103 protein-coding genes (1 of these 103 running past the window's edge) are annotated in these 115,343 nt (G+C 36.2%); 65 read left to right on the top strand and 38 right to left on the bottom strand.

Going from position 1 to position 115,343, the window contains the following annotated elements; all coding sequences use genetic code 11:
- Nucleotides 1–212 carry the beginning of a TatD family hydrolase gene (locus OMO38_RS12635; protein WP_264750538.1) on the bottom strand. It extends 418 nt beyond the left edge of the window, so 212 of the gene's 630 nt are visible here — the first part of the coding sequence; its start codon is at nucleotides 210–212; its stop codon lies off the left edge, out of view.
- Between the two features lie 95 nt (nucleotides 213–307).
- Here OMO38_RS12635 and OMO38_RS12630 point away from each other — a divergent pair, with 95 nt between their 5' ends.
- The 8 genes from OMO38_RS12630 to OMO38_RS12595 all read left to right on the top strand — a co-directional run bounded on the left by OMO38_RS12630 (nucleotide 308) and on the right by OMO38_RS12595 (nucleotide 9,013).
- A complete protein-coding gene (locus tag OMO38_RS12630; protein ID WP_264750537.1) occupies nucleotides 308–937 on the top strand; it encodes a TetR/AcrR family transcriptional regulator in 630 nt (209 codons plus the stop codon).
- A gap of 97 nt (nucleotides 938–1,034) precedes the next feature.
- Nucleotides 1,035–2,030 carry an outer membrane protein assembly factor BamD gene (locus OMO38_RS12625; protein ID WP_264750536.1) on the top strand — a complete coding sequence of 332 codons (996 nt, stop codon included), beginning with the start codon at nucleotides 1,035–1,037 and terminating at the stop codon, nucleotides 2,028–2,030.
- A gap of 41 nt (nucleotides 2,031–2,071) precedes the next feature.
- The gene (locus OMO38_RS12620; protein WP_129535667.1) at nucleotides 2,072–2,395 is read left to right on the top strand and encodes a DNA-directed RNA polymerase subunit omega; all 324 of its coding nucleotides are present in this window, start codon (nucleotides 2,072–2,074) and stop codon (nucleotides 2,393–2,395) included.
- Between the two features lie 124 nt (nucleotides 2,396–2,519).
- Nucleotides 2,520–3,722 carry a bifunctional phosphopantothenoylcysteine decarboxylase/phosphopantothenate--cysteine ligase CoaBC gene (gene coaBC, locus OMO38_RS12615; protein WP_264750535.1) on the top strand — a complete coding sequence of 401 codons (1,203 nt, stop codon included), beginning with the start codon at nucleotides 2,520–2,522 and terminating at the stop codon, nucleotides 3,720–3,722.
- Between the two features lie 36 nt (nucleotides 3,723–3,758).
- The gene (gene porD / locus OMO38_RS12610) at nucleotides 3,759–4,661 is read left to right on the top strand and encodes a type IX secretion system protein PorD (RefSeq protein WP_264750534.1); all 903 of its coding nucleotides are present in this window, start codon (nucleotides 3,759–3,761) and stop codon (nucleotides 4,659–4,661) included.
- 69 nt (nucleotides 4,662–4,730) lie between these two features.
- Entirely contained in the window at nucleotides 4,731–6,380 is a 1,650-nt protein-coding gene (locus OMO38_RS12605) for a DNA repair protein RecN (RefSeq protein ID WP_264750533.1), read from the top strand.
- 192 nt (nucleotides 6,381–6,572) lie between these two features.
- Nucleotides 6,573–8,036, top strand: coding sequence for a DUF5687 family protein (locus tag OMO38_RS12600; RefSeq protein ID WP_264750532.1), 1,464 nt, complete (start codon nucleotides 6,573–6,575; stop codon nucleotides 8,034–8,036).
- A 197-nt stretch (nucleotides 8,037–8,233) separates the two neighbouring features.
- Nucleotides 8,234–9,013, top strand: a complete 780-nt coding sequence (locus OMO38_RS12595) for an ABC transporter ATP-binding protein (protein ID WP_264750531.1) — start codon at nucleotides 8,234–8,236, stop codon at nucleotides 9,011–9,013.
- A gap of 28 nt (nucleotides 9,014–9,041) precedes the next feature.
- Here the strand turns inward: OMO38_RS12595 and OMO38_RS12590 are convergent, their stop codons facing one another.
- Entirely contained in the window at nucleotides 9,042–9,200 is a 159-nt protein-coding gene (locus OMO38_RS12590; RefSeq protein WP_264750530.1) for a hypothetical protein, read from the bottom strand.
- 119 nt (nucleotides 9,201–9,319) lie between these two features.
- Between OMO38_RS12590 and OMO38_RS12585 the strand changes: the two genes are divergently transcribed.
- From OMO38_RS12585 to OMO38_RS12575, 3 genes are read left to right on the top strand one after another with little or no spacing between them, the layout of a single operon-like run.
- A complete protein-coding gene (locus OMO38_RS12585; RefSeq protein ID WP_264750529.1) occupies nucleotides 9,320–9,880 on the top strand; it encodes an RNA polymerase sigma factor in 561 nt (186 codons plus the stop codon).
- On the top strand, nucleotides 9,867–10,475 hold the full coding sequence (locus OMO38_RS12580; RefSeq protein WP_264750528.1) for a hypothetical protein: 609 nt from the start codon (nucleotides 9,867–9,869) through the stop codon (nucleotides 10,473–10,475). The genes OMO38_RS12585 and OMO38_RS12580 overlap by 14 nt, the downstream gene beginning before the upstream one ends.
- A 30-nt stretch (nucleotides 10,476–10,505) precedes the next feature.
- The gene (locus tag OMO38_RS12575) at nucleotides 10,506–11,543 is read left to right on the top strand and encodes an outer membrane beta-barrel protein (protein ID WP_264750527.1); all 1,038 of its coding nucleotides are present in this window, start codon (nucleotides 10,506–10,508) and stop codon (nucleotides 11,541–11,543) included.
- 217 nt (nucleotides 11,544–11,760) lie between these two features.
- Here the strand turns inward: OMO38_RS12575 and fumC are convergent, their stop codons facing one another.
- Nucleotides 11,761–13,155 carry a class II fumarate hydratase gene (gene fumC, locus OMO38_RS12570; protein ID WP_264750526.1) on the bottom strand — a complete coding sequence of 465 codons (1,395 nt, stop codon included), beginning with the start codon at nucleotides 13,153–13,155 and terminating at the stop codon, nucleotides 11,761–11,763.
- A gap of 319 nt (nucleotides 13,156–13,474) precedes the next feature.
- Here fumC and OMO38_RS12565 point away from each other — a divergent pair, with 319 nt between their 5' ends.
- Nucleotides 13,475–15,082 (top strand): fumarate hydratase, encoded by a 1,608-nt coding sequence (locus OMO38_RS12565; protein ID WP_264750525.1) that lies wholly within the window; start codon nucleotides 13,475–13,477, stop codon nucleotides 15,080–15,082.
- A gap of 181 nt (nucleotides 15,083–15,263) precedes the next feature.
- A complete protein-coding gene (locus OMO38_RS12560) occupies nucleotides 15,264–15,554 on the top strand; it encodes a hypothetical protein (protein ID WP_264750524.1) in 291 nt (96 codons plus the stop codon).
- Nucleotides 15,555–15,651: 97 nt separating this feature from the next.
- Here the strand turns inward: OMO38_RS12560 and OMO38_RS12555 are convergent, their stop codons facing one another.
- Complete coding sequence (locus OMO38_RS12555) at nucleotides 15,652–16,524, bottom strand: helix-turn-helix domain-containing protein (RefSeq protein WP_264750523.1); 873 nt, start codon at nucleotides 16,522–16,524, stop codon at nucleotides 15,652–15,654.
- A 336-nt stretch (nucleotides 16,525–16,860) separates the two neighbouring features.
- Here OMO38_RS12555 and OMO38_RS12550 point away from each other — a divergent pair, with 336 nt between their 5' ends.
- From OMO38_RS12550 to OMO38_RS12485, 14 genes are all read left to right on the top strand, one after another.
- On the top strand, nucleotides 16,861–18,927 hold the full coding sequence (locus OMO38_RS12550; protein WP_264750522.1) for a T9SS type A sorting domain-containing protein: 2,067 nt from the start codon (nucleotides 16,861–16,863) through the stop codon (nucleotides 18,925–18,927).
- Nucleotides 18,928–19,095: 168 nt separating this feature from the next.
- A complete protein-coding gene (locus tag OMO38_RS12545; RefSeq protein WP_264750521.1) occupies nucleotides 19,096–21,933 on the top strand; it encodes an alpha-amylase family glycosyl hydrolase in 2,838 nt (945 codons plus the stop codon).
- Between the two features lie 81 nt (nucleotides 21,934–22,014).
- On the top strand, nucleotides 22,015–23,100 hold the full coding sequence (gene prfA / locus OMO38_RS12540) for a peptide chain release factor 1 (protein ID WP_264750520.1): 1,086 nt from the start codon (nucleotides 22,015–22,017) through the stop codon (nucleotides 23,098–23,100).
- Between the two features lie 109 nt (nucleotides 23,101–23,209).
- Nucleotides 23,210–23,791, top strand: coding sequence for a hypothetical protein (locus OMO38_RS12535; RefSeq protein ID WP_264750519.1), 582 nt, complete (start codon nucleotides 23,210–23,212; stop codon nucleotides 23,789–23,791).
- A 178-nt stretch (nucleotides 23,792–23,969) separates the two neighbouring features.
- Nucleotides 23,970–26,015: a prolyl oligopeptidase family serine peptidase gene (locus tag OMO38_RS12530; protein ID WP_264750673.1), complete on the top strand. Its 2,046-nt coding sequence runs from the start codon at nucleotides 23,970–23,972 to the stop codon at nucleotides 26,013–26,015.
- Between the two features lie 520 nt (nucleotides 26,016–26,535).
- Nucleotides 26,536–28,653: a methylmalonyl-CoA mutase gene (gene scpA / locus OMO38_RS12525; protein WP_264750518.1), complete on the top strand. Its 2,118-nt coding sequence runs from the start codon at nucleotides 26,536–26,538 to the stop codon at nucleotides 28,651–28,653.
- 11 nt (nucleotides 28,654–28,664) lie between these two features.
- On the top strand, nucleotides 28,665–29,198 hold the full coding sequence (locus OMO38_RS12520) for a hypothetical protein (protein WP_264750517.1): 534 nt from the start codon (nucleotides 28,665–28,667) through the stop codon (nucleotides 29,196–29,198).
- Nucleotides 29,199–29,279: 81 nt separating this feature from the next.
- Nucleotides 29,280–29,780 (top strand): hypothetical protein, encoded by a 501-nt coding sequence (locus tag OMO38_RS12515; protein ID WP_264750516.1) that lies wholly within the window; start codon nucleotides 29,280–29,282, stop codon nucleotides 29,778–29,780.
- Nucleotides 29,781–30,409: 629 nt separating this feature from the next.
- Nucleotides 30,410–31,771, top strand: coding sequence for an RtcB family protein (locus tag OMO38_RS12510; protein ID WP_264750672.1), 1,362 nt, complete (start codon nucleotides 30,410–30,412; stop codon nucleotides 31,769–31,771).
- Nucleotides 31,772–32,250: 479 nt separating this feature from the next.
- Nucleotides 32,251–32,949: a peptide chain release factor H gene (gene prfH / locus OMO38_RS12505; protein WP_264750515.1), complete on the top strand. Its 699-nt coding sequence runs from the start codon at nucleotides 32,251–32,253 to the stop codon at nucleotides 32,947–32,949.
- Nucleotides 32,936–33,445, top strand: a complete 510-nt coding sequence (locus tag OMO38_RS12500) for a tetratricopeptide repeat protein (RefSeq protein WP_264750514.1) — start codon at nucleotides 32,936–32,938, stop codon at nucleotides 33,443–33,445. Before prfH ends, OMO38_RS12500 begins: the two co-directional genes overlap by 14 nt.
- Before the next feature lie 26 nt (nucleotides 33,446–33,471).
- Nucleotides 33,472–34,074: a hypothetical protein gene (locus OMO38_RS12495; protein WP_264750513.1), complete on the top strand. Its 603-nt coding sequence runs from the start codon at nucleotides 33,472–33,474 to the stop codon at nucleotides 34,072–34,074.
- A gap of 3 nt (nucleotides 34,075–34,077) precedes the next feature.
- A complete protein-coding gene (locus OMO38_RS12490; protein ID WP_264750512.1) occupies nucleotides 34,078–34,812 on the top strand; it encodes an enolase-like domain-containing protein in 735 nt (244 codons plus the stop codon).
- Nucleotides 34,799–35,071, top strand: a complete 273-nt coding sequence (locus OMO38_RS12485; protein ID WP_264750511.1) for an enolase C-terminal domain-like protein — start codon at nucleotides 34,799–34,801, stop codon at nucleotides 35,069–35,071. Before OMO38_RS12490 ends, OMO38_RS12485 begins: the two co-directional genes overlap by 14 nt.
- A 21-nt stretch (nucleotides 35,072–35,092) precedes the next feature.
- Here the strand turns inward: OMO38_RS12485 and OMO38_RS12480 are convergent, their stop codons facing one another.
- Both OMO38_RS12480 and OMO38_RS12475 read right to left on the bottom strand, forming a co-directional pair.
- Nucleotides 35,093–35,380, bottom strand: coding sequence for a cytochrome C (locus OMO38_RS12480; RefSeq protein WP_264750510.1), 288 nt, complete (start codon nucleotides 35,378–35,380; stop codon nucleotides 35,093–35,095).
- Nucleotides 35,381–35,404: 24 nt separating this feature from the next.
- Nucleotides 35,405–35,698, bottom strand: a complete 294-nt coding sequence (locus OMO38_RS12475) for a c-type cytochrome (RefSeq protein ID WP_264750509.1) — start codon at nucleotides 35,696–35,698, stop codon at nucleotides 35,405–35,407.
- A 183-nt stretch (nucleotides 35,699–35,881) separates the two neighbouring features.
- Between OMO38_RS12475 and meaB the strand changes: the two genes are divergently transcribed.
- A complete protein-coding gene (meaB, locus tag OMO38_RS12470) occupies nucleotides 35,882–36,865 on the top strand; it encodes a methylmalonyl Co-A mutase-associated GTPase MeaB (RefSeq protein ID WP_264750508.1) in 984 nt (327 codons plus the stop codon).
- Nucleotides 36,866–36,867: 2 nt separating this feature from the next.
- On the opposite strand, the gene OMO38_RS12465 is transcribed toward meaB, so the two are convergent.
- Nucleotides 36,868–37,416, bottom strand: a complete 549-nt coding sequence (locus OMO38_RS12465) for a DUF4251 domain-containing protein (protein WP_264750507.1) — start codon at nucleotides 37,414–37,416, stop codon at nucleotides 36,868–36,870.
- 106 nt (nucleotides 37,417–37,522) lie between these two features.
- Here OMO38_RS12465 and OMO38_RS12460 point away from each other — a divergent pair, with 106 nt between their 5' ends.
- Together OMO38_RS12460 and OMO38_RS12455 are read left to right on the top strand one after the other, a co-directional pair.
- A complete protein-coding gene (locus OMO38_RS12460) occupies nucleotides 37,523–38,326 on the top strand; it encodes a M48 family metallopeptidase (protein ID WP_264750506.1) in 804 nt (267 codons plus the stop codon).
- 40 nt (nucleotides 38,327–38,366) lie between these two features.
- Nucleotides 38,367–38,678 carry a hypothetical protein gene (locus OMO38_RS12455; RefSeq protein ID WP_264750505.1) on the top strand — a complete coding sequence of 104 codons (312 nt, stop codon included), beginning with the start codon at nucleotides 38,367–38,369 and terminating at the stop codon, nucleotides 38,676–38,678.
- A gap of 35 nt (nucleotides 38,679–38,713) precedes the next feature.
- Here OMO38_RS12455 and OMO38_RS12450 read toward each other — a convergent pair whose 3' ends face one another.
- The 8 genes from OMO38_RS12450 to OMO38_RS12415 all read right to left on the bottom strand — a co-directional run bounded on the left by OMO38_RS12450 (nucleotide 38,714) and on the right by OMO38_RS12415 (nucleotide 46,690).
- Nucleotides 38,714–39,352 carry a PorT family protein gene (locus tag OMO38_RS12450; RefSeq protein ID WP_264750504.1) on the bottom strand — a complete coding sequence of 213 codons (639 nt, stop codon included), beginning with the start codon at nucleotides 39,350–39,352 and terminating at the stop codon, nucleotides 38,714–38,716.
- Complete coding sequence (locus tag OMO38_RS12445) at nucleotides 39,336–40,151, bottom strand: ABC transporter ATP-binding protein (RefSeq protein ID WP_264750503.1); 816 nt, start codon at nucleotides 40,149–40,151, stop codon at nucleotides 39,336–39,338. The genes OMO38_RS12450 and OMO38_RS12445 overlap by 17 nt, the downstream gene beginning before the upstream one ends.
- Nucleotides 40,151–40,903, bottom strand: coding sequence for an MlaE family ABC transporter permease (locus tag OMO38_RS12440; protein WP_264750502.1), 753 nt, complete (start codon nucleotides 40,901–40,903; stop codon nucleotides 40,151–40,153). Before OMO38_RS12440 ends, OMO38_RS12445 begins: the two co-directional genes overlap by 1 nt.
- Nucleotides 40,904–40,930: 27 nt before the next feature.
- A complete protein-coding gene (locus OMO38_RS12435; RefSeq protein ID WP_264750501.1) occupies nucleotides 40,931–42,301 on the bottom strand; it encodes an exopolysaccharide biosynthesis polyprenyl glycosylphosphotransferase in 1,371 nt (456 codons plus the stop codon).
- Nucleotides 42,302–42,338: 37 nt separating this feature from the next.
- Nucleotides 42,339–42,968 (bottom strand): 7-carboxy-7-deazaguanine synthase QueE, encoded by a 630-nt coding sequence (locus tag OMO38_RS12430; RefSeq protein ID WP_264750500.1) that lies wholly within the window; start codon nucleotides 42,966–42,968, stop codon nucleotides 42,339–42,341.
- 6 nt (nucleotides 42,969–42,974) lie between these two features.
- Nucleotides 42,975–43,859 carry a bifunctional 5,10-methylenetetrahydrofolate dehydrogenase/5,10-methenyltetrahydrofolate cyclohydrolase gene (locus OMO38_RS12425; protein WP_264750499.1) on the bottom strand — a complete coding sequence of 295 codons (885 nt, stop codon included), beginning with the start codon at nucleotides 43,857–43,859 and terminating at the stop codon, nucleotides 42,975–42,977.
- Nucleotides 43,860–43,972: 113 nt separating this feature from the next.
- Complete coding sequence (gene pgi, locus OMO38_RS12420; protein ID WP_264750498.1) at nucleotides 43,973–45,613, bottom strand: glucose-6-phosphate isomerase; 1,641 nt, start codon at nucleotides 45,611–45,613, stop codon at nucleotides 43,973–43,975.
- A gap of 123 nt (nucleotides 45,614–45,736) precedes the next feature.
- Nucleotides 45,737–46,690, bottom strand: coding sequence for a hypothetical protein (locus OMO38_RS12415; RefSeq protein ID WP_264750497.1), 954 nt, complete (start codon nucleotides 46,688–46,690; stop codon nucleotides 45,737–45,739).
- Here OMO38_RS12415 and OMO38_RS12410 point away from each other — a divergent pair.
- Nucleotides 46,689–48,119 (top strand): glycoside hydrolase family 125 protein, encoded by a 1,431-nt coding sequence (locus OMO38_RS12410; protein WP_264750496.1) that lies wholly within the window; start codon nucleotides 46,689–46,691, stop codon nucleotides 48,117–48,119. The two genes, OMO38_RS12415 and OMO38_RS12410, sit on opposite strands and share 2 nt — an antisense overlap.
- Nucleotides 48,120–48,178: 59 nt before the next feature.
- Here the strand turns inward: OMO38_RS12410 and OMO38_RS12405 are convergent, their stop codons facing one another.
- Entirely contained in the window at nucleotides 48,179–49,096 is a 918-nt protein-coding gene (locus OMO38_RS12405; RefSeq protein ID WP_264750495.1) for a DUF4349 domain-containing protein, read from the bottom strand.
- A 280-nt stretch (nucleotides 49,097–49,376) separates the two neighbouring features.
- On the opposite strand from OMO38_RS12405, the gene OMO38_RS12400 reads away from it, so the two are divergent.
- A complete protein-coding gene (locus OMO38_RS12400) occupies nucleotides 49,377–50,735 on the top strand; it encodes an acyl-CoA dehydrogenase family protein (protein WP_264750494.1) in 1,359 nt (452 codons plus the stop codon).
- 88 nt (nucleotides 50,736–50,823) lie between these two features.
- Here OMO38_RS12400 and OMO38_RS12395 read toward each other — a convergent pair whose 3' ends face one another.
- The 3 genes from OMO38_RS12395 to lon form a co-directional block, all read right to left on the bottom strand.
- The gene (locus OMO38_RS12395) at nucleotides 50,824–51,201 is read right to left on the bottom strand and encodes a DoxX family protein (protein ID WP_264750493.1); all 378 of its coding nucleotides are present in this window, start codon (nucleotides 51,199–51,201) and stop codon (nucleotides 50,824–50,826) included.
- 101 nt (nucleotides 51,202–51,302) lie between these two features.
- A complete protein-coding gene (locus OMO38_RS12390; protein WP_264750492.1) occupies nucleotides 51,303–52,415 on the bottom strand; it encodes an AI-2E family transporter in 1,113 nt (370 codons plus the stop codon).
- Nucleotides 52,416–52,486: 71 nt separating this feature from the next.
- A complete protein-coding gene (lon, locus tag OMO38_RS12385; RefSeq protein ID WP_264750491.1) occupies nucleotides 52,487–54,892 on the bottom strand; it encodes an endopeptidase La in 2,406 nt (801 codons plus the stop codon).
- A gap of 256 nt (nucleotides 54,893–55,148) precedes the next feature.
- On the opposite strand from lon, the gene OMO38_RS12380 reads away from it, so the two are divergent.
- The 5 genes from OMO38_RS12380 to OMO38_RS12360 all read left to right on the top strand — a co-directional run bounded on the left by OMO38_RS12380 (nucleotide 55,149) and on the right by OMO38_RS12360 (nucleotide 61,246).
- Nucleotides 55,149–57,290 carry a SurA N-terminal domain-containing protein gene (locus OMO38_RS12380; protein WP_264750490.1) on the top strand — a complete coding sequence of 714 codons (2,142 nt, stop codon included), beginning with the start codon at nucleotides 55,149–55,151 and terminating at the stop codon, nucleotides 57,288–57,290.
- 127 nt (nucleotides 57,291–57,417) lie between these two features.
- Nucleotides 57,418–58,368, top strand: coding sequence for an MlaD family protein (locus tag OMO38_RS12375; RefSeq protein ID WP_264750489.1), 951 nt, complete (start codon nucleotides 57,418–57,420; stop codon nucleotides 58,366–58,368).
- 8 nt (nucleotides 58,369–58,376) lie between these two features.
- Nucleotides 58,377–59,711 (top strand): 4Fe-4S dicluster domain-containing protein, encoded by a 1,335-nt coding sequence (locus OMO38_RS12370; RefSeq protein ID WP_264750488.1) that lies wholly within the window; start codon nucleotides 58,377–58,379, stop codon nucleotides 59,709–59,711.
- A 68-nt stretch (nucleotides 59,712–59,779) separates the two neighbouring features.
- Nucleotides 59,780–60,565, top strand: coding sequence for a (Fe-S)-binding protein (locus tag OMO38_RS12365; RefSeq protein WP_264750487.1), 786 nt, complete (start codon nucleotides 59,780–59,782; stop codon nucleotides 60,563–60,565).
- A gap of 192 nt (nucleotides 60,566–60,757) precedes the next feature.
- A complete protein-coding gene (locus tag OMO38_RS12360; RefSeq protein WP_264750486.1) occupies nucleotides 60,758–61,246 on the top strand; it encodes a hypothetical protein in 489 nt (162 codons plus the stop codon).
- A gap of 3 nt (nucleotides 61,247–61,249) precedes the next feature.
- Here OMO38_RS12360 and OMO38_RS12355 read toward each other — a convergent pair whose 3' ends face one another.
- Nucleotides 61,250–62,077 carry a class I SAM-dependent methyltransferase gene (locus OMO38_RS12355; protein ID WP_264750485.1) on the bottom strand — a complete coding sequence of 276 codons (828 nt, stop codon included), beginning with the start codon at nucleotides 62,075–62,077 and terminating at the stop codon, nucleotides 61,250–61,252.
- Between the two features lie 54 nt (nucleotides 62,078–62,131).
- Here OMO38_RS12355 and OMO38_RS12350 point away from each other — a divergent pair, with 54 nt between their 5' ends.
- The 6 genes from OMO38_RS12350 to OMO38_RS12325 all read left to right on the top strand — a co-directional run bounded on the left by OMO38_RS12350 (nucleotide 62,132) and on the right by OMO38_RS12325 (nucleotide 69,289).
- Complete coding sequence (locus OMO38_RS12350; RefSeq protein ID WP_264750484.1) at nucleotides 62,132–63,262, top strand: glycosyltransferase; 1,131 nt, start codon at nucleotides 62,132–62,134, stop codon at nucleotides 63,260–63,262.
- Entirely contained in the window at nucleotides 63,262–64,494 is a 1,233-nt protein-coding gene (locus OMO38_RS12345) for an oligosaccharide flippase family protein (protein ID WP_264750483.1), read from the top strand. The genes OMO38_RS12350 and OMO38_RS12345 overlap by 1 nt, the downstream gene beginning before the upstream one ends.
- A 2-nt stretch (nucleotides 64,495–64,496) precedes the next feature.
- A complete protein-coding gene (asnB, locus tag OMO38_RS12340; RefSeq protein ID WP_264750482.1) occupies nucleotides 64,497–66,395 on the top strand; it encodes an asparagine synthase (glutamine-hydrolyzing) in 1,899 nt (632 codons plus the stop codon).
- Nucleotides 66,396–66,427: 32 nt separating this feature from the next.
- Nucleotides 66,428–66,937 (top strand): hypothetical protein, encoded by a 510-nt coding sequence (locus OMO38_RS12335; protein ID WP_264750481.1) that lies wholly within the window; start codon nucleotides 66,428–66,430, stop codon nucleotides 66,935–66,937.
- A gap of 96 nt (nucleotides 66,938–67,033) precedes the next feature.
- On the top strand, nucleotides 67,034–68,302 hold the full coding sequence (serS, locus tag OMO38_RS12330) for a serine--tRNA ligase (protein ID WP_264750480.1): 1,269 nt from the start codon (nucleotides 67,034–67,036) through the stop codon (nucleotides 68,300–68,302).
- 276 nt (nucleotides 68,303–68,578) lie between these two features.
- Nucleotides 68,579–69,289, top strand: coding sequence for a hypothetical protein (locus tag OMO38_RS12325; RefSeq protein WP_264750479.1), 711 nt, complete (start codon nucleotides 68,579–68,581; stop codon nucleotides 69,287–69,289).
- A gap of 14 nt (nucleotides 69,290–69,303) precedes the next feature.
- Here OMO38_RS12325 and OMO38_RS12320 read toward each other — a convergent pair whose 3' ends face one another.
- The 9 genes from OMO38_RS12320 to OMO38_RS12280 form a co-directional block, all read right to left on the bottom strand.
- The gene (locus OMO38_RS12320) at nucleotides 69,304–70,320 is read right to left on the bottom strand and encodes a hypothetical protein (RefSeq protein ID WP_264750478.1); all 1,017 of its coding nucleotides are present in this window, start codon (nucleotides 70,318–70,320) and stop codon (nucleotides 69,304–69,306) included.
- A 177-nt stretch (nucleotides 70,321–70,497) separates the two neighbouring features.
- Entirely contained in the window at nucleotides 70,498–71,262 is a 765-nt protein-coding gene (locus OMO38_RS12315; RefSeq protein ID WP_264750477.1) for a sulfite exporter TauE/SafE family protein, read from the bottom strand.
- Nucleotides 71,253–71,705, bottom strand: coding sequence for a FixH family protein (locus OMO38_RS12310; RefSeq protein WP_264750476.1), 453 nt, complete (start codon nucleotides 71,703–71,705; stop codon nucleotides 71,253–71,255). The genes OMO38_RS12315 and OMO38_RS12310 overlap by 10 nt, the downstream gene beginning before the upstream one ends.
- Nucleotides 71,706–71,717: 12 nt before the next feature.
- A complete protein-coding gene (ccoG, locus tag OMO38_RS12305; RefSeq protein WP_264750475.1) occupies nucleotides 71,718–73,172 on the bottom strand; it encodes a cytochrome c oxidase accessory protein CcoG in 1,455 nt (484 codons plus the stop codon).
- A gap of 99 nt (nucleotides 73,173–73,271) precedes the next feature.
- Nucleotides 73,272–74,150 (bottom strand): c-type cytochrome, encoded by an 879-nt coding sequence (locus tag OMO38_RS12300; protein ID WP_264750474.1) that lies wholly within the window; start codon nucleotides 74,148–74,150, stop codon nucleotides 73,272–73,274.
- 10 nt (nucleotides 74,151–74,160) lie between these two features.
- On the bottom strand, nucleotides 74,161–74,358 hold the full coding sequence (locus tag OMO38_RS12295) for a cbb3-type cytochrome oxidase subunit 3 (RefSeq protein ID WP_264750473.1): 198 nt from the start codon (nucleotides 74,356–74,358) through the stop codon (nucleotides 74,161–74,163).
- A gap of 13 nt (nucleotides 74,359–74,371) precedes the next feature.
- A complete protein-coding gene (ccoN, locus tag OMO38_RS12290) occupies nucleotides 74,372–76,633 on the bottom strand; it encodes a cytochrome-c oxidase, cbb3-type subunit I (protein ID WP_264750472.1) in 2,262 nt (753 codons plus the stop codon).
- Between the two features lie 5 nt (nucleotides 76,634–76,638).
- Nucleotides 76,639–76,866, bottom strand: coding sequence for a cbb3-type cytochrome oxidase assembly protein CcoS (gene ccoS / locus OMO38_RS12285; RefSeq protein ID WP_264750471.1), 228 nt, complete (start codon nucleotides 76,864–76,866; stop codon nucleotides 76,639–76,641).
- Between the two features lie 109 nt (nucleotides 76,867–76,975).
- Complete coding sequence (locus OMO38_RS12280; protein WP_264750470.1) at nucleotides 76,976–79,354, bottom strand: heavy metal translocating P-type ATPase; 2,379 nt, start codon at nucleotides 79,352–79,354, stop codon at nucleotides 76,976–76,978.
- A gap of 90 nt (nucleotides 79,355–79,444) precedes the next feature.
- Between OMO38_RS12280 and OMO38_RS12275 the strand changes: the two genes are divergently transcribed.
- From OMO38_RS12275 to OMO38_RS12260, 4 genes are read left to right on the top strand one after another with little or no spacing between them, the layout of a single operon-like run.
- Entirely contained in the window at nucleotides 79,445–80,158 is a 714-nt protein-coding gene (locus OMO38_RS12275) for a Crp/Fnr family transcriptional regulator (RefSeq protein ID WP_264750469.1), read from the top strand.
- Between the two features lie 60 nt (nucleotides 80,159–80,218).
- Nucleotides 80,219–81,034, top strand: coding sequence for a 3-methyl-2-oxobutanoate hydroxymethyltransferase (panB, locus tag OMO38_RS12270; protein WP_264750468.1), 816 nt, complete (start codon nucleotides 80,219–80,221; stop codon nucleotides 81,032–81,034).
- The gene (locus tag OMO38_RS12265) at nucleotides 81,034–81,360 is read left to right on the top strand and encodes a hypothetical protein (RefSeq protein ID WP_264750467.1); all 327 of its coding nucleotides are present in this window, start codon (nucleotides 81,034–81,036) and stop codon (nucleotides 81,358–81,360) included. The genes panB and OMO38_RS12265 overlap by 1 nt, the downstream gene beginning before the upstream one ends.
- A complete protein-coding gene (locus OMO38_RS12260) occupies nucleotides 81,360–82,043 on the top strand; it encodes an RluA family pseudouridine synthase (protein WP_264750671.1) in 684 nt (227 codons plus the stop codon). Before OMO38_RS12265 ends, OMO38_RS12260 begins: the two co-directional genes overlap by 1 nt.
- Before the next feature lie 98 nt (nucleotides 82,044–82,141).
- Here OMO38_RS12260 and OMO38_RS12255 read toward each other — a convergent pair whose 3' ends face one another.
- Nucleotides 82,142–84,364: an outer membrane beta-barrel protein gene (locus OMO38_RS12255; RefSeq protein WP_264750466.1), complete on the bottom strand. Its 2,223-nt coding sequence runs from the start codon at nucleotides 84,362–84,364 to the stop codon at nucleotides 82,142–82,144.
- Nucleotides 84,365–84,650: 286 nt separating this feature from the next.
- Here OMO38_RS12255 and OMO38_RS12250 point away from each other — a divergent pair, with 286 nt between their 5' ends.
- Nucleotides 84,651–86,036, top strand: a complete 1,386-nt coding sequence (locus OMO38_RS12250; protein ID WP_264750465.1) for a mercuric reductase — start codon at nucleotides 84,651–84,653, stop codon at nucleotides 86,034–86,036.
- 5 nt (nucleotides 86,037–86,041) lie between these two features.
- On the opposite strand, the gene OMO38_RS12245 is transcribed toward OMO38_RS12250, so the two are convergent.
- Nucleotides 86,042–86,878, bottom strand: a complete 837-nt coding sequence (locus tag OMO38_RS12245) for a DUF5694 domain-containing protein (protein WP_264750464.1) — start codon at nucleotides 86,876–86,878, stop codon at nucleotides 86,042–86,044.
- Nucleotides 86,879–87,043: 165 nt separating this feature from the next.
- On the opposite strand from OMO38_RS12245, the gene OMO38_RS12240 reads away from it, so the two are divergent.
- Nucleotides 87,044–88,057, top strand: coding sequence for a sensor histidine kinase (locus OMO38_RS12240; RefSeq protein WP_264750463.1), 1,014 nt, complete (start codon nucleotides 87,044–87,046; stop codon nucleotides 88,055–88,057).
- Complete coding sequence (locus OMO38_RS12235; RefSeq protein ID WP_264750462.1) at nucleotides 88,044–88,727, top strand: LytR/AlgR family response regulator transcription factor; 684 nt, start codon at nucleotides 88,044–88,046, stop codon at nucleotides 88,725–88,727. Before OMO38_RS12240 ends, OMO38_RS12235 begins: the two co-directional genes overlap by 14 nt.
- Nucleotides 88,728–88,775: 48 nt before the next feature.
- Here OMO38_RS12235 and OMO38_RS12230 read toward each other — a convergent pair whose 3' ends face one another.
- Both OMO38_RS12230 and OMO38_RS12225 read right to left on the bottom strand, forming a co-directional pair.
- Nucleotides 88,776–91,043, bottom strand: a complete 2,268-nt coding sequence (locus OMO38_RS12230; protein ID WP_264750461.1) for an aconitate hydratase — start codon at nucleotides 91,041–91,043, stop codon at nucleotides 88,776–88,778.
- A gap of 433 nt (nucleotides 91,044–91,476) precedes the next feature.
- Nucleotides 91,477–94,257 carry a bifunctional aconitate hydratase 2/2-methylisocitrate dehydratase gene (locus tag OMO38_RS12225; protein WP_264750460.1) on the bottom strand — a complete coding sequence of 927 codons (2,781 nt, stop codon included), beginning with the start codon at nucleotides 94,255–94,257 and terminating at the stop codon, nucleotides 91,477–91,479.
- 396 nt (nucleotides 94,258–94,653) lie between these two features.
- Between OMO38_RS12225 and OMO38_RS12220 the strand changes: the two genes are divergently transcribed.
- From OMO38_RS12220 to OMO38_RS12175, 10 genes are all read left to right on the top strand, one after another.
- Entirely contained in the window at nucleotides 94,654–95,415 is a 762-nt protein-coding gene (locus OMO38_RS12220) for a WG repeat-containing protein (protein WP_264750459.1), read from the top strand.
- A gap of 229 nt (nucleotides 95,416–95,644) precedes the next feature.
- Nucleotides 95,645–97,747 carry a TonB-dependent receptor gene (locus tag OMO38_RS12215; protein ID WP_264750458.1) on the top strand — a complete coding sequence of 701 codons (2,103 nt, stop codon included), beginning with the start codon at nucleotides 95,645–95,647 and terminating at the stop codon, nucleotides 97,745–97,747.
- 281 nt (nucleotides 97,748–98,028) lie between these two features.
- A complete protein-coding gene (locus tag OMO38_RS12210) occupies nucleotides 98,029–98,790 on the top strand; it encodes an HU domain-containing protein (protein ID WP_264750457.1) in 762 nt (253 codons plus the stop codon).
- The gene (locus OMO38_RS12205; RefSeq protein ID WP_264750456.1) at nucleotides 98,778–99,299 is read left to right on the top strand and encodes an acyl-CoA thioesterase; all 522 of its coding nucleotides are present in this window, start codon (nucleotides 98,778–98,780) and stop codon (nucleotides 99,297–99,299) included. The genes OMO38_RS12210 and OMO38_RS12205 overlap by 13 nt, the downstream gene beginning before the upstream one ends.
- A gap of 93 nt (nucleotides 99,300–99,392) precedes the next feature.
- Nucleotides 99,393–99,785 carry a GxxExxY protein gene (locus OMO38_RS12200; RefSeq protein ID WP_264750455.1) on the top strand — a complete coding sequence of 131 codons (393 nt, stop codon included), beginning with the start codon at nucleotides 99,393–99,395 and terminating at the stop codon, nucleotides 99,783–99,785.
- 128 nt (nucleotides 99,786–99,913) lie between these two features.
- Nucleotides 99,914–100,846 (top strand): 2-hydroxyacid dehydrogenase, encoded by a 933-nt coding sequence (locus OMO38_RS12195; protein ID WP_264750454.1) that lies wholly within the window; start codon nucleotides 99,914–99,916, stop codon nucleotides 100,844–100,846.
- A gap of 110 nt (nucleotides 100,847–100,956) precedes the next feature.
- Nucleotides 100,957–101,748: a GLPGLI family protein gene (locus tag OMO38_RS12190; protein WP_264750453.1), complete on the top strand. Its 792-nt coding sequence runs from the start codon at nucleotides 100,957–100,959 to the stop codon at nucleotides 101,746–101,748.
- Nucleotides 101,749–102,659: 911 nt separating this feature from the next.
- Nucleotides 102,660–103,922, top strand: a complete 1,263-nt coding sequence (locus OMO38_RS12185; RefSeq protein ID WP_264750452.1) for a serine hydrolase domain-containing protein — start codon at nucleotides 102,660–102,662, stop codon at nucleotides 103,920–103,922.
- A gap of 25 nt (nucleotides 103,923–103,947) precedes the next feature.
- Nucleotides 103,948–105,708, top strand: coding sequence for an Ig-like domain-containing domain (locus OMO38_RS12180; RefSeq protein WP_264750451.1), 1,761 nt, complete (start codon nucleotides 103,948–103,950; stop codon nucleotides 105,706–105,708).
- Complete coding sequence (locus tag OMO38_RS12175) at nucleotides 105,708–106,166, top strand: heme-binding domain-containing protein (protein ID WP_264750450.1); 459 nt, start codon at nucleotides 105,708–105,710, stop codon at nucleotides 106,164–106,166. The genes OMO38_RS12180 and OMO38_RS12175 overlap by 1 nt, the downstream gene beginning before the upstream one ends.
- A 46-nt stretch (nucleotides 106,167–106,212) precedes the next feature.
- Here the strand turns inward: OMO38_RS12175 and OMO38_RS12170 are convergent, their stop codons facing one another.
- The 5 genes from OMO38_RS12170 to OMO38_RS12150 all read right to left on the bottom strand — a co-directional run bounded on the left by OMO38_RS12170 (nucleotide 106,213) and on the right by OMO38_RS12150 (nucleotide 110,483).
- Entirely contained in the window at nucleotides 106,213–106,731 is a 519-nt protein-coding gene (locus OMO38_RS12170) for an NUDIX hydrolase (RefSeq protein ID WP_264750449.1), read from the bottom strand.
- Entirely contained in the window at nucleotides 106,731–107,645 is a 915-nt protein-coding gene (gene xerD, locus OMO38_RS12165; RefSeq protein ID WP_264750448.1) for a site-specific tyrosine recombinase XerD, read from the bottom strand. The genes OMO38_RS12170 and xerD overlap by 1 nt, the downstream gene beginning before the upstream one ends.
- Nucleotides 107,646–107,664: 19 nt before the next feature.
- Nucleotides 107,665–108,090, bottom strand: coding sequence for a deoxycytidylate deaminase (locus OMO38_RS12160; RefSeq protein ID WP_264750447.1), 426 nt, complete (start codon nucleotides 108,088–108,090; stop codon nucleotides 107,665–107,667).
- A 38-nt stretch (nucleotides 108,091–108,128) separates the two neighbouring features.
- Entirely contained in the window at nucleotides 108,129–108,896 is a 768-nt protein-coding gene (locus tag OMO38_RS12155; protein WP_264750446.1) for an enoyl-CoA hydratase/isomerase family protein, read from the bottom strand.
- A gap of 99 nt (nucleotides 108,897–108,995) precedes the next feature.
- The gene (locus OMO38_RS12150; protein ID WP_264750445.1) at nucleotides 108,996–110,483 is read right to left on the bottom strand and encodes a catalase; all 1,488 of its coding nucleotides are present in this window, start codon (nucleotides 110,481–110,483) and stop codon (nucleotides 108,996–108,998) included.
- A gap of 130 nt (nucleotides 110,484–110,613) precedes the next feature.
- On the opposite strand from OMO38_RS12150, the gene OMO38_RS12145 reads away from it, so the two are divergent.
- The 5 genes from OMO38_RS12145 (at nucleotide 110,614) to OMO38_RS12125 (ending at nucleotide 115,310) form a co-directional block, all read left to right on the top strand.
- Nucleotides 110,614–111,564 (top strand): hydrogen peroxide-inducible genes activator, encoded by a 951-nt coding sequence (locus OMO38_RS12145; protein ID WP_264750444.1) that lies wholly within the window; start codon nucleotides 110,614–110,616, stop codon nucleotides 111,562–111,564.
- A gap of 221 nt (nucleotides 111,565–111,785) precedes the next feature.
- Entirely contained in the window at nucleotides 111,786–113,066 is a 1,281-nt protein-coding gene (gene metK, locus OMO38_RS12140) for a methionine adenosyltransferase (RefSeq protein WP_264750443.1), read from the top strand.
- Between the two features lie 82 nt (nucleotides 113,067–113,148).
- A complete protein-coding gene (locus OMO38_RS12135; protein ID WP_264750442.1) occupies nucleotides 113,149–113,640 on the top strand; it encodes a hypothetical protein in 492 nt (163 codons plus the stop codon).
- 188 nt (nucleotides 113,641–113,828) lie between these two features.
- A complete protein-coding gene (locus OMO38_RS12130) occupies nucleotides 113,829–114,416 on the top strand; it encodes an RNA polymerase sigma factor (RefSeq protein ID WP_264750441.1) in 588 nt (195 codons plus the stop codon).
- A gap of 198 nt (nucleotides 114,417–114,614) precedes the next feature.
- Complete coding sequence (locus OMO38_RS12125; protein ID WP_264750440.1) at nucleotides 114,615–115,310, top strand: YjjG family noncanonical pyrimidine nucleotidase; 696 nt, start codon at nucleotides 114,615–114,617, stop codon at nucleotides 115,308–115,310.
- Nucleotides 115,311–115,343 lie beyond the last annotated feature (33 nt).

Below are 115,343 nucleotides of genomic sequence, written 5' to 3'. Positions count from 1 at the left end.
CCGTCTAAACCGCATTCGCCAATGGCAAAACAATTTTCAGTAATGACAGATTGTAACCATTCAAATTGATGGTCAGGATTTTCCGGCTGAATATCCTGAGGATGAATTCCTGCGGAAAAAAGTGTGTCGGGAAGTCGTTGGCTTCCGGTTTGCAGATTATAGATTCCTGAAGCAATATTTGTCTTATGATGATGAAAATCAAAAAAATCCATACTCAAAAGTACGATAAATAAAAGTTCACCAAAAATTATTAAACGTTCGTTTATGAATATGTTAAAAATTTCTTAACTTTACTAAAAGAGCACACATGGGGAAAAAATTCACAGATAAGCAGATTCACATCCTAGATATTGCCGAAGAGTTGATCGCAAGAAAAGGCTACGAAGGAACTTCGGTTCGCGATATCTGTTCAAAAGCCAATATCAATATTTCGATGATCTCTTATTATTTCGGTTCAAAAGAAAAGATGATGTCTTATCTTTATCAGTACCGCGTCTTGAAAACCAGAGAAAATTTTTCTGAATTTGCTGATACCATCAAAGACGGTAAACCTGAAATGCAGCTGAAAGAAATGATCAAATATATCGTTGCCCAGCTTTTTAAATATAATTATTTCCATGGTTTTGTGACTCAGGAGTTACGTCACACCGAAAATCTTAAGGATGAGCTACTCGATTTTTACCAGCTGTTTGTTAAAAAATTAGATGATGTCATCAAGAAAGGCGTAACCTCAGGTGTATTCACGTTCACTCCGAAGCCTGAAGATATTCTTACCACCATTATTGGGTCAACACTTTTCGTGATTCGCAATAAGAACTTCTATGAACTCTATGTTCCCCATAAAGATGATGACTCCTATGCTAAAGAAGCTGAAAAAAAGGTGAGAATGAATCTTTTAATGAATGTTTTTGCTGTTTTGGGATACGCAGCCGACTAATTTTGCGTTAAATAATCATAAAAAAAAATCTTTTAGCAAAAAAGTTATATTTTTGCAAATTAATAGGTCGGTAAAACCGAAAACTGTTGAATTTTATATGAAGAAATATATTTTAGGTATTTTTGCCATAGCTGTCATTTCGGCTTGCACAAGTCAGCAAGATAAAGCGATGAAAAGCGCGGATAAAACTTTTATTCTGAAAGCCGCCAATGAAAATTTCGCTAAAAAGAAATGGAAAAATGCTTTGGCCCTTTACGACAGACTTCCGAATCTTGTGGCTGGAACAGACGATGCTCCGAATGTGGTTTTCAATTCTGCCTACGCGAATTATTACGATAAAAATTATAGATTAGCAGGAAGCCAGTTTAAAAGTTTTTCGGTAAGTTTTCCTCAGGATAACAGAAAAGAAGAAGCAGCTTATATGTCAGCGTTATGTTACTATAACGGGTCTATGGATTATAACTTGGACCAGACAAGTACAGAATTGGCAATCAATGAGCTTCAGGATTTTTTAACCAATTATCCTAACTCTGAAAGATCAAAAAACATCAATACGCTGATTGATGAGCTGTCGTACAAATTAGAATTTAAAGCCTACGAAAATGCGAAACAGTATTTCAAAATGGCCGACTATAAATCTACAAGTGCTGCTTTTGAAAATGTTTTAGAGGATTTCCCAAGTACAAAACTTCGTCCGAAAATCTATGATTATATGATGAAGTCGCGTTATTTGCTGGCACAGAATTCTGTGTATGATCTTAAAGACGAGCGTATTGAAAGCGCACTGTCTTTCACAAAACAGGTTGAAAAAGAACTTCCGAACACGGAATATTCTAAAACAGCTTTAGATCTGAGAGAAAAACTTGAGAAAGAGAAAAAGGATTTTGTCATCGTAAAAAAACAGACTGAAGAAAGAATCGCAGTTCTTACGGCAAGACAGAAAAAAGCGGCTGATAAGATTGCAGCAGAATCTAAAACAGAGCAGCAAATCAAGGATCAGGTGTCTAATGAAAAGCAGGCAATGCAGATTCAGAGAGACAGCGCAGCGTTGCAGACACCTCCGCCGGCAGCTACTTTCAGAATCCAAAGATAATTCGTAAATTTGCCATCTTATAAATAAATAATTTTCTGAAAATGAGTGTAAAAGATACCAAAGCAGAAGTAAATACTATTACTTACGATAAAGACAAGATTGAAGAGAAAGTAGGTTCAATCTATGAAGCTATTGTTATCATGGGGAAGAGAGCTGAGCAGATCAATGCAGAAATTCGTACTGAATTACACAATAAATTAGACGAATTTGCGGTTCACAATTCTACATTGGAAGAAGTTTTTGAAAACAGAGAACAGATTGAAATCTCTAAACATTACGAAAAACTTCCAAAACCAACTTCCATCGCTATCCAGGAATGGCTAGACGGTGAAGTGTACTTTAGAAAGACTGAAGAGAGAAACTAATCACCGAGGTGATTTTTTATAAATGAAGGTCATAAAGAAATTATTTTCTTTATGACCTTTGCTGTTGCTGGAGGTTTCCGTTCTTAGAAAAAAGAAGTATTTTAGTGCTTTAAAAATAATCTACATGAATATTTCCGGGAAAAAGATTCTCATAGCCGTTTCTGGCGGAATTGCTGCTTACAAAATTCATTTTCTCATTAGAGATTTTGTGAAGAAAGGGGCAGAAGTTCAGGTGATCATGTCTCCTGATGCTGAAAATTTTGTAACGAAGCTGAGTCTTGCCACTTTATCTAAAAATCCGGTGTATACCGATTTTTATGGCGACAACGGAACCTGGAACAGTCATGTGGAATTAGCACTCTGGGCAGATGTGATGATCATGGCACCGTGTACAGCAAACACTTTAGCCAAAATGGTCCACGGGATGTGTGATAATTTGATGATTGCCACTTATATGTCGGCCAAATGTCCTGTGTTTATCGCTCCGGCAATGGACTTGGATATGTATCAGCATCCTTCAACAAAACAGAATTTAGAATTGGCAGAAGATTACGGCCATATTGTAATTCCAGCAGAAAGTGGAGAATTGGCAAGTGGATTAATCGGGCAGGGGAGAATGGCTGAACCGGAAACCATTTCAAAAGCTGTAGAAGATTTTTTCAGCTTAAATGAAAAAAAGTCACTTCAAAATAAAACAGTTTTAATAACTGCGGGACCAACCTATGAAGCAATTGACCCTGTAAGATTTATAGGGAATCATTCTTCAGGGAAAATGGGATTTTCTTTAGCTGAAGAAGCTGCAAAGCGTGGTGCGAAAGTGATATTGATTTCAGGCCCGAGTTCTCTGAATCCAAAACATGAAAATATTCAGCTTCAGAGAGTGACTTCCGCAAAACAAATGCTTGATAAAGTATTCGAATTTTATGATGGAATAGATATTGGAATTGCCAGTGCAGCCGTTGCCGATTACGCACCGAAAGTTGTAGCCTCAGAAAAAATTAAAAAGAATGAAGATTCTTTTACGATTGAATTGATTAAAAATCCTGATATTCTGAAAACGATGGGAGAAAAGAAAGTAAATCAGTTCTTAGTGGGATTTGCGCTCGAAACTCAAAATGAAGAAGAAAATGCAAAAGGTAAACTGGAAAAGAAAAATCTTGACATGATCGTTCTCAACTCCCTTCGAGACGAAGGTGCAGGATTTAAGCAGGACACCAATAAAATTAAAATATTTACTAAAACAGAGAAAATAGAATTTGCCCTGAAATCGAAAGAAAATGTAGCAAAAGATATTCTCGATACCATTGAAGCTCAGATTCTAAAATAATTTTTATAAATTTCCGTTCTCAACATTTACAGATCAATGAAAAAATATATATCACTTCTATTTTTACTTTTATTTTTCAATTTTAGTTTCTCTCAGGAACTTTTGGCGACGGTTCAGGTAAATGCTCAGCAGTTGGGAGGAAGTAATCAGCAGGCATTTAAAGCTTTGGAGAAAAGTCTTAGAGATTTTGTAAACAATACAAGCTGGACTGGTAAAAAACTTCAGAATTTCGAAAAAATAAAATCAAATTTCGCGATCGTTCTCAGTGAAAGAGATGGAAATAAATACAAGGGAAGTATCGTTATTCAGGCGGTCCGTCCGGTTTTCAGTTCTTCATACGAATCTCCGCTGATCAATCTGCAGGATACAAAATTTGCTTTCGACTACGTAGAAAATGAAAATTTAATTTTTAATGAAAGACAATTTTCAGGGAAAAATTTAATTGATGTCATCAGTTTTTATGTGTATCTGATTTTAGGTTATGATGCAGACAGCTTCCAGGCTGCAGGAGGAACACAGTGGTTTACAAAGGCACAGCAGATTGCCCAGAATTCTCAAAACAGAGGTTACGAAGGTTGGGGACAAATCAACGATCCTCGAAGCCGTGCGATTCTGATTGGTGAAATTTTAAATCCAAATCTTGCTCAGCTTCGTCAGACGATGTACACATATCACAGAGCAGGTTTAGACGGAATGTTCAATCAGGATCAGACACAGTCTAAAAAGATTATTTTTGATGCCTTGATGCAGTTGAAAACTTATGAAAATTCTTTTCAGCAGAATTATTTCTTCAATACATTTATCAATACCAAGAATGATGAGATTTTCAATATTTTCAATTCAGGAAACAACGGTGGGATCGTATTGAATGACCTGAAACAACTGATGATCATTTTTGCACCTAAGTTTACCGATACCAAATGGAATAAGTGGAGGTAACGCATCTTGTTCTTGAATTCTGAATTCTAAAATTTTATATTTGCAGTATAAAGAAATCTGCCACTCATCATGCTTTCGAGAATATACATTAAAAATTTTGCCCTTATTGATGCACTGGATGTGTCTTTAAAAAATGGTTTACAGGTGATTACCGGAGAAACCGGAGCCGGAAAATCTATCATTTTGGGTGCGCTTCGATTGATTTTAGGCGAAAGAGCAGATGTAAAATCTATTTCAAAAGCCGAGGAAAAAAGTGTTGTAGAAACAGAATTTGACCTGAATAATCAGTTTAAAAAATTCTTTATCGAAAACGATCTCGATTACGAGCATCAAACGATTATCCGTAGAGAAATTTTACCTTCAGGAAAATCCAGAGCATTTATCAATGACGTTCCCGTAACTTTGGATGTGTTGAAAGAACTGACTTCGCAGCTGATTGATATTCATTCTCAGTTTGAAACGTCTAATCTCTTTACGGCAGATTATCAGTTTAAAATCATCGATGGACTTTCAGATAATAAAAAAATTATTGAAGACTATCAGCAGGATTTCTTAGAATTTCAAAGTTTAAAAACTCAGCTGAAAAAATTCCAGACTCAACTCTCAGAAAATACTAAGGAAAGTGATTATAAACAGTTTCTGCTGAACGAACTTGAGGATTTAAAACTGGATGATGTAGATTATAACGATTTGCAGAATCAGCTTTCTGTACAGGAAAATGCAGGAATGATTTCTGAAAACATTGCACAGATACTCTCAAGATTTCATCAGGAAGAAATCGGAATTCTTTCTTTCTTCAATGAAGCTAAAAGTAAACTGTCGAAAATTGCCGATGTGTCTCATTCTTTTTCTGAATTGGATGAACGGTTAGAAGGCTCTTTTGTTGAATTGAAGGATATTCTTCAGGAACTGGAAGATGAAGCGGAAAAAATTGAAATCAATCCTGAAAATTTAGCCATACTTTCTGAACTCAACAATAAAATCAATGCATTATTTCTTAAGCACAACGTTTCTGACCTTGATGAATTAAAAGAAATCAGAGATCAGTTATCGGGCGAGCAGAAAGGCACTGTAGAGATTGAAGCTTACATTGCAGAGATTGAAATCAATATCGCTAAAAAAGAAAAATCACTTCAGTCTTCGGCTGAAAAACTTTCTAAGAATAGAAAGAAAACTGTTCCTCTTTTCATTAAAAAAGCTGAAGATTTATTAAAGAAATTAGGTCTTGAAAAAGCCAAAGTAGACATCGAATTAACCGACGTTCCGGAATTTAATCAATTCGGAAAAGAAAATATTCAGCTTTTGTTTCAGGCGAATTCAGGTTTTCCTTTAAAACCGATTCAGACTGCTATTTCCGGTGGTGAACGATCGCGTGTGATGTTGGCGGTAAAGAAAATTATTGCCGAAAGCGATATGCTTCCCACACTTATCTTGGACGAAATAGATACAGGAGTTTCCGGAAAAGTAGCCGAAGAAATCGGAAATCTGATGCGCGAAATGTCTCAGGATATGCAGCTGATCGTCATCTCTCACTTAGCTCAGGTTGCTGCAAAAGGAAATGATAATTACAAAGTCGTAAAAGAAGATATCAATGGTAAAACGCAGTCGACAATTATTACCTTAAATGAAGATGAAAAGTTGAACGAGATTGCGCAGTTGCTTTCCGGAAGCAAGATTACGGAGGCGGCGATGGCGCAGGCTAAAGAGCTGATCGGGTAATGCTTTTAAATGTTCAATTTTAAAGTTTAATGTCTTATAATTCCAATTTATCTTTTTTGGAGCTAAAAAGTTTTGTAGTTAATCTAAATATATATCAGCTTCTTACAATATTAAAATCCAATTAAAATCCCTGTTTCAGGACAAATTTGTAACAAATTCTGCCTTATATTTACTAATGTAAAAAAGTAAACTATGTTTAAAAGGTTTCTGAAGCTGGAGTGGAAGAGTTTTTTCAGAGGTTCTTCGGTCGGGATTAATCTGGCAATGAAGATTTTGAGAATCGTCGGGATTTGTTTCTTTGTTTTGTGGCTTGCAATGATGTCTTTCATTGCTTATTTCTATGTGCAGGAAGAAATGAATGAGGATCCGTTGAAAATAATTTCACGTTTTCTGATTATTGGCTGGCTTATAGATTTGGTTTTCAAATACATGATTCAGCAGATTCCAACCCAGAATATCAAACCTTTTCTTACTCAGAATATTCCTAAAAAAGTCGTCGTCAATTATACTTTAATTAAAACTTTTCTTACGCCGCTGAGTTGGTTTAATTCCATATTTTTGGTTACATTCTGTGGAATTTTAGCTTTCAACGGCTACGGTTTTCTTGGGATTTTCACTTGGTTTATAGGAGTTTCCTCTCTGTTTTATCTTAATAATTTTATCAATCTTTTATTTAATGATAAAGAAAGTGTGGCGATCGGAGCAGGAATTTTGATTGCAGTTTTTGCTGCTTTAAATTATTACGAAATTGTCCCTATTTTATCTTATTCAGAAAAGATTTTCTATAATTTGTACGAACGACCTTATTTTGCGGTAGTTCCTGTTATGCTTTTCCTTGGTCTGTGGAGAATTACCTTTAATTACATCCGAAAAGGTTTTTATCTTGATGAAGGTCTTGAAGCTAAAAAAGAAATCGGAAAAACCGAAAACATCGTTTTCCTGAACAAGTACGGAGCAATCGGAACATTTATCAACAATGATATTAAAATGCTGAAGCGAAACAAAGTGACTAAAGGTGTTGTAATAGGCAGTTTCATGTTTGTGTTTTACGGTTTGCTGATGTTTTCCAATAAATATTACCAGACTCCTGCAGCGCTGATGTTTATGGGACTTTTTGTAACCGGAGGTTTTCAGTTTACTTTCGGTGGGCGGGTTCCGGCTTTCGACAGTGCCTATTATCCTCTGATGATGACACTCAACGTGCCGTATAAAGAATACATCAAAGCCAAATGGTGGCTCATGAATATTGTAACGGTCTTTTCTATCGTCTTGGCCTTATTCTACGTATACTTCGGATGGGATGTCTACCTCGCATTTTTTTCGGCGGGAATTTACAATATCGGTGTCAACTCACAGTTTACCCTTTTGTCGGGCGCTTACAATAAAAATCTCATCGATTTAAATTCAAAAGAAAAGAGAGTTGGGCAAAAAAATACATTCACTTTTAAAACGATTATTCTGATGGTGCCAAAAATGCTTTTGCCAATGGCTGTTTACGGGATTTTCTTCTACTTCTTCGGAATTACTGCAGCGGTAACCAGCATCGCAGTTTTGGGTCTTTTAGGATTTATTTTCCGCGAAAAAATCTTCGATATTATTATTAAAGTTTATAAAACCGAGAAATACAGTACGATTGACGCTTTTAAGAAAGATTAAGTTGAAAGAACCAAGTTAAAAGGGAAAAGACCCAGGTTTGTTAAAGAAAACTTAGGTGACCCGAAAGGGTCAAACAAAAGTAGCCATGGGTGAAATAGATTAAAGAGATTCGGCGAAGCCAAACCCATGGGAATTAAAATGTAAAATTTATTATTTAACATCCTTCATTAAATATCAAACACCCAACATTGAACAACATGATTACAATACAAAATTTAAAGAAAACCTACGGAACCGCAACCGTTCTCAATATAGAAAATTTAGAAATTACAAAAGGCGAAACGTTCGGCTTGGTTGGAAACAACGGAGCGGGAAAAACAACGCTTTTCAGTTTAATGCTTGATTTAATTCAGCCTACAACAGGTTTTGTAAGCGTTGATAACATTAAAGTCAACGAATCTGAAGCATGGAAAAATAAAGTTTCAGCATTCATCGACGAAACTTTTCTTATTGGATACCTTACGCCCGAAGAATATTTCTATTTTATCGGAGAATTAAGAGGGCAGAATAAAGCTTCTGTAGATGAGTTTTTAAAGCAGTTCCATGATTTGTTTAATGGCGAAATCGTCAATGCAGGAAAATACGTCCGTGATCTTTCAAAAGGAAATCAGAAAAAAGTAGGAATCGTTGGAGCCTTAATTGGTAAACCGGAAATTATTATCCTGGATGAGCCTTTTGCTAATTTAGATCCATCAACGCAGATCAAACTTAAAAATATGATCCGTGATTTTGCAAGAGAAAACGGAGTGACATTTTTAATTTCAAGCCACGATCTTGCTCATACAACAGAAGTCTGCAACAGAATTGTGGTTGTGAATAAAGGCGAAGTCGTACGTGATATCCAAACCACTCCCAAAACCTTACGCGATCTTGAAAAGTATTTTGAGGATCAGGTCAACTCAGCAAAACATGAAGTTGTTGAGGCGCCTGTAGTTACTGAGGATTTACCAAAAGAAAATACGGGCGGAACGTTTTGATTAAATCTAAAAGATATCAACAGTAAAATTAAAAGCCCTGAAAGGGCGACAACATCAGCATCGGGTGCAGTCCGATGTTCATGTTTATTGTGATTAAAAAGCCCAGAAAGGGCGACTTCAACATAATCGGTGCATCATTGTGCATCATATCAGAAATATTTAAAATAATTTCAAAAAAATACAACATTCATTTTCAGTGGGTTACAAAAATTTTAAAAAAAATTAAAAAAAGTTTGTAACCATTTTAAACTTTTGCTGTCTTTAGTATAGAAATCGAAGATTCGACGAAGTCAAATAGAATAAACCATGAAGCTTTTGTTTGGAAATAAAAAAGATGATTTGCTAAGCCGCCTCAAAAGGCAGGATCCGGCTGCGCAGAGAATCTTTTATGATCAGAGTGTAAAGAAATTCCTGAGTGTGGCTAAAAGCTACGTCAGCGATATTTATCAGGCTGAAGACTGCGTGATTAAAGCATTCTGCAAAATTTTTAAACATATCGAAAGTTTTCGTGGCGAAGGAAACTTCGAAGGTTGGGCGAGAAAAATTGTAGTCAACGAATGTCTCAATTTTATTAAAAGCCGCAAAACGGTTTTTTATCTCGATGACGTTCATGCTTCTGTTCTGGAAGATTTGCAGGAAGAGATATTTGAGTTTGATTTTAATGCTCAGGAACTTTTAGATCAGCTTCCGGATGCATACAGAATGGTTTTCAACCTCTATGTAATTGAAGAATATTCGCATCAGGAAATCGCAGATACGCTGAACATTTCTCTGGCGGTAAGCAAAACCCAACTCTTCAGAGCAAAAGAAAAATTAAGAAAGATTTACTTTCAACAACAAAAACAACTGAAAAATGAACTCGTTTAATAATAGTTTTGAAAAAAACATCAAAAAACAAATCGATGAAAGAGAGCTAACTCCTTCAAGAGATTTGTGGGCAGAAATTCAGGCTCAGACTGAAAATTCAAGTTCAATGAAATCTAAATTTAACTGGGTTTATCTGGCTGCGTGCTTTGTTGTAATCTTCGGTTTGGGAGCAGTACTTTTTTTGAATAATGATGATGATCCCAAAATACAGATGGCTGAAGCGGTAAAAACACCTTCTTTAGAATCTGAAACTGTTGCTCAACCCGAAATCATCAATTCTCAGGAAATCATAACAGATCAAGATCAGGAAAAACTGACTCAGGTAAAGAACCAGCCGTTGCAGGAAAATGTTGTACATGAAATTCAGACTCAACCTAATCTACCGCTTGTAAAAGAAAATCCTTCTGAGGTTGCTTCTCAGATCATTCAGAATTCACCTGCTAAAATCATCGCAAAATCTGATTCTGTACAGGTGAAAAAGAAAAAAAGATATGTTGATCCTTCAACTTTGCTTTTCTCAATCGAGCATAAGGAAGTCATCGATAAATCTAAAGACGGTAGCAACGTTGCAACCATCGATCTGAATAATAAATAATTCAATTTTAAACTAAAAAATAATAATACTATGATTAAGAAATTTATCATCACAGGAATGTTGTGCCTTGTTGCCAACTCAGTTAATGCACAGAAAAAAACATTGGGAATCAATCTTCAGTCTAAAGAAGATACCACGGTAAGCCCGATCGTTAAAGAGAAAGTTGAAGAATACGCTGCGAAAATCAACGGAATTATTCAGGAAGAAAAAAAGTTAATGGAACGCGAATTGGCGACTCTTCAGGCAAAAAATTTAGAAAAAGCTGAATTCGACAGACACAAGGCACAAATTGCAGACAGCTATTCGGATAAAATAGACACAAAAATTGAAGCCTTAGGTTTTGATTTAGATCAGGTCATTCAAAAACAGGTAAGATATTCTCTTCTGAATTCTGATGTAACTTCAAACGAAGAGTTGAAGGCACAATTGCTTAAGAAATACCGTCCCACAAAAAGCCTTGAAGGATATTTCTCTTACGGAATTATGACATTGACGAATGATAAACCGGATAATGATTTGGATAAAAACCTGGGTTACGCCAACAATCTTGAGTTCGGGTTAAAATTCAATTACCAATTTAGCAGAACGAGCCCATGGGGATTGATTTCTGGATTAGGTTTTTCATGGAGAACGGTTCGTCCGGACAATAATATGATTTTCGCTAAACAGAACAGCGATGTGATGTTGGCAAAATATGAAGGAAGCTTAGATAAATCTAAATTGAGAACAGGTTATTTGATGGTGCCTTTTGGTTTTCAGTATAATTTTTCTAAAATTAAAAATGCCGGAATGGATGTTCAGTACAGACCTTATTCAGATGGTTTGAGAATGACTGCGAATGTGTATGGAGGTGTAAGAATGTCAACGAATAATATCGTTAAAGGAGACAGCCAGAGTTTCAGAGACCGTTCCAACTATCAGGTGAATCCTTTTGTTTATGGGGCTCAGTTTACTGTTTCTTATGACAATCTTAGTGTTTTCGTTAAAAGAGATTTCAGCAACTTCTTCAAAGATTCTTATTTTGAAAACGATAAAGCTTTGGTTTTCGGAATTGCTTTAGGCTGGTAAGATTTTTCACATTTATATTTAACAGAAAACTCCGTAGAAATTTATTTCCACGGAGTTTTATCAATTATTTAAATTTTAAATCTCTCAAAGATCTCACGGATTTGCATAAAAAAATCTAATGAATGTTTGAAAACTATCACGCTTTCTTCTCACGCAGATTTTGCAAATTGAGCAGATCTAAAATCTGTGAAAATCTGTGCAATCTGTGGGCAATAGATTATTTCAAACTTCCCACCATATCCTCAGGCTTCACCCATTCGTCAAACTGTTCAGAAGTAACAAAACCTAGGTTAATCGCTTCTTGTTTTAAGGTCGTTCCGTTTTTGTGAGCAGTTTTTGCAATTTTTGCAGCGTTCTCATAACCGATATGCGTGTTCAAGGCTGTAACCAGCATTAAAGATTTATCAACTAATTCTTTAATTCTCTCATGATTAGGCTCAATGCCAACTGCACAATGATCATTGAATGAAATACATGCATCAGCGATTAATTGAGCCGACTGCAGGAAATTGTAAGCCATGACCGGTTTGAAAACATTCAATTCATAATTTCCCTGAGTTCCCGCAAAAGAAATTGTGGTGTCATTACCTAAAACCTGAGCACAAACCATTGTCAAAGCTTCATTTTGTGTAGGATTTACTTTTCCCGGCATAATTGAAGATCCTGGCTCATTTTCTGGGATATGAATTTCACCAATTCCAGAACGGGGTCCCGAAGCCAATAATCTTACATCCTGAGCGATTTTATAAAGTGAAACGGCCAGTTGTTTCAGCGCTCCGTGAGATTCTACGATCGCATCGTGAGCGGCCAAAGCTTCAAATTTATTTTCCGCTGTTACAAAAGGAAGGTTGGTAAATTTTGCAATGTATTCCGCAACTTTTACATCATAACCCTGAGGCGTGTTCAAACCGGTTCCTACCGCTGTTCCTCCCAAAGCCAGTTCAGAAAGGTGAGGTAAGGTGTTTTTTAAAGCCTTGATGCCGTAATTTAATTGAGCGACATATCCTGAAAATTCCTGACCTAAAGTTAATGGGGTAGCATCCATCAAATGCGTTCTCCCAATTTTTACAATGTCTTTAAACGCAACAGCTTTCTCGTTCAACGTATTTTTTAGTTTCTCAACTGCGGGAATGGTAATTTCAACCACCTTTTTATAGGCAGCAATGTGCATCGCGGTTGGATAAGTATCGTTGGAAGACTGAGATTTATTGACATCGTCATTCGGGTGAACTTCAGTTTTGTCGCCCAAATTTCCGCCTGCATTAAAATGAGATCGGTTGGCAATTACTTCATTCACATTCATATTCGATTGTGTTCCCGAGCCCGTTTGCCAGATCACCAAAGGAAACTGATCGTTGAGTTTTCCTTCCAATATTTCGTCGCAAACTTTTCCAATCATGTCTCTTTTCCCAGCATCTAAAACTCCCAAATCTGCATTGGTATAGGCCGCAGCTTTCTTTAAATAAGCAAATGCCTCGATAATTTCATGAGGCATAGAGCCTTCCGGACCGATTTTGAAATTGTTTCTTGAACGCTCTGTCTGTGCGCCCCAAAATTTGTCTGCAGGAACCTGCACTTCACCCATGGTGTCTTTTTCTATTCTGTAATTCATTGTGATTGAAATATTTAGTTAACCACAAAAGGCACAAAAGGCTAATGCTTTAATTTAAAGATGTAATAATAAAATTTAAAGTTCGCAAAGTAAAAATCTTAGATTTTTAAAACTATTGTGATCTTATATAAGATCTTTATTAAACTTAAATAAACAGCATCAAAAACTTTTGTGACTTTTGTGGTTAAAAAGTTTTATAAAGTTAAACAATGTAGAATAATCTCACAATTTATAATCATTATAAATACGTGCCTAAATCGCTGATTTTGCTCATGCTTTTTTCACGATGTTTTATTTTTGCACCGAAAATAGAAAGTAAATGGATTTTAAATATCAGGATCCGTATCCAATATTGAAAGATGATACGGTTTATAAAAAATTGACTTCAGATTATGTGAAAGTGGAGCAACATGGGGAAAGAGAAGTCTTAACCATCGATCCGAAAGGTTTGGAACTGTTGGCTGAAGAAGCTATGGCAGATGTTTCTTTCATGCTTCGTTCTTCGCATTTGGAAAGTTTAAGAAGAATTATTGATGATCCTGAAGCAACCGATAACGACAGATTTGTTGCTTACAATTTACTTCAAAATGCAGCTGTTGCTGTGGAAGGTGCTTTACCTTCTTGCCAGGATACCGGAACGGCAATCGTAATGGGGAAAAAAGGAGAAAATGTTTACACTGGAGTAGAAGACGGTGAATATTTAAGCAAAGGAATCTACAATACTTACCAAAAAAGAAACTTAAGATATTCTCAGGTCGTTCCTCTGACGATGTTTGATGAGAAAAATTCAGGTTCAAATCTTCCGGCGCAGATTGACATCTATGCTAAAAAAGGAAATTACTACGAATTTTTATTCTTAACGAAGGGTGGAGGTTCTGCTAACAAAACCTTCCTTTACCAAAAAACAAAATCTTTACTAAACGAAAAATCTCTGGAAGCTTTTGTGAAAGAGAGAATTTCAGATTTGGGAACAGCGGCCTGTCCGCCTTACCACTTGGCTTTGGTGATTGGTGGAACTTCAGCTGAAGCGAATTTGGCTGCGGTAAAAAAAGCTTCTGCAAAATATTACGACAATCTCCCGACAGAAGGAAATGAAGCCGGACAGGCGTTCAGAGATTTGGAGTGGGAAGCGAAAGTTCAGAAAATATGTCAGGAAAGTGCTATTGGTGCTCAGTTTGGAGGAAAATATTTAACGCATGATGTGAGAGTGATCAGATTGCCCCGTCACGCAGCATCTTGCCCGGTTGGGATGGGAGTTTCATGTTCAGCTGACAGAAATATCAAAGGAAAAATTACCAAAGACGGTATTTTCTTAGAGCAGTTGGAGCAGGATCCGAAAAGATTTTTACCTGCAACGCCGCCACATTTGGAAGAAGCAGTAGAAATTGATTTAAACAAGCCTATGCCTGAAATTTTGGCTGAACTTTCAAAATATCCAATTAAAACCAGGTTAAAATTAAACGGAACTTTGATTGTTGCGAGAGATATTGCTCACGCAAAGATCAAAGAATTGTTAGATGCAGGACAGCCAATGCCTGAATATTTCAAAAATCACCCAATTTATTACGCTGGGCCTGCGAAAACACCGGAAGGTATGGCTTCAGGAAGTTTCGGGCCAACGACTGCGGGAAGAATGGATGTTTACGTAGACGAATTCCAGAGTCACGGCGGAAGTATGGTGATGTTGGCAAAAGGAAACAGAACTGCTGATGTCACGAACGCATGTAATAAGTACGGCGGTTTCTACATCGGTTCAATCGGCGGACCGGCTGCAATCTTGGCAAAAGACAATATTCTGTCTGTTGAAGTGGTAGATTTCCCTGAATTGGGGATGGAAGCAGTAAGAAAGATTGAGGTGAAAGATTTCCCTGCATTCATTATTACAGATGATAAAGGGAATGATTTCTTCGCAAATTTGGCGCATTAATTAACTAGTTTGGAATGCTATTTATCAGAAATCAGAAGAATAATTGAAAGTCTAAAATCTGAAATCTAATATCTGACACTTAGTAATTAGTTTAAAATAAAAACAAATTGCAAAATTTAGGTTCTATATCTTTTGATGAAAAAGAAAAAAGTCCTATTTTTGCCTAAAATCTATAAGAAAGATGATGTTATCAGCATTTTGGCCGTTTTATCAGTTCCTTTGGACAATCTACTTTGTTACAATGTTCCTAGTAGGGTTCTGGTGTATTTTTATGTTTTTCGGTTTTGTTATCCCATTGTGGTTAACAGAAGGTTTGAAGGAATATTTTGGTAAGGTAAAACCTTTCGATCCTGAAGACATCAGAAGAAAACTAATTACCGAGCAGGAAGGTGTTGAAGTAATCTTCAACCAGCCTAAAGGTCACGGTCCTTTCATCCACGATAGCCACGGGCACGACCACGGACATCATTAATTGAATGTCATCGCTTTTTCACCTTAATTCTGAAAAAGTGATATCATAGCAAAACAACATATATAAAACCACTGATTTATCAGTGGTTTTTCTGTTTTTAAAAAGAGCTCGTTCTCAGTTTTTCTGGAGAAACACCAAACTTTTTCTTGAATGCGCGGGTGAAATTTTGAACATATTCATACCCGCAATCAATGGCGATTTCTTTGATCATCAGATCTTTGTTGACAATCAGTTTTCTGGCTTTCAACATTCTCAGTTCAGAAATATAGTCGGTAATCGTTTTTTGAAAATGTATTTTAAATTCTTTTCGGATTTTGGTCTCGTTAATTCCTAAAATTTTACTTATTTCCTCAATCTTTAAATTCCTGTGATAATTTTCGTCAACAAATTTCTTAATAATGAGTGGGGTTTTAGATAAGTCCTCAGTCATATTTTTATCATGAAACTGTTCAAAAATTAAGATCAGCAATTTAATAACTTTTGCCTCTACAAAAAGCTTCTGCATTACTCCCTTTCTGTAATAGCTAACGATTTCGTTCAAAATCAGATGCATCTCCACAGTGATGTTTGGCGGTGTTTTCTGATGGAGGAAAACAAATTGATTACTGGTCATTTCTTTAAGAATTTCAGCGCTCTCCTGACTGGAATCTGGATTAATTAAATTGAAGATATACTGGTAATTAATCTGAATCTGTATACACCGTAAGATATCACTGTCAGTCCAGAGTTCTGCATGGCTTTCTTCAACGCTGTAGTGTAAAATATACTGATTTCTATTGAATCTAAATTGTGTTTCAAAATTATCTGTAGTCAGATGAATATTAGGACTCAACAGAAACAGCAAGTTGAAACTTGACTTTTCTTCGAGAAATGTAGTCTTTATAATATTTCCTGAATATGAGTTTTCATGCATTACGATACTGATATCATCAGATGTAAATAGTAATCCTTTTCTTGTTTGCTTCTGCATGTAGTTCATTTTGTTCCGATTGGAGAGGAAGGAGTAGGCGATTAACCAATTATTTCGACTTTGGATTAAATTATTATCGCTACAAAGTTAAAGTAAATTAGAATAAATAAAAATAATATTAATCATAATTATTAATGCTTGCTGTCTTAAGATTTTAAGATTTGTTGAATATCAGGTGGTTATTACATTTCATTATACCCATTAATCAGAAGCAATTTTCCAGACACAAACTATGATAACACATTTTTTGGAAATGATAAGCTGTACTTCATTCATAGGAGTAATTTTGCGCAAAATTTAAAATCAATTTAGAATAATTAAAAATAAGATTTTATTATGTTTAAAAATTTATATTTAACAATATCAAAAATAGGCTTAGGAATACTAACTCTTGCGGGAAGTTTTTCATATGCTCAGCAATGGCAGGATGTAGGTGCGGCGACTATATCTGCAGCCGGGAGCAGCTTTAATAATTTAGCTATTGATGCTCAGGGGAATTATTACGTCTCTTATTACGATCTTTCTGTTTCAAAAGGATCTGTGCAGAAATTTAACGGAACTTCATGGTCTCATGTTGGTGGAGTGGCAGGTATCACAACTGGTTTTGCAACCTTTAATTCTTTATCGGTAGCGCCATCAGGAAATAATATTTATTATACCAATCAGGGAACAGGTCTTGAAGTGAGACAGTTTAACGGGACATCTTGGACGCAGCTGGCCAGTCCTATAACCTCAACAGTGAATTATCAGGCTTCTGCTGTTTCTTCAGCAAACACCCTATTTACATATTCTACACACAATTCAGGAACGGTTCAGCGTTACCTGAACGGCGCGTGGGAACAGGTAGGAAATACAGGTTTTTCAACGGGTGCCACATTCGCAGAAATGGTAATCGGTTCAAACAATAAGATTTACACCTGTAATGTTGCCAGCGGTGTAAGGGTATATGAAAATACAACTACTGCTACCTCTGCAGATAACTGGACTTTGGTGGGTGGAGCAATTGTAGATGCCGCTTCATCTTCTGAGCAGTATACTTCTGATATTGCGATTGATGCCAGTAACAATCTGTATGTTGCTTATGTTTCAAATACTGCAGGCGGGCAGAAATTAAATGTTAAAAAATTCAACGGAACTTCATGGTCACAAGTTGGTGCTGCAAATTTTTCCAGCGGAAAGGTTCAGCATGTTGCGATTGCTGTGACTTCTGCGGGAGAGCCGTATGTCGTAGCAAGCCGTTGGGAAAATGATGATATGCTAAAAAACACAGCTTATAAATTTGATACTGCCACTCAGGCTTGGGTCAGTTTTGGAGGAGCTTTTATATCTGACGGTCAGGCAACGTACAATGATGTAGCTATTGATAAAATTAACAATTATCTGGTGTTATCTTACTCGCAGGCTGGAGTGAAGGTAAAACGTATTTCAATTCCTGCACCTACTACGGTTACACCTGCCTGTAACAACTCAGATCCTGGAAATACTCCGGGAGACACCGGTTGCGTAACATTTAATTATAAAGGTCAGCCTGTGATCTACACCACAGTGCGTGGTACAGATGGGAAAATTTGGCTTCAGCAAAACTTGGGTAGTTCACAGGTAGCCACTTCAATGACAGATGCAGATTCTTACGGAGATCTTTTCCAGTGGGGAAGGTGGGATGACGGTCACCAAACCAGAACTTCAGCAACAGGTGCAGCGCCGGCACAGAATAACCCAGGCGGATTGACAGGAATCAACCATTATATTGTAGGAGCAAGTGGAAGTTCCTGGTGGGGAACCAATGCAACAAGTGATCAGTGGTCGGCATCTGGTGCATCTGCAGTAACTTCTGCAATTGGAGCAGATCCATGTAAAGCAATAGGACCAGACTGGAAAATGCCATCTCAGGCAGACTGGACATCTTTAGTGAATGCAGAATCAATCGGAAATCCAGCCACAGCATACAGCAGCAAATTAAAATTACCAGCAGGTGGATATAGAGGCAGCTCAGACGGCGGATTTACATTTGTAGGACAAAGAGGATATTTCTGGAGTTCAGATGTTGCGAGTACAGGAGGGAAATATCTGTACATAGGAACTACTATAGCCAATCCTTCGTCAGGTGCACCGAGAGGACAGGGAGCTTCTTTAAGATGTATGAAAGAAGTAACAGCATTAAGTACAAACGATATCAGAAAAGTAACATTAGGAGTTTATCCAAACCCGACGAAAGGAATTTTAAATATTAAAACAGATTCAAATGTTGAAAACGTAAATGTTACCAGTATTGTTGGACAAAAAATAAATGTACAGTTTAAAAATAACCAAATTAATATGAGCGGACTTCCAAACGGAGTTTACATTGTAGAACTGATATTGAAAGACGGTCAGAAGGTTTCAAAAAAGATTATTAAAAACTAAAATACACACCAAATCACAGATATTTTAAATTTTAATTTTATTTTTTACATTGAGAGCTCATGCATTTTGTATGGGCTTTTTTGTGATTTGTATTTAGAGAATAATAAAGTTTAAAAGTTTTCTTATTCGTAAAAGATTTTATTCTACTTTTATTAAAATTTAACGATAATGAAAAAGTTGTATTTCTTATTGTATCTGTTGACTGCAAGTTTTGTATTTGGGCAGATAACTTATACCATAAATCCTAATCCATTTAACGAAACAGATCAGATTACACTGTCAGTTCCCGGCAGTCAGATTGACGAATCGGCTTGGGGAGTTACTAATAATGCCATTTATATTTGGACGTGGTCTTTGGATCAGAATTATCTCAACAGCCAGGACTGCCCAACAAACGGAACATGGACCAACTCCAACGAACTGAATAAGCTGTCTTATAACTCAGGTACAGATACTTATTCTTTAACCTTTACTCCAACAACATTTTATGGTCGTACAGGCATCGGGAGATTCGGTTTTTTACTTAAAACTAAAACGGGAAATCACCAGACAACACCCGATATTTTCGTCAATGTCGGAACATTAAATTTAAATCTAACCAATCCTGCTGCAGGTAGTTTAACTTCGGTGCCTGTGGGAAATCCTATTAATATCGCAGCTACAACTACTGTGAGTGCAACTTTCCAACTGAAAGCAAACGGAACTGTTGTGAATTCTACTACAGCGCCGTCTACTTCTTACAGTTTTAATTATACCGTCACTGCAGATGCAGATATGGAATTAATTGCAACAGCAAACTCAGCAGTAAAAAGTGCCACATTCACTCTTCAGGTTCCAAGAAATGTCGTTTCGCAGGCAATTCCAAGTTGGATTAGGCAGGGAATCAATTATAATCCTACAGATAACACCAAAGTTGGTCTGGCATTATATGCTCCTTCTAAAAGTTTTGTGCATGTCATCGGAAGCTTCAATAACTGGGCGGTTAATGATACCTATCTGATGAAAAGAGATACAACAAATCCTGATTTGTACTGGATCGAGTTAAGTGGATTAATGCCTCAGCAATTATATACTTTCCAGTATAGAACCAATGATCTGAGAAAAGTTGCAGACCCATATTCACCACAGATTTTATCGTCTTATGATGATCCTACAATCTCGGCAACTACCTATCCGGGATTACCAGCTTTTCCTGCGGGGCAGGGCTTTGAAGTTTCTATGTTTAAAACAGGTCAGACGCCTTACAACTGGCAGGTGACCAATTTTGCAAGACCAAATAAGGAAAATTTAATTATCTATGAATTGCTTTTAAGAGATTTCACACAAGAGAAAAACTGGCAGTCTTTAATCAATAAAATCAATTATTTAAAAGATTTAAAAATCAATGCTATTGAGCTGATGCCGATCATGGAATTTGAAGGGAATAATTCCTGGGGATATAATACTTCATTTCATTATGCTTTGGATAAAGCTTATGGAACTCCGGAAAAATTCAAAGAATTTGTAGATCTCTGTCACCAAAACGGAATCGCAGTGATATTGGATGTTGCTTTTAATCATGCTACAGGAAGATCTCCTTTGGTAAGACTTTGGAATGTCGATCCGGACGGTGATGGTTACGGTGATGTTGCGGCAAACAATCCTTACTTTAATACTGTTCCGAAGCATTCTTACAATGTGTTCAATGACTTTAACCATACAAGTGTAGCAACAAAGTATTATGTTGAAAGAACCTTACAGCAATGGTTAACCGAATACAAAGTAGATGGTTTCCGCTGGGATTTAACGAAAGGTTTCACCCAAAACTGTACTGCAAATGATGAAACATGTACTAATGCCTATCAGCAGGACAGAGTGGATATTCTGAAAGGGTATGCAGATAAACAATGGGCTCTTGATCCTACATCGTACATGATTTTTGAGCATTTGGGAACCGATGCCGAAGAACAGCAGTGGGCAAACTACAGAGTGGCAGAAGGAAAAGGCGTGATGCTTTGGAATAATCAGACTGGCCCTTACAACCAAAGTACAATGGGCTACAATCAAAACAGCAATTTTGACAGAATGGATCATGAACTTCACGGATTTACCAATATGCATGGAATTGGGTATGGCGAAAGTCACGATGAGGAAAGATTAATGTTTAAAAATCTGGCTTACGGAGCAGTGAATGGATCGTATGATGTGAAAAATTTAAATACCGCTTTAGAAAGAATGAAAACTTTCGGGGCGACATTCTTTACAATTCCAGGCCCGAAAATGATCTGGCAGTTTGGCGAATTGGGTTACGAATTCAGCATCAACAGATGTCCGGATGGAAGCATTAATAATAATTGCAGAACTGACGAGAAACCTGTTGCCTTCATCTTAAATTATGATACGAATGTCAACAGAAAAGCAATTTATAACACTTGGGCACAAATTATTAATGTAAGAAATGCTCATCCTGTTTTCAAATCAAAAACATATACAGTCGAGTCTAATAATCTGACCAACGATCCAAATGGTTTGATTACAAGAATTTATATTACTGATCCTTTACTGACTACAGGTGTTAAAAATGTTGTCGTTCTGGCAAATTATGATACAACGGCTAAAAATGTAGTTCCCTATTTCCCTTTTATAGGTCAATGGCAGAATTTAATGGATAATACAGCATTCAATGTTACGTCAACCACAGCACCTATTGCCCTTCAGCCCGGAGAGTTCAGAATTTTCGGAAATCCTTTTACAACGTTATCTACGATTGAAGAAAATTTAGATAAAAGATTATCGCTTCAGATTGCAGACAACCCTGTGAAACGCGGTTTGGCTAAACTGATTTATCATAAAGCTAAAAACGGAGAGATCTTTATCTATGACATGAGCGGTAAGAGAATGGATTCATTTAAACTGAAAAATGAAGACGGAACTTATGAATTAACAGTCAATTATCCTGCAGGAACTTATCTCGTTCATCTGAAAACAGATAATGGAGTTGCCATTCAGAAGATGATCGTTCAGTAAAAATTAATAACATTAAGCTCATGAAAATGAGCTTTTTTTATTTATCATCAAATCCGTATCTTTGCATACTAAATTTTTAATATGTCTAAGTCATTAATTCCAAAATTAGAAGCGATCAAACAAAGATATAATGAGGTTGCAGACCTTATTATACAGCCAGATGTAATTTCGGATCAGAAAAAATATTCTTCATTAAATAAAGAATACAGCGATTTAGGAAAAATTGTACATGTTTACAATCAATATAAAGGTGCTTTAGATAATATCGCAGAGTCTGACGAAATCATTGCAGATGGTTCAGACAGAGACTTGGTGGATATGGCTAAAGAGGAAAAGGTGGAAGCTCAACAGAAACTTCCCGGTTTGGAAGAAGAATTGAAAGTTCTATTGATTCCTAAAGATCCTGCAGATGATAAAAACGTTATTGTAGAACTTCGTGCGGGAACCGGTGGTGATGAAGCTGCGATTTTCGTGGAAGATGTTTACAGAGCTTATGCCATGTTCTTCAAAACAAAGGGTTGGAAGCATGAGATCACAGACTCCAGCGAAGCTGCAAAAGGGTATAAAGAACTTATTCTGAAGATTGAAGGTGACGGCGTTTACGGAATCATGAAATTTGAATCCGGAGTTCACCGTGTACAGCGTGTTCCGGAAACCGAATCTCAGGGTAGAGTTCACACGTCAGCAATTACTGTTGCTGTTTTACCGGAAGCTGAAGAAATCGATTTTGAATTAAATCCTGCAGATATCGAAATGCAGACTTCACGTTCAGGTGGAGCGGGTGGACAAAACGTAAACAAAGTTGAAACGAAAGTACAGCTTACGCACAAGCCATCAGGAATGGTAGTGGTTTGTCAGCAGGCACGTTCTCAGTTGGCAAACCGTGAACTGGCAATGGAAATGCTCCGTACAAAATTATACGATATCGAAGTTCAAAAATCTGTTGGCGATATTGCTGCACAGCGTAAATCTATGGTTTCCACAGGTGACCGTTCTGCAAAAATCAAAACGTACAACTATCCTCAGGGAAGAGTTACCGATCACCGAATTAACAAATCAATGTACAATCTTGATGCGTACATGAATGGTGATATCTCTGATATGATTGATGCAGTAATCATGGCTGAAAATGCCGAGAAAATGAAAGGTGAAGAGGAAAATTATTAAGATTTTCTTTTTAAAATATTGTAAAGCTTCTGAGAAATCGGAAGTTTTTTTATTATGGCTATCGGAAATTATTAACTGAAAATGTATATTTGAAATCAGATACCATCTTATGAAAAAAAATCTTCTTTTACTTTTATTTGCGATACTATCAACCAAATCTTTAGCGCAGAAAAAAAGTAAAGAACGAGGTTTTGGCACTCGTCAAAGAACAGCAAATCCAAATACTCCTTTTATTTATAAGAATGGATACTTAAATTATAGCATTCTAAAAAAAGCTGTAGCACTGAAAAAAGATTCTGTTAATTTTCACGTATTGAAATTTAACGCTGTTTTCTCTGCGATGTATTCCAAAAAGGTTATGTATGATAAATTTGGTAAGTGGACAATTGAGATAAGACCTAATGTCGGTGATCAACATACAATATTGGTTTGGAAAAAAGTGAAGTTGTTTGAAAATGAAGATAAACTTTATACAGTTTATGCAGATGGAGATGAAAGTTGGGAAGAAATATATGCATCTATCATGGTCTTTGATGAAAATAATGATGACTGCTTAAGTGATTCGCACTCAGACAAAACAAAAGTTATTGAGTATTTTTCTAATGGTATTAAAAATTTAAGCAATAATAAAGATTTTTACACCGTGTATTGGCAATCAGTAAATAGTTATAAGCCTAAAATAAGTAAATAATTAGATTACAATTTAATTCCTAATTCTTTTATTTAAACATAGAAACAAGCTTCTCACATTGAAGCTTTTTTTATTCCCCCAACTTTCCTTATTTTTGGTCAAATCCTTCACAATGAATTTTAAACCCATCTTATTAACTGCTGGAGTACTTTTTTCAGCTACTTTTTATTCTCAGAAAATGAATTATCCTAAAGCTATAAAAGGAAATCAAACCGATACTTACTTCGGAACTGCCGTTGCAGATCCGTACAGAGATTTGGAAAACGACTCTCAACACACCAAAAAATGGGTGGATGAAGAGGTGGCTTTCAGCCAGAATTATTTATCTAAAATTCCGTTCAGACAGGAAATCGCAAAACAACTGACAGACATCTGGAATTACGAAAAGATCGGTGCACCCTTTAAAGAAGGAGATTATACGTATTACTATAAAAATAACGGACTGCAGGCACAATCTGTATTGTACAGAACCGATAACAAAACCAAAACAACAGAAGTTTTTTTAGATCCAAATAAATTTTCAGAAAAAGGAACAACATCACTTTCGAGTCTGTCTTTCAATAAAAAAGGAAATCTGGCAGCATATGCCATTTCAGAAGGTGGAAGCGACTGGAACAAGATCATCATTATCGACGCAATTACCAAAAAGCAAATCGATGAAACCATTGTTGACGTCAAGTTCAGCGGCGTTGCGTGGCAGGGCGATGAAGGTTTTTACTACTCAAGTTATGATAAACCGAAAGAAGGAACAGTGCTTTCAGGCATGACAGATAAACATAAGGTTTACTATCATAAATTAGGTACAAAACAATCTGCCGACCAGTTGATTTTCGGAGGAGAAAAAATACCGCGAAGATATTTGGGAGCGTACCTGTCTGAAGACGAAAGATATTTGATAATTTCTGCAGCCAATGCGACTAATGGAAATGAAGTTTATATTAAAGACCTAAAAAAAGGTGGCGATTTCGTACAGATCAACAGTGGTTTTGATATCAATGCCAATATTTTGGATACAGACGGCGATAATCTCTACATTTTTACCGATAAAGATGCGCCCAATATGCGTTTAGTGAAAACTACCATCCAAAATCCAGCTCCGGCAACCTGGAAAGACGTGATCCCTGAAACGGAAAATGTGTTGGGAATTTCTGCAGGCGGAGGATATTTCTTTGCAACCTACATGGTTGATGCGATTGACAAAGTAAAACAGTTCGACAAAACTGGAAAACTTATCCGGGAAATTTCTTTGCCTGGAAAAGGGAATGTCGGTGGATTCGGTGGTAAGAAAAAGGAGAAGGATATGTACTATTCTTTCAGCAATTATATCACACCCGGAACGACTTATAAATTCAATGCAGACACCGGAAAATCTGAGGTGTATCAGAAGCCGAAAGTAAAATTCAATCCCGAAGATTACGTTTCTGAACAGGTTTTTTACACATCAAAAGACGGTACAAAAGTTCCGATGATGATCAGCTATAAGAAGGGAATAAAGATGGATGGTAAAAATCCGACAATGCTGTATTCTTATGGTGGTTTCAACATCAGTTTACAGCCTTCCTTCTCCGTTATCAATGCGATTTGGATGGAAAATGGCGGAATTTATGCCGTTCCAAACATCCGCGGTGGTGGAGAATATGGTAAAAAATGGCACGATGCAGGAACAAAAATGGATAAGAAAAATGTATTCGAAGATTTCATAGCAGCTGGAGAATACCTTCAGGCTAAAGGCTATACTTCAAAAGATTACATGGCGCTTTCAGGAAGATCAAACGGTGGACTTTTGGTTGGGGCAACGATGACGATGCGTCCTGATTTAGCAAGAGTTGCTTTCCCGGGAGTTGGTGTTTTAGATATGTTGCGATACAACAAATTCACTGCCGGTGCAGGTTGGTCTTACGATTACGGAACGGCCGAAGACAATAAGGAAATGTTTAATTATTTAAAATCCTACTCTCCGGTTCACAATGTAAAAGCAGGAACCTGTTATCCATCAACGATGATTATCACAAGTGATCACGATGACAGAGTGGTTCCGGCACACTCGTTTAAATTTGGGGCAGAATTGCAGGAGAAACAGAAGTGTGCCAACCCGATTTTGGTAAGAATTGAAAAGAACGCAGGTCACGGCGCAGGAAGAGCAACCGACCAGGTCATCAGTGAAAATGCAGATTTGCTTTCTTTTGCGCTGTATGAAATGGGTGTGAAAAAATTAGGAAAATAATTAGAATACTATTTTTAATTAAATATAAAAGCGACATTGTAACAGACGGTGTCGCTTTTTTTATTAAAGCTTTTAAAGATTATTTTTTATCTGTTTCAATTAAAAAATCGCCACGAATTCACGAATGTATTTTCCTGCGAAATTGGATTTTTACTATATTTAATAATGATAATTCGTGCATTCGTGACAAAAAACATTATTAATGAAATTTGTGTAGGTGATTAAAAGTCCCAAAGTAACAACTTATTAAAGAATAGAATGAAATCCTCTGATCCTCATCAAAAATCTTAAAACCAATTAAAGATTTTTAAGTCGCTTCAAGCTTAGAACAAGCTTAGAAAACAGGAATCAACTAGAAAGAAAATCAAATTTTTTTCAAAGAATAATGTGTCCTTTTATGTGGAACAATTTTAAAAAATCTCCTATGACTGATGTGTTTAAAATTATTCTTTCAAACTGAAAATCAGCACCAAAACATTAATCCAAAAATGCTTACTTTTAAAATCTTAAATCAGAAAGCATGAGAAGGGAAATTCAGAATAAAAATCCCCAATTTACTATATCAGAAAAACATTTGGAAGTCTATCAGTTCGAGAAAGACGGTCTTGAATTGAAATCAAAATACAGTTCTGAGGATATTAAAGATCAGACTATCAGCGATTCTTCACCGGGAATTGCTCCTTTTTTACGGGGACCTTACTCCACAATGTATGTTCAGAAACCGTGGACGGTGCGTCAGTACGCAGGTTTTTCAACTGCTGAAGAATCCAATGCTTTTTACAGAAGAAATCTGGCAGCCGGACAAAAAGGACTTTCCGTAGCTTTCGATTTGGCAACCCACAGAGGATATGATTCTGACCACGCAAGAGTAGTCGGCGACGTTGGGAAAGCTGGTGTTGCGATTGATTCCGTTGAGGATATGAAGATTCTATTTAATGAAATCCCTTTGGATGAAATCTCAGTTTCAATGACGATGAACGGTGCCGTTTTGCCGATTCTTTCTTTCTATATTGTCGCTGCAGAAGAGCAGGGCGTTTCTCAGGATAAGCTTTCAGGGACTATTCAGAATGATATTTTAAAGGAATTCATGGTAAGGAATACTTACATTTATCCGCCAACACCATCCATGAAAATCATTGCTGATATTTTTGAATATACTTCTAAAAATATCCCGAAATTCAATTCAATTTCCATCTCAGGCTATCACATGCAGGAAGCCGGAGCCACGCCGGTTTTGGAAATGGCTTATACTTTAGCCGACGGTTTGGAATATGTAAGAACCGGAATAAAAGCAGGAATGAACGTCGATGATTTCGCTCCAAGACTGTCTTTTTTCTGGGCAATCGGAATGAATCACTTCATGGAAATTGCTAAAATGCGTGCTGCAAGATATATTTGGGCAACATTGTTAAAGCAGTTTAATCCACAAAATCCAAAATCTTTAGCATTAAGAACGCATTCTCAGACGTCTGGTTGGTCTTTGACGGAACAGGAACCATTTAATAATATCACAAGAACTGCCATCGAAGCTTTATCTTCAGCTTTGGGAGGAACTCAGTCTTTGCATACTAACGCTTTGGATGAAGCCATTGCACTTCCGACAGATTATTCTGCAAAAATTGCGAGAAATACACAAATTATTCTTCAACAGGAAAGCGGAATCTGCGATGTCGTTGATCCGATGGGTGGAAGCAATCTTGTAGAAGCTTTAACTCAGCAGATGATCGAAGAAGCGATGAAATTCATCGATGAGGTTGAAAAAGAAGGCGGAATGACCAAAGCCATCGAAGCAGGAATTCCAAAAATGAGAATTGAGGAAGCTGCCGCAAAAAAGCAGGCGAAAATTGATAGCGGTGAAGAATTTATCATTGGTGTTAATTCGTTCAGATCGAGTTTAAAACAAACGCCAATTGACATTTTAGATATCGATAACACGGAAGTCCGCAGAAAACAAATCGAAAGACTTGAATCTATCAAATCAACCAGAAAGACCGAGGCGGTCAGCCAAATTTTAAATGATATTAGAAATTGTGCTAAAACTGGTAACGGAAATCTTTTAGAACTTTGCATCGAGGCCGCCCGCAGAAGGGTGACTTTGGGCGAAATGAGCGATGCGATGGAAGAAAGTTTCGGACGTTACAAAGCCAACATCAGAACAATACAGGGAGTTTACGCTATGAATGCAGGTAAAAACGAATACTTTGGAAAAGCCCTCGAGCTTACTCAGAAATTTGAAGAAGAAGAAGGTCGCCGCCCGAGAATTATGGTGGCAAAAATGGGTCAGGACGGTCATGACCGCGGGGCAAAAGTAGTGGCAACTGCTTTTGCCGACATGGGATTTGACGTTGATGTTGCGCCATTATTCCAAACTCCTGAAGAAGTAGCAAAACAGGCGGTGGAAAATGACATTCATATTTTGGGTGTGTCGTCTCTGGCGGCAGGTCACAAAACTTTGGTTCCGCAGGTTGTTGAAGAACTGAAAAAACTAGGTGCAGAAGATATTACAGTTGTCGTAGGTGGCGTAATTCCACAACAGGATTATGAGTATCTGTATGCAAATGGTGCTGATTTTATTTTCGGTCCGGGAACGAATTTACCTAAATGTGCAGTGGATATTTTGAATCGGTTTTTAGATTGATTTTTAACGTTATGGAATATGTACCTGAAAGTTTTCTAGGAAAATCATTTGAAGAATTGCAAGATTTTTTAGTGCTGAAAGAATATGATTATTCTTTTGTTAAAAATAATATTTCAGATCCATATTTTTGTTTTGATACCTATCTAACTGAAGGAAAACTTAGTGTTTCAGGTACTAAAATAGAACATTCAATTATATCTTTTATGGCAAATAAATGTTCTAACATAATTGCATTGATCTCAACTGAACAAGCAATAAAGATTTCATCGCTGCTAAATGATTTTTTTCCTGATAACTTTAGATTTGTATTAAAAGATGATTTAATCGAATTGGATAACAGTGCTTCTACAAAGTTAATTAAAGGAAAATTTGTAGAATTTGAAATCAAGCATAGACCATTTGACATCAGTAAAAAATTTGACATCAATAATTTTGAAAATTACAATTTTATTTCTGCTTTTTTAAATGATTATAGAGTGATAATTGAGCCAAAAGTAAAACAATATTTGCTCACAATATTTCCATGGAATAGCCTCTCCAAATAAAATTTATAATATTACCTTTATTTTACGAATCCATTTTGCACACCATTTGCATTGATAGCCATAACCAAAAAATAGAATATTATGGCTTATACAGTAGTTTCAGTATTTCCTGCAACTGTCAATACAGAGGAAATCACATCAGAATTAAAAAATCAGGGATTCAGCGAAGCAGATATCATCGTTTCAAAATCTAAAATTGAAGACGAATCAGCTGTCGGTGATTATAAAGACGACGAAAAAACAAGAAGTTTCTGGGATCACATGTTTGTAAGTGATAACGAATTATTAGATGCTTACAGCAGAGAAAGTGTAGGAAAAATCAACGTCGTTGTATACACTTCAAATATTACAGAAGCACAGAGTGCGAAAAAAATCATGGATCAGCACGGTGCGCTGAAAGTCTATAATAAACCGTCATTCAGTGACGAAAAATCTGATACAGCTGGTCTTCCGGAAGATGTTTATAATGGTATTATCGCAAAAGCAAGACATAATCTTTACTTTCTGGATTCAGAAAGAACATCTGATCAGACTTCTCGCGGAATGAGTGACACCATGGATGATCTCGGCTCAAAAGATTAAACTAAATTTTACAATATAAACCTGAATATAAAAATCTATTCAGGTTTTTTTTATGAATTTTCTCAAAAAATATTTGTCAGATTCAAAATTATTCTATCTTTGCATCTGAAAATCAAGTTCAACCAATTAAAAAACAACGAAGCAATGTTCAAACTAGATCATAATTCTCCTTCCGGTTTGCCACTTATGGTGGTAAGGCTTCGTGGTTTGGTACATTCTTAGAACAACAGTATAATGAAATATCAAAACCCGAAGTCGTAAGATTTCGGGTTTTTTATTGCGCAATATTTCAAACTCAAAACGTTTCCCCGAAATCAAAAATTTTTATCAGGAGCTATTTGACTACGTCGAATTGTTACCTATTATTTTTTTTAAGGAGCAATTTCCTGCTGTCCACTGTATCTTTTTTCGCCAACGATTTTTTCAGGCCCACGCACAAAAAAGGATGCCGCTGCAATCGGGGCTAGGACAAACTCCTGCCTTAAACCTTCAAGGTTTCAAAACCTTGAAGGTCTGAATAAAACCAACTAAAATTTCAGTTGGCAAACCAGATGCGAGAAAATCAATGATCTCTCATCATTCATCAATTATATAAAACAATGGGAAATTTAAAATTAAAATGAAAAGATATATTAAAATTAGGCTATCCAAACAACCAGAGCGTCAACATTGCTTTGGAAGTGATGAAAAGAAATTTTGCAACCAAAAATATTCATTATGTGAAATCTCTACTCAAGGAAATCCAGCAGAATCCGGAGAACTTCGAGAAAGATTTAACCTTCGGACAAATTGCAGAAGCTCTGCTTTCATCAAAGAAAACTGAGAAAAGAATGCTCAACACCAACCGGGCGTCTTTCCAGATTTTCGGAAATGATATTTCAGATGAAGCAAAAAACCAATTGTACACCGCACTGAAACTGCCAATTGCAACGCAGGGCGCTTTGATGCCCGATGCACACAGTGGTTACGGACTTCCAATCGGTGGCGTTCTCGCAGTAGAAAATGCCGTGATTCCCTATGGAGTCGGGATGGATATCGGATGCAGAATGTCGCTCAGTATTTTGGATACGCCAATTTCATATCTCGACGGCGCCAAAGATAAATATGAAAAAGCGCTTGCCGAACACACCAAATTCGGGATGTATGAAACGCACAAATCTCACATCGACCACGAGATTTTCGACAGAGATACGTTCGATTTAATTCCGATTTTGAGAAGATTAAAAGGAAAAGCCATCAAACAAATGGGAAGCTCCGGTGGCGGAAATCACTTTGTGGAATTCGGTGAAGTGGAAATTACGGAAGAAGACGAGCAAATCAATCTTCCGAAAGGAAAATACCTCGGAATTCTTTCTCACAGCGGTTCTCGTGGATTGGGAGCGGAAATCGCTCAGTATTATTCGAGAGTGGCGACCGAACAATGTCCGTTACCGAAAGAAGCACAAAATTTCGCCTGGCTGGATTTGAACACGCACCTCGGATTAGAATACTGGACAGCGATGAATCTCGCTGGAGATTATGCTTCGGCCTGCCACGACGATATTCACAGGAGACTGGTGAAAGCGGTCGGCGGAAGAGTGAAAGCCAGAATCGAAAACCATCACAACTTTGCGTGGAAAGAAATTCATAACGGGAAAGAGGTGATTGTTCACAGAAAAGGTGCAACTCCAGCCAACGAAAACGAGTTGGGTATGATTCCCGGTTCGATGACGGCAAAAGGTTTCATCGTGCGTGGAAAAGGAAATCCGGATTCACTAAACTCGGCTTCACACGGAGCTGGACGGGCTTTTTCGAGAGGAGAATGTAGAAACCGCTTCACTCAAAATGACATTAAGAAAGAATTAAAACTCAAAAATGTCACCTTGATGGGCGGAAATGCGGAAGAAGCACCGATGGCGTACAAAGACATCAATGAAGTAATGAACGCTCAAAGTGAACTGGTCGATATTCTCGGAACTTTCCAACCCCGAATTGTGAGGATGGATAAATAATTTGGTTAATAGGTTGGAGTTGTTGGCAACGAGCCTACAAAAATAATTAACAACCTGATTTTCATAGTTAAAACAGTTGTAAAATATCAATAGGAATGGGCTTTAGCCCATTTAATGAAGGATGATGAAGAGTTGGCTTTAGCCAAAATCTATAATAAGTTTCGGCTAAAGCCTTTGATTCTACATAATCTACATCGGGCTAAAGCCCGATGCTATTGATAATATCTCGACTATATGACAGACAAGATTTTAATGAGTTAATTAAACTCAATATTATAACAAATAGTAATAAAAAGGAGAAGAACCATAGCCCCGATTGACTCTTAATATATATATTTTATTATATAGAATCGTCGAAACTTCGTTTTGAAGCGGCATCCTTTTTTTGCGTAGGCTTGAAAAAAGTGAAGGCAAAAAAAGATACAGCACTTCGACAACCTCAGTATAAACTGCAAGCGGGATTAAGCTCCTAAAATAAAATGGACAAAATAATACAAATCACCTCGGGAAGAGGACCTTTGGAATGTCAGTGGGTAGTTGCCAAAGTTCTGAAGGTCTTCCTTGAGGAAGCAAAACAAAATAAAATCGGTTACGAAATCATCCACCGCGAAAATGGCGACGAAAACCTGACTTTGAAATCTGCGACTTTAGTTTTAAAAGGAAAAGAAGCTAATGAATTTCTGAAAAACTGGCTCGGAAGCATTCTTTGGATTGGAAAAAGCACTTTTAGGAAATTCCATAAAAGAAGCAACTGGTTTATCGGGATTTTTGAATTGGAAGGTTTGGAGAAAATGGATTTTAATGAAAGAGACATTCAGTTTCAGACCGCAAGAAGTCAGGGAAGTGGCGGACAAAATGTGAATAAAGTGGAAACTGCTGTTCGTGCAACTTATCTGAAAACCGGACAGAGTGTTTTCGTGCAGGATTCCCGTTCGCAATTGGAGAATAAGAAACTTTCTATTGTTCGATTAAAAGAAAAAGTGATGGAATTTCACATTCAACAATTGGAAAAACAGATGCAGGAAACCTGGAACAATCATTTGAATGTTCAGCGGGGAAATCCTATCCGAACTTTTTCAGGAACCGATTTTAAAAAGAATCATCAGGAGAAATCTTTCAAAAAAGAAAGACATCAACTGAAAAATGAATTAAAAAACTACAGAAATGACCTTAACTAAAAGTAAATATTATTTTGAAGCGCTGGATAATTATCCATACAGCTTGCCGGATTGTCTGGAAGCGTTGAATTATGCGCTTTCCTACGACCCTGAAGATGCAGATTCGCTTTGTCTGATGGGAAGAATCTACAGCGAAATGCTCGATGACTATGAAAAAGCAAAACTCTATTTCGAGGAAGCAATGCAGTGTGATGTGACCAATCTGAATACGCCAAAATACTACATTAAATGTCTTTTGGACAACGAAGATTTTCAGGAAGCAGAAAAACTGATTAGCTATTCTTTGAAAATCAAAGGAATTGACAGATCGACTCTATGGTTTTACAGAGCATTGTTATCTGAGATGAGAGGAAGTCTTCCGAATGCATTAAAATTTTTGACCGAAGCGGAGAAATTTTGCTTCACGCCACAAAGTTTGGATTTTATGAAAAACCGAAAGAAATTCATCAAATCTAAAATGCCGAAGAAATCTAAAAACAGGAAGGAGACGAAATAAGTCTCCTTTTTTTGTAAATTTAATTTATGAAAAACTATTTATTTTTGATTCTATTGCTATTTATTTCCTGTAAAAAGAAAGTGGTGGAGAAAGAAATAATCCAAAAAGATGGAACTCTGGATTTAAGATATGAGGTTTTGAATCAATTAATAGACAGTGATAGTTTATCATACAATCAAAAGCACTTTATTTATAGTAGTACGTTAAAAAGCGTTTATCTCTACGAAAATGAAACTGATGAGCCAAAGCCAATCGGAATAACTTTGAAATATAATTCAGTTTTTTTACAAAAGGACTCCGCTTATTATAGAAATCAAGAGAAAATGATTTTCAATTTCAGATTTGATAAAAGAAAGGTTAGGCAAAAACTGCAATACGCTACAGATGAAGAACTTCACAAACTAAATGAAATTAAAAATAGTGATTTTTGGACTGAATTTGACAAAAAATATGGACACAAATGTATCCGCAGTTTTTCTGTACCTTTTTTTAATAAAGATAAAACTATGTGTATTGTGCAAAATTCGGTTTCTTGTGGATATTTAAATGCAAATGGATATACTGCAATTTATAAAAAGATTAATGGAGACTGGAAGGAAATAAAATCATTTGATCATTGGGTAAGTTAAGATATGAAGATAAATTTCACACTAAAACAACTACAATTAAAAGAAACATTCTCCATTGCTTACGGAAATTACAATCACCGTGATGCATTGTTAATTGAATTATCTCATCGAGGCTGCAAAGGTTATGGAGAGTGTGTGGCGATTGATTATTATCAGATTAATTTACAGAGTTTTATTTTAAAATTAAAAGAAATTCAAGATCAGATTGAAGGTCAGGAAATCATTCATCCTAAAGAATTTTTTACATTTTTATTGAGTTTAAATCTTCATCCATTTTTAGTTTCTGCTTTAGATTGTGCGTATTGGGATTTGTTTGGAAAACTGGAGAATAAAAGTTTTATAGAACTCAATCAACTTCCCACAGAGAATTTGGCTGAAAGCTCCATCACTATTTCCGTTGGAGAGATAGAGCAGCAGATTAAGAAGATTGACAAAAGTAATTGGAATCAGTTCAAAGTAAAATGCAAGGGTTTAGATAAAAATCATGTTGAGGAACTTTTAAAACTAAACAGAAACATTGCTTTAGATTCTAACGCGAGTTTTTCTGATGAAGATTGCGTTTGGCTTCAGGAAAATGTTAAGATTCAGGAATTTTTATACTTAGAACAGCCCCGTCCTGTTGATCATTATAAAATATTAAAAAAAGAAAGCTTTGCCAACTGGATGGCAGACGAAGATTGCCAAAATTTACACTCGTTAGATAAACTGGTTCCATATTATCAAAGTGTCAATATTTAAACTGATGAAGTGTGGTGGATTGACTCCCGCATTAGAAATGATTAAAAAAGCGAGAGAGCTGAATTATAAAATTATGATAGGCTGCATGACAGAATCTACAGTAGGAATTTCCGCAGCCTGTCTTCTCGCGGGACTTGTAGATTATGCCGATTTGGATGGTGCAACACTTATATCCAATGATTATGCAGCGGGAAACTTTGTGGAAAACGGTAAAATTATTCTCTCCGGAAAACCGGGTTTAGGAATTGAATTAAAATAAAATAGGCTTTCAAACGAAAGCCTATTTTTTATTTACCGAAATCAGATAATCATAAACCATCTGATGCTGTTCAGTATTTAATTTGGCTTTAGGAGCCATTCTGCTCAGAGTTTTAATCCAACCCAGATCGTCATGTTTCTCAGGATTTGGAAGTTTGTGGCATCTGTTACAAGAATTTTCGAAAACCGTTTTTCCCTGAGCTAACTGTTCAGATGAAGTATACTTGGGCCCTGTTACAGCTGTACTTTTCGGTCCGCATGAGACTAAAAAAGCTGAACCTAAAATCATACTTAAAATTAATTTTCTCATTTCATTCTTTTTAGTGATGGATACCTACTTTTTCACAGAAACGACATAGTCATAAACCCACTGGTGCTGCTCATCAGTCAGTTTTGCTTTTGGCGCCATAGAATTCATAATTCCTACCCACTGTACAGAAGTATAGGCAGTTGGATCCGGCAATCCGTGACATCTTTTACAGGAATTTTCAAAAATCGTTTTTCCCTGCGCCATCTGTTCAGCAGTGCTGGTTGCAGATTTTGGTGCTTCAGCAACTGAACTAGATTTCGGTGTGCAGGAAGCTAATAATAGAGATGAAACAAAAGCGGTAAGAAATATGTTTTTCATGAAGTTTATTATTTTGATTAAAACAAAAGTAAGCAATTCCCGAAAGGCTTTGTGTACAGAGCTATAATTTAGAAGCATTAAAATTAATACAGCGTTTATTCGAATTTTGAAGCTTATTTTTATATTTTTGAGTGTGTGAAACTGAAAGGAACATCGCACCTTTTAAAAACTTAAAAGAGTTTAATGAAATTTTCTACTGAAGATTTAATCGAAGGAATACAGTCGGGCAACAAACGCCTGATTGCAAAAGCCATTACTTTAGTTGAAAGTAAAAAGGAAGAGCATCGTACTCAGGCAGAAGATTTACTTAAAAAAATAATGCCTCTTACAGGAAAATCGGTTCGTGTCGGAATCACGGGTGTTCCCGGTGCCGGAAAATCTACATTTATTGAAAATTTTGGAAGATTAGCAATTTCAAATGGTAAAAAGGTTGCTGTATTGGCGATCGATCCAAGCTCAGCTATCAACAAAGGAAGTATTTTGGGTGATAAAACCAGAATGGAAGAACTCGCGAAAGAAGAAAATGCTTTCATCAGACCTTCTCCGAGCTCCGGTTTTCTGGGAGGTGTGGCCAACACAACATTTGAAACCATGATGATCTGCGAAGCTGCAGGTTATGATTATATTTTAATTGAAACCGTTGGAGTAGGCCAGTCTGAAGTTTTGGTTGCCGATATTACGGATGTTTTTTTATTTCTAAAGATTATCGGCGGTGGAGATGAACTTCAGGGCATCAAACGTGGGATTATGGAAATGGTAGATCTGGTATTTATCAATAAAGTTGATCAGGATAATCTTCAAAAAGCTAAAAATACGAGACTTGAATTAAAGCGTGCATTAGATTTTCTTCCATCCAAAGAACAAAACTGGAAAGTTCCTGTATTGTTGGGTTCGGCGTTATATAATGAGGGTTTACAGGAAATTTATGATAAAATTGACGAATTCATTTCATTAAAAAAGAAAGCTGACCGTTTTGATTTGGTAAGAACCGAACAGTCGGAAAAACGCTTTGAATATTGGGTGCAGGAGTATATTTTAAGTACTATGAAGCGAAATGAATCTCTTGAAGAAGCTTATTTTATGCATAAAAAAAATGCCTCAGCTTTGGTTTCAAATCCAAGCACTGAAGCTAAATTATTTGTTGAAAAATTTCTTAGTAAAGATTAATCTTACTCTATCTTTTTCTCTTTGGTTTCTTCATTTTTAGAAATATATCCATCATAGGTTATCGGTTGTCTGTCATTACTTCTTATCGAGGTAAATGCTTTTCCGTTTTTATACACTTCGATATTGATATCTGAGACATTTTTCGCATCATTCGGTTTAATCTTAAAAACCCAGTTTCCTTTTTTACTTTGAGATTTGGTAACTGTGTAATCTTTAGAAGTAAAACGGTAACTGTTATCTGTGCTTCCGTAAGTGGTGTTGAAAGCTCTGCCGAAGTAAGGAAGAACAACTTCCATTTTACCTTTTTTTAGTTCGATGATGTAGCCGTCTCCATCCAACTGCAGAATTCTCGTAGAAGGATTATTTGGAATTGAATTTAATGCGTTTATCACATCATAATTCATTGGGTTCGCTCTCTGTGCATGAAAAGTAAATTCTTCTGAATTCACCAGAGTCGCTACAGTTTGTGTGTCTGTCGTGTTTTGAGAAGAACAGTTTTGGAAAGATAGCGTAAGAATAAAGATTGATATGATTGAAATAATTTTTTTCATAATACTATTGATTAGTAAATATAGATAGCAAAATGTATGCAAATCTCTTCTCAAAAATTTATTTTGGAACAGAAATTGTAAGGTTGAAACTATAATACGCAATACAATGAAAATTACACATCTATTAGGAATAGGAGCAACAGTTTTATCTGTTGCAGCTTGCACTACGAACCCAATTACAGGGCGTTCTTCAATACAGTTTGCAAACAATTCTGAAATTGAAGCAATGGCTCTGCAACAATATAAACAGACTTTAACAGAATCTAAAGTCGTTACAGGATCTCAGGCTCAAAGCGTGAAAAATGTTGGCAACAGAATAAAAAATGCTGCAGAAAAATATTACACAAGTATTGGAAGAGGATCAGACTTAGCTAATTATCAGTGGGAATTTAATCTTTTACAGGACAGTCAGGTAAATGCTTGGTGTATGCCTGGTGGAAAAGTAGCTGTATACTCAGGTATTTTACCGATTACTAAGGACGAAACTGGTTTAGCGGTTGTAATGGGACACGAGGTTTCACACGCTTTGGCGGGGCATGGTAATGAGAGAATTTCTCAGTCTATGATCGCTCAGGGTTTAGGAACAGCTTCCGGCCTTGCCATTAAAAATGAAAAAACTGCAGCGATATTTCAAAGTGTATACCCGATAGGTTCGCAGGTTGTACTGTTGAAATATGGTAGAAATCAGGAATCTGAAGCAGATAAAATGGGACTTTACTTAATGTCTATGGCAGGTTATGATCCTAGACAGGCAATTCCTTTCTGGAATAGAATGGAAGCGTCATCTTCTGGAGCAAGACAACCTGAATTTTTATCAACTCACCCAAGTCCGGGATCCAGAGTTGCCGGTATTCAGAAAGATCTTCCACAGGCATTGGAATACTACAAAGCTGCCGGAGGAAAAATATAAGTTGAGTTTGAATTAGTAAACATAACCAAATAATATCACAATGAAAGGAATATCAATTACAGGACTTATACTTTTAGCAGTGTCTGCATTGCTGTTTTATCTGACGACAGATTTTACTGTTGAAAAGATTACGATTTCTCATGTTATGGGCGTAATGGCAGGAATTGGAATTGGCCTTATCATTGGTGGAATGATTGGTTATGTAAGTAAAGGTTCAGCGATAAAGGCTGAACAGCAGAGAAAAGAATTTAAACAGCTTCAGAAAGATAAAGAAGAACTGGAAAAACAAGCCGCAATTATCGCGCAACGGGAAGCGGAACTTGAATATCAAAATAAAAATCCTCAAATTTAATTTGAGGATTTTTTATGTTTTAAAACTGTTGTAATTTAGAATTTATAACCTAAACCAAGCATAAATAAGCTCGACCTGTTGTCATAGTCAATTTCCTGGCTGGAACCTGCTATATTGTTGATAAATTTTCTCTGATCTTTAGAAAAAGCACCTTCGTATTTTGCAGAGATAATTACTTTCTTAATTTCACTTTGGAAACCTAACTGATATCCCACCGTGAAATCTTTTGCATCTACTTTCTGTACAAAATCTCCAAAATTATCGCCTTTAGAAAGGTTGAAACTCCCTACCGGACCTGCATAAGCACTAAGCAAATCTCCCAATATATTTACACCTACAAGAACAGGAACATCAACTCTATTACTTTTCGCTTTAATAGTAGTTGCCTGAGCATTAACATCATTGGCAACAGTAAATTCGTTGCTGAAGTTGGTGTAATAAATTTCAGGCATCACGTAAAGTGCAGTTGGTAAATCGATTTTCATAGATAAACCTACATTAAATCCTGTAATGTTTTTTCCTTCCTGTTCTACAGCATTTGTAGCTGCGGTTTTAAGGTTTTTCCAAGATGCTGAACTCGTTGGGATTAGAACATTTGCTTTGGCAGCTAATGAGATCTGAGCCGAAGCAAATACTGAAAAACCAATAAATGCAGCACTAATTAATTTTTTCATTGTCGTCTATTTTTGTAATAGTATTATCAATTGTCTTATTATTTTCTAATAAGTATTCTCTTAATTCTTTAAATAACTCTGATGAATAAACGAAATCAATCAGATTTTTATTGCCGGCAGTGATCAGGATATCTTTGTTTCCTTCCCATTCCTTTATGCCGAGTCTCAGGTACACAATTTTTTCACCAATAGTCATTACCGAGTTCATATCATGCGTGTTGATAATGGTTGTCGTGTTATATTCTTTGGTGATTTCAAGTAATAAATCATCAATAACATTGGATGTATAAGGATCTAATCCTGAGTTAGGCTCATCGCAGAAAAGATATTTCGGATGGTTTACGATGGCTCTTGCGATCGCTACACGTTTCTGCATACCCCCGGAAATTTCAGACGGAAATTTTCTGTTGGCTTTATCTAAATGTACTCTTCCGATTACTTCAAATACTCTCCGTTTTTTTTCTCTGAAAGTAAGATTGGTAAACATATCCAGCGGAAACATAATGTTCTCTTCCACAGTAAGGGAATCAAATAGGGCACTACCCTGAAATAATGTTCCGATTTCAGAACGCAAATGCTGTTTTTCCTCACGGTTCATCACGTTGATATCTCTACCGTCAAAAAGGATTTCACCTGATGATGGCTGGTAAACATTCAATAAACTTTTCAGAAAAACTGTTTTTCCGGATCCACTCTGTCCGATTATCAGATTTGTTTTTCCTTTTTCGAAGTTGGTTGAAATTCCCTTAAGCACTTCAACATCACCAAAACTCTTTTTAAGATTTTTTACCTCAATCATTAGCTTAATATTAATTGTGTTAGAATTAATTCGGAAATAATGATGAAAACCATCGTCCAAACTACTGCCTGTGTACTTGCTCTACCTACTTCCAACGATCCACCTTTCACGAAATATCCGAAATAAGAAGGAACAGTTGCGATTACGAATGCAAAAACAATTGTTTTCGCAAATGCATAGTAAATAAATAGATTGGGCATATACATTTGAATACCTGTAATGTAATCTGCGGTTGTCCAGTTTCCGGTAAGCATACCTGCAATGTATCCGCCACCAATACCGAAAACAATACTGATCGCAATCAAAATAGGATTAAAGATAAGACACGCGATAATTTTGGGTAAAATCAGAAAATTGGGAGAGTTGACTCCCATAATATCTAAAGCGTCGATCTGCTCAGAAACCCGCATGGTACCGATGGTTGATGCGATATAAGAACCTACTTTACCTGCAAGAATCAAACTGATGATGGTAGGCGCAAATTCTAATACTAATACTGCTTTTGTAGCATAACCTACAAATGAAGTTGGAATTGGGAACGAAGACGCATCAAAGTTGTTAAACATCTGAATTGCTACTACGGCACCTACAAAAATAGACGTGAAAGTCACCAACCCAAATGAGTTGACTCCCAAGTCATTGATTTCTCTCATAAAAAGCTTCCAGAAAACTCTCATTTTCTGAGGTTTTTGAAGAGATTTACCTATAAGAATCATGTATTCTCCTATGGCTGCAAAAAACTTTTTTAACATTCTGCTAAATTAGACTATTTTTATTATTTACTTGGCGTTTTTGTCGCCAACGACTACTAAAACAATGGTTTTTAATATGATCACAAGATCCATTACGAAACTCCAGTTTCTTATGTAAAAAGCATCAGCCAGTATCCGTTTATTCATTTCCACTTCTACATTTCCATGGTCTCCGCGTAAGCCATTGACCTGTGCTAAACCCGTAATTCCCGGATTGGCCAAACTCCTTAAGGTATATCTTCCTATTTTGGGTTTGTAATAATTATCAACCGCCAACATATGAGGCCTTGGTCCAACAACTGACATTTCTCCTTTTAAAACATTGATAAACTGTGGTATTTCGTCTATACTTGTTTTGCGTAAAATGTTTCCAATTTTTGTAATTCTGGAATCATCTACGCTGGTTGTTTTCGTTGCTGAATCTTTATTCACAATCATCGTTCTGAACTTAATGCAATTAAAGACTTCTCCATGAAAACCATATCTTTTCTGAACAAAAAAAACAGGGCCGTCGGAGCTCCTTTTAATTAGAAATGCAATGATCGGAAACAACCATGAACAAATCAAAACTAAGACCAATATAGAAAATACAATATCAAATATTCTTTTCAATAAAAAATTTGAATAAAAATCTAATGGATATTTTGCCTGGTTCAAAACCGGCTGTGTTTCAATATAACCTAGATCAAAAAAAAAGTAATCATTTTGAGATATATTAGGAATCAGTGAAATATGAACTTTATGATCTTCCGCCAATTTAAAAATCTCATCTTTTGTATGATCTGAAAAATTATTTTCTGTTGGAATAAATAAGGTATGAATACCGTTAGATTTCCAAAAACTGATCAGGTTTTCAGCGGTAATATCTGGTGAGTTGTACTTAAACATCTTGTATCCATAATCTTTTCTTTCCTGAAGAATGTTTCTTAAAGTTTCGGTAGAATCGTCTTCATACAGAAACATGACATTTCTGTGGTTGATCCCTAATGAACGCAGATATTTTATAACAAAATATACAGCAGATTTTGTAACAGATATAAAAAAGAACAAATACAGTGAGAGCCAGGTAAGTTCTGAGCTGAAAAATTGATTGCTGCTGACTTTTCTGATGAGCACCAGCCCAATCATAAATAACAGGAAATGTATGATTAACCGCTCAATAAAAATAATGTAAGAAAGATTCCTTGCGATATTGTAGATTTTCGTTCTTCCGCTCAGGAGAATCCAAAAAGAAATAAGCAGGAGCAGTGAAAATAAATTTTGAGACCAAATACCTTCTTCATGCACCAAATCCTGATGGTAGCTCAGAAAAAAGAAAACAAAAACCCCTGCAATCACCAAAAGGTCGAGCAAGATAATCATGGTTTTTAAATATCTGGAGTACCGAATTCTTTGCATCAGCTATTTTTAGGATACAGAACTAAATTTAAAATATTTAAGGAATATTCAAATATTTATGCGTCTGAACGGATGCTTGCCATCTTGGGTTTGCCAAGATAAAATCAGTGATTTTTGGGTATATTTCTTCACGCTTGCTCCACTCACTCTGAAGATATAATTTGCAGCTATCCGAGACTCTTGCAGCCTGTTCCTCAGCAAATTTTAAATCATTATTATTGAAAACAATGACTTTCAACTCGTGCGCTTTCTGATAGATTTCTTCTTTCGGCAATCCGGTTTTCTTTGGCGAAAGAGTAATCCAGTCCAGCTGTCCGCTCATCGGATAAGCTCCCGAAGTTTCGATGTGAACAGTACAGCCCAATTCCTTTAACTGTCCTGTTAATACATCCAGATTCCACATCAAAGGTTCACCACCTGTTAATACAACAATTTTACAGTGTTTCGCAGCTGTTTCTGCAATTTCCTCAGCATTCATTAAAGGGTGAAGGGTTGGATCCCAGCTTTCTTTCACATCACACCAGTGGCAGCCGACATCGCAACCGCCTAGTCTGATGAAGTATGCCGCTTTTCCTGTATGCGCACCTTCGCCCTGAATAGTGTAAAAATGCTCCATCACCGGGAGCATTTTACCTTCTTTTAATAATATATCTTCTACTAAATCCATTTTAAATTAGTCGTTATAGACTGAAGTTTTGTAGGCAATGATGGTGTTTTTCATCAACATCGCTCTTGTCATCGGACCTACTCCTCCCGGAACCGGCGTGATCCAGCTTGCTTTTTCTGCACAGCTGTCAAAATCTACGTCACCTGCCAGATAATATCCTTTCGGAGAGTCGTCATCAACTCTTGTAATTCCTACGTCCACGATTACTGCTCCATCTTTGATCATTTCACCTTTCAAAAAGTGTGGATCTCCCAAAGCGGTAATCACGATATCTGCTTTTTTAGTGTATTCTTCGATGTCTTTTGTGTAAGAGTGTGTCAAAGTAACGGTAGAGTTTCCTGGAAAATCTTTTCTTCCCATAAGAATACTCATCGGTCTTCCCACAATCTTGCTTCTTCCGATGATCACGCAGTCTTTACCTTTTGTTTCGATATTGTATCTTTCCAGTAAAGTTAAAATTCCGAATGGTGTGGCCGGTAAAAATGTATCCATTTCCAAAGCCATTTTCCCGAAGTTTGTTGGGTGGAAACCGTCAACATCTTTTCTAGGATCGATTGCATTAATAATTTTCTCCTGATCAACCTGATCGGGTAACGGTAACTGAACGATAAAACCGTCAACCGCTTTTGATTTATTTAATTCATCGATTTTCTCCAACAATTCAGACTCAGAAACCGTACTTGGAAATTTCACTAAGCTCGATTGAAAACCAACTTCTTCACAATCTTTCACTTTTGCGTTAACATAAGCTTTACTCGCACCATTATTTCCAACAAGAATGGCTACCAAATGCGGCGCTCTTCTTTTGCTTGCAATGATTTTATCAACTTCAACCTTGATTTCTGCTTTTATTTCTTTGGAAACTTTTAATCCGTCAAGAATTTCTGCCATTTTTACTTTTATTTTTTACTTTTATTAGATTCTAAGTCAGTTCTAGCTATAATTCAAAATATTAATGCATCGTATTTTAAGCCAATAGCAATAAGCCAGATGCTAAAAGCTATTTATTTATTTGATTTATAATAATTAATCAACCCATTTGTAGAACTGTCATGAGAACTGATGGACTCATTGTTTTCCAGTTCAGGTAAGATTTTATTCGCTAAAACTTTTCCTAATTCCACTCCAAATTGGTCAAAACTGAAAATATTCCAGATCACACCCTGCACAAAAATTTTATGCTCGTACATTGCAATCATTTGCCCTAGCGAAAAAGGAGTTAATTCTTTGATTAACAATGAGTTTGTAGGCGTATTTCCGTGGAAGACTTTGTAATTTAATAAAAAGTCAATTTCCTCTTCAGATTTGCCCGATGCTTTCAATTCAGCCTCCACTTCTTCTTCGTTTTTACCGAAAGCCAAGGCTTCAGTCTGTGCAAAGAAGTTAGCCAGTAGTTTATCCTGATGGTCAGAAACTTCATTCGGACTTTTCGCATACGCAATAAAATCTGCAGGAATCAATTCTGTTCCCTGGTGGATTAACTGATAGAAAGCGTGCTGCCCGTTTGTGCCGGGTTCGCCCCAAATGATTGGTCCCGTTTCATATTCCACAAATTCACCATTTCTGTCAACACATTTTCCATTGCTTTCCATGTCTCCCTGCTGAAGATACGCTGCAAAGCGGTCAAGATATTGAGAGTAAGGTAAGATCGCATGCGTTGTTGCTGCGTAAAAATTACGGTACCAGATTCCTAAAAGCCCCATCAAAACAGGAACGTTCTCAGAAAAATCTGCCGTCTGGAAATGCTGGTCCGTATTTTCAGCACCTTTTAATAACTGTTCGAAATTGCCATATCCTACTGCAAGCACGATACTTAAACCAATTGCACTCCACAAAGAATATCTTCCGCCAACCCAATCCCAGAATTCGAAGATGTTTTCTTCTGCTATTCCAAAGTCTTTAACGGCTTGAACATTAGTTGATAAAGCTACAAAATGTTTTGCTACGTCTTCCTGTTTTCCGGCTTTCAAAAACCAGTCTTTTGCAGAATTGGCATTGGTCATCGTCTCCTGAGTGGTAAACGTTTTTGAAGCGATAATAAATAAAGTGGTTTCAGGGTTTAAATTTTTCACCACTTCGGCGATATGATTTCCATCCACATTCGAAACGAAGTGAACATCAAGTCTTGTTTTAAAATGCTTTAAGGCAGAAACCACCATCACAGGGCCCAAATCTGAACCACCGATTCCGATATTCACCACATCGGTAATTTCTTTTCCGCTAAAACCTTTATGATTTCCTGAAATTACGTTTTCAGAAAAAGATTTCATGTGATCCAGAACTCTTTTAATTTGAGGTTTGATATTTTCACCGTCAACCAAAATTTCTTTATCAGAAAAATCTCTTAATGCTGTATGTAAAACCGCTCTTCCTTCTGTTTCATTAATCTTATCGCCAGAAAACATTTTAGAAATAGCATCCTTTAACTGACATTCTTCTGCAAGATTTAATAATAATTCTTTTGTTCTTGCGTCAATTAAGTTTTTAGAATAATCGAATAGAAAATTATCTCTTTTAATAGAAAACTCTTCAAAACGGTTTGGATTATACTGAAAAAGACTTCTCAATTCAAAGTCATTATCTCCGAAGTGTTCGTCAAGAGCTGTCCAGCTGTTAGTTTGGGTAGGGTTTATTTTAGATAGCATATTTAAAGTTTGAATTAAATTTAAAGGATAGATTTAAATAAATCACCTCAAATTCTTATTGATAAATTTTGATTTGCAAATTTACGGAATTTTCGGGCAATGATGTTAATTGTGATTTAAAAATCAGTTGGTGAGTTTTAATTCTATTCCAAGATTACCGCTACTCCGGTTGATATTGTTTGAACCATTTACAAATTTCCAGCCTCCATCGGAAAGGTTTCCGAAAATAATATTTTTAGGAGTTTCTTTAATAGAACCAATCATTGGGTCGTGTGCGATAATTTCTTTTTTCTCACCATTCATCATCATTGTTTTCTGATACGAATTTTCCTGATTCAAAATCCATTCAAAACCTACAATAATTCCTTCTTTGGGAAGAAGAAATGACTTTGGGAATATGTATTCTGTAATTTTTTTATTTTTAAAACAAGTCACAATAACCGATTTGTATAATTCACCCGGAATGTCGTTTTCATTATAGTAAATGTTAACTTTTATAGTAGCTGATTTTTTAGAATATAGTCTTGAGTAAAACTTTAGTGATTGTACAAATAATGGCTCCTCGGAAACGTGGTTTTTCATTTTCTTAGCAACCATCCAAATTGTATTGTTTACTCCGTAGAAAGTATTTTCTTTGGTGACTTTTCCTATTCTAAATGTTTTAGACGATTTGGATTTAGCTATTTTTACTTCATCAATATCAACAAACTTTGGTTTTAAAAGGTAAATTTCCTGATTTTTTTCAACCTTCAAATTTTCAAACCCAAAAGATTCAATTTCTAAAATTTCTTCGCCTTGTTCTAAACTTGTTTCGCCATTTTCCTCTGTGTTTCTGTAATAATCTTTTCCTCTCAAGATAAGCTTTGCATAAGGAACTGGCTTTTGTGTTTCGGCATCAAGAACCTGAATTTGTTGCTGGGTGTAGCAGAAGGAGTATAAAAATACAGTTAAGAATGAGAAATTTTTAAGCATCTGATTTTTGTTTTGAAAGTCTAACGTAATTTCAGGGAATTTATTAATTTCTTTTTTGAAATTAAATCCTAAATTTAAGGATTTATCTAAAACTTTACTGAGCATGCAGAATCGTCGAGACTTTATAAAAAAATCTTCTATAGGTACACTATTCCTAACTATTCCCAACTCCGTAAAATTCTTTTATACAGAAGAATTCATTACAAGAAGACCCAAATTATCCGGCCGAAAATTCACGTCAGCAGCCGTCGAAAACGCTATTAAAAATATTAAAAAAACGATCGCAGATCCTGAATTGGCGTGGATGTTTGAAAACTGTTTTCCCAATACTTTAGATACAACTGTAAAATATTATCAGAAAAACAACAAACCTTTCACCTACGTGATTACGGGAGATATCGATGCGATGTGGCTTCGGGATTCTTCGGCGCAGGTATATCCGTATTTGAGTCTGGCCAATGAAGATGAAAAATTAAAAAATTTATTGAAAGGTGTGATCAATAAACAGGTTGAATGTGTTCTGCTTGATCCTTACGCCAATGCATTTTTTGATGATGCCAGCAAAATCAGCGAGTGGAAAGATGATTTGACAGAAATGAAACCCGGAATTCACGAGCGAAAATGGGAGGTAGATTCTCTTTGCTATGTGATGCGGCTGTCTTACAATTACTGGAAAACGACAGGAGATTCTTCTGTTTTTGATTCTGAATGGAAAAAAGCAATGCTTTTAATTCTGAAAACATTTATAGAACAGCAGAGAAAAGATTCAAAAGGGCCGTACAAATTTCAGCGGGCAAACGGAAATTCTCTGGATACGCAGTTTGCGGGCGGTTACGGAAATCCCACTAAGAAAGTCGGATTGATTCATTCGATGTTCAGACCGTCTGACGATGCTACTTTTTATCCGTTTTTGGTTTCCTCGAATATGTTTGCAGTGGTTTCACTGAGGGAAACGGCTGAGATTTTTTCTACAGTTTTAAAAGATGAAAATTCCGCTTCTCAATTCAAAAATTTAGCTAAAGAAGTGGATGAAGCCATTCAGAAATATGCGATTCTGAATCATCCCGCAGCCGGCAAAATCTACGCTTTGGAAATTGACGGTTTTGGAAACGCTCTGTTTATGGATGATGCGAATGTTCCGAATTTACTTTCGATTCCTTACCTCGGTTACGCGTCAAAAGATGATGAAGTCTATCAGAATACCAGAAAGTTTTCACTGAGTAAAGCAAATCCATGGTTCAGCGAGGGAAAATTTGCCAAAGGCATTGGTGGTCCGCACATTGGCGAGAATAAAATCTGGCCTTTGGGATTGATTATGCAGGCGCTTACAACTGATAACGACGCAGAAATTATTTCCTGTCTGAAAATGATCAAAGCCACGCACGCAGGAACCGGATTTATCCACGAATCTTTCGATGTAGATAATCCAAAAGACTTTACGAGATCGTGGTTTGCATGGGCCAATACTCTTTTTGGAGAACTGATTTTGCATCTTCACAAAACGAAACCGGAAATTCTGAAAAGAAAGTTTTAAGACAAAAAAACCTCCGCAAATGCGAAGGCTCAGAAAAATCTATGTTGATAACCTAAAGGTTAGGATGCCGAATTCTGTTCTTTTCTCTGCTGAATTCTATTGTTAGATTTGTTTTTTCGGTAAAAGTAAAATCCGATAACAACAATTAATACAATTGGCCAAACAGTAACCAATCCCACCAAAATTCTCTGAATGAGATAAAAGCCCTCCACGAAAGCATTTTTCATATCATACAGGAAATTAAATTTATATTTATTGTCGATATTTTTTGTGTTGGTCACTGCAATTTCCGCAATGCGGAGCTTAGGTTCTTTGATGTAAATATCAACCGTGCTATACCTCAGATTGTCGGCCACATCCATGTTGGCGAGTTGCTGCTGGTTTTCTTCAGACATATTTTCATCGCTCATATTTACTTTGTCTTTGTTGGTTTTGAGCTGAGTGATATTCTCGCCGGTTTTTTTAATTCTCTTCCCTTCCAGTTCTGCATATTTAATACTGGCTGTCACATCTTCTGCGTTGATAACTCTTGAATTCAGGAAAAGTTTTTTGCTGTTGATCAGTGTTAAAAATTCGCCCAGCTTTTCGGTAGGTATACGAACCTGTATCGTATTTTCCGTCTGATATTTCTTGACCAACATCGCTTCTTCGTTGGATGTGTTGAATGTTTCTTCCGAAAAGACATTGCTTTGAAGATTGCTGTGTGTAACAAATCCACCAAGATCCTGTACAGATTTTTCGAGAGAAGTGGTCGCTTCATATACATCTTTGACTTCCATATTGACGTTCGCTGTTTTGATGAACTGTTTGTCTTTTACTTTCATGATTGCCACGGAAGAAATATCTTTAGAAACGGCCGCAGAATCTGCACTTGCGGAAACTTCGTAATCACTTGCTGTAGCTTCGCCTTTTTTGCATGAATAAATCCCAAGTAAAAGGGCTGTTGCGATGCTTAATTTAATGTAAGTCGTTTTCATATTTTATATTTTTTGATGTTTATAAATAATTGAATTGTCTTTCTTATCTATAGCTGGATCAACGCGGTCTGATTTTGCGTTGCAGTGTTTTGGCGGTTTGCTTATTTCAAAGTTGCGTAAGAAAGCTTTGTAATGTTTGAAAATGAAAAGTAAAAGATTTGTAAATAAATTATTTAATTTAAATCATTAATAATCAATAATTTGTAAAACTAATTCATTCCTGTGTGTGGTATTTCGGATTGATTTTTGCTTCAATTTTACAAATCAAACCAAACTTAATATGTCTAAAACTTTTTCCAAAATCAGAAATGCCATAGAATTATTTAAATCCATTGATTTTGATCAGCTTAGCGAAATTTCCCAGAAGGTCAATCTTCCCAAACTCATGGAAAACTTTTCCAAACTGGATGATAAGCAGCTCAGCGGAATGATGAAAATGCTCGACCCTAATAAAAAAACACGAGAACTCCCACCCATCGATGGAGATTTCTACGATGTTTATCATACTTTAACTCCTGAACAAAGGGAGGTCCAGCAAAAGGTCAGAGAATTTATGGAAAAAGAAGTCAAGCCTTTGGTGAATCATTATTGGCTTCGTGATGAATTTCCACACGAATTAATACCAAAATTTCAAAAATTAGATATTTGCGGCGTAACGTATGAAGGGTATGGTTGCAAAGGAATGCCTTTCTTAATGGAAGGTGTCATCGCTATGGAAATGGCGAGAATCGATGCTTCAATTGCAACTTTTTTTGGAGTGCAGTCCGGTCTTTCAATGGGATCCATTTACATCTGCGGTTCGGAAGAACAGAAGCAGAAATGGCTTCCTCAAATGCAGAAGTTTGAAAAAATCGGTGCATTTGGATTAACTGAACCGGAAGTAGGTTCCGGTGCTGCAGGTGGTTTAACAGTTACCTGCAAGAAAACTCCAGAAGGCTGGATTTTAAACGGACAGAAAAAATGGATCGGCAACGCAACATTTGCAGACATTATCATAATTTGGGCAAGAGATTTAGACGATGGTGAAGTGAAAGGTTTCATTGTTGAAAAAGATAATCCAGGATATTCTGTTGAGAAAATCAGAGGGAAAATGGCATTGAGAATTGTTCAGAATGGTTTGATTACGTTAAAAGACTGTATTGTCACGGAAGAAAACCGTTTACAAAATGCCAATTCCTTCAAAGACACCGCAAAAGTTTTAAGAATGACAAGAGCCGGCGTTGCCTGGATGGCAACAGGATGTGCGAGAGGTGCTTATGAAAGCGCACTGGAATACACCAGAACAAGAGAACAGTTTGGAAAACCAATCGCTTCATTTCAAATGATCCAGGGACATTTGGTGGAAATGCTTTCCAACCTAACAGCTATGCAGACGATGGTGTTCAGACTTTCTGAAATGCAGGATGAAGGTACTTTAAAAGATGAGCACGCTTCATTAGCTAAAGTTTTCTGTACGATGAGAACAAGAGACGTTGTTTCCAGAGCTCGTGAAGTGATGGGCGGAAATGGAATTCTTCTTGAATATGACGTCGCCAGATTTGTCGCCGACGCAGAAGCGATTTATTCTTATGAAGGAACAAAAGAAATTAATTCGCTGATTGTCGGAAGATCGATTACAGGATTTAGCGCATTTGTGTAAAGGTCAGTGGTGAATGGTCAATTCGCTTCGCTTGTCAATTTGAAATTCACTTGCGAAGCAAAAATTCACTATTGACTATTCACTTTTTTTATTTCACTAAGGCTTTATATTTCTCTTTATTATCAATAATCATCCAAAGATTAATGACAAACAAAACTCCGGCAATGGACATTCCAGTTGTTGATTTGTCGATGGTGAAAACGTGAAGAATAATTCCTACCATTACCGGTAAAATAACGATGGCACCCAAGGCTCTTGTTTTCGGGAAGATAAACAGCAATCCGCCAACAATCTCTACCGCTCCTACCAGAGGCATCAGCCAGTGCAATTTGTTGAAGGCATCAAAAATCTTCATCTGTTCCGGTGTGATTTCCGGCATTGGCATGTAGTGAAGAAACTTGTCTAAGCCGGCGTTGGCAAACATCAGCCCAAAGAGAAGGCAGATAATAAATTTTACGATTTTCATGATTGATTATTTTATTAATCAAATTTAAAATAAAATTCAATTTGTCAATAAAAAATCTAAATTTTTAAAGTTTAATCATTGAGTTATTGATTGCTTATATCTTAATCCATTTCTTTTAAAGTAATTCTCTTCGATATTTTATAGCTCTTTTTCTTTTTATCCGGCTTCTCTTCTTCACCCAGAAGTCTTCCCCAAGGCTGTAAACCGTCCACTCTTTCAAAAATAATTTTAATAATTGCAATCGCGGGAATACAAAGGAACATTCCGGAAATTCCCCAAAGATGCTCGCCTAAAAGAATTCCGATAAATGAAAATAAGGCGTTGATTTTTACTTTTGAACCCACAACGAAGGGAAGTACAATATTTCCGTCAATGGCATGCACAATCACATAACCAATCGCAACATATACGCAGGTAGAAACTGTCCCGGTAGCGAAGGCGATAAAGCAGGAAATTAACAGTGAAATACAGATGCCGATGTAAGGAATTACATTTAATAAACCAGTCAGAACACCTAGTAAGATGGCATATTTAACTCCGAGAACGGTCAGGACGATCGTCGTAAGGGATGATACAATTACAATCTGAAGACAGAGACCGATGATATATCTTTTGGTCATAATCCTTACTTCAGAAACAACTTCCTGCACGCTGGATTTATGCTTTTCATTAAAGACATTGACAATGAAATTATTTAAAATTCTTCTGTAATTTAAAATGAAAATGAAAAACAGAATGAAGAAAGCTAAGAATCCTAAACTCGAGGAGAAAATCCCAAACGTAAATCCTAAAATAATTCCTGATGAAGAAAGCAGTTTGCCTAAGCCCTGATCAAGATAATCAAGTTGCTCGTCAATCTTTACATTAAAAGTATGTGAAACCCATGTCTGAAGATTGTGAAAAACCATATTGAACTGTTTGGTTAAATGCGGCAAATCTCTACTGAAACTCGAAATCTGCGAACCAAAGAAATAGATCAGACCCGTCAGAATTACCAACATCATCATAACAGAAACTATGGTGGAAATTGACCTTGGAAACCTTAATCTTCTCTCAAAAAAATTAGCAATCGGCAAAAAAAGCATCGCCATCAGAAATGCTAAAAAAAATGGAGCTAAAATACTTTGGCCTAGCTTGATGAGGTAGCCGATTCCGATGATCGAAATTACTGCGAGAGCAAGTTTTGGGAGAAAAGGTAGTTTAAAAAAGTTCATGATAAAGTTTTTCTACCAATAACAAAAACCTCACCGTTTACGATGAGGTTTAAATATTTATGATTAAAAATTTATTTTTCGATGGCGAGTTCCAGAACTTCAGTCATCCAATTTACATAATTTACCTTCAGGTTTTTCAGGTAATCCTGCTTGATCTCTTCTACATCTTTTCTGTTGGCTTCGCAAAGAATTACTTCTTTGATTCCCGCTCTCGTTGCTGCAAGAAGTTTTTCTTTAATTCCGCCTACAGGGAGTACTTTTCCTCTCAACGTAATTTCACCGGTCATCGCTAAGTGTGGTCTCACTTTTTTATTTCTGAAAGTAGAAACCATAGAAGTCAGCATTGCGATTCCTGCTGAAGGTCCGTCTTTTGGAGTTGCGCCTTCAGGAACGTGCACGTGGATGTTTTTCTTTTCTAAATCATCTTCTGTAATTCCTAAATCTTCATGCTTAGCTTTTATGTATTCCAAAGCAATTGTCGCAGATTCTTTCATCACCGTTCCCAGATTTCCGGTCATCGTAAGATTTCCTTTTCCGGTGCTGGTAATACTTTCGATAAATAAAATGTCTCCTCCAACGCTTGTCCATGCCAATCCGGTTACTACACCTGGCACGTCTGTTAATTCAGATAAGCTTTTCGGTCTCGGAACTCCTAAAATTTCATCTACTTTCTCAACAGAAATTTTAGCATCATATTCTTTCACCAAGGCAGTCTGCAAAGCTACCCAACGGGCAATTCCTGCAATTCTCTTCTCTAAAGTTCTCACTCCACTTTCAGAAGTGTGTGCTTCGATAATATGTTTTAATTCAGCATTTCCAAGTTTGAAAGATTTCGCCGTCAAACCGTTTTCGTCCTGCTGTTTTTTGATTAAATGTCTCTTGGCAATCTCGATTTTCTCTTCCAGGGTATATCCTGCGATCTGAATAATTTCCATTCTGTCCAACAGCGGAGTCTGAATCGTCGAAAGTGAGTTTGCCGTTGCCAAAAACATAACTTTGGATAAATCATAACCCATTTCCAGGAAGTTATCATAGAAAGCATTATTTTGCTCAGGATCAAGTACTTCAAGTAATGCAGAGCTCGGGTCGCCGTGCATTCCTTTTCCAACCTTATCGATTTCGTCTAAAACAATCACAGGGTTTGACGTTCCCGATTTTTTAATAGACTGAAGAATTCTACCTGCCATCGCACCAATGTAGGTTTTTCTGTGACCACGGATTTCACTTTCGTCATGAAGTCCGCCCAGAGAAACACGTACATATTTTCTTCCCAAAGCATCGGCAACGGATTTTCCAAGCGAAGTTTTACCAACCCCCGGAGGTCCTACCAATAATAAAATTGGGGATTTCATATTGTTTTTCAATTTTAGAACAGCCATGTGTTCCAAAATTCTTTTCTTAATATCTTCTAAACCGAAATGTGCTTTGTCTAAAACTTTTTCAGCTTTTTCGATGTCGAAAGTGTCTTTGGTAAAGGTTTCCCAGGGAAGGTCTGTGAAGAAATCAAGATAATTTCTCTGAACATTGTAGTCTGGAGAATTTGGGTTTTGTCTCTGTAATCTTCCGATCTCTTTCTGGAAATGTTCTTCAACTTCAGGTTTCCACTTTTTCTGGCTTCCCTTTTTCAATAAATCTTCCACATCGCTTTCCGGACCGCCTCCCAACTCATCCTGGATGGTTCTGATCTGTTGGTTCAGGAAATATTCTCTCTGCTGCTTGTCAAGATCTTTCGAAGTTTTCTGATGAATCTGATTTCTCAGTTCCAGCTTTCTGAAGTCTTCATGCATCATCTCGTAGCATCTATTGGCCCTGGCAACTAAGCTTTTCTCTTCCAGTAATTTCTGTTTTTCCAGGTAAGGAAAACTGGCATTGGTGCAGATGAAATTTAATAAATCATCATTATTGTTGATATTCTTGATTGCGAAATTAGCCGCATTGGGGATGTTAGGATCAAGCTCAATTATTTTTAAAGCTAAATCTTTTACATTTTCCAGCAGAGCTTCGTATTCTTCTTTATTTTTTGCTTTTGAGTCTTTTAATCTTGTAATCTCACCCTTAAAATAAGGTTGGCTGTCTGTGATTTTTTTTATTTTAAATCTCTGAAAACCTTTCATGATCGCTGTCACGTTACCTTCAGGAAGTTTGATTATTTTTATGATCTTGGCAAGAGTTCCGATCTGATAAAAATCTTTTTCTGCAGGCTGCTCAATTTCAGAATTTTTCTGACTTACAATTCCTATTAAATCACCATTTTGTTGTGCTTCCTCCAAAAGTTGAATTGATGTTTTTCGCCCTGCTGTAATAGGAATTACTACATTTGGAAACATCACCATATTTCTTACCGGAAGAATCGGGAAAATGATCTGTTCAGAGTTTTTTGCGCTTTCGTCAATATCAGAAAGATTAATTTCTTCAGCTACAATATCAAATCCGTCGCCTAAGATTTCATCAAAATTTATATCTTCAAATTCTGTCATAATACGTTGAATGACAAATTGTCATTTATAGTTTAAATCGTTAAAGGATAAATCAAAATATGCCTGGCAAATGCTTTACATATAATGTGTACGTAATTTTCACAATACTTATGCCATTTGTTTTTTAATAAAAAATACGGTCAAAATTTCCATTTTATATGGATTTAAATTTTAAAAATTAAAAAACCATCTTATATTTCTCTAATTTCTTAAAAATGTGTATTTTCGCACACTGATATAAAACTATATTTATAAAATGGCAATTTTAGGACAGATTAGGAGTAGACCTTGGCTTTTGATGGGAATGATCGCATTGGCGCTTTTAGCGTTTTTGGTAAACCCAGAAAGTCTCGATAAAGTTTTTGGAAAAAATCCTGATGTTTTAGGGAAAGTAAATGGCGAAAAAATTACCCGTGAGGAGTATAACGACCAGCTTTTCATATTACAGCAACAAGCTGATCAACAGCAGCAGCCAAAAAGCGGGCTTGAAGAGCAGGCTTGGCAATTGCTTGTACAGTCTAAACTGGTAAAGCAGCAGTTTGAAAAAATGGGATTTGAAATGACAGATGATCTGTTCTGGAATCAGATTCAGTACGATCAAATGTTTGCTCAGAATCAACAGCTTTTTGACGAAAAAGGGAATTTCAAACTTCAGGAATTGAAGAAAGAAATCGAAACTTTACAGAATACTAACCCTGAAGGTTACAGCCAATGGTTGAAAACCAGAAAGACGATCGAGTACAGAATCATGGCAAGACAGGTTTTTGCTAACGTTTCTACAGGAATCACGACGGGTAAGAAAGAAGCTGAAGAATTGATGAAAGAAAGAGATCAGTTAGCAGATATCGATTTTGTAAAAGTAGATTACGCTTCTTATCTTCAGAAAAATAAAATCAAAGTTACTACAGAAGATTTAAAAAAATATATCGACCAACATCCTGTAATGTTCAAAACTGAACCTAGCAGAAATTTGGGAATTGTATTTTTTCCTTCTCAGCCAAGTCCAGCGGATGAAGCTGCAGTTTTGAAAGATATTACAAAAATATACTCTGTAGGAACAGATGAAAGTGGTGGTAAAGAAAACTTCATGAATACGACAAACGACTCTATGTTTGTAACTTCAAATTCTGACATTCCTTTCAACAATCAATATGTTCCGGCTAGTCAGATGCCTCAGGGTATCAAGGCGCAAATTGAAACAGCTGCAATTGGTCAGGCTTTCGGTCCTTACAAAGAGCAGAATTTATATGTTGTTTCTAAATTGGTCGACAAAAAAACTTCAGATTCTACTTTGTCTAAACATATCCTAATTTCTTACAAAGGTGCTGAGAGATCTACAGCAACAAGAACGAAAGAGCAGGCAAAGAAAATTGCTGACAGCCTGATGGCAGCGATAAAAGGTAATCCTGCAAAATTTGCAGAAGGTCTTAAGTTATCTGATGAGCCAGGTGCGGTTGAAAGAAACGGAAGTGTGGGCTGGACGACTCCTCAGAGTCAGTTTGCTCCTCAATATTTATCTTTCTTGGCAAGCAATGCAAAAGGTGCCACAGGTTTAACTGAAACAAGTTTTGGTTACCATATCATCAACGTAGAGGATAAAAAAGCAGGCGCAATGGGTTATAAAGTTGCTCACCTGGTAAAATCAATCAAACCTTCTGAAGCTACTGAAGCAGTAGTAGATAAAAATTCACGAAGATTTATTCAGCAGATTCAGGGTAAATCATTCAATGATTTCGTGAATATTGCTAAGAAATCAAACTTCCAATACTCAAATGCAAAGTCAGCTAAGAGATTTGACGGTCAGTTACAAGGTTTAGGTACCGATAAAGACGGAGAAATCCTTACATGGGCATTTGATAAGAAAAGAGAAAAAGGAGACTCAGAAATTTTTACAGTTGACGGAACAGGAGATAAAATCGTTGTTTACTTAAACGGAAAACAGGAAAAAGGTCTTGCCGATCCTGAGTCTGTAAGAGATCAGATTGAAACAGTTGTTCAGAATAAATTGGCAGCTAAGCAAATTTCTGATAAGATCGGTAAAGCGACAAGCTTAGATCAGGTTGCAAAAACTTTTGCTACAACAAAACAGTCTGCACAGGTTAACTTGTTAAGTCCATCAGTTGCAGGTGCTATGGAACCTAAGGTTGCAGGTGCGGCGTTCGGTGTTAAAAAAGGTGCGATTTCTAATGCAATCGAAGGTGGAACGGGAGTTTATGTTTTAGTAAAAAAGAACGAGACAATCAACAAACAGCCGGGAGATGCTAAGCAGTTTACAGAGTCTGTTACGCAGAGAAATGCAGGAATGTTCGGTCAGTCTTGGTTGAAGAGTTTACAGGATAACGCAGACATCGATGATTACAGAATCGAAATCTGGGGTAAAGTTGGAAATCAACAATAAGATATCAAAATCAACAATATAAAAAGTGGCAGAGTTTTTGCCACTTTTTTTTGTGTTTAACCCATAGCAATACAGAAAAACATTAATTTAAATGTACTATATTTGCTTACTAGAAAAAATATAAAAAGTGAAGTTCAGTAAAGAAATAAAAGCTGGTTTAATAGCGATTTTAGCTGTTGTCGGCTTTGTCGTTTTGTTCCAATTCATGAAAGGCAGGAGCCTTTTTACTACCGATAATATATTTTATGCTAAATATGATAACGTTGAAGGTCTTACACAGTCTTCACCTGTTTCTATTAATGGTCTAAAGGTTGGTCAGGTTGATAAAATTATCCCACAGACATCAAAAGACGGTAAAATTCATTTTATCGTTAAAATTACCGTTGATGATAATTTTGAATTTTCAAGAAATTCAAATCTTGAAATTTTTGAACCTAGTTTAATGGGTGGTAAAGAAATGAGAGTTAATCTGTTCTATGGTGGTGAAACTGCTAAAGATGGTGACACACTGAAAGGTGCTTTTAAATTAGGAATGATGAACAGTCTTTCTTCTCAGGTTGGTCCGGTTAAAGATCAGCTGCAAACTGTTTTGCACAGAGTGGATTCTTTGATGGTTAATGCCAATCAGGTGATGAATGAGCAGAACAGAGAAGAGATTAAAATCTTACTTCACAATCTTAATAAAACGGTTGGAGCTTTAGAAACTACAGCAGGAAGTGTCAATAAACTGGTAGGTAACAATGACCCAAAACTTCAGAAAGTTCTTGATGAAGCAAGTCTTACCATGAAGAGCGGTAAAGTTACTTTAGATAAATACGGTAATTTAGCAGAAAGCATCGATACTCAAAAACTGAATGCTACCATTGCCAATCTGGACAACACTGTAGGTCAGCTTAATAAAGTAGTGTCTGGTATTGACAGAGGTGAAGGAAGCTTAGGTAAAATCATGAAAGATGATCAGTTATACAATAACCTGAATGCAGCTTCTACCAATTTAAATTCTCTTATTGAAGATTTGAAAGCCAATCCTAAGAAATATGTTAATTTCTCGGTTTTTGGTAAGAACAGTAAAGACTAATCATCCTTATGCAATATCTTGACAATATTTTTTTTCTGATTCTATTAATTGCAGGTTTTGGGTTATTCGGAAAGAGCCTTTTTAAGATTTATAGAAACATCAGATTAGGAAGAGAAATCAACCGCAGCGACAGGAAACCTGAACGTTGGGAAACTATGGCTCGTGTAGCAATGGGTCAGAGCAGAATGGTGAAAAGACCTGTTGCAGGTATACTTCACCTTTTTGTGTATGTAGGTTTTGTGATTATCAACATTGAGCTGATCGAAATTATTGTTGATGGAATCTTTGGGACGCATCGTTTTCTAGCAACAATTTTCGGACACACTTTTTACAATATTTTCACTGCTACTCTTGAGGTACTGGCAATTCTTGTCATCATTGGTGTTGTTTTATTTTTTATCCGAAGAAATTTTTACGGAGTTAAGAGATTAACAATGAAAGAACTTTTTGGGTGGCCAAAAAATGACGCCAACTGGATTTTAATTATCGAGTTTGCTCTGATGGTATTTTTCTTTACCATGAATTCTTCCGATTTCATCTTACAGCAGAGAGGAGTTTTAGCAGAACATGGAAGTTTTCCAATCAGTGAAGTTACATTGGTTCCTTTTTTAAATATTTTCAGTTTCGATACTGGGTTTTTGGTATTTGTTGAAAGGGCGGCTTGGTGGCTACACTTCGTGGGAATTTTATTTTTCATGAATTACCTTTATTATTCTAAACATTTACATATCATTTTAGCTTTTCCGAGTACATGGTATGCTAACCTAGACCTGTACGGAAAATTCAATAATTTGGATTCGGTAACGGCTGAAATCAAATTAATGATGGATCCAAATGCAGATCCTTACGCGGCTCCGGCTGAAGGTGCTGTTGCTGAAGCTCCGTCAAAATTCGGGGCAGAAGATGTTTTTGATTTAAATCAGGTACAGCTTCTGAATGCCTATTCCTGTACGGAATGTGGAAGATGTACTTCGGTTTGCCCGGCAAATATTACAGGTAAAAAACTGTCACCACGATTGATTTTGATGAAGACAAGAGACCGTTTGGAAGAAGTTGGAAGAAACATTGATAAAAACGGTAAGTTCGAAGACGACGGTAAGAAATTGCTGAATGATTATATCACAAAAGAAGAGCTCTGGGCCTGTACAACTTGTAATGCATGTACGGAAGCCTGTCCGGTTTTGCTTGATCCACTTTCTATTATTTTTGAAATGAGGAGGTTCCTGGTAATGGAGCAGTCTGCTGCGCCTCAAGAGCTGAATTTGATGATGACGAATGTAGAGAACAATGCTGCACCTTGGCAGTATAATCAAGCTGATCGTCTGAATTGGGCAAAAGACTAAAATTGGAAAATTTGAAAATGAGGTAATTTGAAAATTAATTATCAATCATCACTTATCATTAAAAAATCATGGATTTCACTATAAAAACAATGGCAGACTACGCTGCCGAAGGCAAATCTCCTGAAGTTCTCTTCTGGGTAGGTTGCGCCGGAAGTTTCGATGACAGAGCCAAAAAAATAACAAAAGCTTTCTGCAAAATTTTAAATAAAATAGGCGTTGAATTTGCTGTTCTCGGACAGGAGGAAAGCTGCACGGGAGATCCCGCAAAAAGAGCAGGTAACGAATTTGTTTTCCAGATGATGGCAATGACGAATATAGAAGTTCTGAATGCCTATGAAGTGAAGAAGATCGTAACGGCTTGTCCGCACTGTTTCAATACTCTTAAAAATGAATATCCAAGTTTGGGAGGGAATTATGAGGTGATTCATCACACTCAGTTTTTAAAGCAGTTGATGAATGAGGGAAGATTGAAGATTGAAGGTGGAGCTTTTAAAGGTAAAAAAATAACATTTCACGATCCATGCTATTTGGGAAGAGCTAACGGTGAATATGAAGCGCCAAGAATGCTTTTGGAAAAACTCGATGCCGAGCTGGTAGAGATGAAACGTTGCAAAAGCAATGGTCTATGTTGTGGAGCAGGTGGAGCACAGATGTTTAAAGAACCTGAAAAAGGGAATAAAGATGTAAACATTGAGAGAACGGAGGAAGCGTTATCATTTGAACCAAAAATCATCGCTACCGGCTGTCCTTTCTGCAACACCATGTTGACTGACGGCGTAAAACATTTTAATAAAAATACGGAAGTTGAAGTTAAAGATATCGTAGAACTTCTTGCGGAAGCTGAAGATTTATAATGCTTACTTTTTTAAAAATTATATTAAACTCAGGATTATTCCTGAGTTTTTTTTGTAGAAACTGAATCAATAAAATTGCGTAATTTTGTTATGTAAAATGTGGTGACGATATAATGTGCGTTGTTGGTTTTAGATTCAGTAAACGACTACGAACAGCGACAGCATTGAACCGCTAACAATAAATATCTGGACATGAAAATAGAAGAATCAAATATTGTAGAAGCTGAAGATTACAGAGTGATTATTTATCCTGCTTCAAGATCTTTTACCACGAAAGAAGCCAAAGTAATTACAGAAAAACTGTATGACTTTCTCGCTGGTTGGGCTGCTCACGGTAAACCACTTTCGTCATCTTTTAAGATCGAAAAAAATCAGTTTATCGTTATCTGTGTAGACGAAGAAAAAGAAATGGCGTCGGGTTGCAGTATTGATGCTTTAGGCAAGATTATGCGTGAGATTGATGAAGAATATCAGTTGGGGTTATTTGACCGTATGAAAGCGAGTTATGTGGAAAATGGTGAAGTGAAAACACTCAAGCTTTTAGACTTCAAAAATAAAGTGAGAAGCGGAGAATTATCTCAGGAAATTGAAGTTTTCGATTTTTCTAAAAATACATATCTTGAATTTTTAGGAAATTTCTTACTTCCTTTCAACAGAAGCTGGGCAGCGGGAATCAAGTAGTTTTCAGGAATGAAGTGTTGAAATAAATGCTTCCTTTTCTATTGTAACAGTATAAATATTTTCAGGAATCTTCATCGGATCAAAGGTTGATGATGAGGCAATCTTCTGTTTTGTGAAGACTGCACATAAGGTGTTTTTTGGATGGTAAAGAAATGCATGATTATGATCACCTACACCATCTAATATTGCCTGAAACACTTCATATCTGATGTTTTGAGGACTGTAAGCGTAATCATGCCAAACCACAATAGAATTTTCATGAAGAAGATGTTTAAAAACTTTTTGTGTATCGTTTAAAACCATCTCATAACTGTGCTCACCGTCGATAAAAACTAAATCATATTTTTTGTTTAACGAAGCAAAGTCGAAAGTTTTACTGTTGGCACCAAGATGCAGAATCTTTGGATTTTTGCTGGAAAGAATTCCGTGCTGTTCTGCATAGTCCTGACTTAATCTCATAGCTTTCATTTCTTCTATGGACAGATTAATCGTCGTGCAGTCTGCGACATGCTTTGCAACATTGTGAACGCTTTCACCACGCCAAGTACCAATTTCAAGATATGAGTTGACCTCATTTTTTGCAGCAAGCGCAGACAGCAACTGTAAATCTGTAATCAAAGATCCACCATCAAGAATAAAAGTGTCAATACTCACTGGGATTTCTTCGCTCAGTTGGTCGATGTCAATCTGAGGTAATGATGTAAAATGAGGATAATATTTTTTAAATCTTTCTTCGGAAACAGAGGGACTGTTTAGAACAATATTCACTAAGCTTGGCTTATTAATAATTATGCGAATAAAAGAAAGAAATTTATTAATTTTAGCGTTCATTTTGCTTAGATTCGTTTGATGTAATGATAAACAAAGATACATTTAAATAAAATTTTGGAAAGAAAAAATATCCTCTTCATCTCTTCCTGGTTTCCAAACAAAGTTGAACCTTCCAATGGAAATTTTGTTCAAAGACATGCTGAAGCTGTATCTTTAAAACATCACGTCGAAATTTTGCACTCTATCGGTGATTTTCACCAAAAAGATAAATATCTCATGGATGATCAGGTCATTAATGGGATCAGAACATTAATCGTCTACTACAGAAATTCAAAAAATCCTCTTCAGAATTTTTACCGCAGAATGACTGCCTATAAAATGGGATTTGCAAAAATGAAAAAGCCTGATTTGGTTCATGCCAATGTTCTTCACAATTCAATGTTCTTCGCAGTTTATCTCACAAAGAAATTTAGAATACCTTTTGTCATCTCAGAACACTGGACTGCCTATCAGGAAAATGCGTCTGATGCTCATGGAAAACTGTGGCGTTTTTTCGCCAAATGGATTGCCAATCATTCTGCTGCAGCTCTACCTGTAAGTGAAAATCTCAAAAAAGGTTTGGTTGTTTTAGGTGTTAAAAGACCGATAAAGGTTGTATCAAATGTTGTTGATACTGATGTTTTCAAGCTGAATAAGGAAGTGAAAAAAAGAGAAATTTTTACTTTTCTACACGTTTCTTCTTTAGTGGAAAGGAAAAATCCGGATAAAATTATAGAGACAGCGAAAAAACTTTTTGACGCAGGCTATAAGTTCCGTCTAGACATTGGTGGAAGTGATTTCGGACATCTTGAAAAACAGATAAGTTCTTTTTCTGCCACTGATTATATTTCAACATTTGGACTATTGCCTCTGTCGGGAGTTGCTGAAAAAATGCAGCAATCTCATACTTTAATACTTTTCAGTGAAAACGAAACTCAAGGCTGTGTTTTAGTAGAAGCCAATGCCTGTGGAATACCTGTAATATCTTCTAAGGTAGGTGGAGTGCCTGAATTTGTAAATCAAAACGCAGGTATTTTGGTGGAGAAAGATAATGTAGAAAGTCTTTATGTAGCCATGGAAAAAATGTTATTATGCAAAGTAGATTTTGCCAGTCCTGAAATTTTACATCAGCAAATCGAAGAAAAATACAGTAAGGACAAAATATCAACTGCCTTTTCTGAAATTTATGAATCTGTACTGAAATAATGGTCACTTTTATTAAAGATTTCATTGCCAAGAAAGGAATTTGGGTAGGTTTATCTTTACTCATCGCAAGACTTTCTGCATTCTTATTGAGTGTTTTTGTAGCGAGGGTCTTATCGAAGGAAGATTTCGGAGCAGCTACATTTGGATTAAATTTTCTCACCATATTTTTAGCCTTTGCAGGATTTGGTGCAGCACAGGGTGTAGTGAAATATGGTTCGGGAATTGAGAATTCTCTTCAGAAAAAGCAGCTATTCCGTTATGCTTTTTCTTATGGTTTGATTTATAACTTAGTTCTTACTGTCCTCATGTTGGTGATTTCCGGGATTTTGTATTGGGACGAGTTTGCAAAAATTAAACTGATTCTTTTATTCAGCATCAGATTTTTGGGAATCTATCTTGTCGAACAGAAAAAAGCGGAATACAGGGCAGATTTAGACAATCTGACATTTGCTAAATTTGATATTTTTATGTCAGTAACGGCTCTGATTTTAGGAATCTTATGTACTTATCTTTGGAATTTAAACGGATTTATCTTCAGTCTCTGTTTTTCTCCGTTTTTAATTTTTGCCTATAACCGAAAGGTGAGTTTCTCCTTAAAAAAAATAATATTTAAAGATTTTAAGACAAAAGAATTCTGGCGGTTTTCCTGGACGACGGCACTTACCACTCAAATAGGTGAACTTGTTTTTATTCTGGACCTGTTTTTTATAGGACTGCTGATGAAAGACCAGGACGTTGCGTATTACAAGGTCAGTTCTATGATTCCGGTGAATATTTTGGTTTTGGGATTTATTTTTATGCAGACTGAATATCCCAAATTATGCCAGCACCATCGCGACAGAAAATATCAGTATCAGTTTATATTGAATTACTGGAAGCTTTTTGCTGTTGTTGGAACTATTGTTTTGGTGGCTGGCTTGTTATTCGATAACCAGATTCTTTCTATTTTCGGGCATCAGTATCAGAATACGGAAATTTACAGAATACTTTTGTTTGCAGCGGTAATTTCTCTGCTTTTCAGGGTGCTGTTTGTTTATATGTTGGCTTCGATAGGCAAAACCATGTGGAATTTATCCATCTCTGCTTTTCTGCTTTTTGCAACTTCGCTCAGCCTTTATCTTGTTATTCCTGAATATGGTCTGAGAGGGGTTTCCTATGTGACTTTCGGATGTCTCGCCTTATCAGGAATTTTGCCTGCATTTGCGTATTTTTACGAATCCAAAAAAATCTGATTATGTGCGGAATCTGCGGTTATTATTCATTTAAGAAAGAAATTTCTTCGAAAAATATTTTAGAAATGAATAAAGCCATCCAACACCGCGGTCCGGATGATGAAGGGTTTTGGCTTTCTGACGGATTTTCTGGACAATCTTTTTCGGGTGAAGGCTCCACGCAAAAAATCAAAGAGTTGTTTCCTGATTTAAAAGAAGAAAGATCTCAACTCGCCTTGGGATTCCGTCGGCTTTCCATTTTAGATCTGTCGGAGAAAGGTCATCAGCCAATGCTTTCAGAAAATGGGCGCATCACATTAACTTTCAATGGTGAAATTTATAATTTTAAAAAATTAAGAAAGGAGCTTGAAGATATTGGTTACGTTTTCAGCAGTAATTCAGATACCGAAGTTATTCTAAAGTCTTACGAAAGGTGGGGAACTGCAATGTTTGCAAGATTCGACGGAATGTTTGCCATTGCACTGATCGATTTAGATAAAAAAAAAATAATCCTTGCAAGAGACAGAGTAGGTTTGAAGCCTCTCTTTTATTATAAAAACCAAGATGTTATTCTATGGGCTTCTGAAATAAAATCTCTTCTTAAAAATGAATATATACAACCCGAAATCAACTGGCAAGGTGTTTATACCAATTTTCTTTTTCAGACAACTTTGGCTCCCGACACCTGTTTCAAAGATATTTTCTCTTTGGAACCGGCGTCATTCATGACAGTTGATCTGAATAATTTTAAAACTACAAAAGAGTTTTTTTGGAACTTTCCTAAGCAAAAAAATCATATTGCTATGGAGGAAGCTGTGTCAGCAATTGACAGATTACTTTCTGAAAGTGTGGAGGAACAGCTTTACGCCGACGTCCCAGTGGCAAGTATGATGAGCGGTGGAATAGATTCAACCTTAATAACTGCGAAATCAAAGCCATTTAAAAATGATATCAGTGCATTCACGATTGCTTATCCGTTTTCTGAAGAGGAGATCAAAAATGCGTCGTTGGTTGCTGATAAAATTAAGGTTCCACATCACATTAAAAAAGTGTCGGATGATGAAGTTTTAGAACAGTTAAAAGAAAATATTCAACATTTTGAAGAGCCCTACAGCAGCCTGGAAGTTTTAATGAATGCCGCAGAGTATGCTAAAAATTTAGGTTTTAAAGTTGTTCTCAGCGGAAATGGTGCAGATGAACTGTTTGCTGGATATTCTCATTCTCTGAAACTTAACAAATGGCTTTTAATGAAGAATTTCAATTTTGTAAGAAATTTCATTTTTACAAAAGATCATTTTTCGCAGAAAGTTAAAAATTATTTTTCTCAGGATTCTATGTTTGATTTTTTCAGACAGAGTCAGGTTGGTATGAAACCGTTGCAGGCGAAAACAGTGTTTAAAAAGGAAATTTACAGTCGAATCAATCCAAGTTTAAAAAAGTTCCACCTCTCTGAAACTAAAGATTATCAGGGATTGTTTGAATATGACATGAAATATTCTCTATCCTCGCATCATGTATTCCGTGATGATCTCAGCGCAATGAAGTACGGAGTGGAATTTAGATATCCTTATCTGAGTAATGATTTGATCGATTACGTTTCAAGTTTACCACAAGAAGTAAGATTTAATGGAACTAAAAATAAACCCTTATTAAGAAAAGTGTCTGAAAGTTATTTGCCCGAAGAAGTTCTGAACATGCCCAAGCGCGGATTTTCTTTTCCACTGGCTCATTTTATTAAAAATGATCAGAAGATTCAGAATTTTATCTTAGAAAATTTAGAAAGCCTTAAAAAAAGAAATTTCTTTAACAGAGATGTTATCGATGAATGGTGGAATAACCAGAAAGACGAGTATGATTATGTGAAAATCTGGCAATTGGTCACTTTTGAACTTTGGTATCAGAAATATTTTGAAAATCAGTAAAATCAGTTTAATTTAAATTTTACCTTTGTACTATGAAGAATCTACTTTTTGGAATTTTACTTGTATGTTTTGCACTTTTGGGATGTAGAAGTGACGAAGAGTCCATTCAGAAAATTGATCAGATCATGAATTTCTATATTCAGGATGCCAATGGTAAAGATTTGTTGGTTCCGAATGCGGTGGGATCTTACACAACAGTTGCCATGAACGACGTTTTAGCTCCCACCGATATTGCTGCAGTAAGTTTTTCACCAAAAACAGATGCCGATTCAAGAAATTATTTAGAATATATTGCCGGCGCTACAAGAGAGTTGCAGAGTGGGGGAGATTCTGACGAAAGAGTTTACCGTTCCAGAATCAGAGTAGCACTGACTAAGAAAATAACAGATACTACGTTTAACGAAGCTGTCAATGATACTTTAGAAATCCATTACCGTTGGACGCCGACGGTTTTTGAGGTGTCGAAAGTTATGTACAAAGAAATTGATTTACCCGTTACTAAAGATTCGGAAAATCGTAATATCGTGAGAATCACAAAATAATCTTTAAATTTGCATCAACAGTTCGTTTTTGAGGTTAAAATTTCAATAAGTTTTTGATATTTAACTTCTGATGAACCTTAATCTATAAAACACTTTATGTTACAAGTCAATTTTTTGCGCGAAAACAAAGAACGCGTTTTAGAAGGTCTTCAAAAAAGACAATTCAAGGGTCTTGAGTTGGTAGACGAGGCAATCGTTACTGACGAAGAGAGAAAAAGAATTCAGTTTGAATTAGACTCTCAGCTTTCAGAAATTAATAAAATCTCTAAAGAGATCGGAATTCTAATGAAAGAAGGGAAAAGAGAAGAAGCTGAAGCCTCAAAATCTAAAACTGCACAGTTCAAAGAATCGAGCACAGAATTGAAGTCACAACTGGAAGTGATTGAAAAAAAGCTTTTACATATTCTGTATCAGATTCCGAACGTGCCTTACGAATTGGTAAAGGCTGGAGTTTCTGCAGATGATAATGAAATAATTTATCAGTCTCATGATGTTGAAGGTTTGGGCGAAGGTGCAATTCCTCACTGGGAGCTGGCGAAAAAATATAATTTAATTGATTTCGAACTGGGTGTGAAAATTGCCGGAGCTGGTTTCCCTGTCTATTTCGGAAAGGGAGCGAGATTACAGAGAGCATTGGTTCAGTATTTTTTAGATAAAAATGTTGATGCCGGTTATTTGGAAGTCAATCCTCCTCACGTTGTGAATGAAGCTTCAGGATACGGAACCGGTCAGTTGCCGGACAAAGAAGGTCAGATGTATTATATTAATGCAGATGATTTGTATCTAATCCCAACAGCGGAAGTTCCTGTGACGAATTTATACAGAGATGTTTTGCTGGACGAGAAAGACCTTCCTATCAAAAACACAGCATTTTCTCAGTGCTACAGAAGAGAAGCGGGAAGTTACGGAGCTCATGTAAGAGGTTTGAACCGTCTTCATCAGTTTGAAAAGGTAGAAATTGTAAGATTGGAAAAGCCTGAAAATTCTTACGCTGTTCTGGAAGAAATGGTAGAACACATCAAAGAAATCCTTACTGATCTTGAATTGCCTTACAGAGTTTTAAGATTGTGTGGTGGAGATACAGGTTTTGCATCGGCAATGACTTATGATTTCGAGGTTTGGAGCGCGGCTCAGGAAAAATGGCTGGAAGTAAGTTCAGTTTCAAATTTTGAAACCTTCCAGGCCAACAGATTGAAGTGCCGTTACAAAGCTGACGGAAAAACTCAGTTAGTGCATACATTAAATGGTTCTGCCATGGCATTGCCAAGAATTATGGCGGCGTTGCTTGAAAACAACCAGACTGAAGATGGTATTAAACTTCCTAAGAAGATTGCAGAGTATGCTAGATTTGAATTGATCAACTAATATTTTATTTATAAATAAATCAAAGCCATCCTATCCGGGTGGCTTTTGTTTTGGTACAGTAAGTATGTTGCAGCTAATATTTAATTTAAGAATTTCAAAAGATTAGGGTTGGGATGTGACGTTTGAACCTGTACGATGTTTTTGAAATAAATAAAGGATATTTAAATGTTAGGAGGATCACAAATGTGAGAGTATTTCAAATTAAATGTACTTTTGTGATTCAGGAGAAGAGATCAGCAGATGTTTGATATTTCCTCTACAATAAAGAATTTAAGAATGAATTTTAATAATCAAAATAAAGGATATGGTTGGAAGAAAAGATCAGACTACATGGTATCCATAATTATTTTTCCTTTATTTGGTTTGGTAATTATAGCAATCAATCCACTATCAATGTTCGCATTGGCGCTTCTCATAAGTATCATTGTATATGTGACTGTTTTCAGGAGGAGTTTTGTAAGAAAATCCTTTCTGTTTCTTTTGGGTGGAGTCTATGCAATTTTAATGTTTATTTATTCTTTATCACCTAGAATTCAGTATGAAGAATTCAAAATTATTCATCCTCACTGGAAAGAGGTAGAAGGGAATATTTCTAAATTTGATGTCTGCTGGAAAGGAGGTAAAAGGCGAAAATCAGTCGCAAAAATCTTTTATCAGTATACAATAAATAATAAACGATTTAAGGCAATCGAAGATGATGCTATCGAAAATAAATCATATTCTGTCTTTTGGGTTTCAGACGAAGGAAAAAAGCAATACAATCGGGATCTGAAGCAAAGTGTGAATGAGTATATCCGTGATAAAAATTTTAAAATTCTGACCAATGTTCAAACCAATGAGTGCAAAATTTTCATTCCGTTAAATTTTATCTTACTCTCAAATTCTTCAGGATTTAATATTTTAGTCACTTTCCTAAAAATAGTGCTGGTTCCGCTACTGTTTGTGTTTGTATTGTCTCTAATAACTGAAAGATTAAAGAGGCATTAGTAAGCTGACAAACTTTATTTCAGCGTCCAGGTCACAAAATCATTCATCACTTCTTCCCAATGCGGTTTGTCGTGATTAGCTCTTCCATTTTCGACTTCAAAGAAATTATGTTCAAGATTTAAGTGTCTTTTTAAAGTTAAATTATCTTTATGCTCACGAATGAAATATAACGGAACAATATCATTCAGGTCACTCGCGATATCATGAGTTCCATAGGCCAGATAAATCGGTTTGTTGAAATTGAGCCAATCATCAAGTATTGGCACAGAAAAAGATTTCCAGGCAAGCAGTTCAGTTTTTTCTTCGAGTTTTTTTGGATCATGGGCATTTCTGAACATTTGATATTCCTTTTCGATACCTTCGTTCGCTTTCTCCCATGTGATCAGTTTCTGCTCTGCATCTTTTCGGTAATCTCTGATATTCTGATCGATTCTTCCAAAAGGATTTGCGGAAAAAAGCCCCAGTTTCGAAACGTCTTTATTGGCAACTGCAATTTTAGTAGCAACTTTAGACCCTTGAGAAGATCCGGCTACAACGAGCTTGCTGTTATCTACCCACTTTTGTTTTTTAAGAAATTTTAAAACAGCAAGTCCGCGGTTTACATAGTTTTCAAGATAGTCGGATTTTTGAAATTCTACAGTTGGAATGTTTTTATCTTTTGAATTTCCAAAATACCAGTAAGACTCATTGATTTCTTTTTCATCAGCTATCAATGGAGTTCTGGGCATTGAAATAATAACCAGGTGATAATTTTTGACAATACTGGAGACGTCGAAATTTGTAATTCCGCCACCAATCAGCCAAATTCCTTCTTCTTTTGAGCTGACATAAAGAGGATAGGGAAGTGAACCCTGACACCATAGGAACACGGGTTTCTTTTGGGTTAAATCTGTATCGAAAACAATGAATTCAATTTTACCGTTTTTATCTGAGATTTCAAAAGCCGTCGATTGGTTGTTGATGATTTTTCCTTTTTGGGAAAATACAGTCTGAAATAAAAGATTTAGTAAAATGAATATTCTGAATTTCATAGATAAAAGAAACAAGATTTGAATTTAAGGATTTTGGCTTTGCGATCTCATATTGATTGCAAAAACACCTAGTTTAATCATTAAATTTAAGAAAAAATTTACTGTTGAAGAATGCGAAATTAAAATTCGTGCATTTGTGGCAATTTTTTACTGAAAAAGCTAAAAAGATTTGAAAAGTTAATGACAGTTCGCATTATGCGGATGTGTACTGTGATCTCCCGGTAAATGACATTCCCCTTTGTTGTCTTTAGAAATCGTCATCGCTTCAGCTCGTGGTGAGATGTAAGGAATGCCCAACTCCAAACCTCGCACAATAAATAATCCTCCCAAAATGATCATGATTACCGGAACAGCTTTTAAAATTTTAAGTCTGAAAGCCTGATTCATTAAGTTTCCGACTAAGACTACGGTAAACATGAATGGAAGCGTTCCCAGTCCGAATAAAGCCATGTATGAAGCTCCCTGCCAAATACCGCCGGCGGCTAAGCTTGCTGTCAGTGCCATGTAGACCATTCCACACGGAAGAAATCCATTAAGAATTCCGGTAGTGAATCTTGAACGGTAATCTGCTTGCTGTAAAAGTTTGGCTAAATTGGATTTTACTTTAAATAAAAATTTAGAAAGAAAAGGAATTTTTGAAGCAAAGTCTTTTCCTCCAAATGAAAATAATGCCATCACAATGAGCAAAAGTCCTACAGCAATCGTTAAATACTGCTGAATACCTGCCATCTCAAAACCTTCACCGATAATCCCTAAAATCCCTCCCAGCAATGCGTAGGTGAAAATTCTTCCAAACTGATACGTTAAATTCTGAAGATAGAAATTCGTTGCCTGCTTTTTAGTCAATCCCATCGACAGTGCAATTGGACCACACATTCCGATACAGTGAAAGCCGGAAGCAAAGCCTAAAGCAATCGCCGAAACCACAAATGCTATTTCCATATCACATCATAATCGAGTCGGTAGTCTGTTTTGTTGGTATTCCACATCAATCTCAACGTATAATTTCCTTTTGTCAAAACTTTGGCAGGTATAGTGAATGATTGATTGGCATCGAGTTGCTCAGATCTTTTGATGTCTAAATTCTGATCGTCTGATCTGTTCAGCACAAATTTTATTGTAGAATTTGCGTTGTTGATATTCTTTGGAAAAGTCATTTTGATTCCGTCTGCATTCTGAGAGAATACAGGCTTTTCCTGTAATGTATCTGCTCTCCGTTTTGCATCGATAACGGTTTGATATTCCAACTCTTCTTCGTAATACTTATCTGTAACCATTTCCGAGTTTTTTTGACCGTTCGGAAATAAGAAAAGCATTGATAAAATAAATATAATAAAAGAACCTAGTGCTAAAAATACACCGTGTCCCCAAGTGAAATTTTTCATTTTTATAGAAAATTAAAATTGTAATTTAAATGGACCTTCAAAATAGGTTTCGTAAGAATCAATGAGCTCTCCCTTCATATCATAAACACCGATTTTGATGTTTTGTTTAGACAGTTTCATTGCATCTTCGGGAAAACTGATGTTGATAGTTCCCTTTGTAATCTTATCTCTGTTTACAGTAATCCTGCTTGATCCACTGGAGCTGATTTCTCCTTTTGCAGGTTCGATTACTTTAATGGTTACGATTTTCTTATCGTTGGTTTTATTCAGGAAAGTATAGTTGTAGGTGTTGGTAATTTTACCTTCTCTTACAAAGAATGTACTTCCTGCCGGTTTAATGAATTTAGCCTCCATCTCGCCACGGCTGGAAAGAAGATATCCGAGAAATCCAACTAACAAGACAAGAACTACGGCAAAGCCTTTCATTCTTCCTGTAAATTTATACGGTGCTCCGGTTTCAATTTCTTTTTCTGAAGCGTAACGTACCAAGCCTTTCGGTAAACCTACTTTTTCCATTACTTCATCACATGCATCGATACATGCAGTACAGTTGATGCATTCCAGCTGCTGACCGTCACGGATATCAATTCCCGTCGGACAAACGACTACACACTGATAACAGTCTATACAGTCACCTTTCCCTGCAGCTTTCCGGTCTTCACCTTTTCTCCATTTTGAACGGTTTTCTCCTCTGTTGAAATCGTAAAATACGTTGATGGTTTCTTTATCAATCAAAACTCCCTGCAGTCTTCCGTATGGGCAGACCAATGTACAGACCTGCTCTCTGAACCACGCAAATACAAAGTAAAATGCAGCAGTAAAAAGAATCATCACAATGAAATTGGTAGGATGGGTGAAAGGTCCGTCAGAAACAATATTGAGCACCTGCTCATAGCCTACGATATACATGAACATGAAATGCGTAATGATCAATGAAATGACAACGTAAATTGACCATTTCAAACTTCTCTTCCAGATTTTCTCGCTGTTCCACTCCTGTCTGTCAAGCTTCATCTGCTTATTACGGTCGCCTTCTATTAAATATTCGATTTTACGAAAAATAGATTCCATAAAAATTGTCTGAGGACATATCCACCCGCAGAAAATTCTTCCGAATGCAATCGTAAAAATGATGATAAATAGGAGAGAGGCAATAGCTCCCAAAGTAAGGATGAAGAAGTCTTGCGGGTAGAAAGGCTGCCCCACGATGAAAAATTCTCTGTCAATTACATTAAATAAAAAGAAAGGATTGCCATTAATCTTGATGAACGGCACAATGAAATAAACAGCCAGCAACAAATAACTGACGAAGTTTCTGTAATTAGTGTATTTACCCTTTGGTTTCTTAGGAAAAACCCATTTTCTTTTTCCGGATTGTTCCATTGTACCTATAGAATCTCTATAAGTTTCAGGATCTAAAACCTGTCCCTGTCCGCCGCGTAGAATTTCTTCTTCTTTATCTGACATTATAGTTTGGTTTTATTTAAAAAAAGAAAAAACATAATTCGTTACTATTTTTTAATTTAATAACAAATTATGTTTAATCATTTTATCTTAAGTTTTAATTTACTGTTTCTCCCACTTCGCTTCGTCACCGTATGCTGGTGCACCGCCCTGAGCCGGAGTAATTGGTGGCTGTTCCTGGTTAATGTGATATACATACGCTGCAACATTCTGAATGTCTCTTCCTGTAAGTACACCGTTTTTACCCCAAGCCTGCATTGCAGTTCCTGTAACTCCATTTTCTACAACGTGGAATACGTTTTTGAATAATGTCTTTTCAGGTTGATTGTGCCAGAAATTATCTGTAAGGTTAGGACCAATTCCACCTTTACCGCCGTCTGAATGACAAGACACACAGTTTGTTTTGAAAACCTCTTCACCTGCCGCGATATTGTCTTCAGAAAATTCTGCAGTTTCTATCGTTACCTGTGGCTGATCTTTTTCATAAGCTGCGATGCTTGCGATCTGTTCTTTGTATTCAACTTCATATTCAGTCAATGGATGAGCGAAATCTGTAAATGAATAAGCAGATATATACACTGCACAAAATACCGTACCAAACCAGAATAAACCTACCCACCATTTTGGCAGCTGATTATCCAGCTCCATGATACCGTCGAAACCGTGATCGATAAGAATATCTTTCTCTTCAGTTTCAGATTGCTTTTTGAAAGCTGCATCATACTGTCTCTTAAGGAAAGGAATTTTCTTTTCATTAAGATAAGCCGACTTTTCTTCTGCAGTTAGTTTTTTAAATTTATTGTTTTCAATCAAATCTCCGATTGCACTGTGAATGTATGCCAAAATTGCACTGATCACCACAGTTCCCCAGAAATATGGTGAAGCTAAAAACGAGTAGCTCTGTACAAACAAATAATAAAAGATTACCAGTAATACTGTTATTATTAAAATGTTTACAAAAACAGGTGTTCTTTGTCTCATAATAAATAGTTTAATTTTTCAAATTAACATCATCTTCGTCATCCTCCAGCGGTGCGTGCTCTTCTTCTCTGTAATATTTTTTAGGCCTGCTAAAAACATAGATTACCAAAGCAATGAAGAACAACATAAAGAAAATCAGAGCCAAAGTTTGATACAAACTTGCATTTTCAGTATTGGATAATATATCTTTAAAGTTCTGAGGAATCATGATACGCTAATGTTTAGTTATTACTCGCAGTTTTTATTTCTGTCGTTTTAATATCTGTACCCAATCTTTGCAGATAAGAGATTAACGCTACAATTTCTTTCTTTTCAAGTTTTACATCCGGTCTCTTAGCATATTCCGTTTTTAAGTCGGCTGCTTCAGAGAAGATATCTTTTACAATTTTTGCTGCCTGATTGTCTGCCCACTTATCTGCAGAGTCAATCTGAGCTTTTGTATAAGGTACTTCAAAAGATTTTTTCATTAACGTCATTTTGTCAACCATCTTAGATCTGTCTAGGTTAGTAGCGATCAACCAAGGGTAACGAGGCATGATAGAACCTGCTGATGTAGATCTTGGGTTGTACATGTGTTTGTAATGCCACGAACTTGGGTTTTTACCACCTTCTCTGTGCAAATCCGGACCTGTTCTCTTAGAACCCCAAAGGAATGGTCTGTCATAGATGAATTCACCTGCCTTAGAATACTGTCCGTTTTTACCGTTAAATCTTACAATCTCATCTCTGAATGGTCTTACCATCTGCGAGTGACAAGCATTACAGCCTTCACGGATATAAATATCTCTACCTTCCAATTCCAGTGGCGAGTAAGGTTTTACTGCCGAAATTGTCGGTACGCTTTTATCTAATGAAAGGGTTGGTACAATTTCAATTAAACTACCGATAGATATCGTGATGAAAGATAAAATACCTAATAAAACCGGCATTCTTTCTAACCAAAGGTGAGTACCTTCTCCTTCTTTTCTTTTCTTGCTGATAATTGCTAAAGCCGGAGCTTCTGCAGGAACTTCTTTTTGGAATGATCCTTTTCTAACCGTAGCAAAAACGTTAACCACCATTAACAGACCTCCAGAAAGATATAGGAAACCTCCTACGAATCTTAATTTAAAATAGGGAATAATTGCAGTTACAGTATCCAACCAGTTTTTCCATAATAAAGTTCCGTCCGGATTGAATTGCTTCCACATTAAACCTTGGGTAAATCCTGCAATATACATTGGCACTGCGTAGAAAATAATTCCTAATGTACCTAACCAGAAATGCCAGTTAGCTAATTTTACAGACCAGATTTTTGTTCTCCACATGATCGGTACCAGATAATAGATTACACCGAATGCCATGAAACCATTCCATCCTAATGCACCTAAATGTACGTGACCGATAACCCAGTCAGTAAAGTGACCGATTTTGTTGATGTTTTTTGTTGCTAATAGCGGTCCTTCAAAAGTTGCCATACCATAACAGGTAACTGCAACAACGAAGAATTTCAATATAGGGTTTTCTCTTACTTTATCCCAGGCTCCTCTTAAGGTAAGAAGTCCGTTCAGCATACCTCCCCAAGATGGTGCGATAAGCATGATTGAGAAACCGGTAGATACCGCCTGTACCCAAGCCGGAAGAGCTGTGTACTGAAGGTGGTGAGGTCCTGCCCAGATATAAACGAAAATTAATGACCAGAAGTGAATAATTGATAACTTGTATGAAAATACGGGTCTGTCAGCTGCTTTTGGTAAGAAGTAGTACATCAAACCAAGAACCGGCGTAGTCAGTACAAATGCAACTGCATTGTGACCATACCACCATTGTACAATAGCATCTTTTACACCAGCATACACAGAATAAGATTTCCATCCTGAGAATGATAAAGGAACTTCAAGGTTATTGAAGATGTGCAGCATTGCTACTGCGATCCAGGTACCAATGTAGAACCAAATAGCTACATACAAGTGTCTTACTCTTCTTTTTGCAATAGTAAGGAACATATTCGCACCGAATATAATCCAAGAGAATGCAATTAATATATCGATTGGCCACTCATGTTCTGCATATTCTTTTGAGGTGTTGATCCCCATAAAGAATGTGATGAACGTAGCAACAATCATCAATTGCCATGTCCAAAAGTGAACCCATGATAATGTATCGCTGTACATTCTTGTTTTCAATAATCTCTGTAATGAGTAATAAATACCGGTATAAACGATATTACATACAAATGCCCAAATTACAGTATTGGTGTGAAGCATTCTTATTCTTCCAAAACCAAACGCGCCATGGGTGTTGATCAAACCTTGAATATCTCCTGATGAAAGACTTTTGATCGTCGTATCATCTGTCCCGAATAAAAATTCAGGAAGTTCAGGGTAGAAAAGCATTAATGCCGCAGTAAGCCCAAACAAGAATCCTATAATTCCAAAAACTATGGTCGCATATAGGAATGCCCGAACAATACTGTTGTCATAACTAAACTTTTGTGTCTCCATATTAACTATTCACTTTTTTCTTCAATTTTATTATTTTCTCCTTTTTCCTCTCTTTCGTTTTTGTTGCCCGAATCTACCTTCTTATCCTCCTTCACTTCATCATCAAAAAGTATACGTACGGCCGGAGATTCGTCGTCTTCAAACTGCCCTTTTCTCGCATTTACTATAAATACGATCAGGAAAACTGCAGCCAAAGAAGCACTGCATAAGATCATTAAATATAGAATATCCATTAGACAACAAAATTAACCTATTTTCGGGGTTCAAAATTAGTGAAAAATAATGACATTAATCACGAAATATGGGTTCTTGCTAATTTAAAATCAGTCTAAATAAGGCTGTTTAAGCGGTTTTTCTGAAATGTTTGCGACCCAAAATCCAGGTCGAAAGTGTAGTGAATGAAATCACTGTGATCGAACTTAGCGGCATCAAGATCGCAGCAAATAATGGAGACATATGCCCCGTTACTGCAAAACTCAATCCGACAATATTATAAAGAAAACTGATTACGAATGTTAATTTAACAATGGTGATAGATCCCTTACAGACGTCCAGGTAATTATTAAGTTGAGAAACTTTTTCACCGTTCATAATTACGTCAGATGATGGCGTAAAACTGTTAGTGTCATCAGAAATAGCAATTCCTACATTGCTTTGCTTCAATGCGCCTGCGTCATTCAGTCCGTCTCCCAGCATGGCTACTTTCATACCAGTGTTCTGAAGATTTTGAATATAATTCAGCTTATCTTCCGGGCTTTGGTTAAAGGCCATTGAACTGACACTTGGTATGATGGCTTTAAGCTGGTTTTCCTCCGAAGAATTATCACCGCTCAAGATGAATATTTTGTAAAGATTTAATTTGGTGAAAAGATTTTTAAGGTTCTCACGGTATTCATTTTTAAAGATAAATTTACCTAAAAACTCATCGTTTTTACTGATGTAGACAGCAGTTTCAAGATTTTTAGATTCCTGATTATTATATTTTGCAGAACCAATCCTGTACATATTTCCCCTTACAGTTGCTTCATAACCCTTTCCGGAAATCTCGTTGAATTTTTCCACAGGAAAATACTCGTCATTGATTTCTATAAATTCATACAGTGATTTCGAAAGCGGATGATTTGAATTTTTCAGTAAAGTTTTAATATTCAGTAAATCAAATTCAGAAATCTCTGAGCCTTCAAATTTAATATTGGTTTTCTTTCTTTCGGTAATGGTTCCTGTTTTATCAAAAACGATTGCGTTGATTTTTGCAATTTTTTCAATCGTCAAAGTATCTTTTACATAAAATTTATTTCGCCCTAAAATTCTCATAATATGGCCAAATGTAAATGGTGATGAAAGTGCCAATGCACACGGACAGGCAATGATCAGGATTGCAGAGATCACCTGAAACATCTTTTCTAAATCGATAAATGACCAGTAAATTCCTGATATTAAAGCAATTACTAAAATAATAAATGTAAAATATTTACTGATGTTATTGATTAAAGTGTCTAATCCGGTTTCATGTTTTTTAAAGGCCTCCTTGTTCCAAAGCTGTGTCAGGTAACTTTGATCCACATTTTTGATCACTTCCAACTCAAGAGAAGACCCAATTTGTTTTCCTCCAGCAAAAATCTTGTCACCAGGCTGCTTACTGATGCTTTCACTTTCTCCGGTAATAAAACTGTTGTCAATATTTCCTTCGCCATTAATCAGAATGGCATCAACAGGAATGATTTCCTGATTTCTTACTAAAATTCTGTCCCCGATCTTAATTTCAGATAATAAAATATTTTCCTGTTTACCTCCAAAATCCACTTTAGTAACAGCAATAGGATAAAACGATTTGTAGTCTCTGTCGTAAGAAAGCGAGCTGTAGGTTCTTTTCTGGAACATTTTTCCTAAAAGCATGAAGAATAAAAGTCCGCACAAAGTGTCAAAATATCCTGGTCCGTAATCTGTTGCTACTTCATAAACGCTTCGTCCGAATAGCACGAAAATTCCCAAAACAATGGGTACATCAATGTTGACGATTTTATTTTTTAAACCATACCAGGCAGATTTGTAGTAATCGGAAGCTGAATAAAATACAACAGGGATTGCAAGCAAAAACATCAGAAACCTGAAAAGATTTTTATACTGATCCATCCAGTAATCTTCGCCTCCAATGTATTCCGGGAAGGCCAGAAACATTCCGTTTCCGAATGCAAATCCGGCAACTGCCAATTTTATTAATAGCGATTTGTCTAAATGATCTTCGTTTTTTTCGGCAGTTTCTAAACTGATGGCAGGTTTATACCCAAGATTGGTTAAAAATTTAGCTAATTCGCTTAATTTTAAATCGTTATGGTTGAATGAGATCTGTAAGGTCTTTCTCGTAAAATTGACCTGAGAATATTTTATATCCTGATGTAAAGTATGAAGACTTTCTAAAAGCCAGATGCAGGATGAGCAGTGAATCACCGGGATTTTGAAAGTGACAAGACTGGTATTTCCTTCTGAAAAATCTGTGATTTTTTCGAAAATTTCCGGTGTGTCAAGATAATCAAATTGAGAAGAATTTTCATCACTTGGGCGAATTCCCGCTCGTTTATTTAATTCGTAGAAATTGATTAGATTGTTGATATTCAGAATTTCGTAGACAGATTTGCAGCCGTTGCAACAGAAAATTTTGTCGTCAAAAGAAATTCTTTCTTTTTCTATGTCTTGTCCACAATGAAAACAGTTCTCGCTCACCTTCATAAATTATTGACTGACAAAATTATAACAATTTTTTTTGTTTATAGAGTTTAAATGTTCTATTTTTGTGATAAATGTCATATTAAAATGTCGCAGGAAAAACAAATTGCTATTGAAGAAAGATTTGCCAGGGTTTTTAACGATAAATCCTTCAAAGAAAGGCTTTCCAATACTGATTTTGAAAGATACTTAGGTGCAAAAAAGAAGTTCAGTTTTCAGAAACATGACATCATTTTTGATGATGGTGAAATTCCAAAAGGAGTATATGTTTTAGAAAAAGGAGCTGCTAAACTGTCGAAGTCCGGGTCTTTTGGGAAAGATCAGATTTTACGATTTATAAAAGAAGGCGACATCATTGGATATCGTGCTCTGCTTTGTGGTGAAAATTTTCAGGCTAAAGCTGAAGCGATGACTGATATCGAATGTACTTTTTTACCGGCTGACGTTTTTATGGATCTTCTTGAAGTTGACCCTCAACTGTCATTTATTATGCTTCAAAAAATCGCTTATGAACTGGGCGAATCTTCAAATACAATTACATTCCTTGCACAAAAGACCGTTAGAGAAAGACTGGCTGAGATTTTAATTCTTTTAGAACAGAAATTAGGTACAGATCCTGAAGGTTTCATAAAAATTTCTTTAACCAGAGAGGAGATCGCTAATATAATCGGTACCGCTACAGAAAGTGCTATCAGGTTGATTTCTGAATTTAAAGGAGATCAACTCATCGAAGTTGACGGAAGAAATATTAAGATTCTGAATCACGATAAACTCATGAAACTCGGTCACGTAGTTTTATAAATCATACAACATACAAGTCGGCGAAAGCCGACTTTTTAACTTTTAAACAATACATATATTATGTCTGTTCATTCTGAAATTAAAAGAGTTACTACGGAAACCTTACGGAAAATGAAATTCGATAAGGAGAAAATAACCATGCTTACGGCGTACGATTTTACTACTGCCAAGATGGTTGATGCAGGAGGGATAGATGCTATTCTGATCGGAGACTCGGCAGCGAATGTAATGGCAGGTTTCGAAACCACTTTGCCCATCACATTAGATCAGATGATTTATCACACTCAGAGTGTGGTACGAGGAGTAGACAGAGCGTTGGTGATTGCTGATCTTCCCTTCGGAACTTATCAGAGTAATCCAGACAAAGCATTGGAGTCGTCTGTAAGAATGATGAAAGAGGGTGGCGCACACGCTATAAAAATTGAAGGTGGGAAAGAGATTTCAAAATCAATAAAAAAAATAATCAATGCCGGAATTCCGGTGATGGGACATTTAGGTTTAACACCACAGTCAATCTATCAGTTTGGAACCTATAAAGTAAGGGCTAAAGAGGAAGGAGAAGCTGAAAAACTGATCAGTGATGCAAAACTTTTGGAGGAGCTGGGATGTTTTGGGCTTGTTTTAGAAAAAATACCTGCAGATTTGGCAAAAAAAGTTTCAGAAAGCATTAGTATTCCAACCATCGGAATCGGAGCTGGTCCTGATTGTGACGGACAGGTTTTGGTGTACCACGATATGGTGGGAATGAATAAAGGATTTTCGCCCAAGTTTTTAAGAAGATATCTTGATCTCTACACAGAAATTACAGGTGCAGTAAGTCAGTATGTGAAAGATGTGAAAAGTTCAGATTTTCCTAATCAAAACGAAAGTTACTAATGAGAGATAATTTGCAATTGGCACAGGGAGTAATTTCTGTTTTAGCTATATTATGTTTGGTTGTGGGTTGGTTTCATTTGTTTTCACCTGAGATTAATGACATTCTTTCAAGGAAGCTTTTTTATCTTTTAATAGGATTAAGTTTCATCTTACAGGCTCCGTTGCTTGCCAATGAAAAATTTAAATATCCAATGTATGGAGCAGCAGCTTTGTGTATCATCGGAGCATTTTTGCCAGTGGATTCTAATTTTTCATTTATTAAAACAATTGGTTTACTGGGTGGAGTAATCATTTCGTTTACCAACAGATCAGCGAACCGTCAGTAATTATGGAGGAACAAATTGTTTATGAAGATAATCACCTTTTGGTTATCAATAAAAAAGTTGGGCAATTAGTGCAGGGAGATAAGACCGGAGATGAATCTCTGCTGGATTCTATTAAAAATTTCATAAAAATAAGAGATGGCAAGCCGGGAAATGTTTTCCTTGGTTTGGTGCATCGTATTGACCGCCCTACATCGGGCTTGGTTATTTATGCTAAAACTTCTAAAGCACTCAGCCGTTTAACTCAGATGGTGAAAAATCGGGAGGTTAAAAAAACATATTGGGCAGTGGTCGGTAAAGAGATAATTCCCCAAAGTCAGAGACTGATTCATTATTTAAAGAAAAACGAAAAGAATAATAAAGCCAGTGTTTTTACGAAAGTTACAGAAGGGGCGAAAGAATCTATCCTTACGTATACAGTAATAAAGACTTTAGATAATTATCTTCTATTGGAAATTGATCTGGAAACAGGCCGTCACCATCAGATCCGGGCTCAGTTGTCGAAAACTGGAGTTCCTATTAAGGGTGATTTAAAATACGGAGCTCCAAGATCCAATCCCGATGGCGGAATCAATCTTCATGCAAGAAAATTAGAATTTGTACACCCTGTGACAAAAGAAAATATTGTCATCACTGCACCTGTTCCTCAAAATGATGCGATATGGAGAGCATGTGAAGAAAACTAAATTAAAAATAAAAGATGGCTCTGATATTATTCAGAGCCATCTTTTATTTAGTGTAAATATTGGATGTCACACCTTCTCTCAGTACCGATAACTTTTCTTTACTGACCGGTCTGCAACACTCCACCAGTCTCTTCTTTCTTGCTGTTAAGAATATTGGCATCTTCTTTCGCTAATTTGTTCTTCGTCGGAATCTTATAGTTCACCGATAAACCAAAATTTCTGCTGTCGTATTTTGTTCTGATGAAAAGGCTTTCACCTCCAGTCGGGTTGTTGGTTCTGATCTGCATCACCTGTCCGTTTAAGATATCATTTCCAAAGATGGAAACCGTCAAACGGTTGTCAAGAAATTTCTTGGTTAGCGTGATATCTACTGAATTGTTGAATGGTTTTTCTGCGGTAAAATAAAAATATCCTGCTCTTGGCGTTAAGTAACTGTAGTTTGCTGTCAGCTTGATGTCTTTTGGAAGAAGGATCTGCGTCATAACATTGAAAATCCAGAAGCCATTATTTTGCAGATTATTGATGTCGTGTTTTTGATATCCTGCATACAGATACATAAAATTAATTTTATCAGGATTAAAATCAAATTTCATAATCTCACTCAGTGGCTTTGAAAAAATCATAAACGGAACAGGAAGTCCAACGTTGAAATTATGAATCTTCATCTCCGAAATGTTCACCTGCTGGTTAAAAATATTCTTTCCTTCTCTTCTTATAATCTGTGCAACCTGATTTTTGGCATTACTCACACTATACCCAATAAATGCATAATCAAAAGCAGATATTTTCACTTCAAAATTATCGAAGATGGTAGGTTGAAGGAAAGGGTTTCCTGTGACCTGAGTGTTTGGTCCCTGGAATGTATTGTTGTTTGGGTTTAATGCAGAAATACTCGGCAGATTAATTTTTTTATTGTAATTAGCCAAAGCATACACCTGTTTCATCACACTGTACTGCACGCTTGCATTTGGGAAAATTTTAAACTTGTTGAATGGAATTAAATCTTTCTGAATAATCGTATTGCTGCTGTCAACTCTGGTAATTCCTGAAATATCATAATTTTCTGCCCTCGCGCCGGCAATGAAATCAAATTTCTTCAATTTAGCCTGAAACTCCAGATAAGTGGATGCAGTCTGTCTTTGATATTCAAGATTGGTAAGTCCGCGACTTTCTGTATCGAAATTTTGTTTTTCATACAAACCTCCGAAACTTACTTTCCCGTCATCAAGAATCTTTAACGGCTGAGAATAATCCACTTTGAAATTGGCAATTCTCATATCTGAACTGTTTTCTAACACATTTCCTGCTGTAAAATCGAATGGCTGTTGGGTATCGGTGAAAATTCCATTCCTGAAAATATTATTCTGACCAAATTTGCTGTCCGATTTCGTAAAACCAAATTGAAAATCAAGTTTTTTGAGTTTGTCGTCAAAACGAACCTGATAAGTAGCCACGGCTTCCTGTCTAAGATTATTGGTATTGGCTGCATCAAAAGCATTAAAATATGCTTCTCTGGAAATTTTTGGATTTTGCAAAACCGTGACGTCTGCTAAGCCAATACTTGCCGTGTAATTATCATTTTTATTATGGTAAATATCATAGTTTAAAAGCAACCGGTCCTCACCTAAGTCAAATGTCAGTCCGGATTTTGCAAAATATCCTCTTCCGACTCTGTCTGTATTTGCAAACATCAGATTGTCTTGGTTAGAATTCATCATGCTTTCACGGTAGTTTTGTCCTACGCTTAGCTGCCATCCAAACAGTTTGTTTCTTGCATTTAAATTTAAAGAATTACTCGTTCTGCTTCTCAGTTTGTCTTCATTGGAAAAATTATAGTTTCCGGAGTAAGTGGCTGTGAGATATTTATTTGCATTTTTATTGGTAATAATGTTCATAATTGCACCTCCCGATGTGGCAGGAAATTCTGCTCCGGGCTGTGTGATCACTTCAATTTTTTCGACAGAATTTGCGGGCATTCCTTCAAGAAAAGAATTCAGTTCATTACTTGAAATATTTAAAGGTCTTCCATTTAAATAGACATCCAGCATTTTACCTTGATACATCATTCCTGCGATGTCAGTAGAAACTAGTCCGGGAAGTTTTTTGATTCCCTCCAAAACATTTCCGTTATTCAGATGTGACTGTTCAGAAAAATCAAAAATTGTACGGTCAGCCTTCTGCTCAATGGCTTTCTTAGTTTTGGTCATGACCACGCCTTCAATTTCCTTTTCTTTAATTTTAGAATTGTTTGTTTCTTTCGTTTCCTGAGCAAAAAAGAGCGTTGACGCTAATACTGAAAGAGAAAGTAGTATTTTCTTCATCTGGGGATTTACTATTTATTCTGTTAGACGCCGAAAAACGGATTTTGTTACAGAAGAACAGAAGAAAAATGATTGTATGAAAAACATTTGCAATCCTAAGTTCTTTTTCATAATCGAGGGTTTGATATTACCTTATTAATAGATAACAATCCTAAACCTAAACTTTCCAGAAAAAATGTAATTGAATTATAAAATTCTGGCTATTTATTTTATTATTAATCCATAAAGGAATAGAAATTGAAACTGATAATAAATACAGTTTACAATCTAAATCAACTTCAAAATAATGATACAAAAAGACGCCATCATCATCGGTTCCGGACAAGCAGGAAATCCTCTTGCAATAAAATTATCTTCTGCCGGCTGGAAAACAGTTTTAATAGAGAAATCTGAAGGAATGCTGGGTGGTGTCTGCGTAAATGTGGGATGCACGCCAAGTAAAATCTTAATCGCCTCGGCTAAAGTAATGCACACGATAAATAGTTCAGAAAAACATGGGATTTCAGTTCAGAAAGTATCAATAGATTTTGATGCCACTCAGAAAAGGAAGGAAAAAATTGTAGAAGATTCCAGAAAAGGGGTGAAGAAAAATTTAGAGGAAGCCGGGAATCTTGACCTGATATTTGGGACGGCATCTTTCAGCGGAGAAAAAACAATTTCTGTGCAACAGGAAAATGGCGAAACTGTTGAATTTACAGCGCCTCACATCTTCATTAACGCCGGATGCAGACCCGCAACTCTTGAAATTGATGGCCTAAACAATGTGAAATGGTACGATTCTACAGGAATACTTGAACTTCGTGAAATTCCAGAAAAATTAATCGTGATTGGCAGTGGCTACATCGGACTGGAATTGGGTCAGATGTACAGCCGTTTCGGAAGTGAAGTAGTTATCGTTGATAAAGCAAGTCAGATCATGTCTAACGAAGATCCAGATATTGCAACAAATATGCAGGAAATACTGGAAGAGGAAGGACTGAAATTTCACCTGAATGCTGAGATTGAAAAAGTGGAGCAGGACGGTCAAGAAATTACTTTAACTTTTTCCGAAGATCATAAGCAGAAGCAGATCAAAGGAACACATTTGTTGATCGTCCCCGGCAGAAAATCCAATTCAGACAGTTTGAAGCTCGAAAATGCCGGCATAAAAGCAGACGAAAAAGGATTCATCAAAGTAAATTCTAAACTGGAAACCAATGTTGATGGAGTCTACGCACTCGGAGACATTAAAGGCGGTCCGCAGTTTACCCATATCGCTTACAATGATTACGTGATCGTAAGCGATAATATTTTGGATGAAAAAACAGGGTCTACAGAAGGACGAATCATTCCTTACACAGTCTTTACAGATCCGCAGGTCGGCAGAGTAGGCTTGTCTGAAAAAGAGGCAACACAGAAGAAACTAAATTTTTCGGTCGTCAAAATTGAAGCTAAAAGAATTACACGTGGACTGGAATCCGCAGAAATACAAGGTATTTGGAAAGCAATCGTAGATCAGGACAGCGGTAAGATTTTAGGAGCTGCGATCATCGGCACCGAAGGAGGAGAAATGGCATCTGTCATTCAAATGGCGATGACCGGAAATATTCCTGCCAAGGTTTTACAGACTTTCATTTTTTCGCATCCTACGTATTCGGAATCTTTAAATACGCTATTTGATGAATTGGAATAAACTGCTTATTTTAAGTAATCAAATATGTTTTCCACTTTGTATTTCGGACTTCTCTTCAAAAAATCCATAAAGAATGCAGTGTGCGCTCCACCCATTAAAATAAATATTCTGTCGTTTTTATCGATTGGAATTTGGTTTAAATTAGAAAACATTACAAGGTTTCTGTGATAGAATTTCGCGGCTTCATCAGCACCTTCAGATTTTCCCTTGGTTGAAACATACGTCAGCATGTCTGCATTGAGATTAATTAAACTTTCCAAATACTGAGGATGATTATTGAGCTTAAACAAATCATAGAAAGGGATTCCATCCTCAGGATTTTTTCTGTCGTTTTCTGCTGATAATTTCCAGTACGCATCATTTGTATTTTTATCCATCTTATTGGGAACGAAATACCCGATTTTATAGTTGTAATTTTCTTTAAAATCAATTCCAAAAATCTTTTTTGAGCCACTCAATCTTCCAACTTCATAAGCCAAAAGTTCGCGTTCATCAGGATTTTCAAACTTCAGTTTTGGATTTTTTACATATTCCTGATAATACATATTTCTCAGGCTGTCATTTTGTGGTAAATCTTCGATCACAATAATTGTCGGTTTAAACTCTGCCAGAAGTTTCGCAACTTCCTTTATTTCGAGCTGGTTTTTTAAATCATGTTCATTAAATTCGGTGCTGTTTGCATCCGGAGTTTGTCCCATGTGAAAGGTGGCGACATTTAGTACGGGAACAGCATCATCAAATTTTGTTTTATAAATAGTAAGTTTGTCGTAAGGCGTTTTCTGAGCAAATATTTTCGCAGCTAACAAAAGTAATAAAGGGATAAGAAGTTTGTTGAAATTCATATGTTTTAATTTTAAATTTATTCAAAACTAATGGTCATTTATTTTTTATGAAACAGCTTTTAGAGGAAGAGTCAATTTATTCAGTTAAAATAAATTTCATCCGAAAAACCGATGGGTTTGTAGAATCGGGAGTGGCAGTTTTAAATGAAATTTTAAATTTGTTTTATGAAAATTGAAAAATTTATTTATCTGCATATATTTTTCTGGGTAATTTACCTCATTGGTTCTGTCGTCCTTCCCGGAATTGCCTATGGAATCAGCTCTGTCATTCTCGATATTACGTTTTTCATGGCGAGCTTTATATGTTTTTATGTAAATTATTTCCTTGTTGTTCCAACGTTTTTCCATGCCGATAAAATTTACCGTTCTGTTTTTGCTTTTGTTATCAGCGTAAGTTGCTTTGTCGGGATACGGTATTCTATTGAACAGTGGCTTTTCCCAGCAATTTTTAATATCAGAAATTATCCGGCGGACACCAATATTTTCTATTATTTTTTCGATAATGTTTTCTACAGCAGCACGACGATTTTTATCAGTACAGCATTTTGGTTTTTTAAATATTTTATCAATGCGGAAAAAGAAAAATCGGAATTGACTGAAGCGAAGAAAACTGCAGAATTACAGGCTTTAAAAACACAGATTAATCCGCATTTTATATTTAATTCTCTGAATAATATCTATGCTTTGGTTTATCAGAATTCGGAGAAAGCATTGCCGGCAATTGAGCAGCTGGGGCAATTGTTAAGATACACAACCAAAGATCTTGAAAATGATTTCATTACTTTAGATAAAGAAATTGGCTACCTCGACAGTTTGATTGAACTTGAAAAATTGAGAATTAGAAATCCTGAATTATTGAGTGTTGAAAAAAAGCTGAACGATCCGGAACTCAAAATTTCACCAATGATTTTAGTTCCGTTTGTTGAAAATGCTTTCAAGCATGGAGATTTTAGAAATAAAGGTTTTGAGATGAAAATTTCGGATAAAAATAAAATTCTGCATTTATATCTCTTCAACTTCAAAAGTGAAAAATTGAAAGATGAGATTTCCGGAATCGGAATTGAAAATGTAAAAAAGCGTCTCGAAATATTGTATCCCAAAAAATATGAGCTGAAAATTACAGAAACAGATATTGATTTTACAATAGATTTAAAGATTGATTTGAATGAAAAAAATTAAGTGCATTATTGTTGATGACGAGCCGCTTGCCGTTGCGCTTCTCGAGAGTTACGTTGAGGAAATTCCTTTTTTAGACCTTGTTTTCTCGTCAGAGAATCCTGTTGAAGCTTTAGAATTTATTCAGAGAAATGAAGTTGATCTTGTGTTTTTGGATATTCAAATGCCCGAACTCAACGGAATCAACTTTATGAAAATTGTCGGTGACAAAATGAAATATATTCTCACCACTGCGTATTCAGAATATGCTTTGGAAGGTTATGAACACAATGTCGTCGACTATCTTTTAAAACCGATTTCTTTCGGGCGTTTTAATCAAAGTATTCTGAAAGTTCAGGAACGTTTTTCTTTGGATGAAGCAAAAGAAGTCAATCACTTCTTTGTAAAATCATCTGGTCAAAAACACCGGATCAATTTTGATGAAATTCTTTATGTAGAAAGCATCAAAGATTACGTGAACATCAAAACTGAGGCTCAGGAATATATAGTTTTGGATACTTTAAAATCGATGGAAAATCAGCTTCCTGCAAATTTTACAAGGATTCACAAATCGTTTATCTTAAATTTAAATGAGATAAAAAGTGTAGGTTCAAAAAAGATTATTCTCAATTCCGGACATGAGGTTCCCATCGGTGATATGTATAAATCAAATATGCTGGAAAAGTTGAAATAAAAAAGCAACTCCAGTTTTGAAGTTGCTTTCATTATCTTAAAAGAAATTTTAATTCTCCTGTTGCTTAATCAAATTCAAAGCAGAACCTGCCTTAAACCAATCGATCTGCTGGTCATTATACGTGTGATTCGCCAAAACAGTATCTTTGGTTCCATCGGTATGAATGAATTCCAAAGTCAGCTGTTTTCCCGGGGCAAACTGATCCAAATCTAAGAAGTTAACCATGTCGTCTTCCTGAATTTTATCATAATCTGTTTCATCAGCAAAAGTCAATCCCAACATTCCCTGTTTTTTCAGGTTGGTTTCATGAATTCTTGCAAATGATTTTACCAGGACAGCTTTTACGCCTAAATGTCTGGGCTCCATCGCTGCGTGCTCTCTTGAAGAACCTTCACCATAGTTTTGATCCCCCACAACAATCGAAGGAATTCCTGCAGCTTTGTACGCTCTCTGTACAGCAGGAACTTCACCGTAAGCACCATCCAGCTGGTTTTTTACTTTGTTGGTTTCCATGTTGTACGCATTTACAGCGCCGATCAACATGTTGTTTGAGATATTATCTAAATGTCCTCTGTATTTCAACCACGGTCCGGCCATAGAAATGTGATCCGTTGTGCATTTACCGAAAGCTTTAATTAAAACTCTCGCTCCGGTAATGTTTTTACCGTCCCAAGCCGGGAATTCTTCCAGTAACTGAAGTCTGTCTGAAGTTGGACTCACCTTTACTTCAACAGTCGAACCATCTTCTGAAGGCGCCTGGTAACCATTGTCATCAACGGCAAAGCCTTTTGAAGGTAATTCCGAACCGCTTGGCTCATTTAATTTTATCTGTTCACCGTTTTCAGCAGTCAAAGTATCTGTAATCGGATTGAAATCCAATCTTCCTGAAATTGCGATAGCTGCTACCATTTCCGGTGAAGCTACGAAAGCATGGGTATTTGGGTTTCCGTCGGCTCTTTTTGCAAAGTTTCTGTTGAAAGAGTGAATGATTGAGTTTTTCTCACCTTTGTCAGCGCCTTCTCTGTCCCACTGTCCGATACAAGGTCCACAGGCATTGGTAAAGATTCTGGCATTTTCAAATTTTCTGAAAGAATCTAAAAATCCATCTCTTTCCGCGGTAAATTTCACCTGCTCAGAACCTGGGTTGATTCCTAAAATAGCTTTTGGTTTTACACCTTTTGCCACTGCATCTTCAACGATGGAAGCTGCCCTTGACAAATCTTCGTATGAAGAGTTGGTACACGATCCGATCAATGCCCATTCCACTTCGATTGGCCATCCGTTCGCTTCTGCTTTTGCTTTAAATTCAGAAACCGGAGTTGCCAAATCTGGTGTAAACGGTCCGTTTAAATGAGGAGCCAATTCCGATAGATTAATTTCAATCACCTGATCAAAATACTGTTCAGGGTTTGCATACACTTCTGCATCACCCGTTAGATGTTCTGCTACTTTATCTGCGGCATCTACAACATCCTGTCTTCCGGTGGAAGCAAGATATCTTCTCATCGAATCATCATATCCGAAAGTCGAAGTCGTGGCACCGATTTCAGCACCCATGTTACAGATTGTTCCTTTTCCTGTTGCGGATAAAGAAATTGCACCGTCACCGAAATATTCTACGATGCATCCGGTTCCACCTTTTACGGTAAGAATTCCGGCTACTTTTAGGATAACATCTTTTGCGGAAGTCCAGCCAGACATTTTACCGGTTAATTTTACACCGATTAATTTTGGCATTTTTAATTCCCAAGCCATTCCGGCCATAACGTCAACAGCATCTGCACCACCAACTCCGATGGCCACCATTCCTAATCCACCAGCGTTAACCGTATGAGAGTCGGTTCCAATCATCATTCCTCCAGGGAATGCGTAGTTTTCCAAAACAACCTGGTGGATAATTCCGGCTCCAGGTTTCCAGAAACCGATTCCGTATTTATCACAGACGGAGCCTAAGAAGTTGAAAACCTCAGAGTTCTTATTGATTCCTTCCTGTAAATCTGATTCTGCACCCACTCTCGCCTGAATCAGGTGATCTGCGTGAGCAGTTGAAGGCACGGCAACTTTGGCTTTTCCAGCCTGCATAAACTGTAAAAGAGCCATCTGAGCCGTCGCATCCTGCATGGCCACTCTATCGGGAGCGAAATCCACATAGGAATTTCCTCTTTCATGTTCTTTTGTTGCGTTTCCTTCCCACAAGTGGGTGTAAAGAATTTTTTCTGAAAGTGTCAACGGCTTTCCTGTAATTTGTCTTGCTGCTGCAATTCTTTCAGGATAGCGTTCGTACACTTTTTTGATCATGTCAATGTCGAATGTCATATCTTAATTTAATTTTTCTGTTTTTCGTAATTTTCTATTTTTAATTTATTGAATATCTGTTTAAGCTAAAGATTAATCTTGAACACAAAAGCACACTATGGCTTTTTTTGAATGCTTTTAATTATTACAAAGCCGTAAACTTAAATAAGAATTCAATAGTTCATTAATCATTCAAATAAAATAGAAAATTTTAATCCTTTATAATCCATCAAATACCGTTCCTCCAATCTTTAATAAAGGATAAAAATGATGAATGACTGAGATTATTTCTAACTATCAAGTTAAGAAAAAATAGAATTGAAGGTATTGATTTAAGATAAAATATAACATACTGAGTCTTAAATGGAAATGTTCTAAACAAAAAATGGAAGACTTCGCAAGAAATCTTCCATTTTATATTTAAAAAGCCTTCCGACTTTTACTTAAAAATCAATTAGTGACCCACGGTAACCAATTCTTTGATAGACGGTACAAAAGTCGTCAAATCAATTCCCTCAACAGCTGCTTTGTATTCTTCAATGCTTGGAATTCTTCCGATGATCGCAGACAGTACAACTACAGGAGTAGAAGCTAATAAAGATTCACCTTTTTTACGTTCTGAATCTTCAACCACTCTTCCCTGGAAAAGTCTTGTAGAAGTTGCCAAAACAGTATCTCCTTTTTCAGCTTTTTCCTGGTTACCCATACAAAGGTTACATCCCGGACGCTCAAGATACATCATGTTTTTGTACTCAACACGTGCTGCACCTTTTGGAGCATTATCGTCAAATTCAAAACCTGAATATTTTTCTAGTAATTCCCAGTCACCCTCAGCTTTCAGTTCATCGATGATGTTGTAAGTTGGAGCAGCAACTACTAGAGGAGCTAAGAATTCAACTTTACCATCTCTTCTTTCGATGTTTCTCAGCATCTGAGAAACAATTTTCAAGTCACCTTTGTGAACCATACAAGATCCTACGAAACCTAAATCCACTTTTTTATCACCTCCGTAATAAGTAAGGTCTCTGATCGTGTCGTGCGTATATCTTTTAGAAACATCTTCGTTGTTTACGTCCGGGTCAGCAATCATTGGCTCTACAATCATGTCAAGATCAACTACCACTTCTGCGTAATAACTTGCATTTGAATCAGGAGTTAAAGCTGGTTTTTCGCCGGATTTAATTTCTGTAATTCTCTTGTTCGCTTTGTTGATTAATCCCTGAAGCACCTGATTATGGTTATCCATTCCTTTCTCGATCATGATTTGGATTCTGCTTTTTGCAATTTCCAGTGATTCGATCAAAGTATCGTCTTCAGAGATACAGATTGAAGCTTTTGCTTTCATTTCTGCAGTCCAGTCTGTAAATGTGAATGCCTGATCAGCAGGAAGTGTTCCGATGTGAACCTCAATAATTCTACCCTGGAATACATTTTCTCCTCCAAACTGCTGCAACATTTGCAATTGAGTCGCATGTACTACATCACGGAAATCCATGTGATGTTTCATGTCGCCTTTGAAAGTTACTTTTACAGATTCCGGGATTGGCATTGATGCTTCACCAGTCGCTAGAGCTAAAGCTACCGTCCCAGAATCAGCTCCGAAAGCAACACCTTTAGACATTCTCGTGTGAGAGTCACCTCCGATGATGATTGCCCACTCGTCAATTGTAATATCGTTCAGTACTTTGTGAATAACGTCTGTCATTGCGTGGTATTCACCTTTCGGGTCACGGGCAGTGATCAAACCGAAATCATTCATAAATTTCATCAATCTAGGAATGTTAGCCTGAGCTTTTTTATCCCAAACCGAAGCTGTGTGACATCCAGATTGGTAAGCACCGTCAACGATTGGAGAAATAACTGTCGCAGCCATTGATTCCAATTCCTGTGCAGTCATCAAACCGGTTGTGTCCTGAGATCCAACAATGTTTACTTCAACTCTTACGTCAGATCCAGCGTGTAAAACTTTTCCTGGAGCTAAACCAACAGCATTTTTGTTAAATATTTTTTCAACAGCAGAAAGTCCTACACCTTCTTTTGTAATTTCTTTAGATGGAGCGTAAACGGTAGGAATTTCAATTCCTAAAATTCCAGAAGCCCAGGTCTGTAATTTTTTACCAAAAACAATCGCGTAAGATCCACCCGCTTTGATGAATTCCATCTTTTGTGGCGTGAATGACTTAGAAATATCTTTCAATTCCTGGTCACCATTGTATAATTTTTTGGTCTTTGTATTAATCGTAAGAACTGTTCCTGTAGCTACAGAATAAACTTCCTCAAGAATTGGCTCATTATTTTCGTTACGGATCACATTTCCTTCTGCATCCAGTTTTTTCACCCAGTTTTGAAGGTCAATACCAATTCCACCCGTTACGTCAACAGTCGTTAAGAAAATTGGAGAAATACCGTTTGTTCCCGCTACAATGGGAGCAATGTTTACAAATGGAATGTAAGGACTTGCCTGTTTACCTGTCCAAAGTGCAACGTTATTCACACCCGACATTCTTGAAGAACCCACACCCATTGTTCCTTTCTCAGCGATCAACATGACGCTTTTGTCAGGATGCTGCGCCTGTAAAGCCTGAATTTCTTTCTGAGCCTCAGGAGTCATCATACACAAACCATGAAGTTCACGGTCTGATCTCGAGTGCGCCTGATTTCCCGGAGATAATAAATCTGTAGAAATATCACCTTCACCAGCGATATAGGTTACTACTTTGATTTCTTCAGCAGCCTCAGGAAGTTTTGTAAAGAATTCTGCCTGTGCATAGCTTTCAATGATTTCTTTTGCGATTTCGTTTCCGCTGTGGAAAGCTGCTTTCAGACGGTCAGTATCTGCTTCGTAAAGGAAAACCTGAGTCTTTAAAACATTTGCAGCTTCTTTAGCAATTGCAGCATCGTTCCCTAAAGCTAAATCCAACAATACTTTGATTGAAGGGCCACCTTTCATATGAGATAACAATTCAAACGCAAAAGCAGGAGTGATTTCTTCTAATACGGATTCACCTAAAATGATTTCTTTTAAAAACTGAGCTTTCACAACTGCTGCAGGTGTTGTACCCGGTAAACTGTTGTAGATAAAGAATTTCAGAGAATCTGCTCTGTATTCGTTATTCTTATCTTTAATCTGTGCAATGATCGCGCTTAAAAGTTCAGCACCATCAATTGGTTTTGGGTGAAGACCCTGAATTTTTCTTTCTTCAATCTCTTGGATGTAATCCTGATAAATATTCATAAATAGAAGTTCTTTTTAAAAAATTAAAGGTAGATTAGTCAACAGTTGTCATCTGAAAAATAAAAGAATCAAAAGGTATAATCTACACCATTTCTATAAATGTGAGATAATAATGTGTCCCATTGGGTAAATAATAAAAGGACTTTTCTGAAATATAGTGGTTTACCTGCAATCTGTCTCGCCGCAAAAACTCTTTTCGGATAAAACGTTTGGTGGCTGTTGATCTTGTACAATCAGATGTCTAGGCTTAAAAACGTTTTAAATTATCAAACATTTAAAAAATGTTCCCAAAAATACGGAATTTTAATATTTTTTTGGGTGTAAATTATTTAGATTCTGTATAAATATGTATTTTATATTTTCTATTTTTGGCAGATATTTTGAACACAAACCGTTATGAAGAAAATTTTCAATGTTATTCTTATGCTTATGTCACTGAGCTTTTTTGCTCAATCCAAAGTTTTGAAAAGCAGCAATTTAACAAATAAAAAGACGTCGCCTAAGCCAATTGTTAAGAAAAAACCAGAAAGTAATTTAGTTCTGATTAATGAAAATGCTCCTTTATTAATTCCGCAAAAATTAAATGATAATTTTGGATATGTTAATCAGAAAGGGAAATTCGTCATCTCTCCTGAATACCACATTGCTATGTTTTTTGCCGAAGATTGTAATCTTCTCAACTCACCAAATCCTAATGCAAAGAAGTTTGGAACGGCTCATTTTGCTACAGTTGAAAAAAATAATATCTCTTACCGAATCAATCAGGCTGGGAAAAGAGTCTATCAGTATAAAAATGCAGATTTGGGGAAATGCCAGACTGAATTTAGAAAACAGCTTTTTCATGCCTATATTCTGAATGGGATGTACGGAATTATAGAAGATTCAAAATTCAGTAATCCTGCTGACCGCTCACATTTTAAAATTTATCCTAAATACGACTACCTGCATATTTTAGAAGGTGAAGATCTGTCAAATCCTATGATTGTGGCTTCTCATAAAAATAAATTTGGGATTATCGATGTCAACAACAATATTATCATTCCGTTTGAATATGCCGACATTAAAAGAAACTACAGCTGGAAATTGGGGAAAATGTTTGAAGTAACCAAAGACGATAAAAACTATTACTATATTGATTCTAATAATAAATCGTACTAAATTTGGAAGATCATTAAATTTTTGTAATTTCGCGCTGAAATTAAAGGGGTGCTCCGGTAGGGGCTGAGATTATACCCGATGAACCTGGAACAGGTAATGCTGTTTAGGGAAACATTCATTATAATTGATGAATGATAGTAGATAAAAGATTGAATGATAAATCAATTATCGATTATCAATTATAAATAATCGCCCCTTTTATTCCATTAAATTTTTAAAATTTATAAGAATGAAAGGATTTATTTTTTTAGGACTTACCGCAAGTTCTTTAAGTTTTGCACAGACGCAGAATGCAGATTCTCTGAAAGTCAGAGAAATCGAAGCGGTTAACTTTACCAAAAGGTTGCCGGTTGCCAAAGAAATCATTAATGTACAGAAAGATTTAGACGGCAGAAATCTGGGACAGGATTTACCTATTCTCTTAAAAAATCAAACTTCAATTATCTCAACTTCCGATGCAGGAAATGGTGTTGGTTACACGGGATTCAGAATTCGTGGGGTTGCCGGACGAGGAATCAATGTGATGATGAACGGCGTTCCTTTCAATGATTCTGAAAGTCAGGGAACTTTTTTTGTGAATGTTCCGGATTTGACGAGTTCAGCATCGCAGATTGTCATTCAGAGAGGAGTGGGTACTTCTAATAATGGAGTTTCAGCTTTCGGGGCGAGTATCAATGTAATTTCTAAAGAACCTGAAGAGAAGTTTTATTTTAAAACAGATGACAGCTACGGTTCTTTTAATACGTACAAATATTCTGCTGAGGTAGGATCCGGAAAGTTCTGGAAGGATCGCCTTTCTGTAATGGGAAGATATTCACATATTCATTCTGATGGTTTTATTGATCGCGCTTCATCAGATCTTAATTCGTATAATTTCACTGCTTTGTTTGAAGAAGGAATGACAAAACTCCGTCTGATGGCATTTGGTGGTAAAGAAAAAACCTATCAGGCGTGGAATGGAGTAGACCGAAAAACATGGGAAACCAACCCAAGATATAATTTTTCCGGAGCAATTTATGATGCGAACTGGGAAAACATCGTCGGGTTTTATGATAATGAAACTGACAATTACCGTCAAAATCATTACCAATTACTCTGGGAACAGGGTTTAAATGAAAACTGGAGTCTCGAAACCACACTTCACTACACAAAAGGCCGTGGTTACTACGAAAACTATAAGCAGGGTGACCCTTTTGCAAGGTATAATCTTCCCGATATTAATGGCGAAGAATATTCAGATTTCATCAGAAAAAAATGGCTGAATAATGATTTTTATGGCGTAGTTTCCACATTATACGGGAAATTTGAAAATTTGGATTTAAATTTTGGAGTGGTCGGAAACCAATACTACGGAAGACATTACGGTAATGTTACGGATGTTTTTAATCCTCAGATTCAGCAATATGAATATTACCGAAACCGTTCGGTGAAGAATGAAGTGGCAGGTTTTGCCAAAGCTTTGGTAACGGTAAATGATTTCGAATTCTTCGGAGATCTTCAACTGAGAAATATAGATTACGACACGAAAATTCTTCAGGAAGGAGATTTTGAAGGTGCAAATCTCAATAAAAACTGGATGTTCTTCAATCCTAAAGCAGGAGTTAACTATAGAATTGGTGGCGGAAAAGTATTTGTTTCCTATGCCCACGCTCAGCGCGAGCCGAACCGTGATGATTTAATTTCAGATAACGATGTGAAATCTGAAAAACTCCACGATTTTGAAGCAGGTTTTGAAAAGAGTTTCGGAAAAGTAGCTTTTACAGCCAATCTCTATTATATGTATTATCTGAATCAGTTGGTTTTAAACGGACAGATCAGCAATATCGGGGAATTTATCAGAACTAATTCCGGTAAAAGTTACAGACGGGGGATTGAAGTGGGTGCTCTGGCAAAAGTTTCAAAACAGTTTGAAATTTCTGGAAACGTAAGTGCCAGCCAAAATCAGAATTTAGATTTCAGAATTGAGGATGAAACAGGAGTTCAGAATCTGGGGGACACAAAAATATCTTTTTCACCCAATTTGATTGCCAATTTAACCCTGAAATACAGCCCGGTAAAGAATTTCCAGTTTATTCTGACCAATCAGTATGTGGGGAAACAGTATTTAGACAATACCCAGACACAGGATCTGCAGCTTAAAGATTATCTGCTTACCGATTTCAACGCGCAGTATGATTTTAAGATCAACAGACAGGAAGTGGCTCTAAAGCTTTTAGTCAACAATATTCTGGATCAGAAATACGTCAACAATGGCTACGTTTACAACGGTCCGGTGTACTTTTCTCAGGCAGGAACGAACTTTATGTTCGGGATCAGCTGGAAAATTCAGTAATCACCATAGAACATCATTTCATATCATTATATTTCAGTAAAGTTCAGATTAAATTTTTGAAGACTGCTTCGGCAGTCTTTTTTGTTTAAACTAATACCAGAAAGCTGTTGCGACAGATCTCACAGATTTTCACAAATTAAACGGTTGAGTTATAAAAAATTTTAAAATTATTTGAAAAAAATCTGTGTTGATCTATGTAATCCAAGGGAAGCCAATTTCATAATATATGATACAAACAAATCTCTGAAAAAGTCACGAAAAAGTTATAAATTTGCGACCAAATGAATATTTCAGCTTACATTTTAGACTATTTGAAACAGTTTGGAACGGTCACCGTTCCGAAGTTTGGTGTATTTTCTCTGGAAAATTCTAAAGCAGTTCTCAACTCAGAAAACGGAAGTATCCTTCCGCCTTCCACAAAAATCGCGTTTCATTCTGATTATCAGGTTTTATCTGATGATTTGATTGTGTTTATCAGCGATCAGAAAACGATTTCGAAAGAGGCTGCAGAAAATGAATTGCAGATTCAGACTGATTTCTGGAAGAAAAAACTTCAGGCAGAGCAGGTATTGGAGATCCAGAATCTGGGAACTATTTTCATCGAAGACGGGCAGCTTCATTTTAAAGGAAACCGTTTAGAATCTGATCATCCCGATTTTTATGGTTTGGAAGAAATTCACTTTTCGGATATCAATAAAGGTGAGACTTTTGAAACGCCTAAAAATACTGAGAAAGATTACAAATTCAATAAGTCAGTCCTTTGGATTTTCCTGTTCATCGTTCCCGTTTTAGGGATGCTGTATTTAGCATACACGCAGCAGGAACTAATCTTCGGTAAAAAATCTTTTGATGATGTTTCGGTTCAGACCAAAACGAAAAGGATTGAAAAGAAAGCTCCTGTAAAAATAGATTCGGCACAGATTAAAATAGCAGATTCTATAAAGGCTTTTAAAATGGATTCTCTTAAAAAAGATTCAGTTAAACAGGCTGCAAAAACGTGGAAACCCAGCTCCAAAAAAAGAAAATCAAGATGGCAAAAATAAAAAAAGCGTCAGAATCACTGACGATTATGACGAATATCGTACTTCCCAATGATACCAATCAGTTGAGAAATCTTTTCGGAGGCGAACTGTTGGCGAGAATGGATCGTTGTGCGTCTATCTCTGCAACAAGACATTGCGAAAGAAGAGTCGTGACAGCGTCTGTAAACCACGTTTCGTTCGACCATCCAATTCCTGAAGGGGGAATTGTTGTCATGGAATCTAAAGTTTCGCGTGCATTCTCAACATCCATGGAAATTTATGTAGATGTTTGGTTGGATGATCCGATTAATCATAAAAAAATTCAGACCAATAAAGGAATTTATACTTTCGTAGCGGTAGATGAATTCAACAGGCCAATACCAATTCCAGACATGGAGCCGGAAACGGAAGTTGAAATAGAAAGATACGCCGCGGCGCTGAGAAGAAAGGAGCTTTCTCTTATTCTTTCAGGAAGAATGAAACCTTCTGAATCAATAGAACTTAAAAAATTGTTCCAAGAGCCTTCTTAAACACAAATTACACAAATGATTTGCACAAATTTCACTAATTTATTATGCTGTTAGTGAAGAAATAATGATATTAGTGTTTAAAAAAACACAGATATGGAAATCGGTATTTCTGAAAACGATATATCAAAAATCGTTTACGAGTCAGGTTATTTGGTGCATAAAACTTTAGGTCCCGGACTTTTAGAAAGTGCATATGAGGAATGTATGTTTTACGAGTTGAAAAAGACCGGACTATTTGTTGAAAAACAAAAACCCATGCCGCTGATTTATAATGAAATTAAATTAGATGTAGGTTATAGATTAGATTTTTTGATTGAACGTAAATTTGTTTTAGAAATAAAATCTGTAGAGGCATTAAATGACATTCACCTAGCTCAAATTCTTACATATCTTCGTTTAAGTAATTGTAAATTAGGGTTTTTAATAAACTTCAATACTCTTCAATTCAAAAGCGGAGTTAAAAGAATAATCAACGGAACATTATAATTAGTGTTATTCGTGAAAATATTAGTGTAATTAGTGTTTACAAAAAAGCGAAGTTATAATAATAATCAACGGAATATTATAATGAGTGTTATTCGTGAAAAATATTAGTGCAATTAGTGTATAAAAATATGCGAATCCTTCTATTAGATAAAAACCACCCACTGATCACTGAACAGCTTTTGGCTGCGAATTTTGTTTTGGAAGAAGATTTCACTTCTCCTTACGATGAGGTTTGCCGTAAGATAGAAAATTATGATGGCGTAATTATCAGAAGCAGAATTCCTTTAGATCAAAACTTTTTAGAGAAAGCAAAGAATCTGAAATTTATCGCCAGAGTAGGGGCGGGTATGGAAAATATTGATATTGCCGTCGCTGAAAAGCTGGGAATTCAGTTAATTAATTCTCCCGAAGGAAACAGAGATTCTGTTGCCGAACATGTTGTGGGAATGCTTTTAATCTTAATGAACCGACTTTTCATTGCCTCCAACGAAGTGAAAAACGGGATTTGGCTACGTGAAGAAAACCGTGGTGACGAATTGCTGGGAAAAACTGTAGGCCTGATCGGTTATGGAAACATGGGAAAAGCAACTGCCAAAAGACTTTCGGGGTTTGGCTGTAAAGTGATCTTTCATGATATTCTTCCCAATCTCTCAGATGAATTTGCAACGCAGGTTCCTTTGGAAGAATTAAAAAAAAGAGCCGCGGTTTTAAGCCTGCATATTCCCCTGACAGATTCAACAAATTATCTAGTGGACGCTCAGTTTATTTCTGAGATGAAAAATGATTTCTATTTTGTAAACACTGCAAGAGGGAAAAATGTAGAAACGAGTAGTTTGATTAAATCTTTACAATCAGGAAAGGTGAAAGGTGCCTGTCTGGATGTATTAGAATATGAAAAAGCTTCATTTGAAAATCTTGAGACAGAAAATGAAGATTTACAGTATCTTCTGAATTCAGAGAAAGTTATTGTAACTCCGCACATCGCTGGCTGGACGCATCAGAGCAAGGAAAAACTGGCGCAGGTGATTGTAGATAAGATTTTGGCTGAATTTTTTAATTAATTCTTAAGTAATTCTTCCTTTTGTGATTGCAAACAGGTTTAATGTCTTTTGTGAAAATCATTCCCCGTTCGGTACTATAGTTCTTAGTTTTGAACTAATTTTATTTTGATATGATTTTAAGAGTATTGTTTTTATTTTGTTTTTCTATTTTACATAGTCAAAGCTTTACTGCTGATATAGAAGTAAGGTATAATCTGGATTATAAATTAGACCCAAGTTCACCAGTTCCAAGAAATGAAGAATTCGCATTATTTTTGAAAGACAGTGAAAGCTTATTCTTGTCCCAAAAGGTAATAAATTTAGATTCTCTTCCTTCTGGTAATTCAGGAAATCCGAACAAAGAACTCATAACTTTAGCAGGTAACAGAACTTATTTTGGAGAGAAAATTCATACAAGTAAAAATCAAGTCACTACATTTTATTTTAATGAAGGCGTAACCTTATTTTTTAGCGAAGATGAGAGTGCTGAGTGGATATTAGAGAAAGAGGAAAAACAAATTGGTCAATTAAAGTGTCAAATTGCATCGGCTAAAATGTATGGGAGATCTTGGAAAGCATGTTATTCAACAGAATACCCTTTTCAATTTGGACCCTATAAATTTCATGGTCTGCCCGGTCTCATCATTGACTTGGTTGATTCAGAAAACATATATCATTATTCCTTGATTGAATTAAAAAAATCGGGTAAAGTTGTTTCTAAGCCAGAGAAGAACCTTGTCAGGACATCAAGACAAAAATATTTCCAACTTGTCAATGATTTAAAATATGGAGGGACTCTTTTTGATAAAATTAATTTTGTTGACAAAACTGAAATTCTAAAGATTTCTAAGAATAGAAAAGATCGTAGTAAGAAAGAAAGTAATTTTCCGATTGATAAAGATATGCGTTATATTTTTGAGTGAAATAGATTGAAAAACTTTGAATTGTGTTCCTTAGCAAGGTCAAATGTTTGTAAAGGAAGTTTGAAACTTTCAGAGTTTGAATAACTAATATTAGTGCTTTAACAGCAGACGTTTATTACCCGCTTCGCAAAGTCTCTCGACTTTGAGCATTACCATTTTCTTACAGATGATTAGCAGGGAACGTAGAAATTTCATTTTATTAACATCTCCACAACCGCTCCATCACGAAACAATAATTCGCCGAAGTCAATCACAGATACGAGAACTACTGAAAATAAGCTCGAAAAATTATGGCAATTCTACAATCCAAATCCTTTGCTTCACATCGCTGGCTGGACGCATCAGAGCAAGGAAAAACTGGCGCAGGTGATTGTAGATAAGATTTTGGCTGGTTTTCAGAGCTAATTTTTTTAATAAATTATTACTTGAAATTACTGTAATAGTAGATTTACGTGTATCGGTGCGACATTTTACTTTTCAGAATTTTTTTGAAAGCCTTTGTAAAGTGTTGAAATATAATAAATTGTACTTGATTGCCTCTTCGAAGTGGTTGATTGTCTCTTCGAACTGGTTGATCGGCTCTTCGAACTGCTTGATAACCTCTTCGAAGTGATTGATTGTCTCTTTGAACTGATTGATTGTCTCTTCGTAATGGTTGATTGTTTTAACGAAGCAGTTGAATGGGTCAACAGAATACTTGAATTCTATTACTGAATGATTGATGATTGCTTTGTAAAGGTTGAAGCATCCTTAATAATTCTTTTTGTATTCTTTAATGTTATATTTTACACTCTGGTCAAGCCCTGAATCGAATAGCGGCGCTTACGATTATGTTAAATAATTCATAATTTACATCAGTCATTCAAGATTCATATTGAGTTTTATTAAATTGCCACTCATTTTTGAAACTCATGAAGAAGCTTACCTTTGTACTCGCTGCAACCCTATTTTTATTCCTTTTTTCCTGTAAAAACAAATCCGAAAACAAAGAATCTCTTACCGAGAATACTACCAATCTTCCGAATTACGGAAATGTAGATTTGGGAAAAGTATTTTCTCCGGAAGATGCTGTTCTTTCAAATAAAAATTTTATTGTCAGCTATATCGATCAGTATTATAAAAAAATATGGGAAGGAAGTGATCTCAGCGGAGGAATTTTAGTTGCAAAAGGCAACGATATTCTTTTTGAAAACTACAGAGGGTTTGCCAGAGAAGGTAACCAGAGTCCTATTAATAAAAACACGTCTTTGCACGTTGCTTCGGTTTCTAAAACTTTGACGGCAATGGCTATGCTGAAATTGGTGGAAGCAGGGAAAATAAAGTTATCCGATCATTTGACACAATTTTTTCCGGGATTTCCTTATCCCAACGTTACGGTTCAGACTTTATTAGACCAGAGAAGCGGACTTCCGAAATACGAATATTTCATCACCAAAATTCAACCTGTACCGGCAGAACTTTCTAAAAAATATATTACCAATCAGGATGTTCTGAATATGATCATCAAATACAAACCTGACCTGGCGAGAGATACTGATACCGGTTTTATGTATTGCAATACTAACTTTGCGCTGTTGGCCCTGCTGATTGAGAAAGTAACAAAAACACCTTTTCCTCAGGCAATGCAGGAAATGGTTTTTACGCCTTTAAAAATGACAAACAGTTATATTTTTCAGGAGAAAGATATTCCTACGGCATCTCAGTCTTTTTACTATGGTGGGAACAGACTATATCCATTAGACCGTTTAGATTTGATTTATGGGGATAAAAATGTGTACACTACACCAAGAGATTTATTCACTTTTTCGAAAGCGATGTTTTCAAAAGATTTTTTGAAACCTGAATTGAAAGAAATGATTTTTGCGCCATACAGCAACGAAAAGGCAGGACAAAATAATTACGGTTTAGGATTCAGAATGAAAATTTTTGATAACGGTGAAAAGCTGACGTATCACAACGGATGGTGGCACGGTACCAACTCTGTGTTTGCGCATCTTTTGAAATCTAAAGTAACTATCGTTGCCATTGGAAACAAATATTCGGGGAAGGTGTACTCGGCACTGGCGCTTTCAGGGTTGTTTGAAGATTTTCCGCCTCAGAAAGACAAACTGCATCACATTATGAATGATAATCAGGACACTTTGAAAACAGGTACTGAGGTTTTTGGAGAATAATGTTTATTTTTGCTCAAATATATTCATGAAAAGAATTCTTCTCTTACTGATTGTCAGTTTTCTTGTACATTCCTGTGCGAGAGTAGGTGCGCCGGTTGGTGGCCCGAAAGATACTCTGGCGCCGAAGTTTTTAAGCTCAAACATTGATACCACCAGAGTCAATGTAAGAAGAGATATTAAAGAATTGAGAATAGATTTCGACGAGTATATTACACTGAAGGATATTAATAAAAACCTGAATATCTCTCCGCCAATCGCGAATATAACGAGAATTCTTCCTTCAAATATTGCCAATAAATTTCTGATTATTCAGTGGTCAGATACCCTTCAGGCAAATACGACATACAACTTTAATTTTGGGAATTCGATTTCTGATAACAGCGAGTCGAATATTTTAAGATACTTTAATTTTGCTTTTTCTACAGGTGAAAAACTGGATGATCTCTACATAAGTGGTGAAGTGAAAGATGCGTTCACCATTACAAAACAGTCAACCAGCGAAAACAAAATGGTTGTCGGTCTATATCAGTTGAAAGATACGATTGACTATAAAAAGAAACCTTACTACATTACAAAGGTTGATGATGATGGATATTATGAACTGAATTATCTGGCTCCCGGTAAATTTAAAATCATAGCATTTGATGACGATAATGGAAATTCTGTGTACGATCCCGGAAAGGAAAAGATAGGTTTCCAGAAAGATACGGTGGTTATTGAAAAGTCAATTTCAGGATTAAATTTAAAACTATACCCTTCTAAAAAACCATATAAGAAGCCTGAATTAAAGGAAACTCCCGGTGGAATACTGATGACTTTTGAAGGTAATCCTAAAGAGGTAAAAGTAGTTTCGAAAAATGAAAAACTTCAGGATTTTAAAGTGACACATACACCACAGTCAGACACTCTAAGAATTTGGTTTGATGCAGTGAAGAGTAATTTGGGGCAGACGGTGACTGAAAATGTAAAGCTTGCTTACGAGGTTGATGGTAAGAAAGATTCGACATCTGTTTTTTATAAATACAACACAAAAAATGTGATGGATATCAACAGTGACAACGGTGGAAGCTTACTGCCACCGAGAACTGATTGTAAAATTGTTTCTAATTATATTGTCGATAAAATAAATCCGGAAAAATGGGTTTTAAAAAGCGACAGTCTCACAACGCACAATTTTACAGCAAAGATTTCAGAAACGAATCCTTATCAGATCTTGGTAAGTTCAGATTTTATTTCCGGAAAAAAATATCAGTTAACAATTCCTAAAGAAACTATTTCTTCCTTCTACACAAAAAATAGTCAGTCAAAAAGATTTGATTTTGAAGCAGACAAAATAGAAAACTACGGAAATTTAACCTTTAAAATTACTAATGCACCCACTGCAAAATACTGGATTCAGTTGTTGGATACTTCCGAAAAAGCGGTTTATCAGCAGTATACCAGTGGAAGTGACGTGAAGTTCGCGGTTGTGAAACCCGGTGAATATATCGTGAGGATCTTGGTAGATACCAATGATAATAAACGATGGGATGAAGCTGATTTTGTCAACGGAACTTTTGCAGAAGATTCTTACCTCTACTACAAAATGGTTGTGGCGAGACCGCTTTGGGAAACCAGAGAAGATTGGGATCTTAATGATAAAAGAGTATTTGAAGGAATTAAGGCTCCAAAACCTAAGCAGGAAGATGAGACCAAAACAGATTCCGGTCTATTGAATAACACGAACGGCAATAATTTAAATGGTAACACCCAACTAAATAATTCACAAAGACAGCTGACTCGATAATGAAAACGTTCAAAAAAATAGTTTTCTGGGTTTTTGTTTCTTTTGCAATTATTCAGTTCGTTCCCATTGATACCACAAATAAACCGGTCAGTAAATCTGAAAATTTTATTGACGTCAAAAAATCACCGCCAAAGGTCGCAGAACTGTTAAGAAATGCCTGTTACGACTGTCATTCCAACGAAACGGTTTATCCCAAATATGCTTATATAGCCCCGTTTTCATGGTCTGTAAAAGATCACGTCAATGAGGGCAGAGAACATCTCAACTTTTCTGTTTGGCAGTCTTACAATAAGGAGTTAAAAGAAAGTATGCTGAAAAAAGCACTTCAGACTTTACAAAATAAAACGATGCCATTACCTGCATATATAGTGTATCATGATAAGGCGAATCTGTCTGATGCCGAAAGAACTATTTTGGCTCAGTATTTTGAGGAGATACTTAAAACAAAGTCTTATTAAGCTAATCATAAAAACTCCCACATCTTTTCAAATGTGGGAGTTTTTTTTATTTAAATTTTTCTAAGTATTCTTTGAAAAATATTTTCTGAGAGTCAAATGCAAGATCATCAATTTTGATTTCGCTTAAAGGAATCCAGTGCGTCTCTGAGATTTCCGACAGTGCTAAACTGACTTCAAATTTTTCTGAAACAGTGTACTCGTAGAACAGATCGATGGTGTTATAGTCAATTTCTTTGTACTGATAAACATTGGGCAGGCTTGTGAGATACTGTAGATTTTCAATGTCTATTTCTAATTGAAGTTCTTCAAAAAGTTCTCTCCTGCAGGTGTTTTCTGCACTTTCTTTTGGGTCTACAAAGCCTCCTGCTAAATCGAGTTTTCCTTTTTTAGGTTCTTGGTTTCTCTTGGTAAGATATACTTCATCACCACAGCGAATGACCACAGCCACAGCGCCGGCAACGTTGTTGTAAAGGTTAAAATTGCAATTGGGACAGCTCCATTTTTTTTCGCCGTCCCAATTCAATGATTCTTTGCCACAGTTTGGGCAAAATTTCAGTATTTTCATTAAATAGTCTTAGTCTTATTTCTCGGATGGAAGCTAAGGATCACATCACGAAGTTCTTCAGTTTTAAGATGGGTGTACACCTGAGTGGTAGTAATGCTCGAATGCCCCAACATCTCCTGTATAAATCGTAGATCCGCACCATTCTGCATAAGATGGGTAGCAAATGAATGTCTGAAAGTGTGAGGCGAAATTTTCTTGCTGACGCCTGCTTTATCGGTAAGTTCCTTAATAATAAGAAACACGATTACTCTAGACATTGAAGTTCCTCTGCTGTTTAGGAACAGAGTGTCCTCATGCTTTTTGTTGATCTTGATTTTAGATCGTACTTCCTGAATATAAGACTGAAGCAGATCTGCAGTGTAATGAGCCAATGGCACAAAACGGGTCTTATTTCCTTTTCCTACAACTTTAATATAATTTTCTTTAAAATTGATATTCGAAATTTTAACATCAATCAGTTCAGAAACACGAAGACCGCATCCATAAAGCACTTCGATAATGCTGTGATTTCTCTGTCCTAAATCTGAGCTTAAATCTATTGCATCAATAATTTTATTGATATCAGAAAGGCTTAAGGTGTCAGGAAGATAAAGTCCTAATTTAGGGCCTTCCAATAGTGCTGAAGGATTGTCTTCACGAATCTCATCTTCTAAAAGGAATCTGAAGAACGCTTTGATGGAAGAAATCCATCTTGCCTGTGATCTTTCGCTGAATTTCTGTTTAGAAAGCTTGAAGATATACTCCTGCAGATTGTTGTAAGAAATAATATCAGGACCTGTGTTCTCAAGGTCTTCTTCTGCGTATTCTTTTAGTTTTTTGATGTCCCGAACGTAGGCATCGAGGGTGTTTTCTGAGAAATTTCTTTCGAATCTAAGAAAAATTTCAAAATCTTTAATTTTTTCATCCCAAGTCATTGTGTTGTGTTTTTTTTAATTATAATTCATTCTCTAAAACCTGTACTATTTCAATGTGATGGCTTTTTAAAAATGATATTCCTTCATCATCGGAGTAAGCATTGATATATACGAGCTTTTTTATACCGGCCTGTAGTATTAGCTTGCTGCAGTCTTTACAGGGGGAGAGCGTAAGGTAAAGTGTTGCTCCCACTGCTGACTGTGTAGAGCCGGCCAGTTTCAAAATCGCATTTGCTTCTGCGTGTAGGACGTACCAGTGTGTTTTACCGTTCTCGTCTTCACAGCAGTTCTCAGATCCCGAAGGGGTACCATTGTAACCATCTGAAATAATCATCCTGTCTTTTACAACAAGAGCTCCTACCTGTTTCCTTTCACAGTAGGAAAGTTTTGCCCATTCAAGAGCCATTTTTAGATAAGCTTTGTCAAACTTATTAATCTTCTGCATCAACTTTTTTTTTCGAAATAATTGTGATGTAATGATATTTAGAAGCTGGGCTTTCTTTTTTCAAGAAAAGCTGAAACTCCTTCTTTTTTATCTTCCATTTCAAAAAGCTCTCCGAAATATTTAATTTCGGTTTCAAAACCTTTATTTGTGTCAGACAGGTTAGTTGCATTTATTGCTTTAGAAATTGCCATTGGAGAATTGCGGGCTATTGTACTTGCCAGCTCTTTTGTTTTATTCAACAACTCCTCAATGGGGTAAACTTCATTTACCAAACCAATTTCCTTCGCTTTTTGTGCAGAAATCATTTTAGCCGAGAAAATCAACTCATTGGCGATTCCTTTTCCTACCAATTTAGGAAGTCTTTGCGTACCTCCGTATCCTGGGATCAATCCTAAAGTTACCTCAGGTAGTCCCAGTTTTGCATTTTCAGATGTATATCTTATGTGGCATGCCATTGCCAGTTCTAATCCTCCGCCCAAAGCGAAACCATTTACTGCAGCTATGACTGGCTTAGACAGATTTTCAATTTTATTAAAAAGAATGGTTTGCCCGTTTCTTGCCAACTCCTCCGCTTTTTCCTGGTTAAAGTCGCTGAATTCTTTAATATCAGCACCAGCTACAAAAGATTTTTCTCCACTTCCTGTCAATATAATGACCCTGATTTTATTGTCAGACGCTAACTCATCTAACGCAGAACTGATTTCATTTATTGTCTGTGCATTCAGTGCATTGAGACTTTCAGGTCTGTTGATGGTAACTATAGCAGTCTTATCTTCAGTGTCTATAATTATATTGTGGTAGCTCATCGTCTATCTATATCTTTAATAACCTGCAAATTAAAAATTTTTTCGCATAAAAAAGGGAAAAAAATACTTTTTTTCCCTTTTTTCTTTATTTATAATAGTTTATTTTGAATGATTCATCATATTTGAGTCAATATTAATGTGTAAACCTGAAGCTACCTTCATGCCCAATTCTATGTTTGCTCTGAAGAAATGGCAGAGCTGACGGTTGATAATTTCATCTCTTTTAGGGCCATCAATGCCACTCATATTGTCGATGATATTTTTAACCAAACGGTCTCTGTCTTCCTGATTCATTGCTTTTGTATACAATAATCCAGGCTGGGTATAATGATCGTCATCGTTTTCATTTCGATTGTAATTGGCAACTTTATTACTGTCTAATTCATATTCGAAATTTTTGTACGATGAATCTGGCTGAATATCGTCAAAACTGTTAGGGTGATAATTTGGCTTGTCCTGATATTCGCTGGAGTCTGCCATAAATCCATCTCTCTGATAATTGTTTACTGCAAAAGGACATCTGTTCACTTCAAGTTGGTGCGCATTTACTCCCACTCTGTATCTGTGAGCATCTGGATAGGAGAATAATCTTCCCTGCAGCATTTTGTCTGGTGAAAAACTGATACCGTTGATTAAATTGCTGGGAGAGAAAGTTGACTGTTCAACGTGTGCAAAATAGTTCACAGGAATTTCATTCAGTTCCATTTCTCCCACTTCAATAAGAGGAAAATCTCCCTGGAACCAAACTTTAGTAATATCAAAAGGATTCCATCTGAATTCTTTTGCCTGCTCTTCAGTCATTACCTGAATGTACATCGTCCATTTAGGGAAATCTCCGTTTTCGATAGCATTGCAAAGATCTTCCTGAGCAAAATCTGGATTTTCTCCCGCCATTTTAGTAGCTTCTTCGTTGCTGAAGTTCTTAATTCCCTGTTTTGTTTTAAAATGAAACTTCACCCAGGTTCTCTGATTGTTTTCATTAATCATCGAGAAGGTGTGTGATCCAAAACCGTGCATATGTCTGTAACCGTGAGGTGTTCCCCTGTCCGACATTAAGATAAGTACCTGATGAAGTGATTCTGGATTGAGGCTCCAAAAATCCCACATCATGGTTGCACTTTTTAAGTTGGTTTTGGGAACTCTTTTTTGAGTATGAATAAAATCCGGAAACTTTTTTGCGTCTTTAATAAAGAATACAGGTGTGTTGTTACCTACTAAATCCCAATTCCCGTCTTCGGTATAGAATTTTAAAGCAAATCCACGTGGATCTCTAGCGGTATCTGCACTTCCTTTTTCACCACCTACTGTAGAAAAACGCGCAAACATTCTGCATGAATTTCCAACTTTAGAAAACAGCTTAGCTTTCGTATACTGTGAAATGTCGTGAGTGATGGTTAGTTTTCCGTAAGCACCTGTTCCTTTCGCATGAACGATTCTTTCAGGAATTCTTTCTCTTACAAAATGAGCCAGATTTTCCTGTAGAATAAAGTCCTGTAATAGAACAGGACCTCTCGCACCAACGGTTTGAGAATCCTGATGCTCAAAGTACGGAGCACCGCTGCTTGAGGTTAATTTTTTAGAATCCATAGAGTTATAATTTGATTTATTTTTCAGTTTTCAAGAGCAATTTGCAGCTTAACAATTATCAAATTTAGTAGAAATTTTTTATTGGTTGTGCTAAAAACGTCATATCTTTGTCATAGATAATATTAATCAAATGAACATTCAGCAATTGGAATATCTTATCGCCGTAGATAAGTATAAACATTTTGGTAAAGCTGCTCAGGCTTGTTTTATAACCCAGCCGACATTAAGTGCAATGATACAGAAATTTGAAGATGAGCTGGATGTAAAGGTTTTCGACAGAACTACACACCCGATCCGTACTACAGATGTAGGGCTACAGATTATCGATCAGGCAAAAGTTATTATCGAAGCTGTTAATGAGCTTAAAAACAAAGCCAATTTACTGAATAATATTCTGGGCGGAACCATTAATTTGGGAATTATTCCGACTGTATCATCGTTTATTTTGCCAACGGAAATTTTTCATTTTCTAGAAGATAATCCTAAAATTCTGATGAACGTAAAGGAGATGACCACCGATAATATTATCAAAGCTCTGAAAGCTGGAGAACTGGATGCGGGAATTATTTCAACTCCGTACGATAATGCGAATGAGTTTTATCAGGATTTCTTGTTCAACGAAGAGCTGATGATTTACAGCTCCGATACTGAGGCCAATAAGAAAAATACTTTTATTGTTCCGGACGAATTAAATGTTGAAAAAGTGTGGCTTTTGGAAGAAGGAAACTGTCTGAGAAATCAATTTGAAAACATTTGTCATTTAAAGGAAAACAGATTAAAACCTAAAAATCTTGATTTCTTAGCTTCAAATATTCAGACTTTGGTCCACATGGTAGATAAAGTAGGTGGAATCAGCATCTTACCTGAATTAGCCTTGAATCAGCTGTCAGAAGAACAGAAAAACAAAGTATTCAGATTCAAAAAGCCGTTTCCATACAGAGAAATCAGCATTATCTATTACAAGCCGACTTTCAAACAGAAAATCATCGACGAGCTGGGGGCTTTCATCAAAAATTCACTGACAACGAAACTGAATTTCAATGAAAATCCTAAAGATTATGTGAGCATCAAGCCGCAATAATTGATATAAATCATTAATTTCAAGAAAATTATAAATACCACGCAAAAGTTTTGAGTATTAAGAAAATAGTACTTAAATTTGCCAACGTTATTAACGAGGAAAAATTTGACCTGATTGCAACCTCTCTAAAAAAATGCTAAAACAGTATATTCTTTTTAGCTTTTTCTGGGCAATTATTCATTTTTTTCTTCTTCATTTAATTTTAAAAATACAAGAATAATATGTCTTATTTATTTACGTCTGAATCAGTTTCAGAAGGGCATCCAGATAAAATTGCCGACCAAATTTCCGATGCATTAATCGACAACTTTTTAGCATACGACAAAACATCAAAAGTAGCTTGTGAAACTTTGGTGACTACAGGTCAGGTTGTTTTGGCTGGTGAGGTGAAATCTGATGCTTATCTTGATGTACAGACTATCGCAAGAGAAGTAATCAACGGAATTGGTTATACGAAAGGTGAATATATGTTCAATGGTGATTCTTGCGGTGTAATTTCTGCAATTCACGAGCAATCTCCGGACATTAATCAAGGGGTAGACAGAGCGGTAAATGATGAGTCTTTTGAAGCTAAAGCAAATGCACAGGGTGCAGGAGATCAGGGGATGATGTTCGGTTATGCAACCAATGAAACATCTAATTATATGCCTCTGGCTTTAGATTTGGCACATACAATTCTTAAAGAACTTTCTGCAATCAGAAGAGAAGATTCTGAAATCAAATATCTTCGTCCTGATGCTAAATCTCAGGTAACCATTGAGTATTCTGACGATCACAAACCGGTAAGAATTGATTCTATCGTAGTTTCTACTCAGCACGATGACTTTGCTGCTGAAGAAGAAATGTTGAACAAAATCAGAGAAGACATCAAAAATATTTTGATTCCTAGAGTTGTGGCTTTGCAGACTGAAGAAATCAAAGCTTTATTTAATGACCAGATTAAGTATCACATCAATCCTACAGGAAAATTTGTTATCGGAGGTCCTCACGGAGATACAGGTTTGACAGGAAGAAAAATTATCGTAGATACCTATGGTGGAAAAGGTGCTCACGGTGGTGGTGCATTCTCAGGAAAAGATCCTTCTAAAGTAGACAGAAGTGCTGCTTATGCTACAAGACACATCGCTAAGAACTTAGTAGCTGCAGGTGTTGCTGATGAGGTTTTGGTACAGGTATCTTATGCTATTGGTGTAGCTGAGCCTTGTGGTTTGTACATCAATACTTACGGAACTTCTAAAGTTGGTTTAAATGATGGTGAAATCGCTAAGAAGGTTTCTACAATTTTCGATTTGAGACCTTACGCAATTGAGCAAAATTTGAAGTTGAGAAATCCTATCTATCAGGAAACAGCTTCTTATGGTCACATGGGAAGAGAGCATTTTGTTGCGGATAAAACTTTCAACAAGGGTCACAAAAATGAATTAACTCTTACAGGTTTAGAATTCTTTACCTGGGAGAAATTAGACAAAGTAGAAGAAATTAAATCCACTTTTGGAATTTAATCTTTTCTTTTAGATATTTAAACTGCTTTATCTTCATAAGATAAAGCAGTTTTTTTTAAATTTACGTTTTAAATAAAATAGAATGAAGAACTTTCGTTGGGTAGCAGCAATTGTATGTATATGTTTTCTAAGTGCTTTTTCAAAAGCTCAGGTAACCATACATAAAATGGTGAATGTGGGATATGTTTACCAGAATCAAAGCTTTGGTGAAGTAGGGGGGAAGTTACTGTTTCTGAAGACCGATGATGTAATTTACAGATTGGGTGCTTCTGCATTGATGGGTACTGCCAATTCAGAATTTGCAATTATGCCTAAAGTGAACGCTGATATTTTATTGAATTTTGAAAAGAATGTAGATTTTAAGCATTCTTATTATTTTCTGGCAGGCGTTGAAGGAACAAATAAATATGTTGCTCCGAAAATTGGCGTTTCGTTATTTGGACTGTTAGATCTGACTGGAGGATATGCTTTTTCAATTGCAGATGAAAGATTAAATGGAAAAGAACTGAAAGGTTTAAATGTTAATTTCACACTAAATATTCCAACAGCGTTCCTACATGATATGTTTAAGTAGATTTTTTTACATAATTCTTCGAAATATTTAATAATTAGTTAACAGTTATTAAAATTTTATTTATATTTACAACATAATTTAATGCTTATTGAGAAGACTTTACTTTAAAACAACTTTGTAACAGGCAACAAACCAGTCAGAATGACGGGAGACAGCTTGTCTACGGGTATATACTGAGAAGAAAAGTCATGAAATCAACAGATAGCCTATTAATATCTCTTTATCAGAAAGGAGACGAAGAAGCATTATCAACTCTTATACACCGTCATCAGAAAGACCTCTTTTCGTTCATTCTTTATAAGGTAAATGACGAAGATTTGGCCAACGATGTTTTCCAGGATACTTTCATTAAAATTATTGTTATGCTTAAAGAAGGGCGTTACAACGAGGAAGGGAAGTTCATTCTCTGGGCAAAAAGAATTGCACAAAACTTGATTATCGATCATTTCAGAGCCAAATCAAAAAATGTCAAAGTTTCAGAGACTACTTTTGATAATGATGAGTTTTCGATTTTTGATCTAATAAGAGAGCCTTCAGAAAATATTGAGGATCAATTAGTCAGTATGCAGATTCAGGAAGATTTGCTCAGAATGTTGCAATGCCTGCCTGAGAATCAGCAGGAGGTGATAAAACTCAGGTTTTTCGACGGATTAAGTTTTAAAGAGATCGCTGATCACACAGATATGAGTATTAATACGACTTTGGGACGTGTTCGTTATGCTCTGATTAACTTAAGAAAAATCATGGAAGAAAATAATATTATCTTAACGAGATAATAATTCACAATTTCTCACGTTTTAAAGAAAAAACATTTTTTGCCTATGAAAAATAACGATTCTTTAAAAATGAAAAGTTTGAAACCAAAAAAACAAACCATTGATTTTTTGCTAAGTTTCTCAAAAAGTCTTGACGTGGTAAAGATTAAAAACAATCATTATCACCTTTCAAAAAATTAATCATTAATTTTGTGCTGTATGAAAATTCAGCACATTTTTTTTGACCTTGACAATACGCTTTGGGATCACCGTAAAAACGCGTATCTCACTATTCAGGATCTTTTCAACAGTGAAGAAATTACCTTAAAACACAGTATTGATTTTGAAGAATTTCATTCTGTATATCACGAGATCAATGAAAGACTTTGGGAACAGATAAGAGATGGTGAAATCGATAAAGAGTATCTGAGAAAACATCGGTTTTATGATACCTTCAATCATTTCGGCATTGATGATTTGAAATTGTCTATGTATTTTGAAGAACATTTTTTAGATAAGATTCTCAATTACAATCATCTGGTGGAAAGTGCTGATGTCATCTTGGAATATTTAAAAGCGAAAAATTATACCCTTCACATAATCTCCAACGGTTTTCAGGAAGTAACTGAAAGAAAATGTATTCTCTCGGGAATTGATCATTATTTTCAAAGCATCACAAGTGCTGATTCTGTCGGAGTTCGAAAACCAAATCCAGAGATTTTTGAGTATTCTTTAGGAATTGCTAAAGCAAAAAAAGAGGATTCAATTCTGGTAGGCGACGATTGGATTGCAGATATTATCGGATCGCAACAGTTTGGGATAGACTGCATTTTCTTTGATGTTTTAAATGAAAATCCACAGCAGGAAAATTTAAAAGTGATTAAACATCTTTTACAGATAAAAGAATATTTATAAAAGAATAACAAATAGTTTCGGCGGCACCAAAGG

It is taken from the genome of Chryseobacterium kimseyorum (genome assembly GCF_025971945.1).
Taxonomy (GTDB): domain Bacteria; phylum Bacteroidota; class Bacteroidia; order Flavobacteriales; family Weeksellaceae; genus Chryseobacterium; species Chryseobacterium kimseyorum.
Note: the sequence above shows the minus strand (reverse complement) of the source record. Positions and strands in the feature narration are given on the sequence as shown.

What these genes read in the sequence shown, in the direction of transcription:
- OMO38_RS12245 (WP_264750464.1), bottom strand. Translation starts at nt 86,878, where the DNA reads ATGAATTTCAACAAACTTCTTATCCCTTTATTACTTTTGTTAGCTGCG.
- OMO38_RS12380 (WP_264750490.1), top strand. Translation starts at nt 55,149, where the DNA reads ATGGCAATTTTAGGACAGATTAGGAGTAGACCTTGGCTTTTGATGGGA.
- OMO38_RS12630 (WP_264750537.1), top strand. Translation starts at nt 308, where the DNA reads ATGGGGAAAAAATTCACAGATAAGCAGATTCACATCCTAGATATTGCC.
- OMO38_RS12175 (WP_264750450.1), top strand. Translation starts at nt 105,708, where the DNA reads ATGAAAACGTTCAAAAAAATAGTTTTCTGGGTTTTTGTTTCTTTTGCA.
- OMO38_RS12460 (WP_264750506.1), top strand. Translation starts at nt 37,523, where the DNA reads ATGAAAATTACACATCTATTAGGAATAGGAGCAACAGTTTTATCTGTT.
- OMO38_RS12180 (WP_264750451.1), top strand. Translation starts at nt 103,948, where the DNA reads ATGAAAAGAATTCTTCTCTTACTGATTGTCAGTTTTCTTGTACATTCC.
- scpA (WP_264750518.1), top strand. Translation starts at nt 26,536, where the DNA reads ATGAGAAGGGAAATTCAGAATAAAAATCCCCAATTTACTATATCAGAA.
- OMO38_RS12315 (WP_264750477.1), bottom strand. Translation starts at nt 71,262, where the DNA reads ATGGAAATAGCATTTGTGGTTTCGGCGATTGCTTTAGGCTTTGCTTCC.
- OMO38_RS12520 (WP_264750517.1), top strand. Translation starts at nt 28,665, where the DNA reads ATGGAATATGTACCTGAAAGTTTTCTAGGAAAATCATTTGAAGAATTG.
- OMO38_RS12625 (WP_264750536.1), top strand. Translation starts at nt 1,035, where the DNA reads ATGAAGAAATATATTTTAGGTATTTTTGCCATAGCTGTCATTTCGGCT.
- OMO38_RS12160 (WP_264750447.1), bottom strand. Translation starts at nt 108,090, where the DNA reads ATGCAGAAGATTAATAAGTTTGACAAAGCTTATCTAAAAATGGCTCTT.
- OMO38_RS12155 (WP_264750446.1), bottom strand. Translation starts at nt 108,896, where the DNA reads ATGAGCTACCACAATATAATTATAGACACTGAAGATAAGACTGCTATA.
- lon (WP_264750491.1), bottom strand. Translation starts at nt 54,892, where the DNA reads ATGACAGAATTTGAAGATATAAATTTTGATGAAATCTTAGGCGACGGA.
- OMO38_RS12240 (WP_264750463.1), top strand. Translation starts at nt 87,044, where the DNA reads ATGAAAATTGAAAAATTTATTTATCTGCATATATTTTTCTGGGTAATT.
- OMO38_RS12210 (WP_264750457.1), top strand. Translation starts at nt 98,029, where the DNA reads ATGAATATTTCAGCTTACATTTTAGACTATTTGAAACAGTTTGGAACG.
- OMO38_RS12450 (WP_264750504.1), bottom strand. Translation starts at nt 39,352, where the DNA reads ATGAAAAAATTAATTAGTGCTGCATTTATTGGTTTTTCAGTATTTGCT.
- OMO38_RS12490 (WP_264750512.1), top strand. Translation starts at nt 34,078, where the DNA reads ATGAAGATAAATTTCACACTAAAACAACTACAATTAAAAGAAACATTC.
- OMO38_RS12560 (WP_264750524.1), top strand. Translation starts at nt 15,264, where the DNA reads ATGATGTTATCAGCATTTTGGCCGTTTTATCAGTTCCTTTGGACAATC.
- OMO38_RS12195 (WP_264750454.1), top strand. Translation starts at nt 99,914, where the DNA reads ATGCGAATCCTTCTATTAGATAAAAACCACCCACTGATCACTGAACAG.
- OMO38_RS12145 (WP_264750444.1), top strand. Translation starts at nt 110,614, where the DNA reads ATGAACATTCAGCAATTGGAATATCTTATCGCCGTAGATAAGTATAAA.
- OMO38_RS12390 (WP_264750492.1), bottom strand. Translation starts at nt 52,415, where the DNA reads ATGAACTTTTTTAAACTACCTTTTCTCCCAAAACTTGCTCTCGCAGTA.
- prfA (WP_264750520.1), top strand. Translation starts at nt 22,015, where the DNA reads ATGTCTAAGTCATTAATTCCAAAATTAGAAGCGATCAAACAAAGATAT.
- porD (WP_264750534.1), top strand. Translation starts at nt 3,759, where the DNA reads ATGAAAAAATATATATCACTTCTATTTTTACTTTTATTTTTCAATTTT.
- OMO38_RS12345 (WP_264750483.1), top strand. Translation starts at nt 63,262, where the DNA reads ATGGTCACTTTTATTAAAGATTTCATTGCCAAGAAAGGAATTTGGGTA.
- OMO38_RS12365 (WP_264750487.1), top strand. Translation starts at nt 59,780, where the DNA reads ATGGATTTCACTATAAAAACAATGGCAGACTACGCTGCCGAAGGCAAA.
- OMO38_RS12360 (WP_264750486.1), top strand. Translation starts at nt 60,758, where the DNA reads ATGAAAATAGAAGAATCAAATATTGTAGAAGCTGAAGATTACAGAGTG.
- OMO38_RS12230 (WP_264750461.1), bottom strand. Translation starts at nt 91,043, where the DNA reads ATGACATTCGACATTGACATGATCAAAAAAGTGTACGAACGCTATCCT.
- OMO38_RS12600 (WP_264750532.1), top strand. Translation starts at nt 6,573, where the DNA reads ATGTTTAAAAGGTTTCTGAAGCTGGAGTGGAAGAGTTTTTTCAGAGGT.
- OMO38_RS12495 (WP_264750513.1), top strand. Translation starts at nt 33,472, where the DNA reads ATGAAAAACTATTTATTTTTGATTCTATTGCTATTTATTTCCTGTAAA.
- ccoN (WP_264750472.1), bottom strand. Translation starts at nt 76,633, where the DNA reads ATGGAGACACAAAAGTTTAGTTATGACAACAGTATTGTTCGGGCATTC.
- OMO38_RS12370 (WP_264750488.1), top strand. Translation starts at nt 58,377, where the DNA reads ATGCAATATCTTGACAATATTTTTTTTCTGATTCTATTAATTGCAGGT.
- OMO38_RS12575 (WP_264750527.1), top strand. Translation starts at nt 10,506, where the DNA reads ATGATTAAGAAATTTATCATCACAGGAATGTTGTGCCTTGTTGCCAAC.
- OMO38_RS12440 (WP_264750502.1), bottom strand. Translation starts at nt 40,903, where the DNA reads ATGTTAAAAAAGTTTTTTGCAGCCATAGGAGAATACATGATTCTTATA.
- OMO38_RS12265 (WP_264750467.1), top strand. Translation starts at nt 81,034, where the DNA reads ATGAGAGATAATTTGCAATTGGCACAGGGAGTAATTTCTGTTTTAGCT.
- panB (WP_264750468.1), top strand. Translation starts at nt 80,219, where the DNA reads ATGTCTGTTCATTCTGAAATTAAAAGAGTTACTACGGAAACCTTACGG.
- fumC (WP_264750526.1), bottom strand. Translation starts at nt 13,155, where the DNA reads ATGAATTACAGAATAGAAAAAGACACCATGGGTGAAGTGCAGGTTCCT.
- OMO38_RS12325 (WP_264750479.1), top strand. Translation starts at nt 68,579, where the DNA reads ATGAATTTTAATAATCAAAATAAAGGATATGGTTGGAAGAAAAGATCA.
- metK (WP_264750443.1), top strand. Translation starts at nt 111,786, where the DNA reads ATGTCTTATTTATTTACGTCTGAATCAGTTTCAGAAGGGCATCCAGAT.
- OMO38_RS12170 (WP_264750449.1), bottom strand. Translation starts at nt 106,731, where the DNA reads ATGAAAATACTGAAATTTTGCCCAAACTGTGGCAAAGAATCATTGAAT.
- OMO38_RS12395 (WP_264750493.1), bottom strand. Translation starts at nt 51,201, where the DNA reads ATGAAAATCGTAAAATTTATTATCTGCCTTCTCTTTGGGCTGATGTTT.
- OMO38_RS12215 (WP_264750458.1), top strand. Translation starts at nt 95,645, where the DNA reads ATGAAAGGATTTATTTTTTTAGGACTTACCGCAAGTTCTTTAAGTTTT.
- xerD (WP_264750448.1), bottom strand. Translation starts at nt 107,645, where the DNA reads ATGACTTGGGATGAAAAAATTAAAGATTTTGAAATTTTTCTTAGATTC.
- serS (WP_264750480.1), top strand. Translation starts at nt 67,034, where the DNA reads ATGTTACAAGTCAATTTTTTGCGCGAAAACAAAGAACGCGTTTTAGAA.
- OMO38_RS12465 (WP_264750507.1), bottom strand. Translation starts at nt 37,416, where the DNA reads ATGAAAAAAATTATTTCAATCATATCAATCTTTATTCTTACGCTATCT.
- asnB (WP_264750482.1), top strand. Translation starts at nt 64,497, where the DNA reads ATGTGCGGAATCTGCGGTTATTATTCATTTAAGAAAGAAATTTCTTCG.
- OMO38_RS12250 (WP_264750465.1), top strand. Translation starts at nt 84,651, where the DNA reads ATGATACAAAAAGACGCCATCATCATCGGTTCCGGACAAGCAGGAAAT.
- OMO38_RS12580 (WP_264750528.1), top strand. Translation starts at nt 9,867, where the DNA reads ATGAACTCGTTTAATAATAGTTTTGAAAAAAACATCAAAAAACAAATC.
- OMO38_RS12355 (WP_264750485.1), bottom strand. Translation starts at nt 62,077, where the DNA reads ATGAACGCTAAAATTAATAAATTTCTTTCTTTTATTCGCATAATTATT.
- OMO38_RS12135 (WP_264750442.1), top strand. Translation starts at nt 113,149, where the DNA reads ATGAAGAACTTTCGTTGGGTAGCAGCAATTGTATGTATATGTTTTCTA.
- prfH (WP_264750515.1), top strand. Translation starts at nt 32,251, where the DNA reads ATGGACAAAATAATACAAATCACCTCGGGAAGAGGACCTTTGGAATGT.
- OMO38_RS12590 (WP_264750530.1), bottom strand. Translation starts at nt 9,200, where the DNA reads ATGTTGTATTTTTTTGAAATTATTTTAAATATTTCTGATATGATGCAC.
- OMO38_RS12200 (WP_264750455.1), top strand. Translation starts at nt 99,393, where the DNA reads ATGGAAATCGGTATTTCTGAAAACGATATATCAAAAATCGTTTACGAG.
- OMO38_RS12545 (WP_264750521.1), top strand. Translation starts at nt 19,096, where the DNA reads ATGAAAAAGTTGTATTTCTTATTGTATCTGTTGACTGCAAGTTTTGTA.
- OMO38_RS12455 (WP_264750505.1), top strand. Translation starts at nt 38,367, where the DNA reads ATGAAAGGAATATCAATTACAGGACTTATACTTTTAGCAGTGTCTGCA.
- ccoG (WP_264750475.1), bottom strand. Translation starts at nt 73,172, where the DNA reads ATGTCAGATAAAGAAGAAGAAATTCTACGCGGCGGACAGGGACAGGTT.
- OMO38_RS12295 (WP_264750473.1), bottom strand. Translation starts at nt 74,358, where the DNA reads ATGATTCCTCAGAACTTTAAAGATATATTATCCAATACTGAAAATGCA.
- coaBC (WP_264750535.1), top strand. Translation starts at nt 2,520, where the DNA reads ATGAATATTTCCGGGAAAAAGATTCTCATAGCCGTTTCTGGCGGAATT.
- OMO38_RS12220 (WP_264750459.1), top strand. Translation starts at nt 94,654, where the DNA reads ATGAAGAAAATTTTCAATGTTATTCTTATGCTTATGTCACTGAGCTTT.
- OMO38_RS12190 (WP_264750453.1), top strand. Translation starts at nt 100,957, where the DNA reads ATGATTTTAAGAGTATTGTTTTTATTTTGTTTTTCTATTTTACATAGT.
- OMO38_RS12150 (WP_264750445.1), bottom strand. Translation starts at nt 110,483, where the DNA reads ATGGATTCTAAAAAATTAACCTCAAGCAGCGGTGCTCCGTACTTTGAG.
- OMO38_RS12415 (WP_264750497.1), bottom strand. Translation starts at nt 46,690, where the DNA reads ATGCTCAGTAAAGTTTTAGATAAATCCTTAAATTTAGGATTTAATTTC.
- OMO38_RS12605 (WP_264750533.1), top strand. Translation starts at nt 4,731, where the DNA reads ATGCTTTCGAGAATATACATTAAAAATTTTGCCCTTATTGATGCACTG.
- OMO38_RS12430 (WP_264750500.1), bottom strand. Translation starts at nt 42,968, where the DNA reads ATGGATTTAGTAGAAGATATATTATTAAAAGAAGGTAAAATGCTCCCG.
- OMO38_RS12595 (WP_264750531.1), top strand. Translation starts at nt 8,234, where the DNA reads ATGATTACAATACAAAATTTAAAGAAAACCTACGGAACCGCAACCGTT.
- OMO38_RS12425 (WP_264750499.1), bottom strand. Translation starts at nt 43,859, where the DNA reads ATGGCAGAAATTCTTGACGGATTAAAAGTTTCCAAAGAAATAAAAGCA.
- OMO38_RS12445 (WP_264750503.1), bottom strand. Translation starts at nt 40,151, where the DNA reads ATGATTGAGGTAAAAAATCTTAAAAAGAGTTTTGGTGATGTTGAAGTG.
- meaB (WP_264750508.1), top strand. Translation starts at nt 35,882, where the DNA reads ATGAAATTTTCTACTGAAGATTTAATCGAAGGAATACAGTCGGGCAAC.
- OMO38_RS12275 (WP_264750469.1), top strand. Translation starts at nt 79,445, where the DNA reads ATGTCGCAGGAAAAACAAATTGCTATTGAAGAAAGATTTGCCAGGGTT.
- OMO38_RS12555 (WP_264750523.1), bottom strand. Translation starts at nt 16,524, where the DNA reads ATGCAGAAGCAAACAAGAAAAGGATTACTATTTACATCTGATGATATC.
- ccoS (WP_264750471.1), bottom strand. Translation starts at nt 76,866, where the DNA reads ATGGATATTCTATATTTAATGATCTTATGCAGTGCTTCTTTGGCTGCA.
- pgi (WP_264750498.1), bottom strand. Translation starts at nt 45,613, where the DNA reads ATGCTATCTAAAATAAACCCTACCCAAACTAACAGCTGGACAGCTCTT.
- OMO38_RS12405 (WP_264750495.1), bottom strand. Translation starts at nt 49,096, where the DNA reads ATGAAAACGACTTACATTAAATTAAGCATCGCAACAGCCCTTTTACTT.
- OMO38_RS12515 (WP_264750516.1), top strand. Translation starts at nt 29,280, where the DNA reads ATGGCTTATACAGTAGTTTCAGTATTTCCTGCAACTGTCAATACAGAG.
- OMO38_RS12620 (WP_129535667.1), top strand. Translation starts at nt 2,072, where the DNA reads ATGAGTGTAAAAGATACCAAAGCAGAAGTAAATACTATTACTTACGAT.
- OMO38_RS12130 (WP_264750441.1), top strand. Translation starts at nt 113,829, where the DNA reads ATGAAATCAACAGATAGCCTATTAATATCTCTTTATCAGAAAGGAGAC.
- OMO38_RS12565 (WP_264750525.1), top strand. Translation starts at nt 13,475, where the DNA reads ATGGATTTTAAATATCAGGATCCGTATCCAATATTGAAAGATGATACG.
- OMO38_RS12310 (WP_264750476.1), bottom strand. Translation starts at nt 71,705, where the DNA reads ATGAAAAATTTCACTTGGGGACACGGTGTATTTTTAGCACTAGGTTCT.
- OMO38_RS12205 (WP_264750456.1), top strand. Translation starts at nt 98,778, where the DNA reads ATGGCAAAAATAAAAAAAGCGTCAGAATCACTGACGATTATGACGAAT.
- OMO38_RS12435 (WP_264750501.1), bottom strand. Translation starts at nt 42,301, where the DNA reads ATGCAAAGAATTCGGTACTCCAGATATTTAAAAACCATGATTATCTTG.
- OMO38_RS12550 (WP_264750522.1), top strand. Translation starts at nt 16,861, where the DNA reads ATGTTTAAAAATTTATATTTAACAATATCAAAAATAGGCTTAGGAATA.
- OMO38_RS12185 (WP_264750452.1), top strand. Translation starts at nt 102,660, where the DNA reads ATGAAGAAGCTTACCTTTGTACTCGCTGCAACCCTATTTTTATTCCTT.
- OMO38_RS12300 (WP_264750474.1), bottom strand. Translation starts at nt 74,150, where the DNA reads ATGAGACAAAGAACACCTGTTTTTGTAAACATTTTAATAATAACAGTA.
- OMO38_RS12500 (WP_264750514.1), top strand. Translation starts at nt 32,936, where the DNA reads ATGACCTTAACTAAAAGTAAATATTATTTTGAAGCGCTGGATAATTAT.
- OMO38_RS12125 (WP_264750440.1), top strand. Translation starts at nt 114,615, where the DNA reads ATGAAAATTCAGCACATTTTTTTTGACCTTGACAATACGCTTTGGGAT.
- OMO38_RS12400 (WP_264750494.1), top strand. Translation starts at nt 49,377, where the DNA reads ATGTCTAAAACTTTTTCCAAAATCAGAAATGCCATAGAATTATTTAAA.
- OMO38_RS12410 (WP_264750496.1), top strand. Translation starts at nt 46,689, where the DNA reads ATGCAGAATCGTCGAGACTTTATAAAAAAATCTTCTATAGGTACACTA.
- OMO38_RS12530 (WP_264750673.1), top strand. Translation starts at nt 23,970, where the DNA reads ATGAATTATCCTAAAGCTATAAAAGGAAATCAAACCGATACTTACTTC.
- OMO38_RS12320 (WP_264750478.1), bottom strand. Translation starts at nt 70,320, where the DNA reads ATGAAATTCAGAATATTCATTTTACTAAATCTTTTATTTCAGACTGTA.
- OMO38_RS12235 (WP_264750462.1), top strand. Translation starts at nt 88,044, where the DNA reads ATGAAAAAAATTAAGTGCATTATTGTTGATGACGAGCCGCTTGCCGTT.
- OMO38_RS12535 (WP_264750519.1), top strand. Translation starts at nt 23,210, where the DNA reads ATGAAAAAAAATCTTCTTTTACTTTTATTTGCGATACTATCAACCAAA.
- OMO38_RS12475 (WP_264750509.1), bottom strand. Translation starts at nt 35,698, where the DNA reads ATGAAAAACATATTTCTTACCGCTTTTGTTTCATCTCTATTATTAGCT.
- OMO38_RS12335 (WP_264750481.1), top strand. Translation starts at nt 66,428, where the DNA reads ATGAAGAATCTACTTTTTGGAATTTTACTTGTATGTTTTGCACTTTTG.
- OMO38_RS12480 (WP_264750510.1), bottom strand. Translation starts at nt 35,380, where the DNA reads ATGAGAAAATTAATTTTAAGTATGATTTTAGGTTCAGCTTTTTTAGTC.
- OMO38_RS12255 (WP_264750466.1), bottom strand. Translation starts at nt 84,364, where the DNA reads ATGAAGAAAATACTACTTTCTCTTTCAGTATTAGCGTCAACGCTCTTT.
- OMO38_RS12585 (WP_264750529.1), top strand. Translation starts at nt 9,320, where the DNA reads ATGAAGCTTTTGTTTGGAAATAAAAAAGATGATTTGCTAAGCCGCCTC.
- OMO38_RS12225 (WP_264750460.1), bottom strand. Translation starts at nt 94,257, where the DNA reads ATGAATATTTATCAGGATTACATCCAAGAGATTGAAGAAAGAAAAATT.